Source organism: Halorubrum sp. F4, assembly GCF_027257195.1.
Lineage (GTDB): Archaea > Halobacteriota > Halobacteria > Halobacteriales > Haloferacaceae > Halorubrum.
The window spans coordinates 402,701-513,770 of record NZ_JAPDFS010000002.1 but is presented as its reverse complement, the minus strand read 5'-3'; the positions used below and the strand labels follow the sequence as shown (position 1 = coordinate 513,770).

Here is a 111,070-nt window from a genome sequence, read left to right as displayed (position 1 = left end):
GCTTCGGGCGCGATATCGGACGGTTCGGGCCCGATCCGCCACACCGGAAGGAGGCGACTCCGACGGAGCGGAATAGCAAGTCAGTTAACTCCCGATCCAGTAGATTCCGTGAGACGGAGCCTCACGCATGTCCGACCACACAGATCTCATCGTTATCGGCGGGGGGATAAGCGGGGCATCGCTGCTGTACACGGTCTCGAAGTTCACCGACGTCGACGACGTCACGTTGATCGAGAAGGAACCCGAGATCGCGGCGGTGAACTCCCACCACACGAACAACTCCCAGACGCTCCACTTCGGCGACATCGAGACGAACTACACGCTCGAGAAGGCCGAGGAGGTCAAGGAGGGAGCGGAGCTGCTCGCGGGGTACCTCGAGAACGTCGACCCCGACCGCGAGATGCACAGCAAGCGCAGCAAGATGGTGCTCGCGGTCGGCGAGGAGGAGGTCGCGGAGCTCGAAGCCCGCTACCACGACGAGGGGTTCGGCGAGCTCTTCCCCAAACTCGAACCGATCGGGCGCGAGGAGATCGCGGAGATCGAGCCGAAGGTCGTCGAGGGACGCGACCCCGACACGGAGCTGCTCGCGCTCCAGACCCCCGACGGCTACGTCCTCGATTACGGCATGATCGCGGAGTCGTTCGTCGAGGCGGCCCGCATCGAGGACGGCGTCTCGGTCCACCTCGGCACGACGGTGACGAACGTCGACGAGGGCGATGAGGGGTTCACCGTCGAGACCGACGACGGCGACTTCGCGGCCGACGCGGTCGCCGTCGCCGCCGGCTCACACAGCCTCCAGTTCGCCCAGGAGATGGGCTACGGCGAGGACATGTCGCTTCTGCCCGTCGCGGGGAGCTTCTTCCTCGCCGACGACCTGTTGAACGGGAAGGTGTACACGCTCCAGATGAAGAAGCTGCCCTTCGCCGCGGTCCACGGCGACGCCGACGTCCACGACGCGAGCGTCACTCGGTTCGGCCCGACCGCGAAGCTCGTTCCCGCGCTCGAGCGCGGCGAGCTCTCGACGGTCGGCGACTTCGCGGACGTGTTCGGCTTCACCCCGTCGTCGTTCCTGAGCTACACGAACATCCTCGCCGACAGGATCCTGTTCCCGTACGTGGTCCGGAACCTGGTGTACGACCTGCCGGTCGTCGGGAAGCGCACCTTCCTTCCGCACGTCCAGAAGGTCGTCCCGAGCGTCGACGTCGGGGACATCGACCGCGCGAAGGGGTACGGCGGGGTCCGCCCGCAGATCGTCGACACCGAGTCGAAGGACCTCGACATGGGCGAAGCGAAGATCCACGGCGACGGGATCTTATTCAACATCACGCCGTCGCCCGGCGCGTCGACCGCGCTGAAGAACGCCATGGTCGACACCCGGACCGTTCTCGAGTTCCTCGATGCGGAGTACTCCTTCGACGAGGAGGCGTTCCGCGCGGCGACGATCGACAACTTCCCCCGCCTTGAGCTCGACGAGAGCAGCGAGGACGGCGAGAGCGGTGGAGACGAGAGCAGCGAGCTCGACGAGAGCGCCGACGGAGACGAGACGACCGCCTCCGAGAACGCCTCGACCGCCATCGAGGCGAGCGACTGATCGATCCGACCGGCCGAACGATCCCGAACCGGTTTCCGGCGATCCCCCCGTCGAGCGACACTCGTAAGACGCCGACGTGCGGATCCGCTTCCGTATGACCGACGAGAACGGTGACGGCTCGGGGGGCGTCGAGGGCACGCGTCTCGCCCGCCGTTGGCAGGCTCTCGACCGCGGCTGGCAGGCACTCCTCTTGGGCCTCGCGGTCGTCGCGGTCCACCTCGTGATCCAGCCCTTCTGATGACGGTTCTCGACGACCTCGGCCCGTACGTTCCGGGGATGTTGTTGCTCGGCGGCGGCGCGCTGCTCGCGACGCTGCTCGGTGCGATGGTCCCGGGCCTCCAGCCGCTCGTCGTCGCGGTCGCCCTGGGCGTCGCCGTGGCGAACACCGCTGGAACGCCCGCGGTCGCCGAGCCGGGAGTGTCCCTTCACAAGCTCGCGTTGGAGACCGGGATCGTCCTCCTCGGCGCCGCGATCGCGATCGAGGAGCTGGTGGCGGCCGGTCCGACGGTCATCGGCCTGGTGGTCGTCGTCGTCGCCGGCGGTCTCCTGCTCTCGGAGGCGATCGCTCGCGGCGTCTTCCGGATCGAGGGAACGACGCCGTCCCTTCTGGCGGCGGGCGCGAGCGTCTGCGGCGTCTCCGCCGTCGTGGCCGTCGGCCGGGTGCTGGAGGCGCGCGGCGCTGCGCTCACGTACGCGGCCGCGACGGTCCTGCTCTTCGACGCGGTCACGCTCGTGGCGTTCCCGCTGGCGGGCGAGTGGCTCGGGCTCACCGGTCGACAGTTCGGCGTGTGGGCGGGCTTGAGCATGTTCTCGACCGGACCGGTCGCGGCCGCGGGGTTCGCCCACTCGGTCGAGGCGGGCCAGTGGGCGACGGTGACGAAGCTCGCGCGAAACTCGCTTCTGGGCGGCGTCGCCATCGCCTACTCGGTCGCGTACGCGGCGCGTTCCGCGACGGACCCGGAGGCCCGCGAGCTGTGGGCGGAGTTCCCGAAGTTCCTGCTCGGCTTCCTGCTCGTCGCCGCGATCGCCAACGGCGGATTCCTCTCGCCCGCCGCGATCGAATCCATCACCGCGACCTCCGACGGGCTCTTCCTCGTCGCGTTCGTGGGGCTCGGGCTCTCGATCCGGGTTCGCGAGCTTCGGGCGGTCGGCCTCGCGCCGGTCGGTGCCGTGTTCGTCCACCTGCTCGTCGTGAGCGGGCTGACGCTGGCGGCGGTTCGAACGCTGCTTTGAGCGGCCTTAGTCGTCGATCGCGTGAACCCGCGTGGCCCGCACGGCCGATCCGCTTCAGGTCCTATAAGTAGCGAGCGGGCGGATCCCCAATATGAGCACCATCGGCTTCATCGGCGGCAGCGGGATCTACGAGGCGCTTCCACTGAACGACGTGCGCGAGGTCGAGTACGACACACCCTACGGCGAGCCGAGCGACGCGGTCACGATCGGCGAATTCGCCGACACGGGCCGCGAGGTCGCGTTCCTCCCCAGACACGGCTCGAACCACGGCGCGTCCCCCACCGACCTCCCGTACCGCGCGAACATGTACGCCTTGAAGCGGGCGGGCGTGACCCACGTCTTCGCGTCGAACGCCGTCGGGAGCCTGAAGGAGGAACTGGAGCCGGGCACGCTCGTCGTCCCCGACCAGATCTACGACCGGACGAAACACCGCGAGCTCTCGTTTTACGGCGACGGCGTCGTGGTTCACCAGCCGTTCGCGGACCCGTACAGCCCCGAACTCGTCGATCACTTGGCCGGAGCCGCCGAGAGGGCGGTCGGTGTCGAGGGTGGCGAGAGCGACGACGCCACGCCCGTGGTAAAGGGCGGCACGTACGTCTGTATCGAGGGTCCGCAGTACTCCACGCGCGCGGAGTCGGAGTTCTACAGGTCCCAGGGATGGGACCTCGTCGGCATGACGGCGATCCCGGAGGCGAAACTCGCGCGCGAGGCGGAGATCGCGTACGCGACGATCGCCGGCGTCACCGACTACGACGTCTGGAAGGCGGACAGCGAGGTGACCCTCGAGGAGGTCCTCGAGAACGCCGAGCGGAACCAGAAAGCGATCAAGGCCGCCGTCGAGGAGGCGGTTCGTACGCTCCCAGACGACCACACCTGCGAAGCGCACACCGCGCTCGAAGGTACCGTCAACACGCCCACCGAGGCGATCCCCGAGACGACCCGCGAGCGCATCGAGCCGCTGCTCGGCGAGTATCTGTAACCGTGTCGGGAAAGCGACCCGTTCGTCAGTCCGCCACCGCCTCCGACTCCCCCATCGCGGCCGCGGGGTCGCGGATCCACAGGTCGCCGAACAGGTCGTCCTGACGGAGCCGCACCGACCCGCGGTGAGCCATGAACAACAGCGCGAGGAACGTCATGAACGGGCGGCCGCCGGACGACTCCACCTCGGCGAAGAGCACCTCCGCACGTCCGTTCTCGAACTGCGGGCGCAACGCGGCCTCGACGTCGGTTATCACCTCCTCGATGTCCTCGTCGTGGGTTCGGTCCGTCGCCTCGCCCGCGGTCGGCTCCCCGTCGCGGCGGAACTCGTCGCCGGCGTGGTAATCCAGGGTCTGCGTCCCGCGGCCGTAGCCGCTCGGCGACTCCGAGGTGTCGTACTCGCGGGAGTCCTTCCACCACGAGTCGCGTTCCGCCTCGCGGAGTTCGCGGACGAGCTCGTCGAGGGTCTCCGGCGAGCCTCGGGTGTTCTTGCGGTCGAGCCGGCGGTCCATCTCCGCCTCCAGCCGATCGATCGGGTCGAACTCCGGGTCCTCGGGATCGTCGGCGCCGCCCTCCATCGCCAGCTCCCACGGCTCCGGTCCCGGCTCGTCGTCCTCGTCGTCGTCCGCCAACATTCCGTCGCTCTTCATCCGGAGGAGGACGCTCGCGTAGAACAGCGCGCGACCCGTCGTCCGGAGGTCGGTCTCGTCGAGCTTCTCGAGGAAGGCGTCGGTCACCTGTACGATGTCGATGTCCCACGGCTCGATCTCGTCCTCCTCCGCGAGCTGGACGAGGAGCTCGACGGGCTCCACCTCCCCGTCGTCGGCTTCGCCGTCGGGGGTATCGACGGCGGGGGTATCGGAGGCGGGATCGCCCGCGTCGGCGGAATCGCTGACGGTGGAGTCGGTCGTGTCGACGTCCCCGCCGAACGCCGGGGTCGCGCCGTCGCGCTCGCTCGTCAGGTCCAGGTCGGGCACGCCGCCGCCTCCTCCCGCGTCCGCGGAGCCGTCGTCAGTCATCCGCGGCCACCTCCGCGTCCTCGTCGCCGTCGTCGCCGCCGAACTGCATCCCGGTCACGGCCGAGAGGTTGTCCCCCTGCATCGTGACGCCGATGGCGCGGTCCGACCGCTCCAACAGCGCCGAGCGGTGGCCGACCACGACGAACTGCGCCTCCGCGGCCAGCTCCTCTATCATCTCGCCGACGCGCTCGGCGTTGACCGCGTCCAGGAAGGCGTCGATCTCGTCGAGCGCGTAGAAGGGTGCGGGGTTGTGCCGCTGGACCGCGAAGATGAACGAGAGGGCGGTCAGCGACTTCTCGCCGCCGCTCATCGCCTCGAGCCGCTGGACCGGCTTGTCCGCCGGCTGGGCCTTCATCGTCAGTCCCTCCTCGAAGGGGTCCTCGGGGTTCTCCAAGAGGAGCTCGCCGCTGCCCGCGGACAGCCGCGAGAAGATGTCCCGGAAGTGGTCGTTTATCGACTCGAACGTCTCCATGAACGTCGCTTTCTTCTCGGCCTCGTACCCCTCGATCCGCTCCGTGATCGCGTCGCGCTCCTCGACGAGCACGTCCCGACGTTCCTCGAGCGTCTCGAGTTCGGCCTCCACCTCCTCGTACTCGTCTATCGCGAGCATGTTCACCGGCTCCAACGCCTCCATCTCGGCTTCGAGCTCCTCGATCCGCGATTCCACCTCGTCGATGTCGGGGACCTCCTCGGGGTCGTACTCGCCGACCTGCGACTCCAGCTCGTCGATCTCCCACTCCAGGCGGTCCCGGCGGTCGGCCAACTCCTCGAGTTCGGACTCCGCGTCGGCGACGAGCGACCGCTGTTCGTCGCGTTTCCGGGTCGCCTCCCGGATCTCCTCGCGGAGCGCCTCGCGGTCCTCCTTCAGGTCCGCGATCTCCGCTTCGAGCTCCGCGATCGACTCGCGTTTCTCCTCGAGCGTCTCCTCCTTCTCCGCGATCGTTTCCTCGTGGTCGTCGATCGCCGACTCGGCCTCGCTCTTCCTGTTCTGTGCCTCCTCGACGGTGTCGTGGAGGTCGTCGACGGCGTCCTCGGCGTACCCCTTCTCGAGTTCCAGTTCGTTCTGCCGGGCGTCGAGGTCGTCCATGCGGTCCTCCAACTCGTCGATCTCGGAACGGATCTCGTCCGCTTGCTCCGAGAGTTCCGGGATCTTCGAGTCCGCGAGCTCGGTCTCGATCTCGTCGACGTCGGCCTCCAGCCGCCCGACGTCCGAATCGAGCGCCTCGAGCGTCTCGTCGATCCCGCTCATCTCCTCGTCGACCGACTCCCGTTCCGCACGCAGCTCCTCGAGTTCCTCCTCCAGGTTCTCTATCCGAGCCTCGGTCTCCGATAGCTCCGCTTCGGCGCGATCGATGTCGCCCTCCAGCGACCGGACGCGGTCGGCGGCGTCCGCCTTCCGCTCGCGGGCGTCCTCGATGTCCGCGTCCAACCCGTCGATCTCCGATTCGAGCTCCCGCCGTTCGTCCTCCAGACCGCTGATCTCCGTGGCGAGCCGTTCGAGCTTGCCGCCGCCAGATTTCGTGAACGCGTACCGAGAGCCGCCGCCGGAGCCGCCGGTCATCGCGCCCGACTTCTCGACGAGGTCGCCCTCCAGGGTGACCATCCGGTAGTCGCCCATCAGCTCGCGGGCGGTCGCCATGTCCTCGACGACGAGCGTCGACCCGAGTACGTACGAGAAGACCGGCTCGTAGCGCGAGTCGTACTCGACGAGGTTACGCGCGAAGTCGACGACGCCCGGCATGGAGGGCTTCCGCGGGAGCCCGCGGTCGTCCATCTTCGTGATCGGGAGGAACGTCGCGCGGCCGGCGTTCCGTCGCTTCAGGTAGTCGATACACGTCGATCCGACGCCGTCGTCGTCGACGACGACGTTCGCCAGCCGGCCGCCGGCGGCCGTCTCACACGCCTCGGCGTACTCCGCCTCGACGGAGCCGAGCTCGCCGACCGCGCCGTGGACCCCGTCGATGCCGCCGTTCTTCACCTCGGTTACCGCCCGGGGCCAGGAGGTGTCGCCGCGCTCGCTCGCGGCCGCCTCCAGCTTCGCGTACTCGTTCTGTTTCTCGCGGAGGTCGTCCTCGATCGCCTCCAATGCCTCCTTCCGTTCCGCCTTCTCGGCGAACAGGTCGGCGACGACGTCCTCGATCTTCGACTCGTTCCGCTCGGCCTTGTCGAGCTCGCCGTGGAGCTCGGAGATCCGCGCCTTCAGCTCGGGGACCTCCTCGCGAGCGTCCTCGAGGTCCGCACGGGCCTCCTCGACCGCGTTCGAGCGTCGGCGGGCCTCGTCGAGCAGCCGGTCCTTCTCGCGCTGGTGGCGGTGTTTCTCCTCGCGGAGGGACTCGAGCCGTTCCTTCCGCTCCGCGAGTTCCGTCTTCAGCTCGTCGAACTCGGTGTCCGCGCCCTCGATCTCGGCTTCCACGTCCGCCAGCTCGGAGCGCTTCGTCGCGACCTCCGACTTGAGGGACGCCTTCTGGACCTTCGTTTCGCGGATCTCCGACTCGAGGTCGTCTATCGTCTCCTGTTTGCGATCGATCTGGACGAACGCGTTCCGGCGTTCGGTCTCGGCGTCCTCGGCGCGCTCCTCCGCGGCCTCGATCTTCCCCTCCAGCCGGGAGATCTCGCCTTTGATCTCCTCGATCTCGGAGCGGATCGCGATCTGCTCGTCCTCGCCTTTGGTCTCGATCTCGTGGTTGAGGTCGGCGAGGTCCTCCTCGAGACGGGTGAGCGTCCCCTGTCTGGTGTCGAGTTCGACGCGGAGTTCCTCGAGTTCCGTCTCGGCGTCCGCGATCTCGTCTTCGACCTCGGCGAACGAGTCGCGTTTGTCCTCCAGCTCCGAGGCCTTCCGGTAGCCGCGGTACTGCTCGACCTCCTCGCGGAGGGACCGGTACTCGAGGGCGGTCTCGCGCTCGTCGGAGAGCCGATCGAGCCGCTCGCGTTTCTCCTCGATCCGGAGGTCAGCCTCGCCGATCCGGTCCTTCACCGTGTCGAGCTCCTCGAAGGCGGCCTCCTTCTTCTCGTCGAACTCCGCGACGCCCGCGATCTCGTCGACGATCCCCCGACGCTGGTAGGGGGTCATGTTGATGATCTCGGTCACGTCGCCCTGCATGACGACGTTGTAGCCCTCGGGCGTGACGCCCGCGGCCGCGAGCAGGTCACGGACGTCGGACAGGTTCACGGAGCGGCCGTTGAGGTAGTAGTACGAGTAGTAGTTGTCCTCGGTCTCCTTCACTCGCCGCTTGATAGTGATCTCGGAGACGTCGCCGACGTTCTCGGAGCCGGCCGCCGAGACGACCTGCGAGCGGTCGAGCGTCCCGTCCTCGTTGGACAACACGACGGTGACGGACGCCTCCTTCGGGCCGCCGGACGCCTCCCCGTCGTCGTGGCCGGGGTTGTAGATGAGGTCCGTGAGCTTCTTGGCTCTGATCCCGCGAGTTCGGGCGAGTCCGAGCGCGAACAGAACCCCGTCGATGATGTTCGACTTTCCGGAGCCGTTCGGCCCGGTGACGACCGTGAAGTCCTCGTAGAAGGGGATCCTCGTCGTCCGTCCGAAGCTCTTGAATCCGTCCAGGACTACTTCAGTGATGTGCATGCGGGGTGGTGCGGGGGCCGATTACGCGACGATGATGTCGCTGTCGTCGGACTCTTCGCTCTCGGCCTCGCTTCCGTCCGCGTCGGCGGCGGCGGCCTCCGCGTCGGACGCCGTCGTCTCGGGATCGACGTCCCCGTCGGTCACGGCGGGCGAGTCGGCCGTCGCACTCTCGGTCCCGTCGCCCTCCGGACCCTCCGCGTTCGACGGTCCGCCGGTTCGCTCGACGACCTCGACGTGGTCGTCGGAGTGCGTCCGTCGTTCGCCCTCGGTCGTGTCGGACGCGTCGGACGACGGCTCCTCGGGAACGGGGGCGTCCGCGGCGGCCTCCGCCTCGGCGTCGATCGGCACCTCCTGGGCGTCCTCGACCTGTCGGACGCGCTCTTTCATCTCGACGAGCTCCTCGGTGAGCCCGTTGACCGCCGCCTGTAGCTCCGCGACCTGCCGTTCGAGGTCCTCGACGCGGTTGCTCATGTACACACGTATGCCCGCGCGAGGCGTATAAACCTGTGTCAGACACACGTGTGACCACATCTCATGGGCCTCGGAACGGCGGACGTTTCGAGGAAACGAAACCATCGAAGACCGCTGGAAGACGCGTGTCCGTCGCTCGTCGGACGCGGAGGAAGATACTTGTACCCGCCATGGTTATCGGTAGCCGATGAGCAAGATCACCTTCCGAGCCGACGACGACCTCGTCGAGCGGCTGGAAGCGTGTGAAGCCTCCAAAAGCGAGGTGATGCGCGAGGCGCTCCGCGCACACCTCGACGGTACGGCTGGCGGATCGGAGACCGACGGATCCGAGGGCGGCGTGGACGCCGCCCTCTCGGACCGGATCGACGAGCTGATCGCCGATCGGCTCGACGCCGCGTTGGACGATCGGCTCGGGACTGCGGGGCGTCGCCCGGAAGACGCGTATACGCCGTCTACGGCGGGCGAGATCAACGTAAACGTCACGCTCGACGCTCCTGGGGCCGACGACGGCGACGCGCGTGTGACACGGGAGACGGAACCCGAGATCGAGCCCGATACGCGTAAGACACGCGCCGATCCCGGGATGCAAACGGGCGAAAACGCCTGTGGCGGATGTGGAGAAAACGTGCCGGAAGACCACGTATACTGTCCGAACTGTGGTGAGAAACAGTCACACCGTGCCTTCTGTGAGTGCGGCGACGAGGTCCGAACCGACTGGGCGTTCTGTCCCGGCTGTGGGCGACGAACCCCCGCTGCGGACGTGCTCAAGGACAGATAACTGCCGAAAACGTTGGTTTCAGGCGAGTATACACGAGTTCTCGATAACGTCTTACGCTCGCCGTTAGTTTTATAAGGGTAGCCTCGGTGACTACAACCGCGTAAGACGACCGTCTTACAGACGGCGTCCGACGAGGGGATGTCCCCACAGTCGGGCGGTTTCGGCCTGTAAGACGCACGGCGTGTGTCGTGGACGTCGTCTTACCGGGGGAATACAACAAATGGAGCGTGTGACACTACGGATCCCGAAACAGCAGATAGACGAGGTCGAACAGATGGTCGAGACGGGTGAGTTCCCGAACCGGAGCGAGGCGATCCGGTCGGCCGTCCGCGACATGTTGAGCGAACAGGACGGCGAGCGCGAGGAGCGCGGCCGCAACCGCAGCTGGGCCAAGGTGTAGATCGATGCAGGATCTCGTTCAGGACGCCCTCGACAACGCGGAAGCGGAGAAGCGCGAGATGGACGCCAGCATGGACGACGACGAGTTCGGGGACCCCCGTATCGTCATCGTCGGTGCCGGCGGTGCCGGCAACAACACCGTCAACCGTCTGTACAACATCGGCGTCGACGGCGCCGACACCGTCGCGATCAACACGGACAAACAGCACCTCAAGATGATCGAGGCCGACACCAAGATCCTCGTGGGCAAGTCGCTCACGCAGGGGCTCGGTGCCGGCGGCGACCCCAAGATGGGCGAACGTGCGACCGAGATGGCCCAGGGAACGATCAAGGAGGTGCTCGGAGACGCCGACCTCGTCTTCGTCACCGCCGGCATGGGCGGCGGCACGGGCACCGGCGCCGCGCCGGTCGTCTCGAAGATCGCCAAGGACCAGGGGGCGATCGTCGTCGGGATGGTCTCGACCCCGTTCAACGTCGAGCGCGCCCGCACGGTGAAAGCCGAGGAGGGGCTGGAGTCGCTCCGTAACGAGGCCGACTCGATCATCGTCCTCGACAACAACCGGCTGCTCGACTACGTCCCGAACCTGCCGATCGGCAAGGCGTTCTCCGTGATGGACCAGATCATCGCGGAGACGGTCAAGGGGATCTCCGAGACGATCACCCAGCCGAGCCTGATCAACCTGGACTACGCCGACATGTCCACCATCATGAACCAGGGCGGCGTCGCGGTGATGCTCGTCGGCGAGACCCAGGACAAGAACAAGACCCAGGAGGTGGTCAACGACGCGATGAACCATCCCCTCCTCGACGTCGACTACCGCGGTGCCTCCGGCGGGCTCGTCCACATCACGGGCGGCCCGGACCTCACGCTGAAGGAGGCCGAGGGGATCGCGAACAACATCACCGAGCGACTGGAGGCGAGCGCCAACGTGATCTGGGGCGCACGAATCCAGGACGAGTACAAGGGGAAGGTCCGCGTCATGGCGATCATGACGGGCGTCCAGAGCGCGCAGGTGCTCGGCCCGTCGACCCAGAAGCAGGCGGACAAGTCCCGCGCCGCGGTCGACGCCGACGACCTCGGCGACTCCCGCTCGCGGGCGACCGAAGCGAGCAACGCGGTCCAGGGATCCGGCGGCTCCGAACGCGCCGCCTGGGAGTCGGACGGCGGCACCGAGCCCGTCGAGAAGAACAACGGGCTCGACGTCATCCGCTGAGGCGGTACGCCTCGGAACCGTTCGCTACACGCCGCGTTTTTCGCGTCGGGTCGATCCCGGAGTCACGACGCCGCCTCGATCGCATCGAGCAGTCGGCACTTCCGGCAGACCTCGCGGCTGGTCTTCGACCCGCAGCGCGTGCACTCGCGAAGCGATCGGGAGCCGTCGTCGCGGCTGCCGTCGCCGCCACCGTCGTCGTCCCGGTCGCCGTCGGATTCGCCCCGATCGTCACCGTCCCCACCCTCCCGATACCGCTCCGCGGTGAGCGCCGACAGCTCCTCGTAGCCGGCCATGATCGAGTGGCGCGTGCCGGGGTGGTTCTCCTCGAGGTCGTGGATGAGCGACTGGATCTCGCCGCGGTACGCCTCGGCGGCGTGGGGACACTCGGCCATGTGAACCGGGAGCTCGCGGACGTGACAGTAGAGGGCGATCTCCTTCTCGGGCACGTCGCGAAGCGGCTTGGCGCGTGGAACGAACTCGTCCGTCTCGCCGCGCTCGTCGAAGGGTCCGAGCGAGGCGTCGAAGTGTTTCGCGACCTGCCGGACGTCGCCCTCGAGGATGTTCATCAGGGCGGTCTGGGCCTCGTCGTCGAGGTTGTGACCGGTGAGCAGCTTGTCCGCGTCGAACTCCCCCGCATACCGCTCGAGGACGTCCCGGCGGAACACCCCGCAGTACGCACACGGGGCCATGTCCTCCGGGTCCGTCTCCACCACGTCGTCCATGCGGACGCCGAACTCGTCGTCGTAGGAGACGACCTCGTGGCGGATCGAACGGTCCGCGGTGAGCTCGAGGCAGGCGTCGAGACTCTCGTCGCGGTATCCCTCGATCCCCTCGTGGATCGTGAGCGCGAGCATCTCGACGCGCGGGTCGCGTCCGAACACGTCGTCGAGGACGTGGGTGAGGACCACGCTGTCCTTCCCGCCCGAGAGCCCGATCACCCAGCGGTCGGGGTCGTCGGGGGTCGCCTCCGAATCGAGCAGCCCGTCCTCCCGAACGCGGCGTTTCACGCGCTTCTCGACCGAGCGACAGAGGTGCTCGCCACAGAGGTGGGCCCCCGAGTAGGCGGCGTGGTGGATCGCGTCGGCCCCGCACTTGTCACACTCCATCGGTGTCCGGTTGCGGACGAGCGGGGATACGGGTTTCGGGGCGCGGCGATGCGAGTTTCGGGGCGCGGAGATACGGAACGTCGCGATCCGTCCCGTCGCGGCCCTCCCGGCGAGACGGACCCGTTCGGCAACGCGACGCGCGTTGTCTCGCGTTTCGGTACCGGTTTGCCCCCGCGGACGACTGGAGTGGACGTGACGGACTCCCCGACCGGGATCGACCGCGACCCGGACTCGAACCCGATCGACCCGGACCCGCCGGCGGAGAGCCTCCGGACGCGGCTGTGGCGACACGCGTTCAACCTGCTTCCCGCCTATCGCGGGACCGGGGGGCGGATCGACCGCATCGGCGCGGAGTGGCGATACGTCCGCGTTCGGGTTCCGTTCAACTGGCGAACGAGAAACGGCCTCGGCGTGACCTTCGGCGGGAGCCTCTACGGCGCGCTCGACCCGGTGTACATGACCATGCTCCGACGGGTCCTCGGCGACGGATTCACCGTCTGGGACAAGTCGGCCGCGATCGAGTTCATCGAACCCGGTCGCGGGACGCTGTACGCGGAGTTCGAGATCGACGCCGCGGAGACCGCGACGATCCGCGAGGAGCTCGCGCCCGGCGAGTCGACCGACCGCGAGTACGACGTCTCGCTCGTCGACGGGTCCGGCACCGTCCACGCGACCTGTCGGAAGACGCTCTACGTGCGGCGCGACGGGTGAGCCCGGACGGCGAGCGGTTCGGACTCGGACCGGCGTCGACGGGGCGGGAACGAGGGACGGATCCGAACCCCGGACCCGTTCAGGCCGTCGCGCCCGCGACGAGGCTCTCGCGGACGGTCTCGAGGAACCGGTTCGGGTGTTCGGCGTGCGGAAGCAGCGCGGCCCGATCGAAGACGACCAGCCGCGCCCCCGACGCGTCCGCGAGCTCCCGGCCGTCCGAGAGCGGGCTCACGTCCGCCTCGCGTCCCCACACGATGGTCGGCGGCACCTCGAGGTCGGCGAGCGTGGCCGCCAGGTCGAGGTCGCTGTTGAGGTACCCCGAGACGAACGACGCCGGCGCGAAGCGCGCGTTCTCGACGTGGCTGGTCCGCCACTCGTAGTCGACCCACTCCTCCGTGGGGTTTTCGGGGTCGTAGTAGCCGTGGTCGGCGTTGAAGTACCGGATCGAGGGTTTCGAGGCGATCAGGTTGAACAGCGCCGAGCCGACGAGCGGCGACCGAAGCAGTTCCCGGAGCCAGGGCTTCGGCGGGCTCGGCCCGGCGACGGTCGTGGGGCAGACCGCGACGAAGCCGCTTATCTCGACGTCGTCGCCGGCGGCTCCGTCGCCGGCGACCGCCCCGGCGGCGTACGCCGCCGACAGCGACGAGGCGACCACCGCGGGCTCGTCGAACTCGGCGAGGAAGTCGTGAACGAAGTCCCCGTACAGCGCGGCGGAGTACCGCAGCGGCGGGCGATCGGAGCGGCCGTACCCCGGGAGGTCGGGGGCGATGACGTGGTAGTCGGCGGTGAGGTCGCCGAAGACCTCGCGCCACTCGCCGGCGGAGCCCGCGGCGTTGATCCCGTGGAGGAGCACGAGGTCGCGGTCCGCCGGATCGCCGCCCTCGGTGTACGCCACGTCCATCCCGCGCCAGCGGAAGGTCCCGTCGTCGCCGACGAGCGGCGACTCGAGATCTCCCTCGTAGCGAAGCCCGGCGTTCGTCGCCGCGATCGTGCCGATCCCGAGGAGGGCCGTTCCGGCGAGGTTCCTGAGTTTCATGCTATCCCGTTGGTTCGCTGGCGACTTATATTACGTGACCCTCGCCGTCCCGGTTCACGAACCTCCCGTCTCCGTTCATGCGCTTCCGCCGCCGTCTACCGCTCCTACTGCTCGTCAGGTTCGTTCGGCTCGTCCGACTCTCCCGACTCTCCCGGCTCGTCGCAGTCCTCGACGCACGCCGCGATCGGGTCGACGATCTCGGCCGCGAGGCCGTACGGGTCCGCCTCCTTGTGCTCGACCCGAGCCGCGAGCGCCTCGATCCCGCCGTGACGCTCGATCGCCTGGCTCGCGATCGCGCCGACGTCCGCCCGCACCAGCGTCCGGATCTCCTCGGCGTATCGACGCCGCCGCGTCTCGCTCAGTTCGCCGGACTCGCGGAGGAACTCCCCGTGCGCGTCGAACGCCCCGATCAGCTCGTCGATACCGTCGCCCGCCTCGGCGACGGTCGCCAGCACTGCCGGGGTCCACGCGTCGACGGCGTCATCGACGGACGCGTCCCTCTCGTCGTCCGCCTCGCCCTCGCTTCCGTCGTCGTTCGGGTGGTTCGGCACCCCGACTCCGTGGTGGCCCGCGTCGAGCCCGGCGGTCGGGCCCTCGCGGCGATGGACCATCTCCTCCAACTCGGCGAGGGTCCGTTCGGCCCCGTCCATGTCGGCTTTGTTGACCACGAACACGTCGCCGATCTCGAGGATGCCCGCCTTCAGCGTCTGGACGTCGTCGCCGGACTCGGGCTGGACGAGGACCGCGACCGTGTCGGCGGTGCGGACGACATCGACCTCGCTCTGGCCGGCACCGACGGTCTCGATCATCACTACGTCCTTCCCGAACGCGTCGAGCGCGGTCACCGCGTCCGCGGTCGCCGTCGAGAGTCCGCCGAGCTGCCCGCGCGCGCTCATCGATCGGAAGAACACGTCCATGTCGCCGACGTTCGAGGCCATCCGGATCCGGTCGCCGAGCACCGCGCCGCCGGTGTACGGCGAGGAGGGATCGACGGCGACGACGCCGACCGTGTCGCCGCGCTCTCGGTAGGCCGCCGCCAGTTTGTCGACGAGCGTTGACTTTCCGGCGCCGGGCGCGCCCGTCACGCCGATCACGGCCGCGTCGCCGGCGTGGTCGTACAGCGTCGAGACGATCCCGCGGTACCCCGGCGTGCGCTCCTCTATCTTGGTGATGACCCGCGCGAGCGCACGGTGGTTCCCCGCGAGCAACTCCTCGAGGAGTTCGGCGTCGCGGTCGCGGAGTTCGACCGCTCGATCGTGGGAAGCGGCCCGCTCCCGAGTCGAGTTCGCCCCCCAGTTCGTGTCCCGCCCGTTCATTTACTCGCGCTCCGGGACGTTGTTCCGGACGAACTCGATCGTCTCCTTCATCGGCGTTCCCGGGCCGAACACCTCCGCGACGCCAAGCTCCTTCAGCTCCTTCACGTCGTCGTCGGGAACGATCCCGCCGACGAGGATCAGGGTGTCCTCGAACGCGCCGTACTCCTCCAGACCCTCGATCACCTTCGGGACGAGGGTGTTGTGCGCCCCCGAGAGGATCGAGATGCCGAGGACGTCGACGTCCTCCTGGACCGCCGCCTGAACGATGTCCTCCGGCGCGCGGTGGAGGCCGGAGTAGACCACCTCGAAACCGGCGTCGCGGAACGCCCGCGCGATCACGTGTGCGCCCCGGTCGTGGCCGTCGAGCCCGACTTTCGCGACCAGACACCGAATGGTCCGTTCTGCCCCTTCGACGCTCATACCCGGACCTGGCACGCGTGACCGTTTGACTCTAACGGCGGTGCCGGAGCGACCGCGTTCCGACCGGTCCGGCTCGACAGTCCGGCCGAATCGTCAAATCATTTCCCCGGGAGCGTGTAGTGCGGCCATGGGACACGAGTGTGACGACTGCGGCGAGACGTTCGAGACGCTCTCACGCCTCCGTCTCCACGACTGTGGCAACGACCACTCCGACGGGTCTCTCGACGCGTCCGAAGTGTCCGGCGTCTCCGACACGGCCGGCGTGAATGACTCGACGTCCCCGTCTTCCGGCGGCGGCTCCGGCCGATCCGTCGCCGAACTCGACGACCCGCTCGACCGGGTCGCCGACGGCGACGTCGACGCGATCCATCACGCGATCGCAGCCTTCGAGTCGACGCTCTCGGCCGCGCTCGACGAGGGCGGGAGCGGAGACACGTATCGCGAGGTGTTCTGGTCGTACTACGAGCCCGTCGCCGACGCGCTCGACGCGGCGACACGGTCGGAGGGACGGGACGTCCTCGACGACGTGATGGACGCGTACGACCCGGCCGCGGACGACGAGCTCCCGCTCGTGACTCCCGCGCTCGCCAACGTGGTCGGCCGGTACGTGATCCGCACGCGACTGGCCGACGGCGTCGAGGCCGTACCGATCACGTCGCTCGAGTATCTCGATGCCGTCGCGGTCGACGCCGCGGACGGCGACGACATCGCGCTCGAGGAGGCCCACGCGTACGGGTGGGGGATCGGGCATCCGGACCACTCGATCGTCGACCGTCTCCGCGCCCGGGCGAAGTCGGGCGATCTCTCGGTCAATCCGACGCTCGAACACGCCTTCTACGCCGACCAGTACGCCGCGGTCGACGCCCTCGAACGGCTGGTGGGAGACGAGTCGATCGACGGAACGTTCCCCCGAGTCAATCGCGACGATATGCCGTATCGACGGTACCTGCTCGACTGCGTGTACGATCTGAAAACCGACGACTCACGACCGCGGACGCCACGCTATTACGACTGGGCCGGGGAGTTCGACTACGCGTTCGAACTGGACGAGGCGGTCGAACGGCGCGTTCGCGACCTCGTCGAGGGGACGGGGTTCGACGCGGAACTCCCGGACGACTGGACGCTCCGTGACCTCGGGATCTAGGGATCCGACGCGACGACCTCCGGCCGGTCCCACATCCGACGTGCCTTTCCGGTTCGACCGCGTCACGTCCGGTATGACCACGATCTCGCCGTCGACCCGCGATCGGAACCCCTCGAACTCGGTGAGTCGCCCATGAGCGGGAAGGACGACTACTACAACCGCTCGAAACAGCAGGGGTACCGGAGCCGCGCCTCCTACAAGCTGAAACAGCTCGACGAGGACGCGGACCTCCTCGCACCCGGCGACACCGTCGTCGACCTCGGGGCCGCGCCGGGCGGCTGGCTCCAGGTGGCCGCCGAGGAGGCGGGCGAATCGGGGACCGTGATCGGCGTCGACCTCCAGCGCATCGACGACCTCGACGAGCACGGCGTCGAGACGATCCGCGGCGACATGACCGAGGAGCGCACCCGCCACTACCTGCGGGAGGCGGTCGGCGAGGGCGGCGCGGACGTCGTCGTGAGCGACATGGCCCCCAACATGACCGGCGAGTACTCGCTGGACCACGCGCGGTCGGTCCACCTCGCCCGGCAGGCGTTCGACGTCGCGAAGGAGCTGCTCGCGCCCGGCGGCGACTTCGTCGTGAAGGTGTTCCAGGGCGAGGACCTCGACGGGTTCCGCGACGAGGTCGCCGACGCGTTCGAGTACGTGAAGACGACGTCGCCGCCGGCCTCGCGGGACGCCTCCTCGGAGGTGTACCTCGTCGGCAAGGGTCGGATGACCGCCACCGTCGCGGTCGGCGACCGACTCGAGGTCACTATCGAGGAGCGCGGCGACGAGGGCGACGGCATCGCGTACGTCGACGGCTACACGCTCTTCGTCCCCGACGGGGATCCCGGTGAAACGGTCGCGATCGAGGTCAGGGACGTCAAACCGCGGTTCGGGTTCGCGGAGCGGATCGAAGGGTAACGCGATTCACTCTCCCGCCGACCGCCGCCGCCACTCCCGGAGGGTGAACCGTTCGTGATCGGTCTCCTCGATCACCTCCCACTCCGTCTCGTCCCACGCCGGGTACCGCGTGTCGCCCTCGTAGACGCCGTCGACGTGGCTGAGCGCCATCTCGTCGACGTGCGGCTGGAACAGCTCGTAGATCGCCCCGCCGCCGAGGACGTAGACAGTCTCGACGCCGTCCTCCGTCGCCGCCTCGCGCGCCCGATCGAGGGCCGCCTCGACGTCGCCGGCGACGACCGCGGTCGGCACGTCGACGGCGTCCACGCTCCGGCTCACGACGATCTGTCGGCTCCCCGGGAGGTCATCGCGCATCGAGTCGAAGGTACGCCGGCCGAGGATCACCGGCGAGCCCGCGACGCGCTCGCGGTACTGCCGCACGTCCGCCTCGATGTGTGGCCAGGGAACTTCCCCGTCGTTGCCGATCACGCCGTTCTCCGCGAGCGCCGCGACGCTGACGAGTCGCATACCGATCGCTCGGGCTTGGCGATATAAAGTGACGCGACCGAACCTACTCCGCGAGGCCGAGCAGGTCGAACGGGTAGCCGTTGTCGTTGTCGTCGGCCTCCTCGTAGACGACGCGGGCGGCCGCGACGTCCTGGATCGCGAGGCCGGTCGAGTCGAAGACGGTGACGCCGGACACGCCCTCCTCGCCCGTGTCCTTGGCTCCCGCACGCCCGGCGCGGTTCCCGACGACGATCTCGCCGATCTCGCCGTAGACGTCGTCGTCGCCGAGGACGCCGGCGGCGTACGGGACGTTGATCTCGCCGGAGTGGGTACACTGCGCGTGGTCGTCGATGACGATCGTCGCGTCGAGCAGGAGGTCGTCGGCCAGCTCGTGTTTGCCCTCGGCGTCGGCGCCCATCGCGTTGACGTGGGTGTGTTCGCCCACGTCGTCGGGGCCGACGATCGGGTCCTCGACGGGCGTCACCGTCGAGAGCACGTCGCAGTGGCCGGCCTCCGAGATCGAGCCCGCGCGCACGTCGAAGCGGTCCTCGAAGGCGTCGATGAAGTCCGCCACGCGCTCCTCGTCGAGGTCGCTCACGACGACCTCCTCGATGTCGCGCACCGCGGCGATCGCCTCGAGCTGGGTGTACGCCTGGACGCCCGCGCCGACGATCCCCATCGAGGTCGCGTCCGGGACCGCGAGGTGGTCGGTGGCGACCGCGGCGGCCGCGCCGGTCCGCTTCATCGTGAGCTCGGTCCCGTCCATGATCGCGAGCGGGAAGGCGGTCTCGGGGTCCGAGTAGATCATCGTTCCCATCACGGTCGGGAGGTCGTGGTCTGCGGGGTTGTCCGTGTGGACGTTCACCCACTTGATCCCGGCGGCGTCCCAGTCGCCGGCGTCCATGTACGCGGGCATCGACCGGAAGTCGCCGTTGTACTCGGGGAGGTCGATGTACGACTTCGGCGGCATCTGGGCGTCGCCGCGCTCGTAGGCGGCGAACGCGCCCTCGACCGCTTCGATGACGCGGTCCATTCGTGCGTTCTCGTCGACGTCCTCGCCGTTGAGGAGCAGCGTCTGCATACCGCAACTCTTGCCGGAGGGGTACTTATCCCTGCTGAAGCGTTCCGGTTTCGGCGGCACGATCCGACCCGACTACGCCTCGATGCCGACCGGGTCGAGCCCGACGCCGGTGACCTCGAAGCGTGCGCCGCCGTCGGATCCCTCCGTCACGTCTATCTCCCACCCGTGGGCGGCGACGATCTGCGAGACGATCGCGAGCCCGAAGCCGCTCCCGTGGTCGGACGTGGTGTGTCCCCGCTCGAAGACCGCCTCGCGGTCCGCCGGCGGGATCCCCGGTCCGTCGTCCTCGACGTAGAACCCGCTCTCGTCCTCCAATACGCCCGCGGTAATGGCCACGGACTCGCCGGCGTGGTCGACGGCGTTCCGCAACAGGTTCTCCAGCGCCTCGACCGTCCGTCCGGGGTCACACCGGACCGTCGTCGAGTCGTCGACCTCGAGGGTGGCATCCGACAACAGGAGGTTCTCGCTGCTCGATCGGACCAGCGATTCAAACTCGACCGACGTGCGGTCGTCGATCGTCGAGCCCCGCTTCGCGAGCGTGAGCAGCTCGTCGATGAGGTCGTCCATTCTGGCGAGCGCAGACGCGCTCGTTTCGAGATACGGACTGTCGTGATCCTCCCTCGCGAGGTCGAGGTTCCCGTCGGCGACGTTCAACGGGTTTCGGAGGTCGTGTGCGACGGTCGACGCGAACCGTTCCAGCCGTTCGTTCTTCTCGACCAGACTCTTCTCGTAGTACTTCCGGTCGGTGATGTCCCGACTGAAACCGCTGATGAAATCGACCTCTCCCCGGTCGTCGGTGACCGGGATACACCGCGATTCGATCCACGCTTCGAACTCCTCGGACCTGTTCACGCGGTACTCGATCCGGACGGTCTCCCCGTCTGAGATCCGCTCCATCGCGTCCCTGACACGGTCGACGTCGTCGCGATGTATCCGGTCGAGGAACGACTGTGGGTCCGATCGGAGTTCCTCGATCGGTCGGCCGAAGACGGTCTCGTACGCGGAGTTGGTGAAGTGGAGCTCCTGCCAGTCCGCCGAGAATATCCACAGCACGTCGTCGGTCGCCGAGGCGAGCGACCGGAGCTTCCGGTCCGTCCGCTCCATCCGTCGTTGGGCGCGTTCGTGTTCGACGGCCGAGAGGACCTTCCGGGCCAGAAGCGGGGAGGGGTCGCCGATGGCCCGGTGGATGACGTAGTCGGTGACGCCGGCGCTGATGCTCTCGCTCGCGACCTCCTCGTCGCCCGTCTCGGTAAAGAGGATGAACGGGACGTCGTCGCCGTCCTCGCGGATCGAACGGAGGTAGTCGAGTCCCGTCCGCCCCGGCATGTGGTGGTCGCTCAGAACGCAATCGACCCGGTGATCGGTTCGGACCGCTTCGGCTTCGTCCACCGATTCGGCGGTTCGAACGCCGATCCGGTCGTCCTCGCGCTCGAGGCGCCGAGCGACCAACTCGAGGAGTTCGGCGTCGTCGTTGACGTAGAGAACAGACACGTCCGTCGCTCCAGCCATTACGGGAAAGTGACAGCACCGGAATAAATACGCTTCGCATCTAGTTATCAACCGCGATAATCAACGGTCGCGAGCGTCGTCCCAAAGTCCTCGACCGGACACGAACGGCTCACTGTTCGCATCGCTCGCCTAGAAAACCGGAGAACGGGTGGATCCGATCGGTCGATCGGCCGACTGATCGATCAGCCGACCGGTCGATCGGTGATCGTCGACGTCGCGAACGGAGTGGCGGCTGTGTGGGCGATTACTCGCCTGACTTCACATCGCGCCGCCCATGCCGCCCATGCCGCCCATGCCGCCCATGCCTCCCATGCCGCCGGCGCCGCCCTCGTCGCCGTCGCCGGAGGTGGAGAGGTCGCCGGCCGCGATGATGTCGTCGATCTTTAACACGAGGTTCGCGGCCTCGGCGGCGGACGCGACCGCCTGCTCCTTGGCGTGGGCAGTCTCGACGACTCCCGCCTCGAAGGTGTCCTCGACCTCGCCGGTGAAGACGTTGAGCCCGGCGTGTTCGTCGCCCGACTCGTGGGCCGCACGGAGGTCGACCAGCAGGTCGATGGAGTCGAGTCCGGCGTTCTCGGCGAGGACGCGGGGGATCAGCTCGAGCGAGTCGGCGAACGCCTCGACGGCGAGCTGCTCACGCCCGGAGACGGAGTCGGCGTAGTCGCGGAGCCGACTCGCGAGCTCGACCTCGATCGCGCCGCCGCCGGGCAGCGTCCGCCCGTCCGAGACGGTGGTCGCGACCACGTCGATCGCGTCGTTGATCCCGCGCTCGAGCTCGTCGACGACGTGCTCGGTCGAGCCGTAAAGCAGCAGCGTCGCGCCGTGGGGGTTCTCCCCCTCGACGTAGAACAGCTCCTCCTCGGCGTCACGGGTGACCGAGCCGACCGCGACGTCGTCGGCCGACAGCGAGTCGATGTCGGTGACGATCGTCGTGTCGAGGACGTTCTTGAGGAACTTCATGTCGGACTTCTTGGTCCGACGGATCGCGAGAATACCCTCCTTCGCGAGGTAGTGCTGGGCGAGGTCGTCGATCCCCTTCTGACAGAAGACGACGTCCGCGCCGCTCTCGACGATCGCGTCGACCTTCTCGCGGAGCTGCTTCTCCTCCTGGTCGAGGAACTTCTGGAGCTGGTCGGGCGAGTCGACGTTGACCGAGGTGTCGACGTCGGCCTCCTCGACCTCGATGGCCTCGTTGAGCAGGAGGACGTTCGCCTCCTCGAAGTCGGTGGGCATGTCGTCGTGGACCGGGTCCTTGTCGACGACCGCGCCGGAGAGCAGCCGGGACTCGCCGGCCGAGCGACCGGTCCGCGTCTCGATGTTCAGGTTCTGGAGGTCGACGACGTGCGAGCCGTCCTCGGCCTCGACGGTGACGTCCTGGATCGCGCGGACGACGAGGTCCGCGAGGACGTCCTTCTCGAGCTCCGCGCCCTTGCCCGTCATCGACGTCTCGGCGACGTTCTTCAGCGTCTCCGTGTCGTCGGGGTCGACGGCCGTGGCGATGTCGTCGACCTGCTCGCGGGCGTACTCGCTCGCGAGGTTGAATCCCTTGATCACCGCGGTGGGGTGGATGTCCTGCTCGAGGAGCTCCTCGGCGTTCTTCAGGAGCTCGCCCGCGATGGCGACCGCGCTCGTCGTGCCGTCGCCGGCCTCGTCCTCCTGGGTCTCGGCGACCTCGACGATCATCTCGGCGGTCGGGTTGTCGATGTCCATCGTCTGCAGGATGGTGACGCCGTCGTTCGTGATGGTGACGTCGCCCATCGAGTCGACGAGCATCTTGTCCATCCCCTTCGGCCCGAGCGTCGAGCGTACCGCCTCCGCGACGCCGCGCGCCGCGGAGATGTTGTACTCCTGTGCGTCCTTGTCCTTGACGCGTTGGGCGTCGTCGCCCATGATGATCATCGGCTGACCCTGCTGCATTCGCTGGCTCATACAACGCTTGATTGATTGTGATTCTATATAAACGTATCGCAAGCGCGTCCCTCGGACGAACCGTTCGAGACGGGACGCCGATCGACAAAACTCCCGGACTGGGGAGCCACGGATCGAGAATAATGTTGACCATTCTCATGGATTTTGACGTGTGAGATCGATGATGAGGGCGGCCTTTATATTTGAGTATCATCCGTGAGATCGATGCCCATCCGTTATTAGGGGGGACCGAAAACGTCGGCGTATGGATGGGTTCGAGGGTCCGGTGGAGGGCTCACACGGAACGTGGTCGGTCGGCGACCGTGTCGGGAGGACGCCCCGGTGGACGACGTATCGCGGAACCGACGAGGAGGGCGATCCCATCGCGATCAGGACGCCGACGGGAACCGTCCCCGAGGACCGGCACGACCGGTTCGACGCGCTCGCCCGCCAGTGGGGAACCGTCGACGAGCGGCGGACCGTCCGGGGACTGCTCGACTGGGGAACGGATCCGGAACCGTGGGTCGCGGTCGAGTACGTCCCCGACGAGCTCGAGGCCTGGGCGACCGGTGCCACGCTCGAGGCCGCGCGGGCGTGTGACCCGCGGACTCGGGCGGAGCTGCTCTTCGACGTGTGTGAGGTCCTCCGAACCTACTCGCGGTACGGCTCCACGCCGTGTCACCTCGCGCTCCACCCCGACTGTCTCTCCTTCCGCGTCGACGACGAGGGACCGGTCGCGGTCGTCGACGACTGGGGGCTGAGCCGGCTCGTCGAGGACCCGCCGCCGACGCCGTACACCGCGCCCGAACAGCTCGAGGACGACCACGCGTCGAAGCGGACCGACGTCTACCGGATCGGCGCGCTCGCCGCCGCGGTTCTCGGGAACGGATCGCCGTTTCCCGACGTCGACGCCGACGATCCGGGGGCGCTGGCCGCCGCGATCCGCGAGGGGATCGACGTCGACGCCCTCGCCGACGACCTTCCGGAGGGGGCGATACGGCCGACGCGCCGTGCGACCGCGACGGACCCGGCGGATCGGTACGCGACGACGTATCCGCTGGGCCGTGACCTCCTCGACGCCGTTCCGCCCGTCGACACGGCGGACCGCCGGGCGGACACGCTCGCCGCGACCGTCGTACCGACGCCCGAGGCGTCGGATGCGGAGTCCGGATCGGCCGATTCGGAGACTGAAGCCACTGGATCGGAGAGCCGATCCGCCGAAACCGGATCGGCGACGAAGGGCGAGGAGGACGCGAGTACCGCGGACGCGAGTACCGCGGCCGCCGCCACGACCGACGCGAGCGATCCGGGCAGCGAGCCGACCGACGGGGACGCCGACGGCTCCGACGAGGGCGGCTCCAGACGATCGTTCCTCAAGTACGGGGTCGGCGCGTTCACGCTCGCCGGCGTCGGGCTCGGCGGCCTCGTCGCGATGGATCGGAACGATCCCACGGCGGAGCCCCTGCAGGGCGGGACGACCTCGACCGACGGCTCCGGCGACGGAACGGGGACCGAGACCCAGTCCGAGGGCGGGGAAACGGAGTCGGAGGAGGACGCCGCCACCGAGATCACGGGCGGGACCGTCACCGTGGACGTCGGCTACTACCAGTGGGGCGAAGAGCTTCCGGCGGCGTTCGCCGACTCGGACGTCCCCGACGTGATCGACTTGGAGCTCCGTTCGGGATCCGGCGGGGAGGAGCGACTCCGGGAATTCATCGCTCGTGTCGAGGGAGGCGAACCGGTGCCGGACGTGCTGCTCGTCGGCGGTCAGGAACTCGGCCCTCTCTTCTCCGCGGACGCGACCGAGCCGCTCTCGACGCACGCGAGCGACCACCGGATCGGGGAGGTGTTGGACCGGACGTTTCCCGCGCTCGACATCCCGGCACGCCACCCCGGAGACGGGGAGGTTCACGCGCTGCCGTACTCGTTCATGCCACAGGGGACCGTTTACCGGAGAGCACCGTTCGAGGAGGCCGGGTTCGGCGACGCCGAGGCGTGGATGACCGACCCGCCGAACTGGTCCGAGTGGTCGCAGATGGTGGCCGATATCCGGCGAGAGGCGGGGTTCGTTTGGAACGGCCGCGGATCGATGCTCCCCCCGACGTTCACCGGCGTGTTGGGCGGGTTCGGCGGGTCGTACTACGAGGCGAGGGAGACGGCACCGTCGAACGACACGACGGTGACGATCGCGGACACACCTGGTTTCCGGGCGGCGGACGTCCTCCACGACCTCGCGCTCGGCGGCAACCGGGCGAGGCTGTCGATCGAACGGGCATCCGCCGAGGAGGTACTCGATTACGGGTACTCAGAGACGATGAACACGTACTTCGATGGGGCCGCGGTCGCCGCCTTGCTCCCCCTCTCTCTAGCGATCGACGGTCCGGATCCGGTCGATCCGCAGACGCACGGCGTGATGCCGATGCCCGCGGGGTTGGAGGGGTCCCGGACGACCGTGTACGGCCAGTACGTCGTCGTCAACCCCAACACGGAACTCCTCGGCGAGGCGCTCGCGGTCGCGAGGGGATTCCGTTCGTCGAGCGTCGCGTCGCTCATCGTCGACCAGGGACAGATCCCCACGATGAACGGGGACCCCTTCTCGGTGGACGCTCTCGAGTCGTCACCGTACGAACCGTACGCACCGGCGATCCGGTTCATGGCCGAGAACGCGGTCGTCGAGCCGCCGACGGCGACGTGGTACCGCGAGCGGGCGGCGATCGCGAATAGTCTCTTTCGGGCCATCGTGGACGATCCGGAGGAAATTCGAGGCGTTGCGGCACGACTCCGTGAGGAGTGAAAAACGAGGACCGTCCGATCGGATCGGCGGGGCGGCTACTCGGCCGTCTATTCGTCCAGATCGACGAGGTACTCCGTGTCCGTCACGTCCGACGTCGGCTCCGGCGGTTCGTCGTCGGCCTCGAGCTCCCGTCGGGCGAGGTGGTCCTCGAGCTGCTGACGCTTTCCTCTCCCCTTCCGTTCGCGACCCGATTTCGTGTCTGGCATCGTCACCCGTGACAATACTTCCCACACACATTAAGGTTATGTCGGGGTTTCGAAACGCCACGCGCGTCGCTCGGCGTTCGAGACGTCCAGAAACGCCAGGAGAGGGGTTTGAACCGGAACCGGACGTGCTCGCTCACTGCTCTCGGCTTCGCCGCTCGCTTGCCGAGGCGCTCGCTGTGCGCGACCGGTAGGGTTCAAATCCTCCGGCGCTTTGCTGTCGCAGAACTCACTCGTCGCTTCGCTCCTCGTTCGTTGTTTCGACGGCGAAAGACGCCAGGAGAGGGATTTGAACCCCCGATCCCGGAAGGGAACACGCTTTCCAGGCGTGCGCCTTACCACTCGGCCATCCTGGCTCGTTCGAGACTAAATCGGTGGGACTGTTAAGTCCTTCTTTTCGCCCCCCGTCGAGCGATCCGGTGTTCCGTGAGGTACGCCAGCGTGCCGGCGGCGGCGACGACGACCGCGGCCAGTCCGAACAGCCACGCGTACCCGAAGGGGAACGACCCGCCGGTGAGGAGGTATCCCTGCGCGGCGACGAGGAACGCGAACCCGCCGATCGCCCCCCACAACCCCGCGGAGCGCAGCCGGTTCCGCCGCGTGGCGGGGACGCCGGTGGCGGCCGTCTCGGAAGCGGCGGAGTCGGTCCCGGAAGCGGGAACCGCGTCGCCCTCGCGGTCCTCGTCGCCCTCCCTCATCTCACTCCACGCTCGCGACCGCCTCTATCTCCACGCCGATGCCCTTCGGGAGCGCGCCGGCCTGCACCGCCGACCGCGCCGGAGGTGACTCCTCGAAGTAGCCGGCGTACACCTCGTTCATCTCCTCGAAGTCGTCGATGTCGGCGAGGAAGACGGTCGTCTTGAGCACGTCCTCCGGTTCCGCGCCGGCCTCCGCGAGGACCGCGAGCAGGTTGTCGAGCGCCCGTTCCGTCTGCTCCGCGATCGGGGCGTCGTCGAGGAGTTCCCCCTCCGGTGTCAACGGGATCTGGCCGGCGGTGAACACGAGGTCGCCGTTCGTCGTCGCCTGGCTGTACGCGCCGACCGCCTCCGGGGCCGCGTTCGTGTGGACGATGTCCGTCATGCGTCGGCCCCTTCTATGCGGACCACTAAGTGTGTCGGGGACGCGGCCGATCCGACCGGGGTCCGACTCCTTCGACCGAGGACCGACCACCCGACCGTCGGACATAATAGCGTCGAGTGCTAACGTTACACATATGTCGGTGGCACTGCTCGCCGCGCTGCTGGCGGGGATGCTCCTGATCAACCTGGCGGTCGCGTGGGGGCTCGCCCGTCGGAACCGCGGTCCCGGTGACGCGACCGGCTCGGCGAGGACGTCGGCGGACGGGGATCACACCGGATTCGACGCGTTACTCGCCAAGCGGCAGGGCCCGGACGCGTCGACCGACGCCGACGCCCCGCGGGACGGGAACGCCCGGACCGACGACCCGCCGCCGCTCGAAGGCGACGGAGAGACGGTCGTCTGCGGGCACTGCGGCGCACGAAACCGGTCGGGATACCGCTACTGCCGCTGGTGCGTGCGGTCCGCTCTCGTCGAGGACGGCCGTCGTCGCGGTGACGCCGCCGGAGCCGCGCGTCGGCCGCTTTGAGGCGGTCGACGGATCGTCACCGAGGTGGCGAGGTGATCGTCACCGGTCCCGCTTCGCCTCGCGCCCGAGGTGCTCCTCGACCGCTTCGACCTTCCGATCGGCCGTGGTCTCGACGGTCCGTTTGTCGTCGATCTTCAGGAACGTGGAGACCCGGTCGCCGTCGACCGCACGGTGGGCGGCCCCGACCGCCTCGAGCAGCGTGTCGACGTCGTCGGCCTCGATCACGGTCCCCATCGGGTTCGTCTCGTAGCTCACGTCGAAGTCGTCGAGGGCGGCCACCGCCTCCGCGACCTCCTCGGCCATGCTTCCCTCGATCACCGGTGCAACGCTCAACAGGGCGACGACGGTCATGTTCGGGGATACGCGAGTCTACGGCATAAATGCCGTACCCGGCCGGCGCTGCGGTCGGGAGCCCATCGGATCCGTCCCGGTGCGGCGGCCGACGCCTCCGCCCGTTCGTCTTCACCCGTTCGTCCCCGCTACCCGTCGAACGCGTCCCGCAGGAACGAGAGCTGGTGGCCGACGGCCGGCTCGAAGTCCGCCCCGAACGGGGAGAAGTGGTCGGCGGGCATGGAGACGACGGTCCCGCGTCGAAGGTCCGCGGCCGCGTCGACGACCGCCTCGGCCGAAACGATCGGATCGTCGGTGCCGGCCAGAAGCAGGGTCGGTGCGCGGATCTCCGCGAGCCGCTCGCCCGGTCGGTAGTTGACGAGCCGCAGGAGCGACCGAGCGGGCGTCTCGTTCCGCCAGGACGACTCCCGGTCGACGAGGTCCAGATAGCCCCGCTTCGTTCCCGGCTCGGTGATCGCGGCGAGCTCCGCTTTCTCGCCGACGATCGGGACCGTTCGGCCGCGACCGAACCGGTGGCCGAGCAGGTCGCGGACGCCCGCGAGGCCCGCACGGGCGACGTACCGACCGCCGCGATCGGTGACGATCGCCCGCGCGTCGAGGACGGGCGTCACCGCGACGACGGCGTCGACGTCCCGGCGGTCGGCGGCCAGCGTCAGGACGTGTCCCGCCGACAGCGACGCGCCCCAGAGAATCCGGTCGCGGCCGACCGCGTTCACGCGGGAGAGACGGTCGATCGCGCCCGCGTAGTCGTCGCGCTGGCGACCGGGATGGACCAGCCGGGAGTCGCCGTCGGAGTCGCCGAACCCGCGATAATCGAAACAGAACGCGGCGTAGCCGGCGTCGGCGAACCGCTCGGCGATCGCCGGATACCCGAACCCGCGTTCGGCTCCGAGGCCGGGAGCCATGACGACGACCGGCGGATCGCCGTCGTCACCGGCCGGAAGGTAGAGCGTCCCCCGACAGGTCTCCCCGTCGACGTCGAACGCGAGGTCACGAGTCGAGAATCGCTCGCGCGGCGGCCGGGCGAGCAGCCGCTGGGCGCGGTTCACCGGATTGCGTCGAGTCACGGCGTCGGATCCTCCGACGTCCTTTCGTCCTCGTCGCCGTCGGACTCGTCGGATTCGGCGTCGCCGTCGGACCCGTCGCCCTCGACGTGCGTGAGCGTCCCCAGAACGCGCGTCGAGAACTCGGTCTCGGTCAGTTCGTCCGCGAGGAGCCCCTCGAACCACGCCGGCTCGGCCGCCCACGTCCCGAGCGGGTCGCCCGGCGCTCGTATCACGGTCGCCTCGACGCGCACCGGCTCCCACGCGTCCGCTTCCGCGCGGTCGATGAGGGCGTTGAGCGCCCGTCCGATCTCGCGGCGATGGACCTCGCGGCCGGGAAACGCAGTCATGTACGTCACCTCGAGCGGGTCGCCGGCGTCGATCGACTCGACGCTTACGCCGTAGCTCCGGAGCGTCGGTTCGACCCCGCTCGTCGGTTCGTCGTCGCTCATACCGGACGGTCGGCGGGGTGGGATAAATCGGTACCGGCGCGTCGCTTCGGGATCGATGTCCCGGGAGTCCGAGCGGAAAGCCGCTGACGGGGGCCGTCGAGTCCGACGGCCGACATCGAGTCTGTCAGAGGCACACGATTGTCCCGCGCGGCCAGGAATTGGTACTCCATCCCGAGTCATAAACGCTCGGTGAACGATCTTTCAGTTATCTGGCTTACAGACTCCGATCCCCTCTTCGGGATACCCGACGACCGTCCCGTCGTCCCGGAGTGAGTTAGCTTCCCCCGCCAGAATTTATACGCGTTCCCACGGAGCATGTGATATGCTCCGGGCCGCGCTGGCGACGCCGCTTCGCTCCGAGGACGCGGCCGGGACGCTGATCATCGGGACGGTCCTGACGCTCCTCTCGTGGATCGTTACGCCGCTCTGGCTGTTCGGAACGCTCACCGTGCCCCTGCTCGTCGTGACCGCGCCGCTCGCGTTCGCGCCGGCGCTCGTCGCCCGCGGCTACCTTCTGCGGGTGATCGCCGTCGGGATCGAGACGGGCGACGGCTCCGCGTACGTGACGGACGCCTCCCCGGAAGCGCCGCCCTTCGTTCGCTGGGGACGGCTCTACCGCGACGGCCTCGCGTCCGCGCTGCTCACTGCGGCGTACCTCCTCCCGCTCGTCGTCGGACTGGCCGCGATCGCGGTCGCCGGCGCGTTCATCGAGCTCGGGAGGGTGGATCCGACACCGCTCGCGGAATCGGTCGCGGGGACCGATCCGGAGGGCCTCCCGGGCGTCGACGCGGCCGTGCCGCCCGCCACGCCCGCCTACGGGATCGTCGGCGCGTTCCTCGTCGTCGTCTCGCTCGCGTACCTCGTCGCGTTCGCGTACGTCAGGCCGGCGGCGCTCGCCGCCCTCGCCGCGGGAGGCCGGCTCCGCGACGGGCTCCGTCCAGCAACGGTCGGCCGCATCGCGCTCTCGGGCGAGTACGCGGTCGCGTGGTCGCTGGCCATGATCGCGTTGCTCACGGGATACGTCCTCGCGGGGCCGTTCGTCCCGCTCCTCGTCGGAGTCGCCGGCGTCTTCGTGGTCCGCGTCGTCGTTCACACGCTGTACGGCCTCGGGGCGAGCCACGCGGTCGAGCACGCCGGATCGGTCGCCTCCGTCGCTGACGAGCACGTCGCCGACGCCGAGTCGGGGACTTCACACGGATCGAGTGTCTCCGCCGTCGAATCGTCTCCGGGACCGGGTCCCGTCGATTCGGAGATCGATCCGGCGGTCCAGACCGGGCGATCCGTGCCCGGCGGAACCGTGGATCCGGTTCCGGAGGAAGTCGGGACCGTCGATCTCGACTCCCTCGTCGAGGGGGCCGGCGGGGATTCCGACGACGGCGGCGATCGCGCCGCCGACCACGTCGACGACCGCGCCGCCGACCGCGACGAACTCGATGACGACGGCGATGACGATCGTCCGGATGCGGGCACGGCCGACGAGTTCGACTGGGGGCCGTGAGCGGCCGGCGTCGTGGAGCCGTGGCCGGCGATTCGTCGTCGCTCTCGCCCGCGACCGTCGAGGACGGAAGCCAAGAGTTGATACCGTCCCGATCGAACGCCCGATATGCGCATCTCCGAGCGGGGCTACGGCGAGGAGGGCCGGGAGCGGCTCACGCTCGTCCCCGAGAACGTCGACGACCTCTGGCATCTGGCACACGTCCTCGAACCCGGCGACCGCGTCGAGGGCGACACCACCCGCCGGATCCAGCGGAACGACGACCAGATGCGGGACACGGGCGGACAGCGCGAGCACGTCTGGGTGACCCTGGAGGTCGAGGACGTCGAGTTCGCGCGCTTCGCCAATCGGCTCCGCGTCTCGGGCGTCATCGTCGCGTGCTCCCGGGAGGACCAGCTCAACGCTCACCACACGATCAACGTCGAGGAGCACGACGAGATCACGGTCGAGAAGCACTTCAAGCCCGACCAGACCGAGCGGTTGGAGGAGGCGACGGAGGCCGCGGAGAACCCCGACGTCGCCATCGCGACCGTCGAGGAAGGGGCGGCGTACGTCCACACGGTCCAGCAGTACGGCACCGAGGAGTACGCCTCCTTCACCAAGCCGACAGGGAAGGGAGAGTACTCCCGGCCGAGAGCGGAGCTGTTCGCCGAGCTCGGCGACGCGCTCTCCCACCTGGACGCCGACGCGGTGATCCTCGCGGGGCCGGGATTCACCAAACGGGACGCCCGGGACCACATCGCCGAGGAGTACCGCGACCTCGACGACCGGATCACCACGGTCGACACCTCCGCCGCGGGGGACCGCGGCGTCCACGAGGTGCTCAAACGCGGCGCGGTCGACGAGGTGCAGAAGGAGACGCGCATCGCGAAAGAGGCGAGCCTCATCGACGAGCTCACCGAGAACATCGCGCAGGGCGCGAAGGCGACGTACGGGCCCGAGGACGTCGCCGAGGCGGCCGAGTTCGGCGCGATCGAGACGCTGCTCGTCGTCGACGAGCGCCTCCGCACGGAGCGACAGGGCGACGGCGACTGGGAGATCGACGTCAACGAGACCATCGAGTCGGTCGAGCGGCAGGGCGGGGACGTGGTCGTCTTCTCGGCCGACTTCGCCCCCGGCGAACAGCTCTCGAACCTCGGCGGGATCGCCGCGATCCTCCGCTACCGACTCCAGTGACCGACCGACGATGACCGACGACTGACGACGATGACCGACGAACCACGCGGATACGACGAGAAGCACTACTCACGGACGAAGGAGGGCGCGAGCTACTGGGTCGAGCGGTTCTTCTTCGCGGGGATCGAGCTGGCGGTCCTCGCGTCACCCGCGCTGGTCCTCTCGCTCGTCCTCCAGGCCGTCTTCCCCGACGCGGTTCCGCTGGCCGGCATCGCCGCCCTCGTCGGCGGATCGGTCGCCTTGACGCTGTTTCGCACCCGCGCGGTCGACGCCGGCGAGTGGCCGCGGCTCGGGGAGGTCAAGAGCGCCCCGCTCTGGATCGCGTACGTCTCGGCGACGTACCTGGTCGCCACCGTCGGCGTCGCCGCCGCCGTGACGGCGCTTTCGGGACCGCTCCCGCTCGCGTTCGTCGGCGGCGGGGTCGTCCAGACGCTCGGGCTCGCCGCGTTCCCGACCGTCTACCGCGCCGTCCACGGCGAGCCCGTGAGGCGGCGGAGCCGGCGGACGTAAGCCACCCAGACCGTCCTCACTTCCGCTACTTTCCGGTGAGCGCCTCGCTCGCGGGCGCGAAGTCGATCGTCTCGCCGATCCCGGCCTCGCGGGCGCGCTCGTAGAGCATGTGGGCGGCCGCGACCGTCTCGATCCCCGTGCCCCCGGAGTCGAAGACGGTCACCTCGTCGTCGCTCGTGCGGCCCGGGTGACTCCCGGCGACGACCTCGCCGAGGTCGGCGGCGATCCCGGTTTCCGCGTCGACGAGGTTCGCCTCGACCGCCGCGAGGAACGAACCGGCGTCCCGCGTCGCTCGGTCCCGGAGGTCGGGAACGTACGTCGCGCGCGCGACCAGCTCGGGCGGGAGCTCGTTCTTTCCCGGGGCGTACTGGCCCATCGCCGTGACGTGCGCGCCCGGTTCCACGTCGGCGTCGTCGATCACGGGGTCGCTCGACGTCGTCGCCGTGATGACGACGTCCGCGCCGGCGAGCGCCTCGCTCGCGCTCTCGACCGCGCGGACGTCGGCGTCGAGTCGGTCGTCGAACTCCGCCGCGAACGACTTCCGGTTCTCGGCGGTCGGCGAGAAGACGCGAACCGTCTCGAAGTCCCGGACCGTCGCGGTCGCCCGGAGCTGGCCGCGCGCCTGCGACCCGCTGCCGATCACCGCGATCTCGGTCGCGTCCTCGCGGGCGAGCGCGTCGACGGCGACCGCGCCCGCCGCGCCCGTCTTGAACGGGTTCATCGACGCGCCGTCGATCACCGCAAGCGGCTCGCCGGACTCCGCGTCGAAGAGCGGCGTCATGAACCACGCGTCCCGCTCGCCGAAGCCGGACGAGTAGGTGTATCCGCCCATCGCGCCGGTCTCCGGGAGCAGCGCGACGTAGGTCGTGAGCATGCCCGGCGGGTCGTCGCGGCCGAGTTTCGTCCGCGGCTCCGCGGGCGCGCCCTCGCCGATCTCTCGGTATCCCTCGCGGACGGCCGCGACGTAGTCGGCCGGCTCGGCGAGGTCGTCGACGTCGGCGCTCGTGAGAAACAACGTGTCGGTCATACGTCTCCCATCGGGACGGGGTGACTAAACGGTACAGGCCGCGGCGATTCAGTCCGAGCCCGAGCCGGCGAAGGGTCCGCCACCGGGCGGTGAACCGGTCGAGGGACCGGCACCCGACGGCGGGGCGGCATCGGGGGTGGAGCCGGCCGCGGTCCGATCCGCGTCGTCCAGGGGTGCCCGCACGAACATCGCGTGGCCCATGAGCGCCAACGCGACGCCCGCGCCCACGGGAACGGCCGCCGTCAACGACAGCCCGACCAGGTTCAGGAAGGCAGTCACGCCGATCAGGGCGGCCGGAATGAGTCCGAGGACGTAGTCGTAATACCTACTCATAATTCATGCGATCGTATACCACCCACCCACATAATATTTTCGTGTACCTCCGTAGTCATGGCTGCCGTGAACATGCATAATTTATTCATAACTTATGATACGTGCGTGGACGTCTCGAGCCGAAACGAACGGACGATATATTCAGTCAGAGACGGGCGAAAACACGGAGTGGTTCCGGTGGAGGGTGTCGCCGGAAGCGCGGGACGAAGCGAGAACTGAACGAGAAACCGAGGCTATCGTACTCGATGCGTCTACAGAAGAACAAGGCGAGTGCCTCGGGGCTTGACCCCGAGGCGGTTCACCGTACTCGGAAGTAGACCGCTCGCCACCCGCCGAGCGCGACCGCGCCGGTGACGAGGATGACCGCGACGAAGACGGGAGCGACGCCACCGCGGAACACGAACGCGCGCAGGGCGAACCCGACGGCGGCCGCGGGGATCCACGAGCGCACGACGAGCGGCACCGACGACTTCGCGGTCTCGACCGCGCCCGCGGAGTACGCGCCGACCAGCGGCGCGAGGAGGGCCCATCCGATCAGGAAGGGAGCCCACACGCCGAGCATGTAGGTCGGCTCGTTCGCGAGGAACTCGGCCGGTCTGTGGCTGAGCGTCCCGACGGTCAAAAGCGCCATCAACACGAGGACGTCGCCGATCGCGAGCGGCACGGCCGCGCGATCGAGACGCCGGGCCAGAAACGACTGGTCGTCCATACGCCCCCGTCGGAACCGCCCCTACTTTGTACGTACGGATCCGCCTCGGTGGGGTCGGCAGCGTCGGCAGCGTCGCCGTCGACCGGTCATCCGTCGTTCACTCGTACAGTGGATATTCCCGGCAGAGTTCGACGACGCGCTCGCCGACCTCGTAGATCACGTCCTCGCTTTCGGCGTCGTCGATCACGCGGTGGATGAGGTCGCCGACCTCCCGCATCGCCTCGGCGTCGAAGCCGCGGGTCGTGAGGCCGGCCGTCCCGGCGCGGATCCCGGACGGGTCGAACGGCGACCGGGTCTCGTCGGGCACCGTGTTCCCGTTGAGAACGACGTTCGCGGCCGCGAGCGCGTCCTCGGCGTCGCCGCCCGAGAGGTCGGGATGCGACTCGCGGAGGTCGACCAACACGAGGTGGTTGTCGGTGCCGCCGGAGACGAGCGAGAGCCCGTGCCCCTGGAGCGTCTCCGCGAGGGTCTCGGCGTTGTCGACGACGGTCTGCGCGTACTCCTCGAACTCGGGTTCGAGCGCCTCCTTGAACCCGACGGCCTTCCCGGCGACGTTGTGCATCAACGGACCGCCCTGCCCGCCGGGGAACACCGACTTGTCGACGTCGTCGGCGAACTCCTCGTCGCACATCACGATCCCGCCGCGGCCGGCGCGGATCGTCTTGTGGGTGGAGCCGGTGACGAAATCCGCGACGCCGACCGGCGAGGGGTGGACGCCGGCGGCGACGAGCCCGGTGATGTGCGCGATGTCCGCGAGGTGGTACGCGTCGACGGCGTCGGCGGCCGCCTGGATCGCCTCCCAGTCGACCGTCCGCGGATACGCGGAGTAGCCGGAGACGATTATGTCGGGATCGAACGACTCCGCGGTCTCGCGGAGCCCCTCGTAGTCGATGTAGCCGGTCTCGGGGTCGACCTCGTACTGCTCGACGTCGTATATCTGTCCGGTGAAGTTGGCCGGGTGGCCGTGCGAGAGGTGCCCGCCGTGGTTCAGGTCCAGAGAGAGGATCCTGTCTCCCGGCTCGAGCACCGAGTAGTAGACCGCCTGGTTCGCCTGCGTCCCGGAGTGGGGCTGGACGTTGACGTGCTCCGCGCCCCACAGCTCCTTCGCGCGATCGATCGCGAGCTCCTCGACCTCGTCGGCGTACTCACAGCCGGCGTAGTAGCGCGCGCCGGGGTAGCCCTCGGCGTACTTGTTCGTCAGGACGCTCCCCTGTGCCTCCAGGACGGCCTCGCTGACGTGGTTCTCGCTCGCGATCATCGCGAGCGTCTCCTCCTGTCTCGTCCGCTCGCCGGCCAGCGCGTCCGCCACCGCCGGATCGACCGCCCGGAGGTTCTCTTGGTCCATACGCATCGTCGCGTTCGAGGGCACATTAAGCCTGTCCGTCCGCACACGGGACGGGTACGTACCGCTCATCGAACCGGCCATCCGACCATTCATCGAGCCGGTCATCGGACCGATCATCGAATCGGCCGATTTCATCCGGTAGACGCCCCCAAACGACGTTGTTCGCTCTCCGCGTCCCGTTAATATTAAATAGATATCGGGATTGTATACGAGGAGATAGATGGTGTCGAATTTATTGGAATCGGACGTGAAAGACGTCCTCGAGGTGGCGTTCGCCGGGTCCGACGAGGAGTTGTTCGTCGTCGATCCGCCGGCGTCGACGATCGTTTCGCTCGTTGACGCCGCCGTCGCTCGCGACGACCTCCCGACGATGTCGATGCTCGCGGACGAGCGCGTGCTGAAGGACGTCATGGACGACTTCCTCGTCGCCTCGAAGGCCGCGGACCTCCTCGAGTCCGGGACGTTGACGCTTCGAGTCCTCCCCGAGGACGTCGACAACGCGCTCTTCGTCTCCGAGTCGAAGGTCGTCGCGCTCGTGAGCGCGGGGGACCGCGTCGCCGCCCTCTCGACGACGGACGAGGCGTTCGTCTCCGAGGTCTTCGAGACGCACCGCGACGCGTTCGAGGACGCCGAGGAGTACGCGCTCCGCACCCCGTCGATCAGTCGCGTTCGCGAGACGATGGCGGCCGACATCGGCGAGGACGTTCGCGACGACTTCGACGCGGTGCTCGCGTCCCTGGAGAGCGCGGGCGGGGACGACGGCGGGCTCGACGAGGTGACCGTCTCGCTCCTCGTCGCCGCGCGAAACGACGTCCTGTTGTACGACATCTCGAAGTGGGGCGAGGACGTGGGGATCGCCTCGAAGGCGACGTTCTCCCGGACGAAGACCCGGCTCGAGGACGTCGGCGTCATCGACACGGAGAAGGTCCCGATCGACGTGGGTCGCCCGCGGCTCCGGCTCAAACTCGGCGACGACCGACTGGTCGGCGTCGACACCGAGGAGTTCGCCGCCGCGGCCGCCGAGCTGCTCGCGTAGCGGTTCCCGTTCTCGTTCCCGTCTTCGCGGGCTTCCCTTCCCGTCCCCACGGACCTACCTCCCCGCCTTCGCGGGATCGTGGCCGTCCCCGCGGGCTTTTTTTGCCTCCTCCCCGTCGACCGTCCCATGGACATCGGACTGGTCGGCGACGGCCCCGCGGTCGAGGCCGTCTCGGCCGCGCTCGGCGACGTCGACGTGAACGTGATGCCGGTCGAGCCGTCGCTGCTCGACGGGTTCGACCTCGCCGTCGTCGTCGACACGACCGGATCGGCCGCGTTCGACGTCGCGAACGACTCCCTCGACCGCTGGATCGCCGTCGAGGTCGGCGGGCTCGGCGGCGTCCCCCTCGCGGACGTCGACGCCGCGGTGACGGTCCTCGACGACGCCTGCTACGACTGTCTCCGGACCCGCGTCGCCGCTCGCGACGCGGAGGCCGCTGACGCGCCGAAGGGGAGGCGCTCGGCGGTGCGGTACGCGGGCGCGGTCGCCGGGCGGTCGACGATCCGACTGCTCGCGGGCGAACCCGTCGCCGATACGATCCGTGAAGTCCCCGGATCGACTCGATCGTTGCTTCCGGTTCCCGGCTGCGGCTGCGGTCCCGAACCCGGCGCGGCCCTCCCGATCGAGGGCGAGACGCGGTCGGTCTCCGCGGCGATAGAGCGCGCGGAGCGGGGCGTCGATCCCCGAGTCGGACCGATCGGTGAGGTGGGCGAACGCGAGTCGTTCCCGGTGCCGTACTACGTCTCGCACGTCGCGGACACGACCCGGTTCTCCGACGCTCGAGCCGCGGAGTTCGCCGCGGGAGCCGCGGACGACTGGGACGCCGCGTTCATGAAGGCGCTCGGCGAGGGGTTCGAGCGGTACGCCGCGGGCGTCTACCGGGAGTCGTCGTTCACGACCGCGACCGCCGACGACGTGGCGAACCCGGTCACGCCCGACGCGTTCGTCCGGCCCGACGACGCCGAGGCGTACTCGCCGGAGGACCGCCTCGCGTGGACGGCCGGCGAGCGGCTGGGACCCGCCGAGGGCTCGGACGCCGGCGAGGTCGTTCACCTCCCGGCCGAGTTCGTCCACTTCCCGCCGCCTGAGCGCCGGTACCGCCCCCCGATCACGACCGGGCTCGGTCTCGGCAACACCGGGGCGGAGGCGGCGCTGTCCGGCCTGTACGAGACGATCGAGCGGGACGCCACGATGACGACGTGGTACTCGACGACGGAGCCGCTCGGGCTCGAGCTCGACGACCCGGTCGTCGACCGGCTCACGAAGCGCGCCCGCGCGGAGTCGCTGTCGGTCTCGACGCTGCTCGTGACGACCGACGTCGACGTTCCGGTCGTCGCCGCCGGCGTCCATCGGGACGGCGAGTGGCCCCGGTTCGCCGCCGGGTCCGGCGCGGACCTCGACCCGGTCGCCGCGGCCCGGGACGCGATCGCGGAGGCGCTCCAGAACTGGACGGAACTGCGGTCGATGGGGCGGGAGACCGCCGACGAGCAGGGTGCCGCGATCGGCCACCACGCCGACTTCCCGGACGCGACCCGGGAGTTCTTCGCTCCCGACGCGACGGTGCCGGCGGCGGGGCTCGGGGAGCCCGACGTCGCCGGAGACCACGGCGGGACCGCCGAACTCGACGCGGTCGTCGACCGGGTCCGGTCGGTCGGGCTTGACCCGGTCGTCGCGCGCACGACGACCCGCGACGTGGCCGCGCTCGGCTTCGAGGCGGTCCGCGTCCTCGTCCCCGGCGCACAGCCGCTGTTCACCGGGGATCCGTTCTTCGGCGAGCGGGCCCGCGAGGTCCCCCGGTCGATGGGGTTCGAGCCGACGCTCGACCGGGAGTACCACCCGTTCCCGTGATCGAGCGCTCCCCTCCGCGAACCGTTCTCCGTCCCGTCCGCGAACCGCTCCCCGTCCCGCGTGTTTAAGTGACGGCGCGCCGCGGTGGGTCGTATGGACATCGTAGCCGACGACGAGGTCGAGTCGACCGAGGCGGTCCCGGGCGCCCACCTCACGCAGGGGGCGGCCGGCGAGGAGGCGAGCATCCAGCGCTTCTACATCGAGCCAGGCGCGGAGGTGCCGGAACACGACCATCCCCACGAGCAGGTCGGGACGGTCACGGCCGGCGCGCTCACCTTCATTGTCGACGGCGAGGAACGGACGGTCCACGCGGGCGACACGTTCGCGATCCCCGGGGGGGAGCCGCACGCGGCGGTCAACGAGGGAGACGTGCCGGTCGAGGGGTTCGACGTGTTCGCGCCGCCGCGGCCGAACCCCGACTGGGAGACGTGATCACTCGGCTCGTGGCCCGTGTGGCCCATGATCACGGTCGTTGACCGGGACGAAACACAAAGCCCTTTTCGATCGCACCCGGCATCGTAGGTGAATGAGCGACTTTCCCGAGGAGATCGACGTCGACTACGCGGACGGCGAGGGCGAGGACCCCGGCGACTACCCGTCGCTCCAGCACAAACTCGAGAAGGCCATCGAGGTCACTCGGCGCGGCCTCGAGCAGTACGACAACCCGGCGGTGATGTGGACCGGCGGGAAGGACTCGACGCTCACGCTGTACTTCATCAACGAGGTCGCGGAGCAGTTCGGCTACGAGAAGCCCACCGCGGTGTTCATCGACCACTACCAGCACTTCGACGAGATCACGGACTTCGTCGAGCACTGGGCCGACGAGTGGGACATCGACCTCGTGTACGCCCGAAACGAGGACGTCGGCGCGTACGTCGACGAGCACGGGCTCGAACCCGGTGACGACGTCCCGGTGGCCGAGCTCTCCGAGCACAACCAGCATCACGTACGGGAGATCCTCGAGTACGAGGAGGAGACGTTCCCGTTCCTCCTCGACACCTACGTGGGCAACCACCTGCTGAAGACGGTCGCGCTCAACGACGCTCTCGAGGAATACGGCATCGACGGCGTCATTTCGGGCGTGCGCTGGGACGAACAGGAGGCGCGCGCGGACGAGACGTTCTTCTCGCCGCGACACGACCCCGACCTCTTCCCGCCGCACGACCGGATCCAGCCCATCCTGCAGTTCGACGAGCGCGACGTGTGGGACGCGTTCTGGCAGGTCGTCGTCCCCGAGACGGTCGAGGGCTTCCCCGAGGAGGGGTACGTCCCGGAGTCCGCCGACGACCTCCCCGAGGGCGTCTCCCAGGAGGACGTGCCGATCTCGCCGAAGTACTTCGCCGGGTTCCGCTCGCTCGGCAGCGAAGTGAGCACGGAGAAGACCACCGGCGAGCCGGCCTGGCTCCAGGACCTCGAGAACACCACCGAGCGCGCGGGCCGCGCCCAGGACAAGGAGGACCTCATGGAGCGCCTGCGCGACCTCGGCTACATGTAGGACCGGAGGGCCGAGGAAGCCTTCCGACTTCTCACCGCTCGTCACAGATCGCCGCCGACCGTGCCGTCTCCGACGTGTTTTTCCACCGCCGGGTCGACCCTCCGGTAACATGGGCCTGTTCGACCGACTCCGCGGCGACGACGATCCCCACGTCGTCTTCCTCGGTATCGACGGCGTACCGTACGATCTCGTCGAGGACCATCCGGACGTCTTCGAGAACCTCCACCGCATCGCCGACGCGGGAACCGGCGGCCGGATATCGAGCATCGTCCCGCCCGAATCGAGCGCCTGCTGGCCCAGCCTCACGACCGGCTACAACCCCGGAAAGACCGGCGTGTACGGCTTCCAGGACCGCGAGATCGGCTCGGACGAGACGTACGTCCCGATGGGCAAACACGTCCGGGCGACCCGCGTGTGGGACCGCGTGACCGCGGACGGCGGCGACGCGACCGTGCTCAACGTCCCCGTGACGTTCCCGCCCCAGGGCGACGTCCAGCGGATGGTCTCCGGGTTCCTCTCGCCCTCCCTCGAGGCCGCCTCGAGCGACTCGTCGGTCCAGTCGGTCCTCGAGGAGCACGACTACCAGATCGACGTGGACGCCAAGCTCGGACACGACGAGGACAAGTCGGCGTTCCTGGAGAACGCCCACGACACCCTCGACGCCCGCTACGAGGTCTTCGACCACTACCTCTCCGCGGACGACTGGGACCTCTTCTTCGGCGTGTTCATGACGACCGACCGGGTCAACCACTTCCTCTACGGCGACTACGCGAACGACACCGACGACGCCGACGCGCTCCTCGAGTTCTATCGCGCGCTCGACGACTACATCGGCCGGATCTACGACGACCTCCCCGAGGACGTCTCGCTCGTGATCGCCTCCGACCACGGGTTCACGGAGCTGGTCCACGAGGTGAACTGTAACGAGTGGCTCGCCCGGAACGGCTACCTGGATTACGACACGGACGAGCCCGACGAACTCGCCGACGTCGGTGCCGACGCCGAGGTCTTCTCCTTCATTCCCGGCCGGTTCTTCGTCAACCTCGAGGGCCGGGAGCCGGACGGCGCGGTGCCCGAATCCGAGTACGAGGCGGTCCGCGACCGCCTGATCGAGGACCTGGAATCGATGACCGGACCGGACGGCTCGCCCGTCTGTGGGCAGATCCACAGAGGCGAGGAGGTCTTCGACGGCCCGGCCGCCGACATCGCGCCCGACGTGGTCGTCGTTCCCGAGGACGGCTTCGACCTGAAGTCCGGGTTCGGCCGAAAGGACGCGGTGTTCGCGGAAGGCCCCAGAAACGGGATGCACAAGTTCTCGAACGCGTGTCTGTTCACCGACGACGACCGGGTCGCGATCGACGACGTCGACCTCTTCGACCTGACGCCGACGCTCCTCGAGATGCTCGAGGTCGACGCCGACGACGCGGCGTTCGACGGCCGGAGCCTGGTGCGGTCGTAGTCCGTCCGAGCGGAGTCCGACCACGGTGGGAGGTCGACTGTAGAGTTTTGTACCTCGCGCGCGTCACGGGATCCATGAGCGAAGACTCACCGGAATCCGACACGAACGACTCGCTCTCGCGGCTCGGGCGGATCGCGCTCGGACTCGGACTCGCATTTCAGGCCTCCGAGGACTTCCGCGACATGGACGACACGATCGAGTACGCCGAGTCGGCCGGGGTTCCACTGCCCGAGATCGCGGCCCCGCTCGCCTCGGGGACGATGGTCGTTGCCGGACTCGGCATCGCGCTCTGGCGGCTCCCGCGGGTCGCGACCGGCGCGGCCGCCACCTTCCTCGCGGTCGTCACGGCCACGATGCACGACTTCTGGAACGCCGACGAGGACGACCGGAGCGGCGAGCGGCTGGCCTTCTTCGGGAACCTGGCGATGCTCGGCGGCGTGTTGGTCTTCCTCCGGCGGGCGTATCGCTCCGAGTGACTCGGGTCCCGGCGCGATCGTCCGCGACGAGCGCCCGCGTGAGCCGCGTTCGTCTCCCTCCACCAGTCATCGACCGTCGCCGCCTGCCGTCTGCCGCCCGCCGCCCGCCATCACCCGCCTGGCATCGCCCGCCGCCGCCCGTCGCGACCGTAGTTTTATTTCTACCCGGTGTGTGAAAACGAATACACACGGCATCGACCATGGATCACGACATCAGCGCCACGGAGCCGTCGTCGCTCGTATTCTCACACCAACGCCGCGTCGTCGCGGGGCTCGCCGACGACGCCGTCGAGACGGTGTCCGACCTCCGGCCACGCGGCCGCGCCGAGGAGATCGAGGCCGCGCTCCGTGAGACGCACCTCCCCGCCCTCGAGGAGGCGGGATACATCGAGTGGGACCGCGAGACCGGCGAGATCATGCCCGGCCCGAACTTCTCGGAGGCGGCCGACCACGTCTCGGATCTCCCGAGTCCGGTCCCCGAATCGGAAACCGAGGCGTCCGACGACTGACGGCTACGGATCGGGTACGGCCCCTCAGTCGACGAACCGATCGCGTTCCGCCAGCGCGAGGTCGGTCCCGTACCGTTCGACGAGCGGCTCGACGGCCGCACCCAGCGCGCGCATACACGACGCCGTCGAGACGTATCCCAGCTCCTCGGCGACCGCCTCCCACGGCCGTCCCTGTAACACCTTCCGGACGAGGAGCCGCTCCTCGCGGTCGTCGAGCCCGCCGTCCTCGCCGTCGCCCTCGGCGCCCTCTCCAACGAGTGCCGCGATCGCGAGGTCCCGGAACGCGCCGGGGGCGACGTCGTACATCCCCGGGCCGAACGACGCGGCGACGACGGCTCGCCACTCGTGGTAGGTGAGATCGACCGCCGTCGACGCCGGACAGGCCGCGAGAACGCCGCGAACCACGTCGGCGTCGACGTCGCGGTGGGCGTCCGAGAGCGCGTCGCGCTCGCGGCCCCGAAGGGCGACCGCGTGCCGGTCGAGCAGCGTCCTCCCGGCCTCGCCGTCGGGCCGGAGCATCACCGCGGAGTGCTCGCCGGAGGCGTCGTTGCGGGTCGTCGAGAGGTGGACGCTCCGGTAGCCCGCCCGTCGCCAGAACCGGAGGAGCCGCGGGGTCGCGCCGAACCCGACCGAGAAGTAGTCGACCTCCTCGGCGAACTCGTCGTGGACCCGCTCGAGCAGACGGGAGCCGAGTCCGCGGCCGCGGACGGCGTGGTGGACCGCGATCCGGACGGTCCGGAGCCCGCGGGGTTCGGCGGCGGACTCGTCGCGGAGCTGGCTCGTGAGCACGTCCGGCACCATGTTCCCGCGGACGCGCTCGCCCTCGTACATCCGTGCGCGCGTCCCCGGATCGAGCCCGCCCTCCCGAGCGCACAGCGCGACGGCGACGACGCGGTCGCCGGCGACGAGCGCGCGGGCGAGGAGGTTGGGCGCGTCGAGCAGCCGCGCGAGGTCGTTCGGTTCCGTCCGGTAGTGGGCGGCGACGAGCAGTCCGAACGCCTCGCCCAGCAGCGTCTCGTTCGCGAGCAGCTCGTCGGGGCTGAGAGCCCGATAGTCGACGTCGCCGACGGTCGTCCCCGCGACCGCCTCCGGTACCGCCGGGCGGGCGTCGAGCAGCAGCGCGCGGGCGACCCAGGACTCCACCGGGTCGTCGCGGGCGTACCGGATCGGCTCGTCGAGCCGAACGTCCCGGACGGCGAAGTCGCTCGCCGCGAGCCGGTCGCGGAAGCGAACCGAGAAGCCGCGGCCGGCTCCCTCGTAGCCGTGGACCGTCGTACAGAACGCGGCGGCCGGCGCGTCGAGGAACCCCTCCAGTAAGCGGACCGGGAGCGCCGCCGCCTCGTCGACGATGGCACAATCCGGCTCGTCGGGGAGTTCGGCCGCGACCGCGGGCGGCGCGAACCGGACGCGACCGCCGCCCGATGTCTCGATCGTCCGGTCGCCGTCCGGATCGGTGGCGACCCCGTCGACCACCTCCCGGGCGCGGGCGAACACCTCCGCCGCGTTGCGGAAGGCGGGGGCGGTGACCAACACGTCGTGCCCGGCGAGCGCGAGCGCGCCGGCGGCGAGCCCGGCGGCGCTCGACTTTCCGCGCCCGCGATCGGATTCGACCACCACGGCCGACCCCGACGTCGAAAGCGACTCCAGGACGCGGACCGCACGCGACTGGTCCGCGGTGAGACACGACCCGTACACCGTCTCGGGGAACGTCGCAGTCGCGGGGCGGCCCGGCGGCGAGCGCGAACTCGACGGCGGCGAACCGGTGAGCCCGTCGCGCTCGATCGCGATCCCCGTCCCGGTGGCTCCGGGTCCAGTCGCGTCCAGATCGACGACTGCGACGCCGGGGTGCGTCCGGATCGTCCCGACGAGTCGCCCACGGAACCGACCCGTCACGTCCGCGAGCGCGAACGGCGGAACCGCGAGCGACTCGTCGAAGCCGTCGCGCCGATCCGGCCACTCGTCGAGCGGAGGGGTCGAAAGGACCAACAGCCCGCCGCCGTCGACCGCGCCGGCGACCCGGCCCAGCGCGTTCGGGACGAACCGGTCATGACAGTCGAGGACGACGACCTCGCGCGTGCGGCCGAGGAGTTCGTCCGCGTCCCGCGGCGCGAGCCGCTCGAACCGAAACCCCTCGCGGGTGGAGACGATCGAGACCGTCTCCTCGTCGACGTCGAGCGCCTCGATGGCGTCGTAGGCGGCGTCGATTCCGCGGTCGCGGTCGCCGGCGAGCACGAGGAGCCGCCGCTGGTTCGCCCGTTCCGCCTCGCGTTTCAGGTCCCTCGCCAGCTCCGCGATCATTCGGTGGGCCTTCTCGGGCGGAGGGGATGTGTGTTGTCTTCGGCGGTCGCCGGAGCGGGACGCGGACCGACGTGACCTCACGGAGCAGACGCGGACCGGCCCGGTTTCCACGAGGCGGGACGCTTACGACGCCGGGGGACCTCCGTCCGGGTATGACCACGGTCACGCTCATCGGCTCGCGGCTCGCGGACACGGGCCGCGAGTTCGTCTACGAGGGGGAGTCGCCCGACTGTGCGGGGTGTCCCTACCGGAGCCAGTGTCTCAACCTCTCGGTCGGGACGCGGTATCGGGTCACGGACGTCCGGGAGAACGCCCAGACGCTCGACTGCGCGGTCCACGACGCCGGGGTCCGCGCGGTCGAGGTCGAGCCCGCGCCCGTCCCCGCGAACGTGCCGTCGAAGGGGGCGTACGCCGGCAGCCGGGCGTCGCTTGCGGGGCCGTGTCCCCACACCGAGTGTCCGAGCCACGAGTACTGCGTCCCCGACGGGGCGGACTTCGACGAGGAGCGACGCATCGATCGGGTGCTCGGCGACCCGCCGCACGACTACTGCGCGCTCGACCGGGAGCTGACGCTCGTGGAGTTCAAAGCCGAAGAGGAATGAGGCCGACGCCCGCGACGGCCCGATCCCCGCGACGGCCCGATCCCTGCCACCGCTCGATCCTCCCTACAGCCCGACGACGGCATCGAGCGTGATCCGGATCGCGCGCTCGACGTTGTCCTTCGCCTTCTCGGGGAGCTCGTCGTCGGAGTCCGCGCCCTTCTGGGTGCCCGCGACGAGGTTGCCGTCGACCGTACAGATCGCGCCCGCGGAGAGCCCCTTCCGCCGGGCGAGCGAGAAGACGGTCGCGGCCTCCATCTCGATCGCGAGCAGGTTCGCCGCCTCCCAGTCGTCGACGAAGTCGTCGCTCTCGTTGTAGAAGGCGTCGTCGGAGACGATGGGGCCGACGTGGACCTCCTCGTCGTTCGCCTCCGCACCGTCGACGAGCGCGGAGAGGACCTCGTAGTCGGGAACCGCCGGATATTCCTCCGACTCGTAGCGCTTGCTCGTCCCCTCCTCCTTGGCCGCGCCGGTCGCCACGACCATGTCGCCGACCTCCATGTCGGCCTGGAGTGCCCCGCAGGTGCCACAGCGGACGAACGTCTCGACGCCGACCCGCGAGAGCTCCTCGACGGCGATGGCCGCGGAGGGACAGCCGATCCCGGTCGAACAGATCGTGAGGTCGGTCCCCTCGTAGCTCGCGTTGACGACCTTGTACTCGCGGTTCTCGGCGACGAGTTCGCCGTCGTCACAGAGATCCGCGATCCGGTCGACTCGGCCGGGGTCGCCGGGGATGATCGCGGTCTCGTGGACGTCGCCCTCCTCCACCAGCAGATGCGGCTGTTTCGACATACGAGCGTCTCCATCGGCCGCGCGCAAAAACGACCCGGTACTCGGCGGCGGTTCGACCGGGGCGCCGGGGCGGCCGGTGACCTCCCGACCCCCGACCCCGCGGCGTCTCAGAACTCCCCGTTGACGACGTCCGCGACACGCTGGCGATCGAACAGCTGGTCGTCGCCGGTAACGGGGCCGAACTCGTCCGGGTACAGCTGCTTCGCGGCCCGTTCGGTCAGGAAGAGGTTCTGGATCGGGCCCTGATAGAGGAAACCGCCGCGGTACACGCGACCGTTCCGAACGGCAGTGAGTTCACCTCCCACGGGGTGGTCCTCCATGTACGCGAGGACGGTGTCCCGGAACTCCGTCGGCGACTTGCGCTCGTGTCCGCGGACGAGGATCACGTCGGGATCCACCTCGAGGAGGTTCTCGTAGTCGAGTTCCCCGCGGTTCGTGGTGCTGAGGTTCTCCACGTCCGTCCCCGCGAGCGCGTCCGAGACGCCCAGGTCCAGCCACTGCTTCTTGCTCGTTCCCTTATCGAGCAGGCGGTACGGCGAGAACGTCTCCGGCTCGTCGGTTCCCTCGAAGGTCAGGAACACGTCGGGCCGCTCCTCCGTCGGCGGGAGCCGTGCTTGTACGTCGGCGATGAACGTCTCGTGGAGTTCGGCGAACGCCTCGAACCGCTCCCGTTCCCGGAACGCGTCGGCGACCCGTTCGAACGCCTCGTACAGCGTGTAGTACCGGTAGTCGTGCCACCCGTCCGACCGTCGGAAGATCAGGTTCCCGAAGAACGGGGCGACGTTGTCGCGGATCTCCGAGACGTCGTCCTCTCTCCAGTCGAACCAGTTGACGAGCATTTGAGGGTCGTACAGGTGGAGATCGGCGTCGATCTCGTAGAACTCCTCTTTGGTCCTGACTTCGGGATGTGCCTCGACCGGGCTTCGGTCGACGTCGACCCCGGGAAGCTCGTCGTAGACGTAGGTGTAGTACCGGCCGGCGTGGCCGATCCCGGCCAGTCCGTCGCCCTTTCCGAGCGCGACGGCCATGTCCGCGAAGTCGCCGGTGTACGCGATCCACCGCTCCGGGACCGCCTCGAAGCTCACCTCGCCGACGGGTTCGATGGAGGCGGTGTACGGGAACTCGTCGGATGCCTCATCGTCGGCTGACTCCTCAGGGGCATCCGGGTCGGCCGATCCGACTTCCGCGTTACCGTCGCCGACGTCATCGTCCCCGAGACAGCCGGCGAGCAGTCCGCCGCCCACGACCGCCCCGCCGTATCTCACGTACTCCCGTCGCGTTCGTTCGCTTCGCTCGCTCCCCCGGCGACCTCCCGCTCGCTGGCGTTCGCGGGAGTTCCGTCGCGTCGGTGCCTGCGTTTCGTCGATGTCGTCTCTCGACATGTGTTTTAGGCCAGCCTAACAATATAAGTCAGTTCCGGACTTTAGGTTGACCTAAATATTTGTGATGCGTCATGACGTGGACGGGGAGTCCGGGGGGTCGGCTACGGACCGTCGCGCGATCGGATCGTGATTTGCTATACCGACATGTCGTGTATAGCCGCGAAGATCGAGGATCGATGAAGTACAAGAAAGTGTGAGATAACGGTTATCGCGCGTGAGACGCGGCAGCGGGAATTTATATGCGTTCGCGACCCAACACAGGCAATGAGTTTCAGTCACGACCGTCGGGGCCAGTCGGTCGTGGTGGGGACGGTGATCCTCTTCGGCTTCCTGATCCTCGCGATGGCGACGTATCAGGTCCAGTTCGTCCCCATGGAGAACGAGGAGATCGAGTTCGAACACAGCCAGCAGGTCGAGGGGGAGTTCCTCGACCTGCGGAACGCGATACTTCAGGCCGGGTCGACCGGGTCCGCACAGTCGAAACGAATACAGCTCGGAACGCGCTATCCACAGCGGACGTTCTTCCTGAATCCGCCGCCGGCGTCGGGAACGCTCGAAACGACGGAGGCGAGGGAGATCCGGTTCGAGAACGTGAGCGTTGAGGGCGGAGAGAACGTGGAGGCGTATTGGGGCAACAACGACCTCACGTTCAACACGAGTTCGATACAGTATCGACCCGACTATAACGAGTACCGCGGTGCTCCGAGGTTAACGTACGAACACTCCGCGATCGCCGGGGAGTTCGATAACGAGGCCGTCCTGCTACGGTCGAGTCAGACGGTCGTCCGGGGTGACGATCCGGGTAATCGGAGCCTTTCGTTGACGATGCTCTCCGGCGACGTCTCCGAGAACGGTGTCGAACCCGCAAGTATCGACTTTCAGACGGTCTCACAGGGAAGCCGAACGGTCACGGTTTCGGGCGGCTCGGACGGGTGGCTCGTGTTACCCACGGCGGTTGAGAACGAGACCAAACTCGCCGAGAGATGGGACCAACGGACACCCGTCACTGTGGAACCCGTCCCTGCTGAAAATGCGATCAGGATCGAACTTGACGGGACGTATCCGCTTCGACTCTCCGCGGTCTCGATGGACGGGAGTGAACAGACGGGACCGGCCTACATCGTGCGGACTACCGGACGGAACACGACCGTCGATGAAAGTGTTGGAGTGGAAGTACGCGATAGGTACAACAACCCCGTTTCAGGGGTGACAGTCGCCTCCGATGGCCCCGAACGCGTGACTAACGAGGATGGTCAGGCATTCTTCGAACCAGATGCCTCGGGCATGTTCGAGGCGTCGATCAACGGTGGTGGCGAATCATACGAGGTCGTCGACTTCGACGTGACCGAGACGGGCGGAGGTGGAGACGCAAACCGCACGTTCAGCACACGATGGGACTCGGCATCAACCACCGTCGTGGAGAATCGAAGCCGCTCGCTAAACGTGACGGTCTCGGATCGGGAAAGCGGGAACCCGATCACGAACGCGACGATCGACTACTCGATCTCACCGGACTCCCCGAACGGTTCTCTCTCGAAACTGACCGAATCAGTCCACAGTGGGACTGATTCGGTCACGTTTGAGGCAGGAAGTGCTCATGAGGGTGAATCACTCGGCGTGTACGCGTCCGCCGGAGACGACGTTGGCCGCACCGAGCTTACGGTCATCGGTGGAACCGTCGATCTTCAAGACGAGATCTTCGAGAACGATAGCAATTTCACCGTCGATCACGAGCTCACGAACCTCGATTCGGGATATCTCGTCGTCGAGAATGAGGACACTGGCGGTACGTACGAGGACACCATCGGTGACGGAAGCACGACCGTCGATGCTGCCGATGTCGGCGGCATCAACGATGGTGACACGATCAATTCGACGCTATACGACAACGAAGATGATCTCCGTTTTCTAGATGGAAATGACGTTACCGTTCGTTCAGAAGGAACTGGAGGCCTCCCAGCCAATTCAGTTGCGTATGCTGACGCTAATAATAACGGACAATATGACTCTGGAGAAACAGAATATACAGCCTCTGAACTACAAAACTTCGACGAGCCTGTCGATCTTGTGGTGGCACGAGACGTGACAACAAATGAGTACGACGTTAGTGCGAACTCGATCACGATTCAGGATGGGGTTCTACTGAACACCGACGGTGGGGGTAACGAAGCGATATCGCTCACGGCTACGCAGGGACTTGTGCGGATCGCTGGGCAGATTGGCCGTAACTCGTACAGTGCAGTAACAATTGAAGGCCCGAGCATAGACTTGTCGGGAGGCGAAATCAGATCCGGTGGTGGTATCCAGATAACCACGAACGGAGGCCAGTTGATCCTTGAAGATTCGGTAGTGGATGCGACGAGCGGACAGGGTCAACAGATCACGCTGGAATCAGCAGGTGCGCTCATGGGAACTAACGCAAACATTGTCGCATCTGGCTCGGTCACCGTTTCATCTGGCAACGCCGAGGACATAACATTCGACGGAGCGACTATCGACACCACTTCGGGTAGTAATCCTAGCGTCTCCATAACGTCGGCAGGGGCGTTTTCAGGCATCGGCGTAGATGTGATCACCGATGGTGGTAGCGTAACGATCGAATCTGAAGACGGCAACGTCGATCTTAACGATGGGGTGATCGATGTGAGCGCAGGAGGTGTTAACGCGGATGTCACGTTGACAACCTCAAATGAGCTGTATCTCGAACGCTCGCAGATCGTCGGGGACCGGTTCAGCGATTTCATCGGAAACAGGGAGAACAATGGTCAAAATGTGTACGTCCAGGATGCGATCTTCGAACGGGCGAACGGCGATCCGAAGGACTTTGATGTCGATCCGGGCAGTCGAAACGGTCCGAATCCACCAACTAATGTGAACGGAACGCCGCAAAAGGGGACAGTCATCTAAACACGACAATCGACGTAATTAGCATCGACACACACATATGGCCACTCTCTGAACGTCCATCCATGACCGCAGTGGGGATCGACGCCATCGAGATCCGATCCGGCAAGCTCAAACTCGACCTACCGAACACCTTCGCCCCGCAGAAGGGCGACGACCCGGAGAAGTACACGAAGGGGCTCGGGCTCACGAACTCCTCGTTCCCGGACGTCTACGAGGACATCGTCACCATGGGCGCGAACGCGGCCAAGCGCCTGATGGACCGCAAGGGCCTCGAACCCGACGACATCGGGCGGATAGACGTCGCCACGGAGTCGGCGTTCGACCACTCGAAGCCCGTCTCGACGTACATCGCGGGCTGTCTGGAGAAGGTGTACGACGGGGACTTCGTCCACGCCAACAAGGGCGAGCGCAAGTTCGCCTGCGTCGCCGGCACGCAGGCCGTCGACGACGCCTACAACTGGATCCGCGCGGGGCGGAACCGCGGTCGGGCGGCGATCGTGGTCGCGACCGACACCGCGCTGTACGCCCGCGGCGACCCCGGCGAGGCGACCCAGGGCGCGGGCGCGGTCGCGATGCTCATCGACGAGGAGCCGAGCCTCGTCGAACTCTCGAACGATCAGGGGTACGGATCGAAAGACGAGACGGACTTCCTGAAGCCGAACCAGCAGTTCCCGAGCGTCGACGGCAAGCGCTCGATGCAGGTGTACCTCTCGCGGATGCGCGAGGCGCTCGAGGACTACGAGTCGGTCGCGGGGGACATCGAGCTCGACGACTTCGCGTACGCGCCGTTCCACACGCCGTTCCCGGGGATGGTCCGGAAGGCGGCCCTGCTCGCGTACCGCCACGTGATCCGCGACACGGAGTACGAGGACGACCTCGCGGGCGAGATCGGCCGTCAGCCGCGTGAGCACGAGTACGACGACCGCGAGGCCTACGAGGCGGCGATCCGGGAATACATGGACGAGCTGAAGACGACGGAGCAGTACCGGACGTGGTACGACGACGCCGTCGAACCGACCCTCGGGCTCTCCCGCGAGGTCGGCAACTGGTACACCTCCTCGGTCCACGTCGCCCGCGTGAGCGCCCTCCGGGACGCGCTCGAACGCGACCGGGACTTCGTCGGGGAGACGCTGCTCGTCGCCTCCTACGGCTCCGGCGCGCAGGCGGAGATCCACGCCGAGACGGTCCGTGCGGGATGGCGCTCGGAGATCGACGCGCTCGACATCGACGACCAGCTCGAGAGCCGGTACGATCTCACGTGGGAGGAGTACGAGGACGTCCACGACATCCACGAGTACGACAAGGACCTCGACCGCGAGATCGAGGAGTTCACCGCTCCCGAAGGCGAGTTCGTCTTCACCGGCTGGGGCCGGATGAACGAGCGGAAATACGAGTACGTCGAGTAGCGTCCCGGCGAGCCGTCGATCCCGTCGTTCTCCGTGAAAACGGCTCACACGACGGCTCTCGAATACGATGGGTTTAAACGACCTCCGGCTGAATTCTCCCCTAATGGTAACCATCTACGACGTGCCGGCGGACGCCCTCATCGAGGCCGTCGCGGCACGACTCGAGGACCGGATCGACGAGCCCGACTGGGTGGAGTTCACGAAGACCGGCGCGGGCAGGGAGCTTCCGCCCGAACAGGACGACTTCTGGTACGTCCGCTCGGCGAGTCTCCTCCGCAAGGTCGCACAGAACGAGCCGATCGGCATCGAGCGGCTCGCCACCGAGTACGGCTCGAAGAAGCGCGGTTCGAACCGCTACGTCGTCCGTCCCGGCGAGCACGAGGGCGGCTCCCGCAAGCTCATTCGCGCGTCGCTCCAGGCGCTCGAGGAGGAGGGGCTCGTCACCACCGCCGCCGGCGAGGGCCGTCGGCTCTCCGACGAGGGCGAGGCGTTCCTCTCGGAGGTCGCGAGCGAGGTCTTCGAGGACCTCGACCGGCCGGAGCTCGAACGCTACGCCTGAACCCGGTTCTTCTCTCCGTTCCCGTTTCGTCTCGCCGTGAGCCTCCGGCTCGTCGACGATAGCAGCGCTCCTCCGCGGAGCGATGCTGGTGTCTCGATCAACGCCTCGATCCTGCTGTATATTTCATCCCGCTATATCAAAATCGTGTGCCACGTCGATCAGTCTCGTTCCGACTTCCCGGTGGACCCGGATAGAGCGGTTCGCAGGGCAGTTCGTTTCTGGATTATCGAGGATGAATCGGCTGCTCGGTGAGGGTGCTTATAGAACGGATCGTGTGATGGAGAGTGTGTGGTTGCTGGCGCGGTGAACATGGCTGCGGCGAACACGTCCTCGCGGCTGCCCCTTTGAGTCCCACCCCGCACCGCAACCGCACCTCATGCCTCCCCAGCCTCGCGGCTCCCTTCGGTCGCCGCGTCCCTCGCGGGCTGCTCGTGCCCTCTCGGGCACTCGCAGGCGCGCCACCGCACCGCGATCGCTTGTTCTTTGATCTGTACTGAGCTCGGAGGGAGGAAAGAATCGACGTGTGGACCGTCGTATGACGCTCTGATGGACCTCCTCGCGAGAGCTGGGTGATCAGGTACGTTCGACCCGAGCGGATCCTACCCGGTGTTTTTCATCCCGGCGGCGATCCCGTTGACGGTGAGCCGGAGCGTTCGTTCCTCCTCCTCGGTTCGCTGGTTTCGCCCGAGCAGGTCGGCCTGGAGCAGGTTGAGCGGATCGACGTAGGGGTTCCGCCGCTCGAGGCTCTCGGCGAGCCAGTCGCGCCGGATGAGGTCGTCGCGACCGCTGACCGCGAGGACGAGCTCGCGTCCGCGTTCGTACTCCTCGATCAGTTGAGGGAAGAACCGCTCGCGGAGGTCGTCGTCGGCCAGGTCGGCGTACTCGGCGGCGATCTCCGGCTCCGTCCGCGCGAGCGCGAGCGCCGCGTTGTCGAACGTCGTCCGGAAGAACGGCCACTCCTCGTACATCTCCCGGAGCGTCGCGAGGCCCTCCTCCTCGCCGACCGACTCGAGGTACGCGTCGAGCCCCGACCCCAGCGCGTACCAGCCGGGAAGGATGAGGCGGGTCTGCGTCCACGAGAACACCCACGGGATCGCCCGGAGGTCCTCGACGGTGCGCTCCCCGCTGCGGGAGGCCGGTCGGGAGCCGAGGTTGAGGTCCTCGACGACGGAGATGGGCGTCGCCTGTCCGAAGTACGAGACGAACCCGTCGGCGTCCAACAGGTCGCGGTAGGTCCTTCGGGCCGCCGGCACCATCGTCTCCATCGCGTCGACCCACTCGTCGGGAACGTCCTCGGTCGGCTCCGCGTTGGCCTCGTGGCGGGCGCGGATCTGCGCGTCGAGCATCTGTTCGAGTTCGCGCTCGGCGATCCGGTGGTTGGCGTACTTCTCGGCTATCGCCTCGCCCTGCTCGGTGAACTTCACCTGGCCGGTGACCGTCTCGTTCGGGAGCGCGAGAAGCGCCTCGTTCATCGGTCCCCCGCCGCGGGAGATGGAGCCTCCCCGACCGTGGAACAGTCGGAGGGTGACGTCCTCCTCGCGGCAGAAGCTCGCGAGCCGACGCTGGTTCTTGTAGAGGTCCCAGTTGGCCGCGAGGAAGCCGTTCTCCTTGTTGGAGTCGGAGTAGCCGAGCATTACCTCCTGGACCTCGCCGCGGGTCTCGAGGGCGGTTCCGTACGCCTCGTTCTCGAAGAGCGTCCCGAGGATACGTTCGGCCCCGTTGAGCGCGGACTCGGTCTCCAAGAGCGGGACGACGTCGAGCCCGCAGTGGTCCGGGAGGGAAACGACCCCGACCTGGTCGGCCAGGAAGAGCACCTCGAGGACGTGGCTCGGCTCCTCGGTCATCGAGATGCAGTAGGTGTCTATCGCCTGCGTGCCGTACTCCGCCTGCCAGTCGGCGAGCTCGCGGAAGCGACGGAACACCCGGTCGGTCGTCTCGGAGACGTCGCCGAGGGCGTCGGCGTCGACGACCGGTTCGTCCTGGAGGATCGCCTCGGTGAGAAACTCCGCGCGCGCCGCCTCGTCCATCCCGTCGTAGTCCACGCCCTCCGTCGCGACCGCCTCGGCGACCGCCTCGGTGTGGTTCTCGCGGTGGTCCCGGAGGTCGAGCGACGCGAGGACGAACCCGAACGTGTCGACCTGGCGGCGAAGCGGGTCGATGAAGGACGTCCGGACCACGTCGTTGCGGTCGACCGACAGCGACTCGGCGACCACGTCGAGGTCGTCGAGGAAGGCCTCGCCGTCCGGGTAGCCGCCGGGACGGACGTCGTCGACGCGGTCGAGTCGCTCGCGCATCAGCTTCAGTTTCTGGCGGTACGGCTCGTCGGGGTACCGTTCGCGGGCCTCCTCGACCACGGTCGGGAAGCGCTCGGCGTCCGCCGCCAGCGACTCGCGGAGGGGTCCCTCGATCGCGTACCGCTCGCCGTCCTGGCTCAACACGGCGGAGAGCCGCTTACACTGGTCGCGGTACTTCTCGATGGCGACCTCCCGCTGTCGTTCGAGGGTCTCCGCCGTCACCTCCGGCGTGACGAACGGGTTGCCGTCGCGGTCGGAGCCGGCCCACGAGCGGAACTCGAAGAGTTTGGGGCAGTCGACGCCCTCGTACTCGCTCGAGATGATCTCCTCGAACTCTTCGTAGGCGTCGCCGACGACGTCGAAGAGCGTGTTCTCGAGGTACCACTGGACGTTTCGGGCCTCGTCCTCCGGCTCCGGGCGACGCTGGCGCACCTGTCTCGTCCCCCAGAGACTCGTCACCTCGGCGGTGACGTCGCGCCAGACGGCGTCGCGCTCGCGGTCGGTCATGTCGCGTTCGTCCAGCTCCTCGAGGTGGGTCGCGATCGACCGGAGCTTCGCCTTGACGGTCGCCCGTCGCGCCTCGGTCGGATGGGCGGTGAACGTCGGCTCGATGAGCACGTCCGAGAGCAGTTCCTCGAGTTCGTCCTTCCCGACGCCGGCCGCGGAGAGTTCCGAGACGGTCGCCTCGAGGGAGTCGTGTAGCGACCCGTCGGCGTCCGCGTTCCTGACGGCGCGGACGCGCTCGCGTTCCTCGGCGAGATTGATCAGCTCGAAGTACGTCGTGAACGCCCGCGCGACGACGTCCTCGCGGGTCCCCGAGAGCCCGTCGATCGTCTCCTCGAGCGCGTCGCGACTCGACGCATCGCCCCGGCGGTACTCTATCGCGGCGGTCCGGAGGTCCTCGACCGTCTCGTAGGCCTCCGTGGAGGTCTGTGCGGCCATGACGTCGCCGAGCAGCGCGCCGAGCTCGCGGACGTCCGTCCGCACGCTCCGATTGTGCAACTCCATACCACCCACGCTTCGGCGGGTTCCGGTTAAAACCGCCGTATCGACGAATGTTTGCCTCGGGTGCGAGTGAATGTTCGTGGGAGTTCGGCCGCGGCGGATCGAGACGACGCCGACCGTCCGTGAGGCCGACCGTCCGTCATCGATCCGGACCGACCGGCGGGTTCGTCACCCTTTTTACCGGTCCATCCCGAACCGATCGGTATGAGCATGTCCGACAAGTACCCGGCCGAGTCCGGGCGGCGGCGCTTCGTCAAGGGCGTCGTCGGGGGCGCGGCCCTCGCGGGGGTCGGCGCCGCGGGGTCGGTGACGGTGAACACCCTGACGACGGCCGGCGGCGTCGGCGGCGGACAGACCACCGCGATGACGATCGCGAAGGTGACCGGACCGGCTCCGCGGGGCCTCCCACAGATCCCGGTCCGCGTCACCGACGACGGCTACATCGAGGGCGTCTGGCCCGAGGTCCAGACCGTCGAGCAGAACGGGGTGGAAGTCGAGGTCGCCCAGGAGCAACTCGGCGGGCGCACCTACTCCGGCGCGTGGTTCCAGTACTGCGGCGTCGAGTCACAGGAGAACGTCGCGCCGAACTTCGAGTCGGACAACCTCTTCCGGGCGGAGACCGGCCAGTACGACTGGCAGGACGACACCTACGACTCGGGCGACCGGATCCACGTCGACGACTTCGGCGACTACGACTCCTGGGGCAACGGCGTCGGTGCGGACGGCGTCGGGAAGCCCGCGGCCGTCACGTGGCGCTCCGAGGACGCCGAATCGACGCTGAACGCGACCGTCATCCGCTCGACGCGGATCGAGGAGGCCGCCCAGGAGGACGAATGGGTCGAGGCGTCGACCGACCAGGGGTTCATGGCGTACCTCAACGTCTGTACGCACTTCTGTTGTATCCCCGGCTACAAGCAGCTCGAGGAGTCCTCCCGGTACGGCGTCGGCGACGGAACCTACTGCGTCTGTCACCAGTCCGGGTACGACCCGTTCACGCTCGAACAGGCGCTGTTCGTCGCCCGCCCGCGGCCGGAGTAGCGGTCCCGTAGCGGCCCTGGTCCACCTCCTCCCGTTCTCCTCTCCGCGTACGTTCCGGAGCGCGGCGCTTTTCCCTCGTTCGCCCGAACCGAACCCATGAGCGACGACCAGCGATCGGCGGACGGCGACGGCGAGGAGGACGAGGACGAGCTCGCGGCCGAGCTCGAGCACGCCCGCGACCTGCTCGACGACGACGGGATCGAGGCGGTCCACGTCGGCGTCGTTCGCGACGGCGAGGTGGACACCACGTTCGCGCAGCGGGCCGCGGACGATCCCGAATCCGAGGGCTTGCGCGCGCTCGCGTTGCTCGCGGCACACGTCCAACTCGTCGCCGACGAGGCCGGCGTCGACGCGTCGACCGTCGCCGCCGACGCCGCGACGCTCGCGGGCCAGGTCGAACGGATCCCCGCCAGCACCGAGGATCTCCCCGAGGAGTAGCTCCCTCGCTAGCGGTCCTCGGACGTCCGCGACTCCTCCGCTCGGGACGGCTCGGGGCCTCCTTCCCGAGGCGACTCGAGGTCTCCTTCCCGGGGCGGCTCGGAGTCCTCCCGCGGTTCGACCCGTTCCCCGTCGCCGACGCGGATCCGGTAGAGCTGGTGGGCCACGCCGGCGAGCGCGACGAACAGCACCGCGAGGTTGAACGCCGCGAGCGCGATCGGCTGGTAGGCGGGATCAAGCCACGTCCGGATCGCCCGCCCGGTCTGGCTGTAGAAGCTCCAGCCCGCGATCAGCGCGAGCAACACCAACGCGGCGAGCCCGATCCGGTCGAGCAGTCCGCGGAGGTCGTCCGAGGAGAGCCGGGAGAACCGCGATCCGCCCTCCTCGGACGTCTCCGGATCGTCTCCTCGAGTACGACCGTCCTCCGGGGTTCCCCCGTCCGTCACGGGCGTGGGGTCGGTCCGTGAAGCGGTCGTCGGGGCGGTCGTCGTCGAGGTGATGGGCAGGGCGGTCGTCGTCGGGGCGGTCGCGGTCTGGTCGGAGGTGTCGGTCATGGCGTCGGTGTTGAGTGGGTCGGTCGTTCGGTCGCGATCCGTCTCGGCGTCCGCCGGCCGCTCGGAGGGATCGTCGCTCATGACGCCCTCCGTGCGAGAAGCGCCGCGGCGAGGAGCCCGACGAGCGCGACGAGGGGCCCGAACCCGGGCGTCGAATCGTCGGTCCCGCGGTTCCGGTCGGACGCGCCGTCCCCGCGTTCGTCCTCGAGCGCGTCGTCGCCGCCGTCCCGGTTGAAGTCCTCGATCTCGAAGGAGACGTCCCGAACCGTCTCGTTCGCGGTGATCCGCTCCTGCGGATCGAGGTTGGCCACGCCCTGGGTCTCGTCGATCAGCACGTCGTCGTCGAAGAGCGCGGCGTCGACGTAGTAGTTGTACCCGTCCGGGGCCTCGAGCGTCGTCGTCACGGTGTCGGTTCGGCCCGGACGCACCGAGTCGACCGTCTCGGTCGCCTCGTCGGCGATCACGTTGGAGTCGGCCTGCCGGAGCAGCAGCCGGAGGTCGATCTCCTCGGAGGCGTCGTCGCCGCGGTTCGTGACCGACACGGAGACCGACAGCGTCGCCGTCTCCTCGGTCGTTTCGGCCACGCTCACGGCGACGGTCGGCCAGACGTTCCCGTCGGCGAACCCGACCGCGGAGTCCGCGTACGACGGAGTGAGCGCCGAGACGCCGGCGATCCGCGTGGTGCGTTCGCTACGCCGCTCTCCGTCCGCGTAGACGACGGTCTCGAGGCGATAGCCGCCCTCGCGTTCCACGTCGAGGCTGCCGTTCACGGTCGTCTCTCCCTCGCGGTCGACGTCGCCGACGTCGACGACCGTCTCGTCGACGAGCAGTCCCGAGTCCGAGTCGATCGCACGGTGGCGAACCGTGACGTTCTCGACGGTCGACCCGCGGTGTCGGAGGTCCACGATCAGGTCGAGCGTCGCCGTCTCCCCGCGGATCTCGCCGGGCGCGACGACGACGTCCGCGAGGTCGATCTGTCCGGGCCGGTCCGTCTCCGCTCGCGGGTCGTCGACGGCGTCGGGAACGGCGACGATCCCCACCGCGCCCGCGAGCACGACCGCGGCGGCGATCGCCAGGAGGGTAGTTCTGGTGTCCATACGCCGCGATCCGGGCCCGGGACTAAGTGCTTTGTCCGACCGAAACGGCTCCCCGATGTCCGCGAACGGGTTCCGAGCCCGTGGTCCGTTCCGAGTTCACAACGTTCGGTATCGGCCGCGGGACTCCGACACCTCCCCGCGGCGGGTCAGCTTCTCCAGGAGGTCGCGTGCCGCATCGGCGGGGACGCCGTGGTCGATCGCGTACGCGACGATGTGCTCCTCGGTCGGTTCCGTCGCCTCGCTTACCGCGTCCCGGACGACCTCCTCCCGCGAGCGCGTCGAGCCGGCGTTTCCCCCGGCTCGCTCGCCGGCGTCGAACACCGCGTCGGCGTCGAGACCCGACGCCTCGAGGTACTCCCGGTCGCCCACGCCCGCGTCCTCGACGGCGCGTTCGAGCTCCGCGACGTGGTCGACGTCCGCGAAGGCGGCGCTTTCGTCCCGCTTCTTCGCGAGCAGGGCCGCGCGCGCCTCGCGGGCCGCCTCGCGGTCCTCGGACTCGAAGAGCCGTTTGAGCTTCGCGGTTCGGTGGGTCGTTTCACATCGCGAACAGCGGGCCGTCTCGCTCGCTCGCGGGTCGCGAACGAGCCAGAGGTTCCCGCACCGGTTACAGCCGACGACCGCGTACATGTCCGCGCGTTCGCCGTCCCTCCGTTTGAACCCTCGGCTCTTCGCGCTCGAAACGCCCCGCGTCGGGTCGGGTCAGTTTCCGCCGCCGTCGCCGTCTCCGCCGTCGCCGTCCTCACCCGAGGAGCGATCCGTCCCGTCCGAGTCGGGCTCCTCGTCGTCGGGCAGCGAGATCAGGTTCTCCCGGCCGAGCCGGAGCTTCTCGATCCGGCTCTCGTCGGACATCGCCGAGAGCAGCTGGGACACCTTCGCGTCCGACCAGCCGGTCTCGGCGACGATGTCCGCCTGGCGCATCCGTCCGCCGTTCCGGTCGAGCAGCCGCTCGACGCGCTCCTCGTCGGAGAGCAGCGAGAGGTCCTCCTCGGGTTCCTCGTCCGCCCCGTCGAGGGCCGAATCGTCGTCGCGTTCGTCTCCGGCGCCCCCGGACGCGCCGACCGCGGCGGCCCCGGCCTCCGTTCCGGGTCCGTCCGACCCGTCGGTCTCCGTCGCTTCGCCGTCGGAGCCGTATCGCCGGTACCCGACGAGTCCCCCGGCGATGACGACGGCGGCGAGCACGATCGCGCCGGCCAACAGCGTCCACGGTGGCGCCTGATCGGTCGGCTGGGGCGTCGACGTCGGCGAATACACGACCGCCACGCGGTCGTCCTCGCCGAACACCCTCGGTCCCTCGATGACCACGGCGTTGTCCCGGAGCGTCACGCTCGCGCCCGGCGTTCCCGAGACGGAGTAGCCGTCCGGCGTGGTCACCTCGATCGTCTGATCGGACTCCAGCGACCGGAGCCAGGTCTCGTTGTTCGTGGTCGTCAGCGCGTCTCCCAACACCAGGTCCTCGCCGTCCTCCGCGAGGAAGTCGGTCCAGACGAAGGTCAATCGAAGCTCTCCGGCCGCGGCGACGTCTCCGGATTCGACGCTCGTGTTCGCTCCGTCGTCGACGCCGTCCGCCGTCCCGTTCTCCGCGTCGGGATCGTCGATGACGACGAACTCCCGTTCGACGTTCTCCACCGACATCTCGCGTCCGGTGCTTCGACTCGCCTCGTCGGCGAACCGCTCGAACAGCTCCGGTGACGGTCCCACCTCCCCGGCGACGAACCGCTCCCCGACCGTCTCGAACGAGTCGGTCCGGTTCGAGTCGGTGAACTCGTATCGCACGACGACCTCCCACCGTGCGTCGCGGTTCGACCGTAAGTCGACCCGTATTCGCGTCTCTCCCGTCGGCGCGGCCGCCCCGTCGACCTGGGGGGGCGCGCCTGCTCCTATCGAACCCGAGCGTATCGAGTCCGGCGATGACGGATGGGTGGAGGGAGCGGCCTCCCCGACGGCGAGCCCCGTTCCGGCCACGAGGGCAGCGGCGAGGAACGCGACGAGGAGAACGCGGATCGCGGGGTTCCGCATGTATTTCTGTGGCACTCGGGCCCCGGGCAAAACGCTTTCTATACTCCAGTTCTCCGACCGTGAAACCCCGGATCGCGGCGACCTCCGCGTCTGCGGCGGGAGATGCCGCATCAACGCTGACGACGGATCCGTCTCGACGGCGACGAAGGACCCGCATCGACGCCGGTGATCGACCCGTCTCGACGACGGCGATCCTCGCCGCCGAGTTGAGGTGGGTTTTTGACCCTTGCCGGAGAAGCGAGCGACGATGAGAGCCCTCTCGGTCTTCGTCGCCGTCCTCCTCCTCGTCTCGTCGGTCGCCGCGGGGATGGGCCCCGTGGGTGCGACGGCCGACGTCCGGTCCCCCTCGCCGTCGACCGTCTCCGAGCCTGCACCCACCACGGAACCACTCGCGGGATCGATCGATCCGGGAACTGAACCGGCCTCCACACACGGCGAGAACCTCACGTTCCGCGTGTTGTCGACGCCGCCAGGCGTCGAGCCGCGACTCGGGAGCCACCGCCGGGGGGTCAACCTCGGTACCTCCCTCGGACTCGCGGTCGGCGACTCGGACGCCACCCTCCGGACGGAAACCGCTGTACAGCGCGTCGAAGCCGCCGAAACCAACGCCGAACGACAACGGCGGATCCTCGCCGCCATAAACGAGGTGGAACAGGACGAGGTGAGCCTCGACAGCCGACAGACGGCCGCGATGAACGCACACGCCTCGGGGGAGCTGACCGACCGCGAACTCCTCGACGAGCTGGTCCGGATCGCGGCGCTCGCGCGCGAGTACGACCAGCGGCTCGACGCGCTCTCCGAACTCGCCGAGGAGACGGACGGGTTCAGCACGCCCGACCGCGTCAGTACGCTCCAGATCCAACTCCAGGTGTACGAAGGCCCCGTCCGACGGATCGCACTCGAGACGGTCCGCGGCGACCGGACGGGAACGGAGATCCACGTCCAATCGAGTCGGGACGCCCTGGTCCTCGCGACGATCGTCGACGGTCAGTACGTCCGGGAGTCGTTCCGACGCGACCGATGGGATCGCGGCGGGGACGATATCGAGAGCGAGACCGCGATAAACGCGACGATCGCGAGCTATCCGGAGACGACCGACCTTCGCGAGCCGAACGCGCTCGGTGCGGGGGCGATCCAGCGGATCACCGTCGATCACGACTTCGGAACCCTTCGGACGTTCGTCAGCGGCGGGACCGAGCGGGTGTTCCTCGAACATCAGCGGATGGCGCTCTCGACGTTCCCCGACGCGGAATCCGTCTCGACGGCGGAGGACGGGTTCAACGTCACCGTTAACCGAACGTATCCCGGCGGACCGGTCACCGTCACCGTTCTCGATGCGGCCACCGGCGACCCGCTCGAGGGGATCACGGTGACGAAGAGCGCCGGCGGCACTCCGAGTGAGACCATCGGAAGCACCGACGAGGACGGCGTGGTTCGAACGCTATCACCGGCCGAGCCGTATCGGATCACCGTCGTTGACGAGCCGCGGGTCGCCGTCATCGACGACATCGCTCCCCTCGGGACGCCCCGGGTGACGGACGACGTCGCGGACGAGAACGAGACCGACGAGGGCGGCTGAAAGCGGCGAACGCGTCCGGTACAGGCTCTATCGTAACCAGGACGTCCGCTCGTCCCGCCCCACGATCCCTTTTATTCGATGACGACCCAGACGACCCGTGCCGTCCCGAACTCCGTCACACGCCTCGAACACGCCGGACACGACGAACGCACCGCATTCGGAACGCGCGATCGCCCCGCTCGCCGGGCTGCTACTCGTCGCGATGACGGTGGTTCTCGCGGTCGGCGTCACGGCCGCGACGACGCTCGATTCTCCCGCCGAACCGGCCCCGACCGTCGTGATGTCGATGGAGGTCGAGGGGGATCGGATCACGCTCGATCACGACGGCGGCGATCCGATCGCTGTCGACGAGCTATCGGTCCGGGTCAGCGTGAACGGCGAGCCGCTGGCGCGTCAGCCGCCGGTCCCGTTCTTCTCGGCGTCCGGGTTCAGGCCCGGTCCGACCGGCGCGTTCAACGCCGCGAGCGACGACGAGTGGGTCGTCGGCGGGTCCGCGTCGTTCCGGATCGCCGGAACGAACGATCCGTCCGTGGAGCCCGGCGATAGAGTTACGCTCCGGCTCCTCGTCCGCGAGCAACCGATCGCGACGCTCGAGGCGACGGCACGTTCGGGATGAACGGCGGCGGTCGAGACGCGCGAGACCTCGTTCACTCCTCGGGGACGCGTGCGACGGTCGTGATCGCCCGCGGGCTCCGCGGCGTGGCGCGCTGGATGTGGTGTTCGAACTCCTCGTAGCCCGCGGCCTCGAACATCCGGTCGGCCTCGTCGGCGTCGTAGAACAGCATGATCGCGTCGGCGACCCGCTGGAGGACGCGGTTGTGTGGGTAGTCGGGACCGACGACCAGCACCTGTCCGCCCGGCCTCGCGACGCGTCGGAGCTCCCTGAGCCCCTCGACGGGGTTCGGCCAGTACTCGATCGAGCCGGAGGACCAGACCACGTCGAAGACGTCGTCGCGGAAGGGGAGCCGCTCGGCGTCGCCGCGGTAGAAGCTCACGCGGTCGTGTCTTCCGAACTTCTCGAAGGCCTTCTCCATCTGGTGGACGCTCTGATCGAGCCCGTGGACGTCCGACGCGTGTTCCAGGAGTCCCTCCGTCCCGAACCCCGTCCCGCAACCCACGTCGAGCACGCGGTCGTCCTCGCCGAACTCCAGCCACGAGAGCGCCTCCGACCGCATCTCGTCGTTCCAGTTGAATCGGTTGACCCGGTCGTACACCTTCGAGAGGTACTTGTAGAACAGCCGGGCGTTCGACTTGTCCTCGAGGATCCCCATTACCCGCTGATTGGGTAGCCGAACCCATAACGACACGGATCCGACCCGGGCCGTCGCGAGACCGATCCGGATCGAGCCGTAGCGACGCGGGTCCGACCCGCCGTCGACTTCCGCTCGCCGCCGGTTCCGATTCCGACCGCCTTATCCGGCGACGGCCCGTTCGCCCGGCATGAACCCGACGACGACCGGTCGGTTCCGGATCCACGACCGCCGTCCGCGACCCGTTGACGGCGGCGATGGACCCGCCGAGTTCGTCCTCGTCGAACTGCCGGAGGAACCGGTCGACCCGACCGATCCGAACGCGGCGGAGGCGTACGATCCGCTGTACGCGACCGCCACCGGCTACGAGGGGGCACTCGCCGATCGGGTCGACGCGCTGGATCCGGGCAACGTCGTCGATGCGACGCTCGCGTGGAGCGACGGTACCGCCCGGATCACCGAGGTGACGACCGTCCGGGAGAGTCGCTTCCGGTTCGCCGACGGGGTCGAGGGGATGTTCGAGGCGGCGGTCGACGCGTGGCGGGAGATCCGCTCCGCGGGGGAGGCGGTGGGCTCGGTCACGACACGATCGACCGACGGCGAGCCGAACGGCGCGCTCTACCTGTTCGCCGACGGTCCCGGAACCGACACGTTCGAGGAGCTTCGAGCGGCCCGGGTCCCGGTGGAGCCGCTCGTGGATCGGGTCGATGACGCTCGCGGTGACGACGAGCCACGCGAGGTGTTCGTGCTCCGTCCCGCCGCCCACGACTTCGTCGCCGTCTACGTCGTCTTCGAGCGCGACGGAGTGCTCGCACGGACGGTTCGGGACACCTACGGGCTCGGCGACGGACTGGCCGCGGGACTGGAGTCGGCCGGCGTCGACAGGATCGAGACGGCGGGTGGACGAGAAGAACCGGACGAGGGCGACACGCCGAACGAGCGCGACGGGGACCGAGATGGAGACGGAGATGGCGACGCAGGCGACGGCGGGGAATCTTCGGAATTCGACCTCACCGACCGGTTGTGAGTGCTCGATCTCATGGCGGTTCCCGCGACGCTCACAGCCAGTCCGCCTCCGGATCGACGAGGCCGTCGGGGACATCACCGTTGAAGACGGCGGCGAGGTCGGCGGCGGCGGTCCGGTTCAGATCCTGGCGAGCGTCCTCGCTGTACCAGGCGGCGTGCGGCGTGACGACCGTGTCTTCGCGGCCGACGAGCGGATCGTCGTTGGGCGGCTCTTCGGCCAGCACGTCGAGGCCCGCGGCCTTGATCGCTCCCGATTCCAACGCCTCCACCAGCGCGTCGGCGTCGATCACGGGACCGCGCCCGACGTTGACCACGACCGAGTGAGACGACAGCCGAGAGAGCGCGTCGGCGTCGACCATCCCCCGAGTCGACTCGGTCAGCGGGGCATACACCGCGACGTGGTCGCTTCGATCGAACAGTGCTTCGAACGCGACCTTCTCGACGCCGTGTTCGTCCATCCGGTCGCCGTCGACGAACGGGTCGTACGCGAGAAGTTCCGGGCCGAATCCCGAGAGCTGCTCCGCGGCCCGTTCCGCGATGGGGCCGAACGAGAGCAGGCCGATCGTGGACTCGCTCACCCGGCGGATCGGCCGACCTTCCTCCCAGCTCCAGCGGTCGTCGGCGACCGCCTCGTCGTACGTCGTCACGGATCGGAGACAGGCAAACAACAGCGAAAGGGAGTGCGTGGCTACCTCGTCGGTACAGTACTCCGGTACTCGCGTCACCCCCACTCCGGCGTCGGCAGCGGCGGCGACGTCGACGTCGTCGACGCCGACCGCGGCACGGACGATCACTTCCAAGTCATCGCCGAGCGCGTCGATCGCCTCGGCGGTCACGGGCGTGCCGACGTCGACGACGACGGCGTCGAACCCCGTCCCGGCCTCGATCAGCCGCTCCGTCGATCCGAGCTGTGTGACCTCGAGCTCGACTGGTTCGTCGACGGCGTCCCGGAGGAACTCTCGGTACGTCTTCGGATCGATCATCGAAAACGCCGAGAGAAGCACGCGTTTCATGCGTCTCGATCGAATCGAGACCGCCTTAGTCCCGTTGGCTACGGGGTCGACCGGAGGAACACGACGTGATCGATCGTGGCATCTCTCGATCCGACTCCGACGCGTCCGGAGGGCGGTCCGTCGACCGGGACTCGAACGGCGGGTCCCGTTCCGACGCCTCTTTGCGAGTGTAGCCGGTACGAGGACGCGTGAGCGACGATACCGCGGACAAACCTCCGATGCTCGTCCTCCTCGAGTCGCTGGCGTTCTACCGGAACGTCCGCGTCGGACTCGTGGTCGGAGTGTCGTTGGCGTTCCTGTTATACCTCACGCGCACGCTGGAACTCCTCGGTCCGCTCGTGGAGGTTCGTGAGTACCCGGTGGTCGGTCCCGACGTCTGGTTCGCGCTCCTGGCGTTCGTGTTCGCGGCCACGTCGGCGCTTCTGGTCGCGATAGCGCTCACCGCGTTCGAGGCGATTCGCGGGGCCCGATCGGTCGGGCGCGAGGGGCGGGATTAATCGGCCGTACAGGAGGCATCCCGCTCCTCGCTCGTGAACTCCTGGGCGGGCTCGGTGAGTTTATAGAGGTTCTGTCGGGCGTCCGCGAAGTAGACGTCCTCGTCGACGACGTCGATCCCTTCGAGCCGCTCGAGGGCGTAGCGGACGGTCCGAGCCGACAGCATCGATTCCTGAACGATCCCTTTCTGTGTCAGCGGTCCGTTGTATTCGAGTACCTTGAAGACGAGTTTGGCGCTCGGCGGGAGGTCGTCGAGACCCTCCGTTTGGGTTCCAGCCATCGCTACGAATCGAAACCGCACACGGGCATAAATGTTGATGCCCAACACCCGGTCTCGTCCGGTTTAACGGAGTATGTTACCGGTTTATTGGGCGGATACCGGAAAGATATGCCCGAAAACCGCCGGTGGACTGACCAGTCAGTCAGCGTTCGGACCTCGCGCGCACCCACCGCACGACCGGATCGATGGGGGTGGGTCGAACCGTTCGGATCGGCTCGGTCGGACGTGCCGATCAAACAATTTGAAATATGATACTTTTTGTGATAGTGATCGGGGACGGACCAACCACGCCCGGACGGAGCTGGACGCGAGCGGAACGACGCGGAATGCGAGCGGAACGAACGGTTTTTCACGGGCGATCGCGGATCCGTACGTATGAGCGACGAATCGGGGGTTTCCGGGCACGCTCGGAGCGTGGTCGTCACCACGATCTGCTGTCTCGCGGGGATAGCCGCGGGCGTGGTGTCGGCCGCCTACGTCGGGACCGATCCTGCCGCCGCCGCCGACACGATGGCGCTGGTCGTGTTGGGCGCGTTCGTGTTCCTCCAGTATCCGGTGTACAGCGTCTTCGGCGTCGATATCGCCGACTTCGGCGTCAAGGACAACTTCTACGTGGCGTTCATGACGTTCACGCTGTGGTTCATCAGCTACACGATACTTCTCACCTCGGCGGTGACCTTCTGAGATGGCCGACGACAGCATCGCGGTCGTGGACCTGGACCGGTGCCAGCCCGACCGCTGTAACTACGAGTGCGCGAACTACTGTCCGCCGAACCGGACGGGCAAGGAGTGTATCACCGAGCGCGGCGAGGACGCCGACGAGGGCGACCCCGACCAGATCCGGATCTCGGAGGAGATCTGCCTCGGCGAGACCTGCGGGATCTGCGTCGAGAAGTGCCCGTTCGACGCGATCGAGATCATCAATCTCCCGTCGGAGCTGTCCGAGGACCCGGTCCACCGGTACGGCGAGAACGCGTTCGCGCTGTACGGGCTCCCGACCCCCGAGCCCGGAAACGTCACCGGCATTCTGGGTCCCAACGGGATCGGGAAGTCGACGGCGGTCCACGCGCTCGCGGGCGAGCGAATTCCGAACCTCGGCGACCACGAGACGGACCCGGAGTGGGAGCGGGTCCTCGACCGGTTCCGCGGCACTGGTCTCCAGAACTACCTCGCCGCGCTCGAAGCCGGCGACGTCACCGTGGCCCGGAAGCCCCAGTACGTCGACCAGATTCCCAAGCAGTTCGACGGCAACACCCGCGACCTTCTCGAGCGAACCGACGAACGCGGCGCGCTCGACGACCTGGTCGACCGGCTCAACATCCGGCCGGTGATGGACCAGGACATCGATTCCATTTCCGGCGGCGAGCTCCAGCGCGTCGCGATCGCGGCGTGTCTGGCGCGTGACGCCGACTTCTACTTCCTCGACGAGATCACCCCGTACCTCGACATCGGCCAGCGGATGGTGGCGGCGCGACTCATCCAGGAGCTGGCGAACGACGACGCCGAGCGCTCGATGCTCGTGGTCGAACACGACCTCGCGATCCTCGATCTGTTGGCCGACACCCTCCACGTCGCGTACGGGGAGCCGGGCGCGTACGGGGTCATCACGGATCCCAAGTCGGTTCGAAACGGGATCAACGAGTACCTCAAGGGATACCTCGACAACGAGAACATGCGGATCCGCCCCTCCGCGATCACCTTCGAGGAACACGCCCCGCGAGCGACCTCGAAGGGGACCCCGCTCGTGGAGTACCCGGACCTCACGAAGTCCTACGGCGAGGGCGAGTTCGAACTCCACGTCGAGGGCGGGACGATCCGCGAGGGCGAGGTGCTCGGGATCGTCGGGCCCAACGGGATCGGGAAGTCCACGCTCGCGAAGTTGTTCGCGGGCTCGTTGGAACCCGACACCACCGATCTCGACTTCGAACTCGACATCGCGTACAAGCCGCAGTACATCGACATCGACCAGCCGATGCGGGTCGACGCCTTCCTCTCCTCGATCACCGACGAGTTCGGCAGCTCCTACTGGAACACGGAGGTCGCCCAACCCCTCCAGCTCGACCGGATCATGGAACAGGACCTGGTCGACCTCTCGGGCGGCGAGCGCCAGCGCGTCGCCATCGCGGCGTGTCTCTCGGAGGACGCGGACCTCTACTTGCTCGACGAACCCTCGGCACACCTCGACGTCGAACAGCGGGTGCGCGCGACGAGTGCGATCCGCCGATACGCGGAGAACCACGACGCGACCGTGATGGTGGTCGACCACGACATCTACGTGATCGATCTCCTCGCCGACCGCCTGATGGTGTTCGACGGCGAGCCGGCCGAGCGCGGACACGCCTCGCCCCCACAGGAGATGCGCGAGGGGATGAACGACTTCCTCGCCGATCTCGACGTCACGTTCCGACGCGACGAGCGAACCGGTCGTCCGCGGATCAACAAGCCGGACTCACAGAAGGACCGCCAGCAGAAGCGCGACGGCGAGTACTACTACGCGCCGTAACGCACGCTCTCCTTGGGTAGTATTCGGGCCGTTCAAGAGATGACACGCGAGAAACGAGGAGTCTCCGAGTTCGTTCCCGTTTCTCCCGGGCGCACTCGATACGCTACTTCCCCCGGAAGACGTTACTTGCCCCAAAAGGGATCCCGCTTCCGCCGGGTGTCGAGGTAGCCGGAGAGCGCCTCCCGCTCGTCGGCGGTGATCTCCTCTTTCAGCTCCTGTTCTAAGATCTTCGCGTGTTTCTCTGGTAGCTCCGTCCAGAGCGTGTCGCCCTCCTCGATGTCGCGGCCCACGGTGGGGCCGTCGATCGCGATGCTGACCCGCTCGCCGGCGCGGGCCTCGTCGACGTCGTCGCCCTGTTTCTGGATCCCCGAGAGCCCGCCGACCCGTTCGAACTCGTTGCCCTCGAAGTAGCCGACGTTGCGGTTGTTCTGGAGCGTCCCGGAGATGACCTCGACGCCGACGACCGCGGGGTCGTTCTGTCTGAAGGTGTGATCCGGAAGGAGCCGGAACCTGGCGGGCCGGACCACCTTGTCGAGCACCGTCTCCTGTTGGGCGCGCTGGCGCTCCTCGACGTACGTCTCGTAGTCCTCGATGAGCTGATAGATCACGTCGTTCGTGAACAGCTTGACGTCGGCGCTCTCGAGCTCCCGCTCGGCGTTCGTGAGGAGGTCGACGTTGAATCCCAGGATCGCCTTGTGTTCGTCCTGGTTGGCGGTCTCGGCCACCGCGATGTCGCGCGGCGCGATGTCGCCGACCTCCGCGCGCAGGATCGGAACCTCCGCCTCCCGGAGCGCGTTCGCCATCGCCTCCAGCGAGCCGAGGGTGTCGGCCTTGATCACGACGCCGTCCTCGGCGGTGTCGACCTCGATCTCAGCGAGCTCGGCTTTCACCTCCTCGATCACGTCCTCGAGCGGGCGGTCGCGGACGACCCGGACCGGCGCGCCCGCCATCGCGTCGTCGAGGTCGGGGGCCGCGATCTTCACCCCGGCCGCCGCGCCGACCTCCGCGACCTTCTCGAACTTCTTCTCGGTGCGGATCTCCTCGAGCGGCCGCGGCTGGAGGAGCGCCCGAACCTCGGTGACGATGGGCTGGTTCTGCCCGCCGACGACGATCGTGTCGCCGTTCTTCACCACGCCGTCGTACACCACGGTGTCGATCGTGGCGCCGAAGCCTCGCTCGTCTTTCACCTCGAGGACGGTCCCTTCGCCGGGACCGAAGACGTCGATCGCCATCTCCTCCTTCATGAACCGCTGGGAGAGCCCCATGAGCACCGCGAGCAGGTCCGGGATCCCCTCGGCGGTGAGCGCGGAGACCGGGACGACGCCGATGTTCTTCTGGAAGTCCTGGACCCGCCAGTAGAGGTCGGCGGAGAAGCCGGCGTCGGAGAGCTGGCCGATGATCTCGTAGAGGTTCTCGTTGAGCATCGACTCCGCGCGCTCCGACTGCGCCTCGAGGCTCTTCTGGATCGGCTCACCTTCTTGGGGGTTCCATCCGGGCGTCGTGTCCACCTTGTTGGCGGCGACGACGAAGGGGGTTCCCGTGCGCCGGAGGATGTCTATCGCCTCCTCGGTCTGCGGCTGGAACCCGTCGTTGACGTCGACGACGAGCACCGCGATGTCGGCGAGCGCGCCCCCGCGAGCGCGCAGCGTCGAGAAGGAGTGGTGTCCCGGCGTGTCGATGAAGAGCAGTCCGGGCAGATCGAAGTCGTCAGGATTCACGAGCTCGCCCGCCATCGTCGAGATCGTCGAGAGCGGGATGTCGGTCGCGCCGATGTGCTGGGTGATCGCGCCGGCCTCCCCCTCGCTCACCGCGGAGCCGCGGATCTTATCGAGGAGGCTCGTCTTCCCGTGGTCGACGTGGCCGAGCACGGCGACGATCGGCGTCCGAAGGGTGTCCGTGTGTGTGTCGTCAGTCATGAGAATCGCCCCGAGAAGGTCGTTGTGTTCCGTTCGGCTCGGCCGTCAGTTAAGTGTTTCAGGACGCGCCCGCGACCCGTGGCGTGTCGGCGTCGGCCGACGCCCGCGCTCGGCGTCCGTCAGCCGTCCGACGGCCCGTGGCGTTTAATACCGTCGACCGGAAGTGTGCGCACATGGCGAACATCCTGGCGGAGAACCTCTCGGGGAAGGCGGTAATGGGGTCGGACGGGACCGAACTCGGCGACCTGTACAACATCACGATGGACCTGAAATCGGGACAGCTCCACCACCTGCTCGTGAGTCCGCACGAACAGCTCAATCCCGAGCGCGTCACCTTCGACGTCGACGAGGCGGGACGGCTCCGGGTGCCGGTCTCGAACGTCCAGGCGGTGAAAGACTACATCGTCGTCGGCCGCTGATGAGAGTCCTCGATACGTCCGCGTTCATCCACGAGTACACCACCGACGACCCCGTGGTCTCCGTGCCGGAGGTCCACGACGAGCTACAGGGCGAGACCGCGCTCCGGTTCGACGCGATGGAGGGCTCGGGGATGACGATCCACGTGCCGGCCCCGGAGGCGGTGACGAACGTCCAGCGCGCGGCCCGCGGCTCGGGGGACGCCGCGGAGCTGTCCGAGACGGACGTTCGGCTGATCGCGACCGCCCTCGAGCTCGACGCCACCCTCGTCACCGACGACTACGCGATGCAGAACGTCGCCGAACGGCTCGATCTGGGGGTCGAGCCGATCGCCCGCGACGGGATCTCGGAGGAGCGCGAGTGGCGGTTCCAATGTGTCGGCTGTAGCCGGACCTTCGAGGAGAACCGCGAACGCTGTCCGATCTGCGGCAGCGATCTCACGCGAAAGAACCCGGCTTAGCCGGCCGGTTCCGACTCGGCGTCAGCGTCGACGCCGGCGTTCGTGGCCGACTGGATGGCCTCGGATTCGGTGACGGCCGTTCGGTCCGGGAGTTCCTCGGCGACGGCGTCGAGGTCGCTCCGCGGCAGCCGCCCGCGGAGCCGCCGCGCGACCCGTCCGGCCTCCGCCAGTTCGACCTCGGCGACCGCCCGGACCAGCGCCGCGGCGCGCTCGGCGCGAGCCCGCCGCCAGGACGCCTCCCGGGCCTGATACGTCCGGATCGCGCGCATGAAGTCCACCTCGGAGAACTCCGGCCAGTAGGGCGTACAGAAGTAGACGGCGGCCTCGTTGCCGTTGGCGTGCCACGGCAGGAAGTTCGAGGTGCGCTCGTCGCCGCCGGTCCGGACGATGAGGTCCACGTCGCGGATCGGGCGGTCGTAGAGCCGGCGCTCGACGGTCTCGACGTCCACCGCTTCGGGATCGAGATCGCCGCGTTCGACCTCGCGAGCGACGCCGCGGGCCGCGTCGAGCAGCTCCGTCCGCCCGCCGTACGCGAGCGCGACGTTGAGCGTGAACCGGTCGTTGTCGGCGGTTCGGCGCTCCGCGTAGTCGACCGCGTCGCGGACCCGCGGCGGAAGCCGGTCGACGTCGCCGATGGCCCGGACCTGGACGCCCTGGTCGTGGACGCGGTCGGCGTCGGCGAACTCCAGGAGTTTGCCCTCGAGGAGGTCGAAGAGCGGTTCGAGCTCGTCGTCCGGTCGCTCGAAGTTCTCCGTCGAGAACGCGTACAGCGTCAGTTCGGAGACGCCGAGGTCCGCACACCAGTCGAGGACGCGCTCGGTCGTGTTCGCGCCCGCACGGTGGCCGTCGGGCGCGTCGCCGCCGCGCTCGCGGGCGTACCGGCGGTTCCCGTCCTGGATGACGGCGACGTGGGTCGGCACCGTCTCGACCCGCCGATGGAGGTACCGCAGGTACGCGCGTTCGACGGCCGAGCGGAGCCGGTCCAGCATGGGTGAAGGGACGCCGCGCGGTCGTATGTAGCTTGTCGTTCGTCCTCGTTGACAGGGATCGGCCGCGTCCGACCTCGACGCCCTTCGATCCCACGCCCGTCGAAACCGTTATCGGGTGATCGGTAGACGAGACGGGCGTGAACGCCGCCTACGTCTTTCGAGTCACCTTCCGGATCGACCCCGACGGAGCGAGTGCCGACCCGGACCGCTTCGAGACGACGGTGGAGATCCCCGCGGTCGAGCCGGACGAGGAAGGCTGGATGCTCTTCCGCGACCGTCTCTGGCGCGGGGAGGTCGGCGACGAGCCGTCGGCGCGCGCGTTCGTCGGCGAGCGGCTGGGGGTGGACGGCATCGACGTGGAGCGCGTCGCGTTCCGCGAACTCCGGACTGACCGGGCGTACCTCGACGCGCTCGAGGACGCGATCGCCGCGCAACTCCCTCGGTTCAACGCGGACGACGTCGACGAGGCCCTCCACAAGTACCTCGGCTCGTCGATCCACGTGCGGGAGTGAGGTCCCTCCGAGCCGGAATTCCTCCGTACCGGAACCCGCGCCGGAGCGCCACCCACAACGTACTTATCGACTCGATGCCTACGAACGCCTCCATGGTCCTCGCCGAGTACGACTTCCACCTGTTCGACCTCGACGGGACGCTCGTCGACGCCGAGTGGGCGTACACCCGCGGGGTGTTCGACCGCGTCGGCGACCGCCTCAGTCGGCGCTTCTCGGACCGTGAGGCGTACGTCCTCTGGCACGGGCTCGGCGGCTCGCGCGCCGGGACCCTCCGCGGGATGGGCGTCGACCCCGACCGCTTCTGGCCGGCGTTTCACGACGTGGAGGACCCGATCGCCCGCGCGGAGGCGACGTACCTCCACGACGACGCCGCCCGGTTGCTCGACCGGCTCGACGCCGCGGACCGGCCGGTCGGGCTCGTCACCCACTGCCAGCAGTTCCTCGCCGACCCCGTCCTCGACCGGCTCGACCTCGACTCCCGGTTCGACGCGGTCGTCTGCTGTACCGACGAGACCGGCTGGAAGCCCGACCCGGGCCCCTTGGAGGTCGCGATGGAGGCGATGGGCGTTGATCCTCGCGACCGGGGATACTACGCCGGCGACGGCGAGAGCGACGTGGGTGCGGCCTGGAACGCGGGGCTCGACGCGGTCCACGTCGAGCGCGTCGGCCACGCGGATCGGGGGCGGTGCGTCCTCGGTGACCGCCGCGTCGAGGGGTTCGACGAGCTGCTCGAGGCGACGTAACCGACGTGTACGAGGCGAGACGACGCCAAGCACGTACTGGACACGGTGTGACGAGCCGCGTGACGATGCCACGGCAGAATTTTATATCCGAAGCGGACGTACGTGAGACCGCGTACTTCTCCTGTACTCCTACGGGAGAGGTGAACGAGATGATTCACGAAATCCAAACAATTCGACGGCGCTCCGTGCTGAAAACCATTTGCGGAACGGCAGTCGCGAGCGGTGCGTTCGTAGGAAGCTCGGCAGCGCAGGACGCGGTCGTTTCACCGGGAGAGAGTATTCAAGACGCCATCGACGGCGCGTCGCCAGACGACACGATCGTCGTGGAGAGCGGCACCTACAAGGAGGACGTGACCATCGACGTCGAGGGGGTGACTCTCGAAGGCCCGAACGCGGGCGTCGCCGGCGATGAAGGCTCCCGTGACGACGAGGCAACTATCGACGGACAGGTCGTTTTGAGCGAGGACGGGACCGCGCTCGACGGTTTCGAAGTCTCGCCACCGTCGGCTGAATCGACTCAGGGATCGGAAGCGATCAGGATCGGCAACACGCCGGCCGACGTTATCGTCGAGAACAACGTCGTCCGGGACTTCGAGCGTGACGATCCTAACGGCGAGTTCTACGGCGTCGACGGGATCAACGTTTTCGGTGGCGTGGCGGATGACCCGATCGAGGACGCAACGGTCCGACGGAACGAGGTACGGAACCTCCGGAACGAAGACCAGGCTGGTGCTGCCGGGATCAGTATACAGGGCAACGTCGAAGGTGCGACCGTTGAGGACAACGTCGTGACGGAAGTCGGCGAGGAGGTCACGGCATACGGTTTCGGAGTCGTGATCCGTGGTACCGGCAATCACGATGAAGTGCCGGAGGACGTCGAAGTCGTCGGGAACGATCTCACGGACGTGCTCTCCGATCCCGACTCGGAATTCGATGGGGTCGGTTTCGAAGTGGAAGCCGACGGCGAAGGGTATACCGTGACTGAAAACCGGATCGAAGGTAACAACCTCGGGGTCGAGATCAAGGTGGCCGCCGCCGAGACGGAGATCGATTTCAACGACATCGAGGACAACACACGTCGGGGGATCTTCAACGACGACGACGCGACCCTCGATGCCACCGACAACTGGTGGGGCCACGCCAGTGGTCCGGGTGGACCTGACGGCCGTCGGAACCCTGCGGGCAAGGAAGTGGGGAAGGGCGATGAGATCGAGGGTAGCGTCGAGTTCGATCCGTGGCTCAGACGGTCCATCGACAGCCCGTCTCGTTGATATCCGTCACGCCACGCGGTTCATTCCTGGGACGGGCTTAACGATGAGCGATCGAAGCTCTCGTCGTCGACCGAAACCGTCGTCAGGCCACGGCCGAAACGCGGCGTATGACGAAGTGGTTCCACAGCGGGCGGCGACGCGACTGCTGTGTGCTCGTGTACGCCGCCGGCGAGCTGCGGGCACAGTCGCTCAAGAGCCGGCTCGAGACCCACTACGACGAGCGGATCGATCCCCAGAGCTTCTATGCGACCCTCACCGCGCTGGTCGAGTCCGGCTACCTCACCCGTCGACCCGAGAGACTCGCCGACGTGTACGCGCTCACCGACGCCGGCGAGGCCGCCCTCCTCGACCACTACGAGTGGATCGCCGACCACGTCGACGGGGGGAGAGCACGGACGGACGACCGCGAGATCGCTGATGACGCCCCGCGAGACGACGCAGGTAAAACTCCCGATGACGCCGGCAGCGACGAGGTCGACCTAAAGGATTAACAACATCGAGGGAGTAAATTATTATATGACCGTCGTCAGCGTGTCGATGCCCGAGGAGTTGCTCGACCGACTCGACGAGTTCGCGGACGAACACGGCTACACCGGACGCAGCGAGGTGGTCCGGGAGGCCTCACGGAACCTCCTCGGCGAGTTCGAGGACGCTCGCTTGGAGGACCGCCGGCTGATGGCGGTGGTCACGGTGCTCTTCGACTACGAGACCACGAGCGTCGAGGAGCGGATGATGCGGCTGCGACACGAACACGAGGGGCTCGTCGCCTCCAACTTCCACAACCACGTCGGCTCCCGATACTGTATGGAGCTCTTCGTCCTCGAGGGGAGTCTCGCCGACATCTCCACGTTCGTCGGGAAGGTCCGCGCCACGAAGGACACCCTCACCGTCGACTACAGCGTGACTCCCGTCGACGAGTTCGGCGCGGGCGAGTTGGAGGCCGTGGAGGCCGCGACCGAGGGCGGCCACGGCCACGGCCATGCCCACGGGCATGGCCATGGTGACGGCGACGGCAACGAGTAACGCCGCGGCTACAACTGGGAGGCCGCCACGCTCGCGATCGCGGCCTCGAAGTCCTCCCCCGTGATCCCGACCTCGTCGGCGTGGTCGTTCGCCGCCTCGCCGTGCTCGTCCGCGACCCGCTCGATCGCGGTCATCGCCGCCTCGCGGCAGACCGCCGCGATCTCCGCGCCGGAGTAGCCGTCGGTCTCCTCGGCGAGCCGGTCCAAGTCCACGTCGTCCTCGACCGGCTTCTCGCGGGTGTGGACCGCGAACACCGCCCGCCTGGCGTCGCGGTCGGGGTCGGGAACCTCGACGTGGGTCTCGAGTCGACCGGGACGCAACAGCGCCGGATCGATCGCCGACCGGCGGTTCGTCGCGGCGAGCACCACCAGGTTCGGGTTGTCGCTCGCGCGGTCCAGCTCCGTGAGCAGCTGTGAGACCACGCGCTCGCCGACGCCGGAGTCACCCGCGCCCGCCCCGTCGCGGTCGGTCGCGATCGCGTCGATCTCGTCGAAGAAGACGATCACCGGGGCGGCCTGTCTGGCGCGGTCGAAGAGGTCGCGCACCGCCTTCTCGGACTCGCCGACGTACCGGTCGAGCAGCTCCGGGCCGGCGACTTCGATGAAATTGACGCCGCTCTCGCCGGCGATCGCCCGCGCGAGCAGCGTCTTCCCGGTTCCGGGCGGTCCGTGAAGGAGGACCCCCGTGGGCGGATCCGCGTTCGCCGCGTCGAAGAGCGGGCCGTACGTGAGCGGCCAGCTCACCGCGCGGTCGAGTTTCTCCTTCGCCTCCTCCAGTCCCCCCACGTCGTCGAAGTCCGTGGTGGGTTGTTCGGCGACGTACTCGCGCATCGCGCTCGGTTCGACGGCGGCGTGGGCCGCCTCGAAGTCAGCCTTCGTGACGGTCACCTCCGCGAGCGCCCGGGCGTCGTCCGCGCGAGCACGCCGGAGCGCGGTCATCGCCGCCTCCTGGGTGAGCCCCTCGACGTCCGCGCCGACGAAGCCGTGGGTCCGGCTCGCGATCCGGTCGAGGTCCACGTCGTCGGCGAGCGGCATCCGCCGCGTGTGGACGTCGAGGATCTGCCGGCGGCCCGCCTCGCCGGGGACGCCGATCTCGATCTCGCGGTCGAACCGGCCGCCCCGACGCAGGGCGGGGTCGAGCGAGTCCACCCGGTTCGTCGCGCCGATGACGATCACGTCGCCGCGGGCGTCGAGCCCGTCCATGAGCGAGAGCAGCTGGCCGACGACGCGGTTCTCCACGTCGCCGCCGTCGTCGCGCTTGCCCGCGATCGAGTCGATCTCGTCGAAGAAGACGATCGCGGGGGCCTGCTCGCCCGCCCGATCGAACACCTCGCGGAGCCGCTCCTCGCTCTCGCCTTTGTATTTCGACATGATCTCCGGGCCGTCGACCGTGATGAACGTCGCGTCCACCTCGTTGGCGACGGCGCGGGCGATGAGCGTCTTCCCGGTGCCCGGCGGACCGTACAGGAGGACGCCCTTCGGCGGGTCGATCCCGAGCCGGGTGAACACCTCTGGCTCGGAGAGCGGCAGTTCGATGGTCTCACGCACCAGCTCCAGCTCCTCGTCGAGCCCGCCGATGTCCTCGTACGTCGCCCCGGCGGTGTGCTCCTCGGGGGGACCGGCGTCGCCGCCGCGGGACCTCCCGCCGGCGCGGGACCCCTCGCCCGCGGGACGACCGTCGGTTCCGGGCGGGGCCGTGTGGCCGCCTCCGTCCGACCCCGGGTCGGTCCTCCCGCCACCGGTCTCGACGGTTCGATCGTCGACCCGAGCCCCTCGATCCTCGTCCTCGTACTCGACTGCCACGTCGGTCCCGGCGGTGACCCTGACGGTCCCGTCGGGCGTCGTCCCGGCGACGACGAACCGGAGGCCGCCGAGCCGTTCGACGTGGACGGCCTCGCCGCGGGAGATCGGTCGGTCCCGGAGGTCGCGGGCGAGCGCGCGTTCGACGACCTCCCGGCTCACGTCGACGTCGGCGAGGCGGGCGGGCGCGCCGAAGACGACCCGATCGGCGTCGACCACGTCGACGGGGCGGACGGTGACGCTGTCGCCGACCTTCACGCCGGCGTTGGCGCGGGTGTCGGCGTCGATGAGGACGGACCCCTCCTGCGCGTCGGGGGCGCCGGGCCACACCTTCGCGACGGCCGAACGCTCGCCGTCTATCCGGACCGTGTCGCCGCTGAGGAGGCCGAGTCGCTTGCGTGCGGGTTCGGGGAGCCTGGCGATGCCGCGGCCCGCGTCGCGCTTCTCGGCGGCGCGAACCGTGAGCCTGACGCCGGCGGTCTCGTTCATGCGTCGTCTTCCGTCCGCCGGCTCTTTACGCTTGTCCGACCGCACCCCCTCCCGACCGCATCCCTCCCGACCGCAACCCCCTTACCCCGGCCGGTCGCGAGTGCGACCATGCAACCGACAGGCGACCTCCGCGGCGATACCGTCCACGTCGGCGGGGACGCCAGACAGCGCTTTTACGACTCGCGCGGCTACGGGCGTCCGCTCGGCGGGAACGACATCGCGCTCTCCCGGATCGAGGCGGCTCATCTGCTGTTTCGCGGCGATCTCGCGGGAGTGACTCTCGACGGGGACGATGACGGCGCGGCCACCGACCCGGTCGGCTTCGAGCGGTTCTTCGTCGACAGCGCCGCTGCGGTCGACCGGTTCGCGGTGCGGTACCTCGTCTACGCCGACCTCCGCGACCGCGGGTTCTACCTCTCGCCCGCCCGCGATCCGTGGCCCGGGGGCCGGGTCGACGTGGCCGACGCGGTCGACGTCGTGGCCTACGAGCGGGGGTCGACGCCGGACACCGGGAACGTCCGCCATCCGGTGCGCGTCGTTGGCGAGCGCGAGTCGATCCCTGCCGGCGACGTGGCCGGCCAGACCCTCGCCGTCGTCGACGAGGAGAGCGACATCACCTACTTCGAGGCCGAATCGGCGAACGTCGAGGGATCCACCGACTACGAGCCGCCCGCGGACCTGGCGGGCGTCCTGCTCGCCGACCGCGTCGTGGTCTGGGACGCGCCGTCGGACCTCTACGAGCACGGATTCTATGGCCAGCCGCTCACGGGGCGGGCCGCCGCGGTCGAGGGAGCTCTCCAGCTCTCTCTCGTCGAGGCCACGTCGCTGGCGGCGGACGGCTCGCTCCGGCTCACGGAAGTCGTGGACGACGGCGGGGGCGAGAACGGATCCGAGACCCTCGATACGGGGGACGATCCCGCGAGCGCCGCGGCCGCGATCGTCGCCCGCGGCCGCGCCGTCGAGGGCGACCGGTTCGACCGCCGGCTGGCGACCTATCGCGACCTCCGTGACCGTCGGACCGTCCCCAAGACGGGGTTCAAGTTCGGCGCGGACTTCCGGACGTACCTCGACGTCGAGACGGTCGAGGACCTCCCGCACTCCGAGCACCTCGTGCGGGTGGTCGAGCCCGGCCACGCGTTCGCGCCGCGGGAGCTCTCGCTCGACGTGCGGCTCGCCGGCGGCGTCCGCAAGGAGCTGCTGTTCGCGCTGGTCGACGGAAGCGACCGGGTCGACGACGGCGCGACGGCCGGGATCGAGTGGCTCTCGATCGGGAGGCTGACGCCGTGAGGGCGAGACCGGATCGGTCGAGGGGATCCCCGTGACCCTCGCGGTCTCGTTCTGGGCGCTCGTCGTCTTCGCGACGGTCTCGTGTCTGTTCATGGCGTGGTCGCTCGGGGCCAACAGCAACTCGCCGCCGTTCGCGCCGGCGATCGGTGCCAACGCGGTGTCGACGATGCGTGCGGCGTTCCTGATCGGTATCCTCGCTGCCGCGGGCGCGCTGACGCAGGGCGGGGCGATCTCGGAGACGGTGGGCGCGGACCTGATCGACGGGGTCGCGTTCACGCCGCTGGGGGCGACGACCGGCCTGCTCGTGGCCGCGTCGTTCATGGCGTTCGGCGTCTACAGCGGCTACCCGGTCCCGGCGGCGTTCGCGACGACGGGTGCGATGGTCGGCGTCGGGCTCTCGATCGGCGGCGACCCCGCGTTCGAGACGTATCGGCGGATCGGGACGTTCTGGCTGCTCGTTCCGCCGGTTTCCGGCGGGCTCGCGTACCTCACGGCGACGCTACTGCGGCGAGACGACGTGCCGGACACCGTCGGCGTCCCGCTTCTGGCCGGCGTCGTCGCCGGGATCCTCGCGAACGTCCGGCTCGGCGTGATCCCGCATCCCCAGCGGGCGCAGGGGTCCGTCGCCGAGGCGGTCGCGGCGGCGGTGGCCGGTCGCGTCGCCCTCCCGACCGCGCTCGGCGTCGACCCCGTCGTCCTCCTCGTGACGCTCGCGTTCGCGGTCGTCGGGTTCCGGTTCATCCGCCGCCGGACGCAGGCCTCCGTCGAGAAGGGGATCCGGACGTTCCTGCTCCTCCTCGGCAGCGTCGTCGCCTTCTCGAGCGGCGGCAGCCAGGTGGGGCTCGCGACCGGGCCGCTGGAGAACCTCTACGGGACGGAGCTCGGGCTGCCCACGATCGCGCTCCTCGGCGTCGGCGCGACCGGCATCCTCGCGGGCGCGTGGATGGGCGCGCCGCGGCTCCTCCAGGCGACCTCGCGGGAGTACGCCCAGCTCGGCCTCCGGCGCTCGATCGCGGCGCTCGTGCCGGGCTTCGTCATCGCGCAGGCAGCGATCACGCTGGGGATCCCCATCTCGTTCAACAACATCATCATCTCGGGCGTCATCGGCGGCGGGTTCGCCGCGGGCGCGGCGGGGGTCTCCCGCCGGAAGATCGGCGTCACCGTCGGCTTCTGGGTCATCACGCTCGTCACGTCCGTCGCGATCGGGTTCGGCCTCTACCGCCTCCTCTCGACGGTGCTCGGGATCGCGTGAGGTCCGGGCGGTCCCCGTGTATCCTCGGATCACCGGACGACGGTGACCGTGACGGGTGCCTCTCCGACGACCGTGGTCGCGACGGTTCCCAGGAGTCGCCGGGCGATCGATCCCCGCTCGCCGCCGTGGCCGCCCATCACGACGTGGTCGACGTCGTGGGTCTCGACGTACGCGAGGATCGTCTCCGCCGGGTCGCCGGTCTCGACCGTCGTCTCGACGGTTCGATCCTCGGTGGCAGTTCGCTCTTGGGCGTCCTCGACCAGCCGCTGCGCGCGCTCTCTCGCCTCCCGCTCCCGTTTCTCGTCCGGCTCCAGCACTCCGCTCTCGGCCATGTCGGCGTCCAACGGGGTAATGACGTTCAGCACCGTCACCGGGCAGTCGAACGTCGCGAGTGCGTGTGCCAGCGCCTCCTCGGCCAGCGGCGAGCCGTCCAGAGGGACGAGCACGTGATCGGGAGCCATGTCGGACGGTCGGCCGGCGGAGGGATAAAGCCCGCAAGCCGTCGGACGTTCACGGACGCCGGACGCGTGCGAGCCGCTCCCGCGTACAAGCGAACGGTTTTTGCGTCGACCGACGGGAGAAACGGTATGGACGAGGACACCCCCCGCACGGACGGCGGGACCGAGCGCGTCGACGGCGAGCCGAGCGAGGACGTCGCGCTCGACCCGTGGGGGTCGGCGTCGGTCGGCGACTACGCCGACCTGTTCGCCGAGTTCGGTATCGAGGCGTTCGACGACGTCGCCGACGACGTCGCCGACCCGCACTACCTGATGCGCCGCGGCGTCATCTTCGGGCACCGCGAGTACGACGCGGTCGCCGAGGCGATGGCGAACGACGAGCCGTTCGCCGCGCTCTCGGGGTTCATGCCCACCGGCGACCCGCACATCGGCCACAAGCTCGTGTTCGACGAGCTGATCTGGCACCAGGAACAGGGCGGCGACGTCTTCGGGCTGATCGCCGACCTCGAGGCCCACTCGGCTCGCGGAATGTCGTGGGACGAGATCGACGAGCACGCCCGGAGCTACCTCCTGAGCCTCCTGGCGCTCGGGTTCGATCCCGAGGAGGGGGAGCTCTACCGGCAGTCGGACAACCGCGCGGTCCAGGACCTCGGGTTCGAACTCGGCTCGAAGGCCAACTTCTCGGAGTTCGAGGCGATCTACGGCTTCGACGGCGAGACGAACGTCTCGCACATGCAGAGCGTCGTCACTCAGACCGCGGACATCCTCTACCCGCAGCTCGTCGACGAGCCGAAGCCGACGGTGATCCCGGTCGGCCCCGACCAGGACCCGCACGTCCGACTGACTCGGGACCTCGCGACCCGCGTGCGCTACTTCAAGGTGACCGAGGCGTTCGCGAGCTTCGAGCTCGACGACGACGAGCGGACGCTGGTGCGTGCGGCCTACGACGCGCTCGCGTGCGACGGAGGCGACGCCGGCCGTGGATCCGACGACCGCGACGACGCCGAGACCGACGTGCGATGCGAGGCCGCCGCCGAGTGGCTCGAGGACTACGAGCCGCCGGCGGTCGACGCCGAGGAGGTCGACCTCGTCGATGCCAAGGCGACCGCCCTCGAGAAGCTGCGGGCCGGCGGCAAGGAGCCGCTCCGCCCGCGCGTCCGCTTCTTCGACCGCAACGCCACCGACGAGGCGTTCGAGGCGCTGATCGCGGCGGTCGACGGCGAGAAGCGCGTCTTCGAGGGCCACGTCGACGCGTTCGAGCTGACGCGGGAGGAGGCCGAGTCGCTGGCGCGGTCGGTCGAGATCGACCACGACGGATTCGGATTCCGGCAGCCCTCCTCGATCTACCACCGGTTCATGACCGGGCTCACGGGCGGGAAGATGTCCTCGTCCATCCCGGCGAGTCACATCTCGCTTCTGGACGACCCGGAGGACGGCTACGACAAGGTGCGCTCGGCGACGACGGGCGGGCGCGACACGGCGGAAGAACAGCGCGAGTTGGGCGGCGAGGCCGACGAGTGCCCCGTCTACGAGCTGTACGCGTACCTGCTCGCGGGCGACGACGACGGGCTCGCAACGGAGGTGTACTCCGAGTGCGTGAACGGCGAGCGGCTCTGTGGCGGCTGTAAGGAGCAGGCTGCCGAGCTCATGCGTGAGTTCCTCGAGGACCACCAGGAGAAGCGTGAGGAGGTCGAGGAGCTCCTCGAGGAGGTCGACATCGACCTCGACTCCGACCGGCGGGGCACGGGCGGCGAGCACTGATCGCGGTCGCTACGTGACTGACGATCCGGTATGAATGGTGGACGACCGGGGTGGCCCGGCGTTCCGGCACGGGGTATCCCGGTTGCCTCCTCCACCCCGCGACCCGACGAGCGACGGGCGTCCGGCGGTGGGCTGCTCGCTTCCGCGCCTGACCCGTTGTCGCCGACGAACCGCGACGGACCGCTCCTGCGAGCGGGCGTCGCGGACCGCTGTCCCCGGCGGACGAGGCTTCCACGTTGGCTCTCGGGGCCCGCGCCGGTCTATCCGGACGCGCCCGGTGTTCGGTCCCCGCTGAAGACTACCTCACGGGTGACGAGCGGGGCCTAACCGCCCGACCTAGTCCGGTTTCCACTACATCGGTGCCCCATAAGGGCCTTTCGTTCGCGGGATCCGAGCCGTTCGGATCCCTCCACGACCCCGCGTTTCAGCCCAACAGTTCGCGCGCGTACACGCCGGCACAGAGCGGTATCGGCAGCGAGACGACCGTCACGGCGGTCGCGTGGTGCTCCAGCCAGCGGTACTCGCCGAACATCGTCGTCGGCTCGATCGAGAGCCACCAGACCGCCGCGGTGAGCGTCGTCGCGGCACCGAGGACGACGAGCGCGCCGGCGAGCGTCCCCGGGTCGACGTTCCCCCGCTCGACGGAGGCGAACACGACCGCGCTCAACAGCGCGAACAGCGCGACCCCGCCGGCCCCTATCGGGCCGGCCGTGTAGTACCCGGCGAGTTGGGCGTCGAAGCCGGTCACGAGCGCGTACGGCGCGGCGAGCAGGAGGGCGCTGGCGAGCGCGGCGGCGATCCCGACCCGGCGGGAGCGGTCGCGGACGTTCATGTCCCGAGATACTCGGTCGGCGCGGTAAAAGGACCGGATCGCGATCGCTTCCCTCTCCGATCCCGTCGCCGTCGAGCCCGCACCGTTTTGGCTCCCCGGCGCGCACGGAGGGACATGTCGCTCGACATCGAGACGCCGGACCCGCCGGAGCTGTCCGCCGTCGACCCGAACGAGTACGAGGACGCCGACGTTGCCGGCGGCGAGTACCGCCGCGACGACCTCGAGGCGTTCCTGCGCGAGGGTGCCTGGGAGGAGGCGTTCTCGGAGTGGGCCGCCGACAGCGACCTCGACGAGTCCGACTGGCGGATAGTCGAGGACCTCGATCTCGTCTCCCGGTTCGACTTCTTCTGGGACTCCTTTGCCGACCGCGTGGGATATCACGCGCCGGGCATCCCCGAGGACTGGAAGGAGCGGGAGTACCACGCCGACCTCGACTCGTGGGGATCCGTCTCCGCGATCAACGCCGGACTCACCGAGCTCGGACAGGTCGTCTGTGACGTGCTCAAAGACGAGTACATCGACTGGGAATCGGAGTACGAGGCGCCCGACGACCTCCCGGACTTCGACGCGTGACCGTGTCCGATCCCGACTTTCCCTCGTCGGTCGACGGCTCCCCGTTGCCCGACTTCTCGCCGCCGTCGATCCCGGCGTTCGACGACGACGCGGCCGACGCCGCCCGCGAACGACAGGCCGAGCTGACGAAGCCGCCCGGAAGCCTCGGCCGGCTGGAGGACCTCGCGGTCGCCATCGCGGGGCTCACGGGCGATCCACGGCCGACGCTCGCGGACCCGACCGTCGTCGTCGCCGCCGCGGACCACGGCGTGGTCGACCGGGGCGTCTCGGCGTACCCGCAGGCCGTGACCCGAGCCATGGTTCGCAACTTCGCCGCCGGCGGGGCGGCGGTCTCCGCGATCGGCGAGGTCGTCGGCGCGGACACGCTCGTCGTCGACGCCGGCGTCGACGGGCCGCCGGTCGAGGTCGACGAGTGCGACGGAGACGACACGATCCCCGTCGTCGACGAGCGGATCGGCTCCGGCACCGACGACGTCTCGAAGGGCCCGGCGATGTCCCGGGACGACGCGATCGCGAGCCTGGAGGCCGGCGTGCGGACCGCCCGGACGCGACTTTCCGACGCCGGGATCGTCGCGCTCGGCGAGATGGGGATCGGCAACACCACGGTCGCCGCCGCGCTCACGGCGGCGCTGGCCGGCGCGGATCCCGACCGGGTCACGGGTCGGGGAACCGGCGTCGACGAGGAGACGCGAGCGCACAAGGTCGCAGTCGTGGAGCGAGCGCTCTCGCGAAACGGGCTCGACGGCGGCAACGGCGGTGATGGCGTGGGTGCCGGCGGCGACGGAGCTGACGTCGGTGGACCCACCGACGCCGTCGAGGTCCTCCGCCGCGTCGGCGGCTACGAGATCGGCGTTCTCGCCGGGATCGCGCTCGGCTGTGCGGCCGACCGGACGCCGGTCGTCGTCGACGGCGTGGTCTCGGGCGCGTCCGTCCTCGTCGCCGACGCGGTCGCGGGCGACGTCCGGCCGTACCTCCTCCCCTCGCACGTCGGCAGCGAGCCGGGCCACGCGGTCCAGTTGGCCGCGCTCGATCTGGACCCGCTCTTCGATCACGACCTCCGGCTCGGTGAGGGGTCCGGCGCGGCGCTGGCGCTCGCGACCTACCGCGCCGCCTGCCGAACCCACGACCGGATGGCGACGTTCGCGGAGGCGGGGATCGAGCGGTGAGCGGGGTCGGAGGCGACGACGGCTGAACGCGGAGTTCGCCGTATTCAAATACGCGGGAGCGGACACACTCGTATGGAGCAGATCGACGACCAGTACACGCCCGCCGACGTCGAGTCGGCGGTCGAGGAGTACTGGGACGACGCGGACGCCTACGAGGCGGCGAAAGAGGCGCACGCCGACGACCCGCCCTTCTTCTTCGTCGACGGCCCGCCGTACACCTCCGGGCAGATGCACCTCGGCACCGCCTGGAACAAGACGCTGAAGGACGCCGTCATCCGGCACAAGCGGATGACCGGCCACCGGGTCACGGACCGGCCGGGCTACGACATGCACGGCCTCCCGATCGAGGTGAAAGTCGAGGAGGAGCTGGGCTTCGAGAACAAACGCGACATCGAGGAGTACGGGATGGAGGCGTTCATCGAGCGGTGCAAGGAGTTCGCCCTCGAGAACCGGGCGGCGATGGACGAGGACTTCCAGTCGATCGGCGCGTGGATGGACTGGGAGGACCCCTACGAGACGATCTCCCCGGAGTACATGGAGGCCGCGTGGTGGGCGTTCTCCAACGTCGCCGACAACGGCCTCGTCGAACAGGGCAAACGCTCGATCTCGCAGTGCCCGCGGTGTGAGACCGGGATCGCGAACAACGAGGTCGAGTACGAGGACGTCGAGGACCCCTCGATCTATGTGAAGTTCCCGCTCGCCGACCGCGAGGGGAGCCTCGTGATCTGGACGACGACCCCGTGGACGATCCCCGCGAACACCTTCGTCGCCGTCGACGAGGAGCTCACCTACAACGCCGTCCGCGCCGAGCGGGACGGCGAGGAGGAGCTGCTCTACGTCGCCGCGGAGTGCGTCGAGGACGTGCTCTCGGAGGGGCGATACGAGGAGTACGAGATCGAAGCGGAGCTCTCGGGTGCGGACATGCTCGGATGGGCGTACGACCACCCGCTCGCGGACCGCCTCGCCGAGTATCCGGACTTCGAGGGCGCGGGGCAGGTGTACGCCGCCGACTACGTGGAGGCCGACCGCACCGGACTCGTCCACTCCGCGCCCGGGCACGGTGAGGAGGACTTCCACCGCGGCAGCGAGCTGGGGCTCGAGATCTTCTGTCCGGTCGAGCCGAACGGGGAGTTCACGAAGCAGGCGGGCGAGTACGCCGGGCAGTTCGTCCGCGACGCCAACGAGGAGATCATCGCGGACCTCGTCGACGACGGCCACATGCTCGCACACGGCACGGTCGACCACAGCTACGGCCACTGCTGGCGGTGTGACACGGGGATCATCCAGCTCGTCACCGACCAGTGGTTCATCTCGATCACGGACGTGAAGGAGGACCTCCTCGCGAACATGGAGGAGTCGGAGTGGCACCCGGGATGGGCCCGGGACAACCGCTTCCGCGACTTCATCGAGGACGCGCCCGACTGGAACGTCTCCCGGCAGCGCTACTGGGGGATCCCGATCCCGATCTGGGTGCCCGAGGACGCCGAGGCGGGGAACCTCGACGAGGACATGATCGTGATCGGCACCCGCGAGGAGCTCGCGGAACGCGTCGAGGAGGACGTCGACCCCGACTCGATCGACCTCCACCGTCCCTCGGTCGACGACCTGACGATCGTCGAGGACGGGACGACCTACCGGCGCGTCGAGGACGTCTTCGACGTCTGGCTCGACTCGTCGGTCGCCACGTGGGGGACCCTCGGATACCCGACGAACGAGGCGGCCTTCGAGGAGCTGTGGCCCGCCGACCTGATCATCGAGGCGCACGACCAGACGCGCGGCTGGTTCTGGTCCCAGCTCGGGATGGGGACCGCCGCGGTCGGTCAGGTCCCCTACGAGGAGGTGATCATGCACGGGTTCGCCAACGACGAGGACGGCCGCAAGATGTCCAAGTCCGTCGGCAACATCGTCACGCCCGAGGAGGCGATAGACCGGGCCGGCCGCGACCCCCTCCGAACGTATCTCCTCTCGCACGACCAGCAGGGCGTCGACCTCGCGTTCGAGTGGGACGGCCTCGGGGAGATCCAGGGCAAGCTCAACATCCTCTGGAACGTCTTCCGCTTCCCGCTCGAGTACATGGAGCTCGACGGTTACGACCCGGCCGAGGCGGACTTGGACGACGCCGAGCTCGAACTCGTCGACGAGTGGGTGCTCTCGCGGCTCCAGTCCGTCGAGACGGAGGTGACCGAGGCGTGGGACGACTACCGCGTCAGCGACGCGGTCAACGCGACCATCGAGTTCGTCACCCAGGACGTCTCCCGCTTCTACGTCAAGGCCGTCCGCGACCGCATGTGGGAGGAGGCCGACTCCGCCTCGAAGCGCGGGGCGTACGCGACGCTCTCGACGGTCCTCGACGAGACCATCCGGCTGCTCGCGCCGATCGCGCCGTACCTGACCGAGCGGATGTACCGGACGCTCGACGGCGAGGCGACCACGGTCCACGCCCTGTCGTATCCCGAACCCGACGACGACCTGCGCGATACCGGGCTCGAACGCGACGTGGCCGTCCTCCGCGACGTGGAGGAAGCCGCCGCGAACGCGCGCCAGCAGGCCGGTCGGAAGCTCCGCTGGCCCGTCCCGCGCGTCGTCGTCGAGACCGACGACGACGCGGTCGCGGGCGCGGTCGACCGCCTCGCGGACCTCATCGCGGATCGCGTCAACGCCCGCGACGTTCGCGTCACCGACGCGTTCGACGAGCTCGTCGAGAGCGCGGAGCCGCGGATGTCGGAGATCGGCCCCGTCTTCGGCGGCGACGCCCAGCGAGTGATGGAGGCCGTCCAGGGCGCGACCCGCGAGGCGGTCGAGGCCGGCGAGCTCACGCTCGACGGAGAGCCGCTCGACCTCGACGACTCGATGGTCGAGTACGTCGCCGAACCGCCCGAGAACGTCACCGGGGCGGACTTCGACGGCGGGACGGTGTACGTCGACACCTCCCTGACGCCCGAGATCGAGTCCGAGGGGTACGCCCGGGACGTGATACGCCGGATACAGGAGATGCGCAAGGAGCTCGACCTCGACGTCGAGGCCCGGATCCGGCTGGGGGTCGCCGTCGACGACGACCGCGTGGCCGGCTTCGTCGACGAGCACGCCGACCTGATCGCGGACGAGGTCCGCGCCGACGCGTGGCTCGAGGGACCGACCGACGCCGCGAGCGACCCCGACGGACTCACGGAGGAGTGGGACGTCGAGGACGTCACGGTGACTATCGGGATCGCCCCGGTCGCCTGAGCCGCCCCCGAAACGTATACCTAGTCCCCTCTCCACGGTTCGTGTATGCGTGTTCGACCGGCGCGTCCCGGCGACGCCGAGACGCTTCGGACGACGGTTTCACGGGCCCGCGAGGCGACGGTGTTCGACGACATCGGCGCGCCGCTCCTCGACGTCTCGGCCGCGGGCGTCAGGGAGGCGGCCGTGGGCGCGGAGTGCTGCTTTCTAATGGAAGACGGCGACGGCCCGATCGGCGTGGCGATCGCCCATCCCGACGAGACGGGACCCGAGGCCGAACTCCTCGCGCTCTGGGTCCACCCGGAGCACGTCGGTGAAGGGGTCACCGAGGACTTGCTCTCGCGCACCGCCGAGGAGCTCGCCGACCACGGCGTCGACACGCTCCGTGCGAGCGTCCCCGACGACCGTCCGAGCGCCCGGGAGTTCTACCGCGCTCACGGGTTCTCCCGACGTGCGGTGCGTCGCGGTCCCGCCGGCGACGAGGCGGTCGTGGCGGTCGACATCGACGCCATCCGGTGACGGGGAGAAGCGCTCACTTCAGTCGTTCCTGGAGGAACGACGGGTGTGCGGCGGTGACGCCGTCGACGGCGAGCAGCTCGTCGTTGATGACGTCGCCGAGCTCGTCGCCGTCGGCCGCGCGAACCTCGGCCATCAGCATGTGGTCGCCGGAGGAGGTGTACAGTGACTCCACCTCCTCGAGGGCCTTCAGATCGCGGGTCGCGGAGACGTACTCGCCCGAGTCCACGTCCATACCGACGATCGCGATCGACTGCGTCGAGAGCTTCTTCGGGTCGACGTCGGCCGAATAGCCGACGATGACGCCCTCCCGTTCGAGCTTATCGATGTACTTTCGCACCGTTGGCTTCGAGACGTCCGCCCGCTCGGCGATCTCCCCACAGGAGGCCTGCGCGTCCTCCTCCAACACCGAGAGGATACGCTCTTCCGTCGATACGGTACTCATGTGAACTCCTTTGTCACCACGGAAAAAATACCTTCCGAACCCGAAAAACCGGAGTCGGCGTCACGAACCGGGCCGATCAGTTCACTCGTGTTTGTCGACGAACCGGTCGTACGAGCGCTCCCACTCGTAGTCGTCGTCCCAGTAGCGCTCGGCCAGCGGCTCCTCGGGCATCTCACCGATCTGACGCTTCTCCTGGCCGTAGGAGGGTCGGTCCTCGTCGACGTAGAACCGACCGGTGAGGACCTCGCCGTCGTATAGCGCCTCCTCGGTCGTCCGCATCATCGCGGCGGCCTCGACGCGGTCGGTCTTGTCGAACTCGTAGTCGTCGGACTCGTTGACGTCGATGTACGGGACGTACTGGCGGGCGTCCTTGTTCCAGGTCGGACACTGCGTCAGGAAGTCGACGTGGGCGAACCCGTCGTGTTCGATCGCCTCGATCAGGATCTCCTTGGCCTGGTTCGGGTTGACCGCGGCCGTCCGGGCGACGTAGGAGGCCCCGGCGTTGAGCGAAAGCGAGAGCGGCTTGAGCGGCTCCTTGGCGCTGCCGTGTGGTTGGGTCTTCGACTTGTGACCCTTCGGGCTGGTCGGGGAGGTCTGTCCCTTCGTGAGCCCGAAGATCTCGTTGTTGAACACGATGTAGGTCATGTCGTGGTTCTCCCGGGCCGTGTGGATGAAGTGGTTCCCGCCGATCCCGTAGCCGTCGCCGTCGCCGCCGGCGGCGATGACCTCGAGATCGGGATTCGCGAGCTTCGCGGCGCGGGCCACGGGCAGCGAGCGCCCGTGGATCGTGTGGAATCCGTAGGTGTCGAGGTAGCTGTTCAGCTTCCCCGAACAGCCGATCCCCGTACAGAGCAGGGTCTCCTCGGGCGTGCGACCGACCTCCGGGAGCGCCTGTTTCAGCGCCTTCAGGACGCTGAAGTCGCCACAGCCGGGACACCAGGTCGGCTGGGGCTCGACGGTCGGGGTGTACTCGTCGCGGTCGATCTCTCGCTCCTCTCCGATGGCTGAAAACGTGCTCATTGGTTAATCACCTGCTGCTGGGACGAAGGTGGTCTGATGGCCGGACGCGTCGCCGTCGCCCTCGATGATCGCGGCCTCGAAGCCGTCGACGATCTCGGCCGGCTCGAACGGGTTCCCGTTGTACTTCAGGAGGCTCGACAGCTTCTCCCCGTACTGGCCGAGGTTCTTCTGGACGAGCCCGCGGAACTGTCCGGAGGCGGTCATCTCGACGACGAGCACCTCCTCGACGCTCTCGATGAACGTCCGGACCTCCTCGGTCGGGAACGGGAGCATGTCGGAGACGCCGAGCGACTTCACCGAGACGCCGGCGTCGTTGAGGCGGCCGACGGCCTCCTCGACGGTTCCCTGCTGGCTCCCGAACGTGAGGACGCCGTACTCGGCGTCGTCGGGGCCGGCGTACGAGCTCGTGTCCTCGGTGTCGAGGTCGGCGCGGATCGCCTCGAGCTTCTGGGTCCGCCGGTCGATCTGTGCGACCCGGTTGTCGGGCGACTCGCTGATGTGGCCCGTGGGGTCGTGCTCGTTGCCGGTCGCGAGGTAGCGACCGCCCTTCTGGCCGGGGATCGACCGCGGGGTGACGCCGTCCTCGACGTCGTGCTGGAAGCGGTGGAACTTGCCGTCCGCCGAGTGGGGCTGTTCGGCGAGCTCCTCCTCGGAGAGCGTCTTCCCGAGCGTCGGGTTCGGCTCGCGGTCGAAGTGGCTCTTGGGGACGTTGACGAGCTCCCCGCCGAGCTTCTGGTCGTACAACAGGATCGTCGGGATCTGGTACTCGTAGGCGAGCCGGAAGGCGAGCCGCGACTGCTCGTACGCCTCCGCGACCGTGCCGGGCGCGAGCACGACCCGTTGGGAGTCGCCCTGGGAGGTGTACAGCACGTGTTCGAGGTCGGACTGCTCAGGCTTCGTCGGCATTCCGGTCGAGGGACCGGCGCGCATCGCCTCCACCAGTACGAGCGGCGTCTCCGTCATCTCCGCGAGCCCGAGCGGCTCGGACATCAGCGCGAAGCCGCCGCCGGAGGAGCCGGACATCGCCTTGACGCCGGCGTGGGAGGCTCCCACGGCCAGCGCCGCCGCCGCGATCTCGTCTTCGACCTGTTCGGAGATCCCGCCCAGTTCGGGCAGGTTCTGGGTCATGATCGTGAACACTTCGGTCCACGGCGTCATGGGGTAGCCCGCGATGAACCGACAGCCCTCGTCGATCGCGCCGTACGAGATGGCGTCCGAGCCGGACATGAGCAGCTGCGTCTCCTCGTGCTCGCCGGTCGGAACCGAGACCTCGACGGCGTCGACGTCGTACTCCTCGCGGACCATGTCGTAGGCGGTCTCGAGGATCTCGAGGTTGGGGTCGAGGATCTTCTCGGGCATCGCGTCCCGCATCAGGTCCTCGACGTGTTCGAGGTCCATGCCGATCAGCGCGCAGGTCGCGCCGACGCCGGCGGTGTTGCGCATCACCTCACGACCCATATCGCGGGCGAGCCCGCGGAGGTCGAGCGGGAAGACGTGCCAGCCGTTCTCCTCGACGCGCTCCTCGAAGTTCGGGATCTCCGAGGGGTCGAGGAGTCCCTCGTCGTAGACGATGACGCCGCCCTCGCGGAGCTCGTCGAGGTTCTCCGAGAGCGGCTTGATCTCCTCGTTCCCGTAGACGGCACCCTCCTGCGGGTTGCGGGCGAACGAGTCGCCGAGCGCCAGGAGGAAGTTGTAGCCGTCACCGCGGGACTCGACCGGGTCCGCGGCCGCGCGGATCTCCGTGTACGTGTGGCCCCCACGGATCCGGGACGGATAGTGCCGGTGTGTGAACACGTTCAGCCCCGATCGCATCAGGGCCTTCGCGAAGTTCTGGCTGGTGGAAGCGATCCCGTCGCCGGATCCTCCCGATATCCGCCAGATGAGTTCTTCGTCAGTCATATTGTGGATCTTGGCCCGGTAAGGCCCAGTGGCCGGACATTGTGTCGGTCTCCTCTTAGGGCTTGCTATGGATTCACATGAAACGATCATGAACGACCATCGGAGCGAGCGCACCTCGTCGGTGCGTACGGGGGTCTCCGGGGTCGTCGACGGTCCGCGTCCTTTTAGACGGTCCTCCCCGGAACGGCGGTATGCTCACGTTCATCGGGCTCGGCCTCTACGACGAGCGCTCGATCACCGTCGAGGGGCGCGAGGCGTTGCGGTCGGCCGACCGCGTCTTCGCGGAGTTCTACACCAGCCGGCTCGTCGGCGCGGACGTCGCGGACCTCGAGGGCGCTCACGGCGTCGATATCGAGGTGCGCGACCGCGAGGGCGTCGAGCGCGACCCCGAACCGATCCTGGCGGCCGCCGAGGCCGGCGACGCCGCCTTTCTGACCGCCGGCGACACCATGATATCCACGACGCACGCCGACCTCCGCCTGCGGGCCGAGTCGCGCGGGATCGATACCCGGGTGATCCACGGCGTCACCGCCCAGTCGGCCGCCTCGAGTCTCACCGGCCTCCAGAACTACCGGTTCGGGAAGGCCGTGACGCTCCCGTTCCCGTACGCACACGGCGGCGACGACGTGCCGGGAAGCGTGATCGAGACGATCGAGGCCAACCGCGAGCGCGGGCTCCACACCGTCGTCTACCTCGACATCAAGGTGGGAACCGGCCCGTCGGGCCCCGACCCCGACCACGAGGAGTACATGACCGCCGACCACGCGGCGGGCCTCCTCGCGGACGGCTGGCGGGACGAGCTGGCGATCGTCGTCGCCCGTGCCGGCTCGCCGGACGCGGTCGTCGCCGCGGGTCGGCTCTCCGTGCTCGCCGAGCGCGAGTTCGGCGACCCCCTCCACCTGCTCGTGATCCCGGGCGACCTCCACCACGTCGAGGCGGAGGCGCTCGTCGGACTGGCGGGCGCGCCGGAGTCGATCCTCGAGGAATGATCGGGATCCCGCTCGAGGAGTGACCGAGACCCTCACGATTAATTACCGTGGCCATCGTCGGCGTGGCACATGAACGACGTACCCGTCGGTCGGCTCATGTCGACGGAGCTGGTGACGGTCGGCCCCGAGACCACCGCGGCGGCGGCGGCCGAACGGATGTTGGAGACGGGCGTGAACTCGATCCTCGTCGTCGACGACGCCGGGAGGCTGGAGGGGATCCTCACGGGGTGGGACTTCGTGCGGCTCGTCCGCGAGAACGACCCCCACGACCGGACGCTCGTCGGCGAGTGTATGACGACCGAGGTCGTCACCGCCTCGCGGAACGACTCCGTCGAGGCGCTCTCCGACCTCGCCGACGGCGAGTACGGCCACCTTCCCGTGACCGACGACGACGGCGTCGTGGTCGGGATGTTGTCGACGACGGACCTCACCGAACACCTCGCTCGACGGTAGCTCGGCGTCGGGGAAGCGGTGCCGCGCGACGATCGTAATGGTCACGCCATTCGGAAGAACCAACACCCTCGGCGATCGACGTGTGGTATGGACTTACACGATCGCACCCGCGTCAGCGAGGTCATGTCGACGCCGCTCGAGACGATCGCCGGCGACGAATCGATCCGCGAGGCGGCCCGTCGCATGCACGAGAAGGACATCAGCGCGCTCGTGGTCACCGCCGGGAGCGGCTGTATCGTCACCCAGAGCGACATCGTCGGGGCCGTCGCCGACGGATCGGACACGGAGGAGACGCTCGTGCGGGACGTGATGACCGAGGACGTGGAGACCGTCACGCCGGACCTGCTGATGGAGGAGGTCGCGGCGATGATGACGATGTACGGCGTGAAACACCTCCCGGTCGTCGACGACGACTACGTCGGCATGATCTCCTCGACGGACGTGGCCGCACACCTGTCGTAGTCGGCGCTTCGGCGGTCGAGGAGGTCGCCGGCAGGAGGTCGGATCCGGATTCAAAACAGGAGCAGCGGCGCGCCCACGACCAGCCCGACGGCGATGAGCACGAGGTTCCAGACCAACACCGGCCGGACGAGCTCGCGACCGATGCTCGCGGCGAAGGCCGTCTTCACGAGGATGCTGGAGGCGGTCCCGGCGACGATCCCCGCGACCGCGGCGTCGACCGTGACCTGTCCGGTGGCCAGAAGCGAGACGGCGGTCGTGGTCGCCGTTCCAGAGGAGACGAGCCCCGCGAGGAACGCGGTCGCGACGAAGCCGGTCGCGCCGAAGGTCCGCTCCGCGCCGGCGGAGACGAGGAGCACGAGGAGGAACAGCCCGCCGAAGGTGAGCGCGTTCCGGAGGCTGAAGGGCGAGGTGAGCTCCGCCTCCAGGTCAGTCCGCCACTCGCTTCGCCGGAGCGCGATCCCGACGCCCGCGACCGTGATCGCGCCGAGCGGCGCGCCGACGGCGAGCGCCGCCTCGGGAACGAAGACGACGACGAGCGCCGCGTTCCGCAGGGCCATCGCCGCGTTCGCGAGGAGGATCGACCCGACGGCGACCCCGACGAGGTCCTCACGACCCCTCGCGCGTTTGGCCATCTCGGCGACGACCGCGGTGGAGTTCACGAGCCCGCCGAAGAAGCCGGTGACGGCGTACCCGCGGCCTTGGTACTTCCGGACCAGCACGTAGTTGACGAACCCGATCGCGCTTATGGCGACGACGAGCGACCAGACCAGCCGAGGCTGGACCGCTCCCCACGGGTCGACCGTCTCGGCGGGCAGGATCGGGAAGACGACGAACGCGAGGATCGTGAACTCCACGGCGCTTCGCACCTCCTCGCGGGAGAGCCCCCACGCGAACTGGTGGAGCTCGCGTTTCAACACGAGCAGGAACGACGAGAGCACGGCCACGGTGACCGCCTCCAGAAAGAGGCTCGCCGCGACGAGGGTGCCCACCCCGTAGGCGACGAGCATCGAGACGGACGTGGTCAGAGAGAGCCCCTCGACGTCCGGCTCGACGAAGCTCCGGACGGCCAGAAGCACCGCGCTGGCGACGATCAGAACGCCGCCGACGACGAGCAGCCCCGGCTCGTCCGCCACGGAGAACACCGCGGCGGCGAGACTGACGAGCGCGAACGTCCGGATCCCCGCCGACTTCTGTGACCACTCGCGTTCGAGCCCCAGGAACATCCCCAGGAGCGTCGCCAACACCAGCTTGGCGACGTTCGTCTCCAGGTAGAGCAGGGGGTCGATGCCGCTCAACACGACGGGTCACGCCTCCGTTCGTCGCGTCGGATAGGTTCCACGAGTCACCCCTCCGTCACCGATTGGTCGGCTCTCGCGGGAGGTCGAGCGCCTCCGTGAGGTCGTGTTCCTCGCCGGTGAGCACGTAGAGGACGTCCTCGAGGATGACGACGAGTTCGGGGAGCTGTCTGGCGACGAGGTAGGTGATCCCGATCAGCGCGACGACCGCGAGCAGCTGGCTGATGATCCGGTCGGAGACGAGAAACGAGACGCGATAGGGGTCGGTCGCGCCGAACATCGCCAACACCAGCTCCGGCTGCCACTGCATGTACTGGTTGCCGGCGACGACCGTGATGAACGTGGTCCGGAGGATGTTGAGCACGTAGATGAGCGGGATGGAGACGGCGAGCGCCCGGAGCTTCCGGTCGAGCGGCCCGTCGACCGCGGCGACGAGCCCGCCGAAGATCGCCATGCTTCCGAGCCCCGTGCACGCCAACACGACGTTGATCCGCATCCGATGGCCGTCCTCCAGCGTCCACGCGAAGGCGGCGTCGTATCCCTCGTAGTTCGCCACCCGTTCGGGCGCGTATCCGAGCAGATCGATGAGGAACCCGGTCTGGTCGGCGACGATCTCGATGAGGACGCGTCGGGGTTCCGGCACCGCCACGCCGGCCAGTGTAAACGCGGGAATCGTCTCGAACGGGAGGTAGACGAAGAGCATGATCGACACCGCCCGCGTGAGCGTGAAGAGCGATGCCCGCCCGTCGTACAGCAGGTATCCGACGTAGATACAGGCGGGGACGCCCACGAGCGCGAGGATCGACTCGACGTAGCTCTGGTGTTCGAACGCGAAGTACGGGACGGTGGTCAGCCAGAACAGCCCGAACAGCCCCCAGGTACTCGCCGCGAGCGTGCGCCCCGCCGCGTACCCGCGGGCGTCGAGCAGCCAGGCGGCCGCGAAGAGGACCGCGACGATCCACGCGAACGTGAACGTGTCGGGGACGACGCTCAGTATCGCGGGGACGCCGGGACCGAACATGTCGAGAGAGTCGGAGGTCGTCGAATAAAGCCCTTGTCGTTGCCGGAGATCCGGGAGGAAACTCGACTTCGAGGAGCTACCGTTCCTCGCCGTCGACCACGGCGCGTCGCGTCGTTCGTCCTCCGAGGACCTACCGTTCCTCGCTGTCGAGCACGCGGATCTGATCGCCGCGAACGGTGACCGGGATCGGGACGGTCGCCTCGTACAGCTCGACGGTCACCTGGTCTTTGCCCTCGTCGATGCGCTGGACGCGGGCCTTCTCGCCCTTGAACGGGCCGGCGATCAGCTCGACGATGTCGCCCTCGGCGATCCCCTCGACGTCGGGCGTCGGCGAGAGGAAGTGTTCGACCTCCGAGAAGGGGCTCTCGGCGGGGCCGTCCGCCCCCTGGATGACGCCGCGGGCGTGAGGGATCTCGTCGAGGATCCGGGCGAAGACGCTGCCGTCCGACGCCTCGACCATCACGTAGCTCGTGAGCTGGTCGGGGGCGATGACCGCCTGGATCTCCGGCATCTCCTTTTCGGCGAGCATGTCCGCGACGGTCCGCTCCTGGCGGGCGGTCGTCTTGACCGAGAAGATCGGCATTACGCGCCGACCCCCGGCAGGAGGCTCATGATCGCGAACATCAGGAAGCCGAGGAACCCGATCAGCAGGATCCCGGCGCCGGCGATCTTCGACACCTGGAGGAACTCGTCGGTGCTCGGCGTGCTCGCCAGCTTCAACACGCGGATATAGCTGTTGAGGTCGTACGGGACGTCCATGTTACGAACGAGTTCGTGACGGGACGGTTTTTACCTTTTGATGCGGGTTCGGTATCGATACGGTCGCCTTGGGAGGGTCTCGGTCGAGGTGGGAGGGCATCGATCCAGGCGGAACGACCCTATTCGACGTAGTCGATGTCCTCCATCTCGGCCGCCGTCGCCTCCGCGTCGTCGTTCTGGCCGTAGATCTGTGGCGACTCGACGCCCGTGACGACGATCATCGTCCGCATCTCGCCCTCGAGGTCCTCGTCGACGGAGGTCCCCCAGATGATCCGGGCGTCGGGGTCGATCCGGTCGTAGATCTCCTCGACGACCCCCTCGGCCTCCTCGATGGACATGTCCTGTCCGCCGGTGACGTTGACGAGCGCGGAGTTCGCCCCGGAGATGTCGACGTCGAGGAGCGGCGAGCGCAGCGCCGATTTCACCGAGTCCTGCGCCTTCGACTCGGAGTCGGACTCTCCGAGCCCGATCATCGCGACGCCCCCCTTCTCCATCACGGTGCGGACGTCGGCGAAGTCGAGGTTGACGAGGCCGGGTTTGGTGATCAGCTCCGTGATCCCCTTCACCGAGCGCATCAGCACCTCGTCGGACACCTTGAACGCCTGGCGGACGGGGAGCTTCCCGACCGCGTCGAGCAGGCGGTCGTTGGGGACGACGATCACGGTGTCGCTCACGTCGCGGAGGCGCTCGAGCCCGGCCTCGGCGTTCGTCCGGCGGACCTCACCCTCAGCGGTGAACGGGGTCGTGACGATGGCGATGGTGAGCGCGCCCGAGTCGCGGGCGGCCTTCGCGACGACCGGCGCGGAGCCGGTCCCCGTCCCGCCGCCGAGCCCGGCGGTGACGAACACCATGTCGGAGCCGTCGATGGCGTCGGAGATCTCCTCTTGGGACTCGATGGCGGCCTCCTCGCCCACCTGCGGGAGCGAGCCCGCGCCGCGGCCCTGGGTCTTCTGTTGGCCCATCAGGATCTTGGTGTCGGCCTCGATGTTGACGAGGTGTTGCACGTCGGTGTTGGCCGCGACGAGCTTCGCGCCGTGGATCCCCTCCTCGGTCATCCGGTTGACCGTGTTGCCGCCGGCGCCGCCGCAGCCGACGACGGTGATGTTGGTCTGGAGGTCCTGGAGGACGTCCTCCAGCTCGTCGTCGGTCATCGTGCCGGTCTGTGGCGCCGCGCCGGCGTGGCCGTCCTCCGCGGGGTCGCCGGGACCCCCGGAGCCGTCCGCCGGGGATTCCTCGGCTTCGTCGATGGCGTCCTCAACGATGGAGTCCATTATGTGGTGTCGTTGCGACCCCGACGTATTTATTCTTGCCCGATCGTCCGACCCGCGTCAGACGCCGAAACGGCCTCAGCCGGAGCGGTGGCCCCCGATCGGTCGGCAGTCTCCAGGCCGGGTCGGCGATCGGACTCACTCGACCGGAAATCGCTCCTCGCGTCGCGTCGAGACCGCCGCCGGATCGATCGTCTCGCCCTCCACCTCCACCGACTCGCCGGACGCGAGCCGGCCGAACGCCGGCCCCTCCGGGACTCCCCGGTCGACCGCAAGCGCCGGGTCGAACGCGGTCTCGCGGGCGACCACGGCGTCGTCGTCGACGACGACCTCGTCGTAGCCGGCCTCCAGGACGGCCGCGAGATCGGCGACGAGGTCCGCGTATCCCGGTGCCGCGTCGTCGGCCGCGAACGCGACGCTTCCGGCCGCACGCGTCCCGGCCTGCTCCGTGCCGAACGCGACCGCGTTCGACTCGACGGCCGCGCGCGCGGCCTCGGCGTCGATCCCCTGTGCCCGCGCGAGCAACCCGTCCGGGAGGTCGCGGACGATCACGGCGTCGGTGGGGTCGGTGGGGTCGGTGGGGTCGTCGGCGTCGACCGCGTCGGTCGCGTTGCGCCCGCCCGCTTCCGCGATCGTCGCGTCCACCGACCCGAACCGGAGCCCCTCGTCGACGGACTCGATCGCCGCCTCCAGGTGTTCGACCAGCGCGAGCGGACGGTCGTCGACCGCCCGGACCCACGTCTCGCTCACGACCCGGTGCCCGAGGTCCCGGATCGTTTCGACGAGGTCGGATCGATCCCCCTCTATCACGGCGCGGTCGGCGCGGCTCCGTTCGAACGCCCGCTCGATCACGTCGCGGTTGGCGTCCGGCGAGCCCATCTCGGCGAGCGCCCAGTCGGCCCCGACGTGGCCGACGGTCCACTCGGTCTCGCGGACGATCCGGGTGAATCGAGGCGCGTAGTGGCCGCCGCCGAAGCCGACGACGTGGCGGTTCCGTCCGTCGTCCCCTCGGAGGTCGGGTCCGGTCCCGCGGAGCGCGAGGACTGCCCTCGCGACCGCACGGGCTCCCTCGGGATCGCTCCACTGCGGCTCGTCGGAACCGAGCTCGGCGAACAGCGAAGGAACGGCCGTGTCCGTCGGGCCGTGGTGGGTGCACTCGATCCCCGCGTCGTACCCGTCCGGCGCGTGGGTCGCCATCGCGTCGACGACGCGGCTCACCGCTCCCGGCGCGGCCCGCGCGAGGGTTCGCGGCTCCCCGCCGTACTCCGCGGGCCCGAAGTTGCCGGTGACGTGGGCGGTCAACAACGGACCGGTGTTCCCGGAGTGCCGCGAGACGAAGACGAGGAGGGCGGGGTCGTCCGCGGCGTCCCGCTCGTCCCCGTCCCTACTCCCTCCTCCGCCGAAGGCGGCCGCCGGGTTCGACAGGTCGATGTGGAGCTCATCGAACTCGCGGAGCTCGAACCCCTCGGTCCGGTAGTAGGTCCCGCCGCCCGCGGCGTCGGGGCGGGTTTCGTCCTCGTGGCTCGTCCAGTCGCCGATCTCGAGGAGTCGCTCGCCGATGTGCTCGGAGGCGCTGTCGGCCCGACTGACGACGATCGCTATCACGCGTTCGGCTGGGTTGTGGTCGGTCGAATAGCCATCGATTCGGCATCACCGTTCCGACTCGTGTCTCCCTCGATCGGGCTCGATCCGTGACCGGTCGTCCGACGTCTCGCCGGTTCGTTCGGCTCGCCCGGGAGACCCGTGTTCGCCCTCGAGATCGGCCTCGCCCTCGAGATCGCCCTTGAGAACCCGGTCGAGCTCGTCCTCGAGTTCTGATTCCGTCAGCTCTCCGGCCGCGTATCGCTCCTGGACCTCCCCGACCGGATCCCTCCCGCGTGCCCCACCACGTTCGGCGTCGCTGACCGACGCCGACCGCCGATCGGCGGCCATCGCCGACCCGAGCACCCCGCCGAGCGCTCCGAACCCGACCAGAAGCGTCGTGGCGAACAGCGCGGCCCCGAGGAAGACCAGCGTGACCCCGAGGTCGAACCCCGAGAGGAGAACGCCGAGGAACACGACGGTCGCGACCGCCACCGACGCGATCGCACCCGCCGCTCCGCCGAGTCTCCCGCCGTGCGTGGCGTCCGTTCCGCCGAGCCATCCGGCCATCGCTCCGCCGACGAGCGGCGCGAACATCGCACCGAACGGTACGAGTCCCATGACGAGCATCGTCGCGGCACCGATCCCGGCGTGTTTCAGAAACGAGCTACGCATCGCGGTTCCGGCCGGATGGGCCCGGCGGTCGACGCGCCGTTCGTGGAGGGCGATCCATGCCGGCCGGTTACGCCCGATCGAAGATAAACGCCGGGGACGATCGCGACGCCGCGGATGACCGTGCCGCCGGTGGACCACGGCAACAGCAGGTAGACGAAGGGAGTCACGGCAACAACAGGTAGACGAAGCTCACGTACGCGGCCACGAGTATCGCTCCGTCGACCCGCGTGAGCCGGTCGCCGCGGTACATGAGCCCGACGACGAGCAGGGTGAACGCGAGGAGCGCCGGGAACTCGAACGCCCGGACCCCGGGGCTCACGTCGATCGGGGAGACGAACGCGAGCAGCCCGATGACGGCGAGGATGTTGTAGATGTTCGACCCGACGACGTTGCCGACGCTGAAGCTCGCCTCGCCGCGGACGGCGGCGACGACGCTCGCGGCGAGTTCCGGCAACGAGGTGCCGACCGCGAGCACGGTGAGCCCGATGAACAGGTCGGAGAAGCCGGCCGCGGCGAGCAGGTCCCGTCCCCCGTCGATCAGCCAGCGGGAGCCGACGACGAGCGCGGCGATCCCGCCGATCACGGCGGCGACGTCCCTCGCCTCGGCGTCCGGCATGCCGTCGCGTTCCGCGGCGGAGATGCCCGCCTGCGTCCGCTGGACTCCGCGCAACACGACGGCGGTGAACGCGACGAGCGCCGCGAGGAGGACGCCGCCCTCGAGGGGGCCGATCCGCCCGTTCCAGCCGAGTCCGACGAGCAGCAGCGCCGCGAGGATCATGAACGGCACGTCCCTGCGGAACACCGTCCCGGAGACCTCGAGGGGACGGATCAGCGCGGCGATCCCGAGCACGAGCCCGACGTTGGCGACGTTCGAGCCGACGATCGCGCCCAAACCGATGTCGGTCGAGACGGTGAGCGCGCCGAGGATCGCCACGAACAGCTCCGGCGCGGTCGTCGCGAACGCGACGACGGTGACGCCGACCGTCGAGGCCTTCAGCCCGACCGCGAGCGCGAGGTCGCGGGCGCCCGCGACCAGTAGCTCCGCGCCGGCGTACAACAGCCCGACGCCGGCGAGGAGGAGGCCGAGTTCGGTCACCGGCGATCCGAGCACCATGCCCGCGGTTCACGCCGTTCTTTCAAAAACGACGCGATACGGGACGGGGACGCGGCGGTATCGCCGTCCTACGTCCGCGTCGCGCGGAACTCGCCGTGTTTCATGCCGACGACGAAGACGATAGCCCCGAAGACGACCATCGAGGGGAGGACCATCATCAGCGTCGTCGAGAGCGGCATCATGCCGCCGCCGACGAGCCCGGCGGTTCCGACGGCGATGAGAAGCGCCACGATACCGGCCGCACGGGGGAGGTCGAACTCCATGCGATCGGTACGGGTCTCGCGGAGGTAAGCGTTCGGTCGATCCCCCCGTGCCGGTGACGATCGATGAGCTCGTCACGCCTCGATGATACCGTCGCCGTCCTCCTCCTCGGGGAGGCGGATCTCGCCGTCGAGCGAGACGACCGCGTCGCCGCCGACCGTCACGGTCACCTCGCCGTCTTCCCCGTTTCCGCCGATCGCGTCCTCGCCTTCTCCGTCCCCGCCGCCCTCCTCGACTCGGACCCTCACGTACCCGGGTCGGTCGAGGAAGTGTCCCTGCTCGCACCGGATCTCCTCGGGGAAGTCGCCGTCGAACGCCTCGACCGCCCGGAGGTATCCGCCGACTGCACCGCTCGCGGTGCCCGTCACCGGGTCCTCTGGGACGCCGACGGCGGGCGCGAACGCTCGGCCGTGGAGCGTCGAGTCGGCCTCGAGCGCGTCGAAGGTGAAGGCGTACACGCCCGCGACGTCGAACTCGGCGGACAGCTCCTCGACCGCGCGCATGTCCGGGTCGGCCTCGCCGAGCCGCTCGAGGAAGTTTACGGGGACGACGAGGAACGGGAGGCCGGTCGAGGCGACCGCGACGGGGAGGTCCGCGCCCACGTCGCGCAGCGCGGCCGGATCGATCCCCAGCGCGGAACCGAGCCGGTCCGCGTCGACCTCGACCGTCTCGACCGTCGGCGATTCCTGTCGCATCCACACCCGGCCCGACCCGGTCACCGTGACCGTCAGGTCGCCGACGTTCGTGCGGAGGACGTGCTCGCCGGCGTCGATCGCGCCGTCCGCGAACAGCGCGGCGTACGAGGCGATCGTGGCGTGCCCGCAGAGGTCGACCTCGTCGGTCGGCGTGAAGTACCGGATCCGGCGGTCGGCGCCGCCGTCAGCGGGCGTGAGGAACGCGGTTTCGGACGCACCGAGCTCCGCCGCGATCCGTCCCATCCGGTCGTGGCTCAATCCCGCGGCGTCGAGCACCACGCCGGCGACGTTGCCGGCGAGGGGGTCGTCGGTGAAGGCGTCGACGAGCAGCGTGCGTCGCGTTTCCATGCCACCTCCTCGTCGTCCCCACGAAAAAGCTCCCGGGGTCGGCGGTCGAAACGTCGATCCTGCTCCCCTCGGGACCGTCGCTCAGTCGGGTTCGTCGTCCACTCGCGTCATCCACTCGCGTCGTCACTCACTCGAATCGTCGCTCACTCGGGCGTGTCGGCCGGATCTGCCGGCGTGATGCCGCGGAGTTCGATCCGCGCGCCCCCGCCTTCCGCCTCGGTCGTGGCCGCGGTCCAGCCGTGAGCGGTCGCGATCTCCGAGACGATCCCCAGCCCGAATCCCGTGCCGTCCGGGTTGGTGGAGAACCCGATCTCGAAGACCGTCTCACGATCCGCCTCGGGGATCCCGGGTCCGTCGTCTTCGACGAACAGGGTCGTTCCCTCGCGGCCCACCGTGACGGTCACGCCCTCGCCGCCGTGCTCGACGGCATTTCGAAACAGGTTCTCGAACAGGGTCCTGAGCCGCGAGGCGTCGCCGTCGATCGTTCCGGACGCTTCGATCCGCAGGGTCGCGTCCGCGGTCTCGACGGTCCCCCAGGCTCGCTCGGCGACGGCCGCGACGTCCACCCGCTCGACGTCGACGACGTGCTCGCCCATTCGGGCGAACGAGAGGGCGTCCTCGATGAGCTCCGTCATTCGGTCGAGCGCCCGCGCGGCGGTGTCGAGCCGCTCCGCGTCGCCGGTCTCGCGAGCCAGATCGAGGTTGCCGATCGCGACCGAAAGCGGGTTCCGGAGGTCGTGTGAGACGACGCTCGCGAATCGGTCGAGACGATCGCGCTCGCGGGCGACCTCGGTTTGTGCCTCCCGGCGCTCCAGCTCGTAGCTCACCCACCGACCCATCAGGTCGACGAGCGTCACCTCCCACGTCGAGAACGGCTCCGACCGCGCCCCGCGGTCGTAAAAACAGAACGTGCCGTACACCTCGCCGTCGACGACGACCGGCGCGCCGACGTAACAGCTGAGATCGAGCGCGACGACCCCGTCACGCTCGGCGAGTTCGGGGTCGTCCGACGCCGACTCGACCTGGAGGGACCGCTCCGTCGAGACGACCCGCTCGCAGACCGTCGACGACAGGGGGACGACGTCTCCCTCGGCGAACTCGCCGGTGGCGTCGTCGACGACCACCGCCCGATAGCGGTCGCCCTGGACTCGCGAGAGCAGTCCCGACTCGACGCCGAGTACCTCCCTGCCGAGCGCGAGCAGTGAGGCGACCTTCCCCTCGAAGCTCGCGTCCTTCTCGGAGATGGCCTCGTGGAGCCGGCGCATGACCGACTCGCGGCGTTCGATCTCGCGGCGCTCACGTATCGCCTCCGTGACGTCCCGGGAGTAGACCGAGACGCCCGAGTCGGATGGGTAGACCCGCGTCTCGAAGAACCGGTCGGCCGGATCGTAACGGATCGTCGCGGTCGTCGATTCGCCGGTCTCGCGGGCGCGCTCGAGGGCCGTCCGGAACTCCGTGTCGATCACGCCGGGGAACACGTCCCAGACGCGCTCGCCGACGAGGTCGTCACGGGCGCGGTCGTCGCCCGCAAGTCCCGCCGCCCGGGCGTTGAGGTAGGTGACCCGGTCGTCGTCGTCGAGCGCGACGAACGCGTCGGTCATCCGGTCGAGCAGTTCGGCGCGCTCCTCCGCGAACGCCACCTCCGCGGTGATGTCGGTCGCGATCCCGTAGACCGCGTACGGCTCGCCCGTCTCGTCGAAGAGCGGGACGCGAACCGTGACGAACCGACGCTCGCCGTTCGGGCCGGGATAGCGCTCGTCAAATCGTTGCGGCTCGCCGGCCGCGATGGCCGCCTCGTCGTTGGCGCGGAAACGACCGGCGAACTCCCCGCCGTGGACCTCGGCGGTCGTCGCCCCGATGATCTCCTCGCGCGGAACCCCGACCAGCGACGCGAACGCGTCGTTGACGAGGAGGTAGCGGTCGTCCGTGTCCTTCATGAACACCAGGTTCGTCGTGTGCTCGAGGATGGTGTCCAGGCGCTCGGCGGACGTCCGGAGCCGTTCGATCGTCGCGGCACGGTCGACGTCGCCGCCTCCCGCACGAACGGTGCGCGCCCGTCGTATCCGGTCGCGGAGGTCCGCGAGCGCGTCGGGGGCGGTCTTCCGCACGTAGCCGGTCGCGCCCGCGTCCACCGCGGACGCCGCGAACGCCTCGTCGCCGTCGGCGGTGACGACGAACACGGGAACTACCGGATCGATCCGGCGGACGGCCGCGAGAAGGTCGAGTCCGGTCCCCGAGCCGAGGTCGCGCTCGACGAGCACGCAGTCGTGCCGGGCCGGATCGAACGCGTCGCGGGCGGTTCGGAGGTCCCGGACGTGTCGGAGTTCGAACTCGCCCGTCGCGTCGGCCAGCGTCGTCTCGAGCGCCGCGGCGAACTCGTCGTGGGGGTCCGCGAGCAGCACGGATACCGGGCGCTCCGTCACGGCCCTCCGTTCTCGTCGGTACCACTTGTGTGTGGCGGGGATCGGACCCGGCCGTCTCGGTCGACGAACGCCCGCCCGTCGGTCCGATCGATATCAACCCTTTTGCTCCTCTCCGTTGATGGGGAGGTATGGGCCTCTTCGACCGGTTGCGCGGGAACGACACCCCGCGCGTGGCGTTCGTCGGGATCGACGGTCTCCCGTACGACCTCGTGGCGAACGACTCCGAGACGTTCCCGACGCTCTCGGCGATCGCCGAGGCGGGCGACGGCGGGGCGATAGACAGCATCGTCCCGGCGGAGTCGAGCGCCTGCTGGCCCGTCCTCACGACCGGCGTGAATCCGGGCGAGACCGGCGTGTACGGCTTCCAGGACCGCGAGGTCGGCTCCTACGACACCTACGTTCCGATGGGCCGGGACGTCCAGGCGACGCGGGTGTGGGACCGGGCCACCGCGGCGGGTCTCGACGCGACCGTGCTCAACGTTCCCGTCACGTTTCCGCCCCAGCGGAACCTCCAACGGATGCTCTCCGGCTACCTCTCGCCCGACGTCGACAAGGCCGCACATCCCGAGGAGCTTCGGGCGTATCTCGCGGAGTCGGACTACACCCTGTCGGTCAACGCAAAGCTCGGCCACAAGGCGGACAAGACCGAGTTCGTCGAACACGCCCGCGACACCCTCGAGAAGCGGGCGGCGCTGTTCGAGCGCTACGTCGAGCGTGACGACTGGGACCTGTTCGTCGGCGCGTTCACCTCGCCCGACCGGATCAACCACTTCCTGTGGGGCGACCACCTCGACGCGGGACCACACCGCGAGGACTTCCTCGACTTTTACGCCGCGCTCGACTCGCACATCGGGTCGATCCGGGCGGCGCTCCCCGACGACGTGACGCTCGTCGTCGGCTCGACGCACGGGTTCACGCGGCTCGACCACGACGTGTACTGCAACGAGTGGCTCGATCGCGAGGGATGGCTCGAGTACGACGACGAGGACCACGACTCGCTCGCGGACGTCGGCGGCGACGCCCGGGCGTACTCGCTCGTCCCCGGCCGCTTCTACCTCAACCTCGAGGGGCGCGAGCCGGAGGGCGTCGTTCCCGAGGCCGACTACGACGACGTGCGGGCCGAGCTGGTCGCGGACCTGGAGGCGTGGGAGGGCCCGAACGGGAATCCCGTCGTCGACCGCGTCATCGAGCGCGAGACCGCCTTCCGGGGCGACCACGACGCGATCGCGCCCGACCTCGTGGCGATCCCCAACCCCGGATTCGACCTGAAGGCGGGGTTCCGGCCGCGCGACCGCGTCTTCGACCCCGACGGACCGCGAACGGGGATGCACACCTTCGAGAACGCCGCGCTCTTCGTCGACCATCCGGCCGCGACCGTCGGGGACGCCGACCTCCTCGACGTCGCACCGACGCTCCTCAAGTTGCTCGACGTGGAGTACGCGCGGACCGACTGCGACGGCGCGAGCCTGGTGTAGCCCATGAGAGTCGACCGAGCGACGAGGTGGTCTACCCGATGATCGAAGTCGTCTTCCGAGCGTACGGTCCGGTCCGGGACGCTCTCGGCGCGAAGACCGTCGAGTGTGAACTCCCCGCAGGAGCGACCGTCGGGGACCTCCTCGCGAAACTGACCGACGAGCATCCCGAACTGGATCGCCGGCTGTACGGCGGCGGCCTCGGCGACGATGACCCCGGCGACGGGGGCCTCAGCGATGCCGTCAGCCTCACGGTGAACGGGACCAACGTCTCCCGGCGCGAGGGGTTGGAGACGGAGCTGTCCGCGGGCGACGAGGTCAGAGTGGCCCCGCCGATCCACGGCGGATAGGGTACGGGTGGAGCCGTCGGTTCACGGGGATCCGTTCGATCGTTCGACGACCCGATTCAATCGTCGCCGGCGATCCCTCCGGCCGCGGTCTCGGCGGGGACGGTTCCGTCGAGGTTCCAGCCGCGGAGCTGGTAGTACTCGTCGAGCGCCGCCTCGAATCCCGGCAGGTCGTAGGGGAGCCGGTCGTCCTCGCGGTCGAATCCACGGCGGTTGTTGAAGTGCCGCTCGAGTTCGATCACGCGGTCGCCCATCGCGAGGAGGTCCGCGAAGTCGGCATCGAGGAGTTCCGCCCTCGCCTCGTCGTCGACGTAGCCGCTCGCGAACGCACAGAAGATCCCCGAGTCGCGGACGACCTGCCGGTTCTCCCGTTCGATCAGCAGCTCGGGTTTCCCCTCCAGTCCCTTCGGATCGACCTCGCCGTCGTACTCCAAGCTGAGGAACGACGAGTACATGTGGTCGGCTCCACGGTTCGCCACCGCGTACGAGAGCCCCTGCCCGTGGATCGCCCGGCCGTCGTGGGCGGCGAACTCGAGCCCCTTCACCGACCAGTTCTCGACGCCGAGCTCGTCGTGACAGCGTGCGACCCCCTCGGCGAGCGTGTCGCCGATCCCCTCGCGGAGAGCGACCTTCTCGAGCGTCTCGTGAACCAGTTCGGCGTTCCCGAACTCGTCCTCGCTCGCGAGGTACGCGGCGACCGTGTCGCCGGCGGAGATGGTGTCCATCCCGAGGTCGTCACAGCGGTCGTTCGAGATCATCACGTCGACGACGTCGTCGACGCCGGCGTTGCTGCCGAACGCCATCACGGTCTCGAACTCCGGACCCTCCGTCTCGACGCCGCGTTCCTCGTCGCGAGTGGGGAGCTTGCACGCGAACGCGCACATCGAACACGCCGCCTTCTTGTACTTCTTCTCCTCGACGGCATCGCCCCCGATCCCCTCGACGCCCTCGAAGCTCATCTCCGAGAAGTACCGGGTCGGCAGCCCGAACTCGTCGTTGATGAACTCGGTCCCGTTGGTGGTGCCCTGCCGTTTCATGACGTCATCCGCCGTCGCTGCCTCGCCGTGGATCTCCGACTGGATCTCCTCGGGGAGGTCGACGCGGGCGGGCGAGTCGCCCTCGAAGGTGAGACACTTCACGTTCTTCGCGCCGAGGACGGCCCCCAGTCCGCCGCGGCCGAACGCCCGGCTGTTCGAGGTCATCACGCAGGCGAACCGCACGCGGTTCTCCCCCGCCGGACCCACGGTCGCGAGGTGCTCGCTCTCGAGCCCGTGTCGCTCGCGCATCGCCTCGGTCACCTCCGGCACCTCCGCGCCGGCGAGTTCGGGAACCTCCTCGAACTCGACGCCGTCGTCACGGACGTGGACCGCGAGGAGCTCGTCGCTCGCGCCCGTGACCTCGACGACGCCGTGTCCGGTGTCCACGAAGTTCCGCGAGAGGTAGCCGCCGGCGTTCGTCGAGCACAGCCCGTCCGTGAGCGGCGAGAGTCCGGTCATGTTCATCCGCCCCGTGAAACTCATCCGCGAGTGCTGGAGCGGGCCCGACGAGAGGTAGACGCGGTTCTCGGGGCCGAACGGGTCCGCGTCGAACGGGATCCGGTCGTGTGCGAGCTTCGTCGCCGCCCCGCGGCCGCCGACGAACGCGGCCAGCACCTCGTCTATCTCAGTCGTCTCCGCCTCGCGGGCGCCGACGTCGACGGTCAGGAGGTCGCCCTTCGCGTGATTCATGCGGACACGTACCACGCGACGGGTTAGGGAGTCTCGGGAACCGTACAGCTTTTCCGGTACTCGCCGTCGGCGCGTCGGACCTCGGAGATCGGTCCGCTCCCTCGTCGGCTTGAAGTGCTCCCGGACGGATCCACGGACATGGAACGGACGCCGGACGGATCTCCCGTCGGCGTCGACGACCCGTACGCGGCCGCGGGCGTGTGTGACCACCTCACCGACGACGGGCGGTGTCGGTTCGCGTTGACGCGAGCCGGCGACGACCCCGAGTTCGCCGCGAGCGCCGCGCCGACGGGTACGCCTGTCACGTCGGTCCCGACGGCGAGTGGTGGGCGTGCCCGCACTACCGATCGACGACCGACGGCCGCGAGTGTGCGCGCTGCGGGCTCGAGGAAGTCCGAGTTGCCCATGAGGACGCCCGGCCGCTCGTGGAGGAGCACCACCTCTCGTACGCGGGACGGGGGAACGGGACGGGCGACGGGCGAGTCTCGGAGACCGACGACCGCCCCGACGCCGGCCCACACGAGATCACGGTGGCGCTGTGTCACTGGTGTCACGCGAAGGTCCACGGCTCCATCGCGCGGATCGACGACGACGCGAGCCCGGATCCCGAGGCGATCGCCGAGCGGGAGGGTCGGCGGACGAGAGAGCGCGCGGAGTCGGCATTCGAGACGGCACGGGAGCGATACGATACTGAAAAGTGAGAAGTGATGGCGTGCGGATCGATGGCTAACGAGGAGGACGTGGTTCCAGTGAGGTCCGATCTCTGTGTGTGATACGGCACGAAACAACCGATCACTGAAGAGTGCATATCCACCTTTTTCTCGTCGGATTCCCTTCGGGAAT

The 111,070-nt window shown here is 68.7% G+C and carries 105 protein-coding genes, 1 tRNA gene, 1 other RNA gene and 2 pseudogenes (1 of these 109 only partly in view); 55 read left to right on the top strand and 54 right to left on the bottom strand.

The window, feature by feature from the left end:
• The 5 genes from OKW78_RS07325 to mtnP form a co-directional block, all read left to right on the top strand.
• Positions 1–76, top strand: partial view of an HD family hydrolase gene (locus tag OKW78_RS07325; protein ID WP_281194530.1) — the end only. 662 nt of this gene lie to the left of the window's left edge; only the last 76 of its 738 coding nucleotides appear in the window; its start codon lies beyond the left edge, outside the window; it ends in the stop codon at positions 74–76.
• Between the two features lie 51 nt (positions 77–127).
• Positions 128–1,591: an FAD-dependent oxidoreductase gene (locus OKW78_RS07320; protein ID WP_281194529.1), complete on the top strand. Its 1,464-nt coding sequence runs from the start codon at positions 128–130 to the stop codon at positions 1,589–1,591.
• A 94-nt stretch (positions 1,592–1,685) separates the two neighbouring features.
• Positions 1,686–1,829 (top strand): hypothetical protein, encoded by a 144-nt coding sequence (locus OKW78_RS07315; RefSeq protein ID WP_203227802.1) that lies wholly within the window; start codon positions 1,686–1,688, stop codon positions 1,827–1,829.
• Positions 1,829–2,824, top strand: a complete 996-nt coding sequence (locus tag OKW78_RS07310; RefSeq protein WP_281194528.1) for a YeiH family protein — start codon at positions 1,829–1,831, stop codon at positions 2,822–2,824. The genes OKW78_RS07315 and OKW78_RS07310 overlap by 1 nt, the downstream gene beginning before the upstream one ends.
• Before the next feature lie 91 nt (positions 2,825–2,915).
• Positions 2,916–3,803, top strand: a complete 888-nt coding sequence (gene mtnP, locus OKW78_RS07305) for an S-methyl-5'-thioadenosine phosphorylase (RefSeq protein WP_281194527.1) — start codon at positions 2,916–2,918, stop codon at positions 3,801–3,803.
• Between the two features lie 25 nt (positions 3,804–3,828).
• Here mtnP and OKW78_RS07300 read toward each other — a convergent pair whose 3' ends face one another.
• The 3 genes from OKW78_RS07300 to OKW78_RS07290 are packed head-to-tail and all read right to left on the bottom strand — an operon-like array spanning position 3,829 to position 8,875.
• The gene (locus OKW78_RS07300; RefSeq protein ID WP_281194526.1) at positions 3,829–4,821 is read right to left on the bottom strand and encodes a ScpA family protein; all 993 of its coding nucleotides are present in this window, start codon (positions 4,819–4,821) and stop codon (positions 3,829–3,831) included.
• Positions 4,814–8,404, bottom strand: coding sequence for a chromosome segregation protein SMC (smc, locus tag OKW78_RS07295; protein WP_281194525.1), 3,591 nt, complete (start codon positions 8,402–8,404; stop codon positions 4,814–4,816). Before smc ends, OKW78_RS07300 begins: the two co-directional genes overlap by 8 nt.
• Before the next feature lie 21 nt (positions 8,405–8,425).
• A complete protein-coding gene (locus tag OKW78_RS07290) occupies positions 8,426–8,875 on the bottom strand; it encodes a bZIP transcription factor (RefSeq protein ID WP_281194524.1) in 450 nt (149 codons plus the stop codon).
• A 187-nt stretch (positions 8,876–9,062) separates the two neighbouring features.
• On the opposite strand from OKW78_RS07290, the gene OKW78_RS07285 reads away from it, so the two are divergent.
• The 3 genes from OKW78_RS07285 (at position 9,063) to ftsZ (OKW78_RS07275) (ending at position 11,266) form a co-directional block, all read left to right on the top strand.
• A complete protein-coding gene (locus OKW78_RS07285) occupies positions 9,063–9,653 on the top strand; it encodes a zinc ribbon domain-containing protein (RefSeq protein ID WP_281194523.1) in 591 nt (196 codons plus the stop codon).
• A 220-nt stretch (positions 9,654–9,873) separates the two neighbouring features.
• Positions 9,874–10,053, top strand: coding sequence for a ribbon-helix-helix domain-containing protein (locus tag OKW78_RS07280; protein ID WP_066411425.1), 180 nt, complete (start codon positions 9,874–9,876; stop codon positions 10,051–10,053).
• Between the two features lie 4 nt (positions 10,054–10,057).
• Positions 10,058–11,266: a cell division protein FtsZ gene (gene ftsZ, locus OKW78_RS07275; RefSeq protein WP_281194521.1), complete on the top strand. Its 1,209-nt coding sequence runs from the start codon at positions 10,058–10,060 to the stop codon at positions 11,264–11,266.
• Positions 11,267–11,328: 62 nt separating this feature from the next.
• Here the strand turns inward: ftsZ (OKW78_RS07275) and OKW78_RS07270 are convergent, their stop codons facing one another.
• Entirely contained in the window at positions 11,329–12,372 is a 1,044-nt protein-coding gene (locus OKW78_RS07270; protein ID WP_281194520.1) for a TIGR00269 family protein, read from the bottom strand.
• Positions 12,373–12,564: 192 nt separating this feature from the next.
• Here OKW78_RS07270 and OKW78_RS07265 point away from each other — a divergent pair, with 192 nt between their 5' ends.
• On the top strand, positions 12,565–13,083 hold the full coding sequence (locus OKW78_RS07265; RefSeq protein ID WP_281194519.1) for a DUF4442 domain-containing protein: 519 nt from the start codon (positions 12,565–12,567) through the stop codon (positions 13,081–13,083).
• Between the two features lie 79 nt (positions 13,084–13,162).
• Here the strand turns inward: OKW78_RS07265 and OKW78_RS07260 are convergent, their stop codons facing one another.
• The 3 genes from OKW78_RS07260 to OKW78_RS07250 form a co-directional block, all read right to left on the bottom strand.
• A complete protein-coding gene (locus tag OKW78_RS07260; RefSeq protein WP_281194518.1) occupies positions 13,163–14,119 on the bottom strand; it encodes an alpha/beta fold hydrolase in 957 nt (318 codons plus the stop codon).
• Between the two features lie 104 nt (positions 14,120–14,223).
• Positions 14,224–15,435 (bottom strand): methylmalonyl Co-A mutase-associated GTPase MeaB, encoded by a 1,212-nt coding sequence (gene meaB, locus OKW78_RS07255; protein WP_281194517.1) that lies wholly within the window; start codon positions 15,433–15,435, stop codon positions 14,224–14,226.
• Positions 15,436–15,855 (bottom strand): cobalamin B12-binding domain-containing protein, encoded by a 420-nt coding sequence (locus tag OKW78_RS07250; RefSeq protein WP_281194516.1) that lies wholly within the window; start codon positions 15,853–15,855, stop codon positions 15,436–15,438.
• A gap of 127 nt (positions 15,856–15,982) precedes the next feature.
• Here OKW78_RS07250 and OKW78_RS07245 point away from each other — a divergent pair, with 127 nt between their 5' ends.
• Together OKW78_RS07245 and OKW78_RS07240 are read left to right on the top strand one after the other, a co-directional pair.
• Positions 15,983–16,999, top strand: a complete 1,017-nt coding sequence (locus tag OKW78_RS07245) for a hypothetical protein (RefSeq protein ID WP_281194515.1) — start codon at positions 15,983–15,985, stop codon at positions 16,997–16,999.
• 132 nt (positions 17,000–17,131) lie between these two features.
• Positions 17,132–17,905, top strand: a complete 774-nt coding sequence (locus OKW78_RS07240) for an RlmE family RNA methyltransferase (RefSeq protein WP_281194514.1) — start codon at positions 17,132–17,134, stop codon at positions 17,903–17,905.
• Positions 17,906–17,911: 6 nt separating this feature from the next.
• Here the strand turns inward: OKW78_RS07240 and OKW78_RS07235 are convergent, their stop codons facing one another.
• The 4 genes from OKW78_RS07235 to thsB form a co-directional block, all read right to left on the bottom strand.
• Positions 17,912–18,412, bottom strand: coding sequence for a dihydrofolate reductase (locus OKW78_RS07235; RefSeq protein ID WP_281194513.1), 501 nt, complete (start codon positions 18,410–18,412; stop codon positions 17,912–17,914).
• Positions 18,413–18,455: 43 nt separating this feature from the next.
• Positions 18,456–19,472, bottom strand: a complete 1,017-nt coding sequence (locus OKW78_RS07230; RefSeq protein WP_281194512.1) for an ornithine cyclodeaminase family protein — start codon at positions 19,470–19,472, stop codon at positions 18,456–18,458.
• A gap of 72 nt (positions 19,473–19,544) precedes the next feature.
• A complete protein-coding gene (locus OKW78_RS07225) occupies positions 19,545–20,981 on the bottom strand; it encodes a hybrid sensor histidine kinase/response regulator (RefSeq protein ID WP_281194511.1) in 1,437 nt (478 codons plus the stop codon).
• 258 nt (positions 20,982–21,239) lie between these two features.
• Entirely contained in the window at positions 21,240–22,898 is a 1,659-nt protein-coding gene (gene thsB / locus OKW78_RS07220) for a thermosome subunit beta (protein ID WP_281194737.1), read from the bottom strand.
• A 256-nt stretch (positions 22,899–23,154) separates the two neighbouring features.
• Between thsB and OKW78_RS07215 the strand changes: the two genes are divergently transcribed.
• A complete protein-coding gene (locus OKW78_RS07215) occupies positions 23,155–25,683 on the top strand; it encodes an extracellular solute-binding protein (protein ID WP_281194510.1) in 2,529 nt (842 codons plus the stop codon).
• A gap of 47 nt (positions 25,684–25,730) precedes the next feature.
• Here the strand turns inward: OKW78_RS07215 and OKW78_RS07210 are convergent, their stop codons facing one another.
• The 4 genes from OKW78_RS07210 to OKW78_RS07195 all read right to left on the bottom strand — a co-directional run bounded on the left by OKW78_RS07210 (position 25,731) and on the right by OKW78_RS07195 (position 26,966).
• A complete protein-coding gene (locus tag OKW78_RS07210) occupies positions 25,731–25,889 on the bottom strand; it encodes a hypothetical protein (RefSeq protein ID WP_203227803.1) in 159 nt (52 codons plus the stop codon).
• A gap of 271 nt (positions 25,890–26,160) precedes the next feature.
• Positions 26,161–26,242: transfer RNA gene (locus tag OKW78_RS07205), tRNA-Ser, on the bottom strand.
• Positions 26,243–26,269: 27 nt separating this feature from the next.
• Complete coding sequence (locus tag OKW78_RS07200; protein ID WP_281194509.1) at positions 26,270–26,584, bottom strand: hypothetical protein; 315 nt, start codon at positions 26,582–26,584, stop codon at positions 26,270–26,272.
• 1 nt (position 26,585) lies between these two features.
• Positions 26,586–26,966 (bottom strand): Rid family detoxifying hydrolase, encoded by a 381-nt coding sequence (locus OKW78_RS07195; RefSeq protein WP_281194508.1) that lies wholly within the window; start codon positions 26,964–26,966, stop codon positions 26,586–26,588.
• A gap of 133 nt (positions 26,967–27,099) precedes the next feature.
• On the opposite strand from OKW78_RS07195, the gene OKW78_RS07190 reads away from it, so the two are divergent.
• Positions 27,100–27,492, top strand: a complete 393-nt coding sequence (locus OKW78_RS07190; RefSeq protein ID WP_281194507.1) for a zinc ribbon domain-containing protein — start codon at positions 27,100–27,102, stop codon at positions 27,490–27,492.
• Positions 27,493–27,531: 39 nt separating this feature from the next.
• On the opposite strand, the gene OKW78_RS07185 is transcribed toward OKW78_RS07190, so the two are convergent.
• From OKW78_RS07185 to OKW78_RS07175, 3 genes are all read right to left on the bottom strand, one after another.
• On the bottom strand, positions 27,532–27,843 hold the full coding sequence (locus OKW78_RS07185; protein WP_281194506.1) for an MTH1187 family thiamine-binding protein: 312 nt from the start codon (positions 27,841–27,843) through the stop codon (positions 27,532–27,534).
• 128 nt (positions 27,844–27,971) lie between these two features.
• Complete coding sequence (locus OKW78_RS07180; RefSeq protein WP_281194505.1) at positions 27,972–28,910, bottom strand: alpha/beta fold hydrolase; 939 nt, start codon at positions 28,908–28,910, stop codon at positions 27,972–27,974.
• Positions 28,907–29,338 carry a hypothetical protein gene (locus OKW78_RS07175; RefSeq protein ID WP_281194504.1) on the bottom strand — a complete coding sequence of 144 codons (432 nt, stop codon included), beginning with the start codon at positions 29,336–29,338 and terminating at the stop codon, positions 28,907–28,909. Before OKW78_RS07175 ends, OKW78_RS07180 begins: the two co-directional genes overlap by 4 nt.
• A gap of 322 nt (positions 29,339–29,660) precedes the next feature.
• Here OKW78_RS07175 and OKW78_RS07170 point away from each other — a divergent pair, with 322 nt between their 5' ends.
• The 3 genes from OKW78_RS07170 (at position 29,661) to OKW78_RS07160 (ending at position 32,519) form a co-directional block, all read left to right on the top strand.
• Complete coding sequence (locus tag OKW78_RS07170; protein ID WP_281194503.1) at positions 29,661–30,836, top strand: DUF4013 domain-containing protein; 1,176 nt, start codon at positions 29,661–29,663, stop codon at positions 30,834–30,836.
• A gap of 105 nt (positions 30,837–30,941) precedes the next feature.
• Positions 30,942–32,009: an mRNA surveillance protein pelota gene (locus OKW78_RS07165; protein ID WP_281194502.1), complete on the top strand. Its 1,068-nt coding sequence runs from the start codon at positions 30,942–30,944 to the stop codon at positions 32,007–32,009.
• 30 nt (positions 32,010–32,039) lie between these two features.
• On the top strand, positions 32,040–32,519 hold the full coding sequence (locus tag OKW78_RS07160; protein WP_281194501.1) for a hypothetical protein: 480 nt from the start codon (positions 32,040–32,042) through the stop codon (positions 32,517–32,519).
• Positions 32,520–32,544: 25 nt separating this feature from the next.
• On the opposite strand, the gene OKW78_RS07155 is transcribed toward OKW78_RS07160, so the two are convergent.
• From OKW78_RS07155 to glyA, 4 genes are all read right to left on the bottom strand, one after another.
• Positions 32,545–33,546: an ornithine cyclodeaminase family protein gene (locus OKW78_RS07155; protein ID WP_281194500.1), complete on the bottom strand. Its 1,002-nt coding sequence runs from the start codon at positions 33,544–33,546 to the stop codon at positions 32,545–32,547.
• A 48-nt stretch (positions 33,547–33,594) separates the two neighbouring features.
• A complete protein-coding gene (locus tag OKW78_RS07150) occupies positions 33,595–33,879 on the bottom strand; it encodes a hypothetical protein (RefSeq protein WP_281194499.1) in 285 nt (94 codons plus the stop codon).
• Positions 33,880–34,177: 298 nt separating this feature from the next.
• Positions 34,178–34,588, bottom strand: a complete 411-nt coding sequence (locus OKW78_RS07145; protein WP_281194498.1) for a DUF3054 domain-containing protein — start codon at positions 34,586–34,588, stop codon at positions 34,178–34,180.
• A 97-nt stretch (positions 34,589–34,685) separates the two neighbouring features.
• Entirely contained in the window at positions 34,686–35,933 is a 1,248-nt protein-coding gene (gene glyA, locus OKW78_RS07140) for a serine hydroxymethyltransferase (protein WP_281194497.1), read from the bottom strand.
• Positions 35,934–36,153: 220 nt separating this feature from the next.
• Here glyA and OKW78_RS07135 point away from each other — a divergent pair, with 220 nt between their 5' ends.
• From OKW78_RS07135 to OKW78_RS07105, 7 genes are all read left to right on the top strand, one after another.
• Complete coding sequence (locus OKW78_RS07135; RefSeq protein ID WP_281194496.1) at positions 36,154–36,969, top strand: transcriptional regulator TbsP; 816 nt, start codon at positions 36,154–36,156, stop codon at positions 36,967–36,969.
• 126 nt (positions 36,970–37,095) lie between these two features.
• Entirely contained in the window at positions 37,096–38,817 is a 1,722-nt protein-coding gene (locus OKW78_RS07130) for a YcaO-like family protein (protein WP_281194495.1), read from the top strand.
• Between the two features lie 93 nt (positions 38,818–38,910).
• Entirely contained in the window at positions 38,911–39,249 is a 339-nt protein-coding gene (locus OKW78_RS07125; RefSeq protein WP_281194494.1) for a cupin domain-containing protein, read from the top strand.
• Positions 39,250–39,343: 94 nt separating this feature from the next.
• Complete coding sequence (locus OKW78_RS07120) at positions 39,344–40,312, top strand: phosphoadenosine phosphosulfate reductase family protein (protein WP_281194493.1); 969 nt, start codon at positions 39,344–39,346, stop codon at positions 40,310–40,312.
• A gap of 109 nt (positions 40,313–40,421) precedes the next feature.
• Positions 40,422–41,771, top strand: a complete 1,350-nt coding sequence (locus OKW78_RS07115; RefSeq protein WP_281194492.1) for an alkaline phosphatase family protein — start codon at positions 40,422–40,424, stop codon at positions 41,769–41,771.
• Positions 41,772–41,845: 74 nt separating this feature from the next.
• Positions 41,846–42,247 (top strand): DoxX family protein, encoded by a 402-nt coding sequence (locus OKW78_RS07110; protein WP_281194491.1) that lies wholly within the window; start codon positions 41,846–41,848, stop codon positions 42,245–42,247.
• 200 nt (positions 42,248–42,447) lie between these two features.
• On the top strand, positions 42,448–42,756 hold the full coding sequence (locus tag OKW78_RS07105; protein ID WP_281194490.1) for a hypothetical protein: 309 nt from the start codon (positions 42,448–42,450) through the stop codon (positions 42,754–42,756).
• A gap of 24 nt (positions 42,757–42,780) precedes the next feature.
• On the opposite strand, the gene tmcA is transcribed toward OKW78_RS07105, so the two are convergent.
• Positions 42,781–45,054 carry a tRNA(Met) cytidine acetyltransferase TmcA gene (gene tmcA / locus OKW78_RS07100; RefSeq protein ID WP_281194489.1) on the bottom strand — a complete coding sequence of 758 codons (2,274 nt, stop codon included), beginning with the start codon at positions 45,052–45,054 and terminating at the stop codon, positions 42,781–42,783.
• A 152-nt stretch (positions 45,055–45,206) separates the two neighbouring features.
• Here tmcA and OKW78_RS07095 point away from each other — a divergent pair, with 152 nt between their 5' ends.
• Positions 45,207–45,656 carry a UPF0179 family protein gene (locus OKW78_RS07095; RefSeq protein ID WP_281194488.1) on the top strand — a complete coding sequence of 150 codons (450 nt, stop codon included), beginning with the start codon at positions 45,207–45,209 and terminating at the stop codon, positions 45,654–45,656.
• Between the two features lie 63 nt (positions 45,657–45,719).
• On the opposite strand, the gene OKW78_RS07090 is transcribed toward OKW78_RS07095, so the two are convergent.
• Positions 45,720–46,445: a nucleoside phosphorylase gene (locus tag OKW78_RS07090; protein WP_281194487.1), complete on the bottom strand. Its 726-nt coding sequence runs from the start codon at positions 46,443–46,445 to the stop codon at positions 45,720–45,722.
• A gap of 107 nt (positions 46,446–46,552) precedes the next feature.
• Entirely contained in the window at positions 46,553–47,827 is a 1,275-nt protein-coding gene (locus tag OKW78_RS07085) for an ABC transporter substrate-binding protein (RefSeq protein ID WP_281194486.1), read from the bottom strand.
• A gap of 264 nt (positions 47,828–48,091) precedes the next feature.
• Between OKW78_RS07085 and OKW78_RS07080 the strand changes: the two genes are divergently transcribed.
• The 3 genes from OKW78_RS07080 to OKW78_RS07070 all read left to right on the top strand — a co-directional run bounded on the left by OKW78_RS07080 (position 48,092) and on the right by OKW78_RS07070 (position 52,699).
• Complete coding sequence (locus OKW78_RS07080) at positions 48,092–50,734, top strand: hypothetical protein (protein ID WP_281194485.1); 2,643 nt, start codon at positions 48,092–48,094, stop codon at positions 50,732–50,734.
• A 62-nt stretch (positions 50,735–50,796) separates the two neighbouring features.
• On the top strand, positions 50,797–52,140 hold the full coding sequence (hmgB, locus tag OKW78_RS07075; protein ID WP_281194484.1) for a hydroxymethylglutaryl-CoA synthase: 1,344 nt from the start codon (positions 50,797–50,799) through the stop codon (positions 52,138–52,140).
• 103 nt (positions 52,141–52,243) lie between these two features.
• Entirely contained in the window at positions 52,244–52,699 is a 456-nt protein-coding gene (locus OKW78_RS07070) for a 30S ribosomal protein S19e (RefSeq protein WP_281194483.1), read from the top strand.
• Between the two features lie 599 nt (positions 52,700–53,298).
• Here the strand turns inward: OKW78_RS07070 and ppc are convergent.
• A complete protein-coding gene (gene ppc / locus OKW78_RS07065; protein ID WP_281194482.1) occupies positions 53,299–56,001 on the bottom strand; it encodes a phosphoenolpyruvate carboxylase in 2,703 nt (900 codons plus the stop codon).
• A 201-nt stretch (positions 56,002–56,202) separates the two neighbouring features.
• Here ppc and OKW78_RS07060 point away from each other — a divergent pair, with 201 nt between their 5' ends.
• Both OKW78_RS07060 and OKW78_RS07055 read left to right on the top strand, forming a co-directional pair.
• Positions 56,203–57,036: a ubiquinol-cytochrome c reductase iron-sulfur subunit gene (locus OKW78_RS07060; protein ID WP_281194481.1), complete on the top strand. Its 834-nt coding sequence runs from the start codon at positions 56,203–56,205 to the stop codon at positions 57,034–57,036.
• Between the two features lie 96 nt (positions 57,037–57,132).
• On the top strand, positions 57,133–57,474 hold the full coding sequence (locus tag OKW78_RS07055; RefSeq protein WP_281194480.1) for a hypothetical protein: 342 nt from the start codon (positions 57,133–57,135) through the stop codon (positions 57,472–57,474).
• Positions 57,475–57,614: 140 nt separating this feature from the next.
• Here the strand turns inward: OKW78_RS07055 and OKW78_RS07050 are convergent.
• The 4 genes and pseudogenes from OKW78_RS07050 to OKW78_RS07035 form a co-directional block, all read right to left on the bottom strand.
• Positions 57,615–58,109: pseudogene (locus OKW78_RS07050) on the bottom strand (hypothetical protein); the annotation flags it as partial.
• Positions 58,106–59,125 carry a PGF-CTERM sorting domain-containing protein gene (locus tag OKW78_RS07045; protein ID WP_281194479.1) on the bottom strand — a complete coding sequence of 340 codons (1,020 nt, stop codon included), beginning with the start codon at positions 59,123–59,125 and terminating at the stop codon, positions 58,106–58,108. The pseudogene OKW78_RS07050 and the gene OKW78_RS07045, both read right to left, overlap by 4 nt.
• Before the next feature lie 96 nt (positions 59,126–59,221).
• Entirely contained in the window at positions 59,222–59,752 is a 531-nt protein-coding gene (locus tag OKW78_RS07040; protein ID WP_281194478.1) for a DUF5817 domain-containing protein, read from the bottom strand.
• A gap of 72 nt (positions 59,753–59,824) precedes the next feature.
• A complete protein-coding gene (locus tag OKW78_RS07035) occupies positions 59,825–61,141 on the bottom strand; it encodes a hypothetical protein (protein ID WP_281194477.1) in 1,317 nt (438 codons plus the stop codon).
• A gap of 247 nt (positions 61,142–61,388) precedes the next feature.
• On the opposite strand from OKW78_RS07035, the gene OKW78_RS07030 reads away from it, so the two are divergent.
• Positions 61,389–62,720, top strand: a complete 1,332-nt coding sequence (locus OKW78_RS07030) for a hypothetical protein (protein WP_281194476.1) — start codon at positions 61,389–61,391, stop codon at positions 62,718–62,720.
• A gap of 97 nt (positions 62,721–62,817) precedes the next feature.
• Positions 62,818–63,336: a type IV pilin N-terminal domain-containing protein gene (locus OKW78_RS07025; RefSeq protein ID WP_281194475.1), complete on the top strand. Its 519-nt coding sequence runs from the start codon at positions 62,818–62,820 to the stop codon at positions 63,334–63,336.
• Positions 63,337–63,367: 31 nt separating this feature from the next.
• Here the strand turns inward: OKW78_RS07025 and OKW78_RS07020 are convergent, their stop codons facing one another.
• Positions 63,368–63,991 (bottom strand): methyltransferase domain-containing protein, encoded by a 624-nt coding sequence (locus OKW78_RS07020; RefSeq protein WP_281194474.1) that lies wholly within the window; start codon positions 63,989–63,991, stop codon positions 63,368–63,370.
• Positions 63,992–64,160: 169 nt separating this feature from the next.
• Between OKW78_RS07020 and OKW78_RS07015 the strand changes: the two genes are divergently transcribed.
• The gene (locus tag OKW78_RS07015; RefSeq protein WP_281194473.1) at positions 64,161–64,997 is read left to right on the top strand and encodes a DUF6663 family protein; all 837 of its coding nucleotides are present in this window, start codon (positions 64,161–64,163) and stop codon (positions 64,995–64,997) included.
• Between the two features lie 31 nt (positions 64,998–65,028).
• On the opposite strand, the gene OKW78_RS07010 is transcribed toward OKW78_RS07015, so the two are convergent.
• The gene (locus OKW78_RS07010; RefSeq protein WP_281194472.1) at positions 65,029–66,009 is read right to left on the bottom strand and encodes a C-terminal binding protein; all 981 of its coding nucleotides are present in this window, start codon (positions 66,007–66,009) and stop codon (positions 65,029–65,031) included.
• Positions 66,010–66,227: 218 nt separating this feature from the next.
• Between OKW78_RS07010 and OKW78_RS07005 the strand changes: the two genes are divergently transcribed.
• Entirely contained in the window at positions 66,228–66,506 is a 279-nt protein-coding gene (locus OKW78_RS07005) for a hypothetical protein (protein WP_281194736.1), read from the top strand.
• Here the strand turns inward: OKW78_RS07005 and OKW78_RS07000 are convergent.
• On the bottom strand, positions 66,503–66,784 hold the full coding sequence (locus OKW78_RS07000; protein WP_066418190.1) for a helix-turn-helix domain-containing protein: 282 nt from the start codon (positions 66,782–66,784) through the stop codon (positions 66,503–66,505). The two genes, OKW78_RS07005 and OKW78_RS07000, sit on opposite strands and share 4 nt — an antisense overlap.
• A gap of 375 nt (positions 66,785–67,159) precedes the next feature.
• On the opposite strand from OKW78_RS07000, the gene OKW78_RS06995 reads away from it, so the two are divergent.
• Positions 67,160–67,468 (top strand): hypothetical protein, encoded by a 309-nt coding sequence (locus tag OKW78_RS06995; protein WP_281194471.1) that lies wholly within the window; start codon positions 67,160–67,162, stop codon positions 67,466–67,468.
• A 1-nt stretch (position 67,469) separates the two neighbouring features.
• Positions 67,470–69,287: a ribosome biogenesis/translation initiation ATPase RLI gene (locus OKW78_RS06990; RefSeq protein WP_122106502.1), complete on the top strand. Its 1,818-nt coding sequence runs from the start codon at positions 67,470–67,472 to the stop codon at positions 69,285–69,287.
• 122 nt (positions 69,288–69,409) lie between these two features.
• Here OKW78_RS06990 and infB read toward each other — a convergent pair whose 3' ends face one another.
• On the bottom strand, positions 69,410–71,203 hold the full coding sequence (infB, locus tag OKW78_RS06985; RefSeq protein ID WP_281194470.1) for a translation initiation factor IF-2: 1,794 nt from the start codon (positions 71,201–71,203) through the stop codon (positions 69,410–69,412).
• 173 nt (positions 71,204–71,376) lie between these two features.
• On the opposite strand from infB, the gene OKW78_RS06980 reads away from it, so the two are divergent.
• Both OKW78_RS06980 and OKW78_RS06975 read left to right on the top strand, forming a co-directional pair.
• Positions 71,377–71,622, top strand: coding sequence for a PRC-barrel domain-containing protein (locus OKW78_RS06980; RefSeq protein ID WP_281194469.1), 246 nt, complete (start codon positions 71,377–71,379; stop codon positions 71,620–71,622).
• On the top strand, positions 71,622–72,080 hold the full coding sequence (locus OKW78_RS06975) for an NOB1 family endonuclease (protein WP_122106499.1): 459 nt from the start codon (positions 71,622–71,624) through the stop codon (positions 72,078–72,080). The genes OKW78_RS06980 and OKW78_RS06975 overlap by 1 nt, the downstream gene beginning before the upstream one ends.
• On the opposite strand, the gene uppS is transcribed toward OKW78_RS06975, so the two are convergent.
• A complete protein-coding gene (gene uppS / locus OKW78_RS06970; RefSeq protein WP_281194468.1) occupies positions 72,077–73,069 on the bottom strand; it encodes a polyprenyl diphosphate synthase in 993 nt (330 codons plus the stop codon). The two genes, OKW78_RS06975 and uppS, sit on opposite strands and share 4 nt — an antisense overlap.
• A 137-nt stretch (positions 73,070–73,206) precedes the next feature.
• On the opposite strand from uppS, the gene lwrS reads away from it, so the two are divergent.
• The 5 genes from lwrS (at position 73,207) to OKW78_RS06945 (ending at position 76,618) form a co-directional block, all read left to right on the top strand.
• Positions 73,207–73,581: an LWR-salt protein gene (gene lwrS, locus OKW78_RS06965; protein ID WP_281194467.1), complete on the top strand. Its 375-nt coding sequence runs from the start codon at positions 73,207–73,209 to the stop codon at positions 73,579–73,581.
• A 92-nt stretch (positions 73,582–73,673) separates the two neighbouring features.
• Complete coding sequence (locus OKW78_RS06960) at positions 73,674–74,324, top strand: HAD family hydrolase (protein WP_281194466.1); 651 nt, start codon at positions 73,674–73,676, stop codon at positions 74,322–74,324.
• A gap of 185 nt (positions 74,325–74,509) precedes the next feature.
• Positions 74,510–75,595 (top strand): right-handed parallel beta-helix repeat-containing protein, encoded by a 1,086-nt coding sequence (locus OKW78_RS06955; RefSeq protein ID WP_281194465.1) that lies wholly within the window; start codon positions 74,510–74,512, stop codon positions 75,593–75,595.
• Positions 75,596–75,702: 107 nt separating this feature from the next.
• A complete protein-coding gene (locus OKW78_RS06950; RefSeq protein WP_281194464.1) occupies positions 75,703–76,086 on the top strand; it encodes a PadR family transcriptional regulator in 384 nt (127 codons plus the stop codon).
• A gap of 25 nt (positions 76,087–76,111) precedes the next feature.
• On the top strand, positions 76,112–76,618 hold the full coding sequence (locus OKW78_RS06945; RefSeq protein ID WP_281194463.1) for a CopG family ribbon-helix-helix protein: 507 nt from the start codon (positions 76,112–76,114) through the stop codon (positions 76,616–76,618).
• Between the two features lie 8 nt (positions 76,619–76,626).
• Here OKW78_RS06945 and OKW78_RS06940 read toward each other — a convergent pair whose 3' ends face one another.
• Positions 76,627–78,906 carry an AAA family ATPase gene (locus OKW78_RS06940; protein ID WP_281194462.1) on the bottom strand — a complete coding sequence of 760 codons (2,280 nt, stop codon included), beginning with the start codon at positions 78,904–78,906 and terminating at the stop codon, positions 76,627–76,629.
• 108 nt (positions 78,907–79,014) lie between these two features.
• Between OKW78_RS06940 and endA the strand changes: the two genes are divergently transcribed.
• Positions 79,015–80,193, top strand: coding sequence for a tRNA-intron lyase (gene endA, locus OKW78_RS06935; protein ID WP_281194461.1), 1,179 nt, complete (start codon positions 79,015–79,017; stop codon positions 80,191–80,193).
• 91 nt (positions 80,194–80,284) lie between these two features.
• On the top strand, positions 80,285–81,445 hold the full coding sequence (locus tag OKW78_RS06930; protein ID WP_281194735.1) for an inorganic phosphate transporter: 1,161 nt from the start codon (positions 80,285–80,287) through the stop codon (positions 81,443–81,445).
• A gap of 29 nt (positions 81,446–81,474) precedes the next feature.
• On the opposite strand, the gene OKW78_RS06925 is transcribed toward OKW78_RS06930, so the two are convergent.
• Positions 81,475–81,906 carry a universal stress protein gene (locus OKW78_RS06925; RefSeq protein ID WP_281194460.1) on the bottom strand — a complete coding sequence of 144 codons (432 nt, stop codon included), beginning with the start codon at positions 81,904–81,906 and terminating at the stop codon, positions 81,475–81,477.
• A gap of 126 nt (positions 81,907–82,032) precedes the next feature.
• On the opposite strand from OKW78_RS06925, the gene OKW78_RS06920 reads away from it, so the two are divergent.
• Positions 82,033–83,664 carry a tryptophan--tRNA ligase gene (locus tag OKW78_RS06920; protein WP_281194459.1) on the top strand — a complete coding sequence of 544 codons (1,632 nt, stop codon included), beginning with the start codon at positions 82,033–82,035 and terminating at the stop codon, positions 83,662–83,664.
• 35 nt (positions 83,665–83,699) lie between these two features.
• On the opposite strand, the gene ffs is transcribed toward OKW78_RS06920, so the two are convergent.
• Together ffs and OKW78_RS06910 are read right to left on the bottom strand one after the other, a co-directional pair.
• An RNA gene (ffs, locus tag OKW78_RS06915) (signal recognition particle sRNA) lies at positions 83,700–84,011 on the bottom strand.
• 77 nt (positions 84,012–84,088) lie between these two features.
• On the bottom strand, positions 84,089–84,496 hold the full coding sequence (locus OKW78_RS06910; RefSeq protein ID WP_281194458.1) for a hypothetical protein: 408 nt from the start codon (positions 84,494–84,496) through the stop codon (positions 84,089–84,091).
• A gap of 114 nt (positions 84,497–84,610) precedes the next feature.
• On the opposite strand from OKW78_RS06910, the gene OKW78_RS06905 reads away from it, so the two are divergent.
• The 4 genes from OKW78_RS06905 to OKW78_RS06890 all read left to right on the top strand — a co-directional run bounded on the left by OKW78_RS06905 (position 84,611) and on the right by OKW78_RS06890 (position 89,976).
• Positions 84,611–85,069 carry a hypothetical protein gene (locus tag OKW78_RS06905; protein WP_122106487.1) on the top strand — a complete coding sequence of 153 codons (459 nt, stop codon included), beginning with the start codon at positions 84,611–84,613 and terminating at the stop codon, positions 85,067–85,069.
• Positions 85,066–86,235, top strand: coding sequence for a nicotinate-nucleotide--dimethylbenzimidazole phosphoribosyltransferase (locus tag OKW78_RS06900; RefSeq protein ID WP_281194456.1), 1,170 nt, complete (start codon positions 85,066–85,068; stop codon positions 86,233–86,235). The genes OKW78_RS06905 and OKW78_RS06900 overlap by 4 nt, the downstream gene beginning before the upstream one ends.
• A gap of 72 nt (positions 86,236–86,307) precedes the next feature.
• Positions 86,308–89,460, top strand: a complete 3,153-nt coding sequence (gene ileS / locus OKW78_RS06895; protein WP_281194455.1) for an isoleucine--tRNA ligase — start codon at positions 86,308–86,310, stop codon at positions 89,458–89,460.
• A 45-nt stretch (positions 89,461–89,505) separates the two neighbouring features.
• Entirely contained in the window at positions 89,506–89,976 is a 471-nt protein-coding gene (locus OKW78_RS06890; protein ID WP_281194454.1) for an N-acetyltransferase, read from the top strand.
• Between the two features lie 13 nt (positions 89,977–89,989).
• On the opposite strand, the gene lrpA1 is transcribed toward OKW78_RS06890, so the two are convergent.
• The 3 genes from lrpA1 to OKW78_RS06875 all read right to left on the bottom strand — a co-directional run bounded on the left by lrpA1 (position 89,990) and on the right by OKW78_RS06875 (position 93,337).
• Entirely contained in the window at positions 89,990–90,418 is a 429-nt protein-coding gene (gene lrpA1, locus OKW78_RS06885; protein ID WP_281194453.1) for an HTH-type transcriptional regulator LrpA1, read from the bottom strand.
• An 81-nt stretch (positions 90,419–90,499) separates the two neighbouring features.
• Positions 90,500–91,438, bottom strand: a complete 939-nt coding sequence (locus OKW78_RS06880) for a thiamine pyrophosphate-dependent enzyme (RefSeq protein WP_281194452.1) — start codon at positions 91,436–91,438, stop codon at positions 90,500–90,502.
• A 3-nt stretch (positions 91,439–91,441) separates the two neighbouring features.
• Positions 91,442–93,337, bottom strand: coding sequence for a 2-oxoacid:acceptor oxidoreductase subunit alpha (locus OKW78_RS06875; RefSeq protein WP_281194451.1), 1,896 nt, complete (start codon positions 93,335–93,337; stop codon positions 91,442–91,444).
• Between the two features lie 191 nt (positions 93,338–93,528).
• On the opposite strand from OKW78_RS06875, the gene dph5 reads away from it, so the two are divergent.
• The 3 genes from dph5 (at position 93,529) to OKW78_RS06860 (ending at position 95,241) form a co-directional block, all read left to right on the top strand.
• A complete protein-coding gene (gene dph5, locus OKW78_RS06870) occupies positions 93,529–94,326 on the top strand; it encodes a diphthine synthase (protein ID WP_281194449.1) in 798 nt (265 codons plus the stop codon).
• A 69-nt stretch (positions 94,327–94,395) separates the two neighbouring features.
• Complete coding sequence (locus OKW78_RS06865) at positions 94,396–94,779, top strand: cyclic nucleotide-binding/CBS domain-containing protein (protein WP_281194448.1); 384 nt, start codon at positions 94,396–94,398, stop codon at positions 94,777–94,779.
• Positions 94,780–94,866: 87 nt separating this feature from the next.
• Positions 94,867–95,241 (top strand): cyclic nucleotide-binding/CBS domain-containing protein, encoded by a 375-nt coding sequence (locus OKW78_RS06860; RefSeq protein WP_281194447.1) that lies wholly within the window; start codon positions 94,867–94,869, stop codon positions 95,239–95,241.
• Between the two features lie 50 nt (positions 95,242–95,291).
• Here the strand turns inward: OKW78_RS06860 and OKW78_RS06855 are convergent, their stop codons facing one another.
• The 11 genes from OKW78_RS06855 to OKW78_RS06805 form a co-directional block, all read right to left on the bottom strand.
• Positions 95,292–96,539, bottom strand: a complete 1,248-nt coding sequence (locus OKW78_RS06855; protein WP_281194446.1) for an MgtC/SapB family protein — start codon at positions 96,537–96,539, stop codon at positions 95,292–95,294.
• 55 nt (positions 96,540–96,594) lie between these two features.
• Positions 96,595–97,557: an archaeosortase A gene (artA, locus tag OKW78_RS06850; protein WP_281194445.1), complete on the bottom strand. Its 963-nt coding sequence runs from the start codon at positions 97,555–97,557 to the stop codon at positions 96,595–96,597.
• Positions 97,558–97,687: 130 nt separating this feature from the next.
• Positions 97,688–98,140, bottom strand: coding sequence for a transcription elongation factor Spt5 (locus tag OKW78_RS06845; RefSeq protein WP_112077898.1), 453 nt, complete (start codon positions 98,138–98,140; stop codon positions 97,688–97,690).
• Positions 98,140–98,316, bottom strand: coding sequence for a protein translocase SEC61 complex subunit gamma (locus OKW78_RS06840; RefSeq protein ID WP_066414288.1), 177 nt, complete (start codon positions 98,314–98,316; stop codon positions 98,140–98,142). The genes OKW78_RS06845 and OKW78_RS06840 overlap by 1 nt, the downstream gene beginning before the upstream one ends.
• A 119-nt stretch (positions 98,317–98,435) precedes the next feature.
• Positions 98,436–99,587: a cell division protein FtsZ gene (gene ftsZ, locus OKW78_RS06835; RefSeq protein WP_281194444.1), complete on the bottom strand. Its 1,152-nt coding sequence runs from the start codon at positions 99,585–99,587 to the stop codon at positions 98,436–98,438.
• A gap of 135 nt (positions 99,588–99,722) precedes the next feature.
• Positions 99,723–101,189: a D-aminoacyl-tRNA deacylase gene (locus tag OKW78_RS06830; RefSeq protein WP_281194443.1), complete on the bottom strand. Its 1,467-nt coding sequence runs from the start codon at positions 101,187–101,189 to the stop codon at positions 99,723–99,725.
• 45 nt (positions 101,190–101,234) lie between these two features.
• Complete coding sequence (locus tag OKW78_RS06825; protein WP_281194442.1) at positions 101,235–101,840, bottom strand: DUF5518 domain-containing protein; 606 nt, start codon at positions 101,838–101,840, stop codon at positions 101,235–101,237.
• Between the two features lie 163 nt (positions 101,841–102,003).
• Positions 102,004–102,954, bottom strand: coding sequence for a calcium/sodium antiporter (locus tag OKW78_RS06820; protein WP_281194441.1), 951 nt, complete (start codon positions 102,952–102,954; stop codon positions 102,004–102,006).
• 68 nt (positions 102,955–103,022) lie between these two features.
• A complete protein-coding gene (locus tag OKW78_RS06815) occupies positions 103,023–103,217 on the bottom strand; it encodes a hypothetical protein (RefSeq protein WP_281194440.1) in 195 nt (64 codons plus the stop codon).
• A 72-nt stretch (positions 103,218–103,289) separates the two neighbouring features.
• Positions 103,290–104,258 carry a PhzF family phenazine biosynthesis protein gene (locus tag OKW78_RS06810; protein WP_281194439.1) on the bottom strand — a complete coding sequence of 323 codons (969 nt, stop codon included), beginning with the start codon at positions 104,256–104,258 and terminating at the stop codon, positions 103,290–103,292.
• 143 nt (positions 104,259–104,401) lie between these two features.
• A complete protein-coding gene (locus OKW78_RS06805) occupies positions 104,402–106,681 on the bottom strand; it encodes a PAS domain-containing protein (RefSeq protein WP_281194438.1) in 2,280 nt (759 codons plus the stop codon).
• 128 nt (positions 106,682–106,809) lie between these two features.
• Between OKW78_RS06805 and OKW78_RS06800 the strand changes: the two genes are divergently transcribed.
• Positions 106,810–108,156, top strand: a complete 1,347-nt coding sequence (locus tag OKW78_RS06800; RefSeq protein ID WP_281194437.1) for an alkaline phosphatase family protein — start codon at positions 106,810–106,812, stop codon at positions 108,154–108,156.
• Positions 108,157–108,194: 38 nt separating this feature from the next.
• Positions 108,195–108,503: a ubiquitin-like small modifier protein 1 gene (locus tag OKW78_RS06795; protein ID WP_281194436.1), complete on the top strand. Its 309-nt coding sequence runs from the start codon at positions 108,195–108,197 to the stop codon at positions 108,501–108,503.
• Positions 108,504–108,559: 56 nt separating this feature from the next.
• On the opposite strand, the gene OKW78_RS06790 is transcribed toward OKW78_RS06795, so the two are convergent.
• Complete coding sequence (locus tag OKW78_RS06790; protein ID WP_281194435.1) at positions 108,560–110,227, bottom strand: aldehyde ferredoxin oxidoreductase family protein; 1,668 nt, start codon at positions 110,225–110,227, stop codon at positions 108,560–108,562.
• Between the two features lie 138 nt (positions 110,228–110,365).
• Between OKW78_RS06790 and OKW78_RS06785 the strand changes: the two are divergent.
• Positions 110,366–110,928: pseudogene (locus tag OKW78_RS06785) on the top strand (hypothetical protein).
• The last annotated feature ends 142 nt before the right edge of the window (positions 110,929–111,070 follow it).

Excerpts from the sequence above, each read along its gene's own strand:
- OKW78_RS07000 (WP_066418190.1), bottom strand. The coding sequence starts at position 66,784 with ATGGCTGGAACCCAAACGGAGGGTCTCGACGACCTCCCGCCGAGCGCC.
- OKW78_RS07245 (WP_281194515.1), top strand. The coding sequence starts at position 15,983 with ATGGGACACGAGTGTGACGACTGCGGCGAGACGTTCGAGACGCTCTCA.
- OKW78_RS07130 (WP_281194495.1), top strand. The coding sequence starts at position 37,096 with ATGGACATCGGACTGGTCGGCGACGGCCCCGCGGTCGAGGCCGTCTCG.
- ftsZ (WP_281194444.1), bottom strand. The coding sequence starts at position 99,587 with ATGGACTCCATCGTTGAGGACGCCATCGACGAAGCCGAGGAATCCCCG.
- OKW78_RS07310 (WP_281194528.1), top strand. The coding sequence starts at position 1,829 with ATGACGGTTCTCGACGACCTCGGCCCGTACGTTCCGGGGATGTTGTTG.
- meaB (WP_281194517.1), bottom strand. The coding sequence starts at position 15,435 with ATGAACGGGCGGGACACGAACTGGGGGGCGAACTCGACTCGGGAGCGG.
- OKW78_RS06795 (WP_281194436.1), top strand. The coding sequence starts at position 108,195 with ATGATCGAAGTCGTCTTCCGAGCGTACGGTCCGGTCCGGGACGCTCTC.
- OKW78_RS07070 (WP_281194483.1), top strand. The coding sequence starts at position 52,244 with ATGGTAACCATCTACGACGTGCCGGCGGACGCCCTCATCGAGGCCGTC.
- OKW78_RS06875 (WP_281194451.1), bottom strand. The coding sequence starts at position 93,337 with ATGACTGACGAAGAACTCATCTGGCGGATATCGGGAGGATCCGGCGAC.
- OKW78_RS07040 (WP_281194478.1), bottom strand. The coding sequence starts at position 59,752 with ATGTACGCGGTCGTCGGCTGTAACCGGTGCGGGAACCTCTGGCTCGTT.
- tmcA (WP_281194489.1), bottom strand. The coding sequence starts at position 45,054 with ATGATCGCGGAGCTGGCGAGGGACCTGAAACGCGAGGCGGAACGGGCG.
- OKW78_RS06820 (WP_281194441.1), bottom strand. The coding sequence starts at position 102,954 with ATGGTGCTCGGATCGCCGGTGACCGAACTCGGCCTCCTCCTCGCCGGC.
- OKW78_RS06920 (WP_281194459.1), top strand. The coding sequence starts at position 82,033 with ATGGACGAGGACACCCCCCGCACGGACGGCGGGACCGAGCGCGTCGAC.
- OKW78_RS07190 (WP_281194507.1), top strand. The coding sequence starts at position 27,100 with ATGTCGGTGGCACTGCTCGCCGCGCTGCTGGCGGGGATGCTCCTGATC.
- OKW78_RS07315 (WP_203227802.1), top strand. The coding sequence starts at position 1,686 with ATGACCGACGAGAACGGTGACGGCTCGGGGGGCGTCGAGGGCACGCGT.
- OKW78_RS07155 (WP_281194500.1), bottom strand. The coding sequence starts at position 33,546 with ATGACCGACACGTTGTTTCTCACGAGCGCCGACGTCGACGACCTCGCC.
- OKW78_RS07320 (WP_281194529.1), top strand. The coding sequence starts at position 128 with ATGTCCGACCACACAGATCTCATCGTTATCGGCGGGGGGATAAGCGGG.
- OKW78_RS07080 (WP_281194485.1), top strand. The coding sequence starts at position 48,092 with ATGAGTTTCAGTCACGACCGTCGGGGCCAGTCGGTCGTGGTGGGGACG.
- OKW78_RS07120 (WP_281194493.1), top strand. The coding sequence starts at position 39,344 with ATGAGCGACTTTCCCGAGGAGATCGACGTCGACTACGCGGACGGCGAG.
- OKW78_RS07185 (WP_281194506.1), bottom strand. The coding sequence starts at position 27,843 with ATGACCGTCGTCGCCCTGTTGAGCGTTGCACCGGTGATCGAGGGAAGC.
- OKW78_RS07005 (WP_281194736.1), top strand. The coding sequence starts at position 66,228 with ATGCTCGTCCTCCTCGAGTCGCTGGCGTTCTACCGGAACGTCCGCGTC.
- OKW78_RS06925 (WP_281194460.1), bottom strand. The coding sequence starts at position 81,906 with ATGGCTCCCGATCACGTGCTCGTCCCTCTGGACGGCTCGCCGCTGGCC.
- OKW78_RS06845 (WP_112077898.1), bottom strand. The coding sequence starts at position 98,140 with ATGCCGATCTTCTCGGTCAAGACGACCGCCCGCCAGGAGCGGACCGTC.
- OKW78_RS06815 (WP_281194440.1), bottom strand. The coding sequence starts at position 103,217 with ATGGAGTTCGACCTCCCCCGTGCGGCCGGTATCGTGGCGCTTCTCATC.
- OKW78_RS06930 (WP_281194735.1), top strand. The coding sequence starts at position 80,285 with ATGGCGTGGTCGCTCGGGGCCAACAGCAACTCGCCGCCGTTCGCGCCG.
- smc (WP_281194525.1), bottom strand. The coding sequence starts at position 8,404 with ATGCACATCACTGAAGTAGTCCTGGACGGATTCAAGAGCTTCGGACGG.
- OKW78_RS06840 (WP_066414288.1), bottom strand. The coding sequence starts at position 98,316 with ATGGACGTCCCGTACGACCTCAACAGCTATATCCGCGTGTTGAAGCTG.
- OKW78_RS07095 (WP_281194488.1), top strand. The coding sequence starts at position 45,207 with ATGACCACGGTCACGCTCATCGGCTCGCGGCTCGCGGACACGGGCCGC.
- OKW78_RS07030 (WP_281194476.1), top strand. The coding sequence starts at position 61,389 with ATGAGAGCCCTCTCGGTCTTCGTCGCCGTCCTCCTCCTCGTCTCGTCG.
- OKW78_RS06990 (WP_122106502.1), top strand. The coding sequence starts at position 67,470 with ATGGCCGACGACAGCATCGCGGTCGTGGACCTGGACCGGTGCCAGCCC.
- OKW78_RS07090 (WP_281194487.1), bottom strand. The coding sequence starts at position 46,445 with ATGTCGAAACAGCCGCATCTGCTGGTGGAGGAGGGCGACGTCCACGAG.
- OKW78_RS07085 (WP_281194486.1), bottom strand. The coding sequence starts at position 47,827 with ATGTCGAGAGACGACATCGACGAAACGCAGGCACCGACGCGACGGAAC.
- OKW78_RS07115 (WP_281194492.1), top strand. The coding sequence starts at position 40,422 with ATGGGCCTGTTCGACCGACTCCGCGGCGACGACGATCCCCACGTCGTC.
- infB (WP_281194470.1), bottom strand. The coding sequence starts at position 71,203 with ATGACTGACGACACACACACGGACACCCTTCGGACGCCGATCGTCGCC.
- OKW78_RS06980 (WP_281194469.1), top strand. The coding sequence starts at position 71,377 with ATGGCGAACATCCTGGCGGAGAACCTCTCGGGGAAGGCGGTAATGGGG.
- artA (WP_281194445.1), bottom strand. The coding sequence starts at position 97,557 with ATGTTCGGTCCCGGCGTCCCCGCGATACTGAGCGTCGTCCCCGACACG.
- OKW78_RS06860 (WP_281194447.1), top strand. The coding sequence starts at position 94,867 with ATGGACTTACACGATCGCACCCGCGTCAGCGAGGTCATGTCGACGCCG.
- OKW78_RS07145 (WP_281194498.1), bottom strand. The coding sequence starts at position 34,588 with ATGGACGACCAGTCGTTTCTGGCCCGGCGTCTCGATCGCGCGGCCGTG.
- OKW78_RS07135 (WP_281194496.1), top strand. The coding sequence starts at position 36,154 with ATGGTGTCGAATTTATTGGAATCGGACGTGAAAGACGTCCTCGAGGTG.
- OKW78_RS06865 (WP_281194448.1), top strand. The coding sequence starts at position 94,396 with ATGAACGACGTACCCGTCGGTCGGCTCATGTCGACGGAGCTGGTGACG.
- OKW78_RS06910 (WP_281194458.1), bottom strand. The coding sequence starts at position 84,496 with ATGAACGTCCGCGACCGCTCCCGCCGGGTCGGGATCGCCGCCGCGCTC.
- OKW78_RS07195 (WP_281194508.1), bottom strand. The coding sequence starts at position 26,966 with ATGACGGACATCGTCCACACGAACGCGGCCCCGGAGGCGGTCGGCGCG.
- OKW78_RS07230 (WP_281194512.1), bottom strand. The coding sequence starts at position 19,472 with ATGCAGACGCTGCTCCTCAACGGCGAGGACGTCGACGAGAACGCACGA.
- dph5 (WP_281194449.1), top strand. The coding sequence starts at position 93,529 with ATGCTCACGTTCATCGGGCTCGGCCTCTACGACGAGCGCTCGATCACC.
- OKW78_RS07280 (WP_066411425.1), top strand. The coding sequence starts at position 9,874 with ATGGAGCGTGTGACACTACGGATCCCGAAACAGCAGATAGACGAGGTC.
- OKW78_RS07020 (WP_281194474.1), bottom strand. The coding sequence starts at position 63,991 with ATGGGGATCCTCGAGGACAAGTCGAACGCCCGGCTGTTCTACAAGTAC.
- ppc (WP_281194482.1), bottom strand. The coding sequence starts at position 56,001 with ATGGAGTTGCACAATCGGAGCGTGCGGACGGACGTCCGCGAGCTCGGC.
- OKW78_RS07125 (WP_281194494.1), top strand. The coding sequence starts at position 38,911 with ATGGACATCGTAGCCGACGACGAGGTCGAGTCGACCGAGGCGGTCCCG.
- lrpA1 (WP_281194453.1), bottom strand. The coding sequence starts at position 90,418 with ATGAGTACCGTATCGACGGAAGAGCGTATCCTCTCGGTGTTGGAGGAG.
- OKW78_RS07260 (WP_281194518.1), bottom strand. The coding sequence starts at position 14,119 with ATGAAACTCAGGAACCTCGCCGGAACGGCCCTCCTCGGGATCGGCACG.
- hmgB (WP_281194484.1), top strand. The coding sequence starts at position 50,797 with ATGACCGCAGTGGGGATCGACGCCATCGAGATCCGATCCGGCAAGCTC.
- OKW78_RS06960 (WP_281194466.1), top strand. The coding sequence starts at position 73,674 with ATGGTCCTCGCCGAGTACGACTTCCACCTGTTCGACCTCGACGGGACG.
- OKW78_RS07165 (WP_281194502.1), top strand. The coding sequence starts at position 30,942 with ATGCGCATCTCCGAGCGGGGCTACGGCGAGGAGGGCCGGGAGCGGCTC.
- OKW78_RS07270 (WP_281194520.1), bottom strand. The coding sequence starts at position 12,372 with ATGGAGTGTGACAAGTGCGGGGCCGACGCGATCCACCACGCCGCCTAC.
- OKW78_RS06800 (WP_281194437.1), top strand. The coding sequence starts at position 106,810 with ATGGGCCTCTTCGACCGGTTGCGCGGGAACGACACCCCGCGCGTGGCG.
- OKW78_RS07285 (WP_281194523.1), top strand. The coding sequence starts at position 9,063 with ATGAGCAAGATCACCTTCCGAGCCGACGACGACCTCGTCGAGCGGCTG.
- OKW78_RS06810 (WP_281194439.1), bottom strand. The coding sequence starts at position 104,258 with ATGGAAACGCGACGCACGCTGCTCGTCGACGCCTTCACCGACGACCCC.
- thsB (WP_281194737.1), bottom strand. The coding sequence starts at position 22,898 with ATGCAGCAGGGTCAGCCGATGATCATCATGGGCGACGACGCCCAACGC.
- OKW78_RS07240 (WP_281194514.1), top strand. The coding sequence starts at position 17,132 with ATGAGCGGGAAGGACGACTACTACAACCGCTCGAAACAGCAGGGGTAC.
- ileS (WP_281194455.1), top strand. The coding sequence starts at position 86,308 with ATGGAGCAGATCGACGACCAGTACACGCCCGCCGACGTCGAGTCGGCG.
- endA (WP_281194461.1), top strand. The coding sequence starts at position 79,015 with ATGCAACCGACAGGCGACCTCCGCGGCGATACCGTCCACGTCGGCGGG.
- mtnP (WP_281194527.1), top strand. The coding sequence starts at position 2,916 with ATGAGCACCATCGGCTTCATCGGCGGCAGCGGGATCTACGAGGCGCTT.
- OKW78_RS07010 (WP_281194472.1), bottom strand. The coding sequence starts at position 66,009 with ATGAAACGCGTGCTTCTCTCGGCGTTTTCGATGATCGATCCGAAGACG.
- OKW78_RS06945 (WP_281194463.1), top strand. The coding sequence starts at position 76,112 with ATGACCGTCGTCAGCGTGTCGATGCCCGAGGAGTTGCTCGACCGACTC.
- OKW78_RS07215 (WP_281194510.1), top strand. The coding sequence starts at position 23,155 with ATGGATGGGTTCGAGGGTCCGGTGGAGGGCTCACACGGAACGTGGTCG.
- OKW78_RS07150 (WP_281194499.1), bottom strand. The coding sequence starts at position 33,879 with ATGAGTAGGTATTACGACTACGTCCTCGGACTCATTCCGGCCGCCCTG.
- OKW78_RS07210 (WP_203227803.1), bottom strand. The coding sequence starts at position 25,889 with ATGCCAGACACGAAATCGGGTCGCGAACGGAAGGGGAGAGGAAAGCGT.
- OKW78_RS07170 (WP_281194503.1), top strand. The coding sequence starts at position 29,661 with ATGCTCCGGGCCGCGCTGGCGACGCCGCTTCGCTCCGAGGACGCGGCC.
- OKW78_RS06825 (WP_281194442.1), bottom strand. The coding sequence starts at position 101,840 with ATGCGTAGCTCGTTTCTGAAACACGCCGGGATCGGTGCCGCGACGATG.
- OKW78_RS07035 (WP_281194477.1), bottom strand. The coding sequence starts at position 61,141 with ATGCGGAACCCCGCGATCCGCGTTCTCCTCGTCGCGTTCCTCGCCGCT.
- uppS (WP_281194468.1), bottom strand. The coding sequence starts at position 73,069 with ATGCTGGACCGGCTCCGCTCGGCCGTCGAACGCGCGTACCTGCGGTAC.
- OKW78_RS06790 (WP_281194435.1), bottom strand. The coding sequence starts at position 110,227 with ATGAATCACGCGAAGGGCGACCTCCTGACCGTCGACGTCGGCGCCCGC.
- OKW78_RS07160 (WP_281194501.1), top strand. The coding sequence starts at position 32,040 with ATGACCGACGAACCACGCGGATACGACGAGAAGCACTACTCACGGACG.
- OKW78_RS06975 (WP_122106499.1), top strand. The coding sequence starts at position 71,622 with ATGAGAGTCCTCGATACGTCCGCGTTCATCCACGAGTACACCACCGAC.
- OKW78_RS06905 (WP_122106487.1), top strand. The coding sequence starts at position 84,611 with ATGTCGCTCGACATCGAGACGCCGGACCCGCCGGAGCTGTCCGCCGTC.
- OKW78_RS07200 (WP_281194509.1), bottom strand. The coding sequence starts at position 26,584 with ATGAGGGAGGGCGACGAGGACCGCGAGGGCGACGCGGTTCCCGCTTCC.
- OKW78_RS06950 (WP_281194464.1), top strand. The coding sequence starts at position 75,703 with ATGACGAAGTGGTTCCACAGCGGGCGGCGACGCGACTGCTGTGTGCTC.
- OKW78_RS07235 (WP_281194513.1), bottom strand. The coding sequence starts at position 18,412 with ATGCGACTCGTCAGCGTCGCGGCGCTCGCGGAGAACGGCGTGATCGGC.
- OKW78_RS07250 (WP_281194516.1), bottom strand. The coding sequence starts at position 15,855 with ATGAGCGTCGAAGGGGCAGAACGGACCATTCGGTGTCTGGTCGCGAAA.
- OKW78_RS06890 (WP_281194454.1), top strand. The coding sequence starts at position 89,506 with ATGCGTGTTCGACCGGCGCGTCCCGGCGACGCCGAGACGCTTCGGACG.
- OKW78_RS07055 (WP_281194480.1), top strand. The coding sequence starts at position 57,133 with ATGAGCGACGACCAGCGATCGGCGGACGGCGACGGCGAGGAGGACGAG.
- ftsZ (WP_281194521.1), top strand. The coding sequence starts at position 10,058 with ATGCAGGATCTCGTTCAGGACGCCCTCGACAACGCGGAAGCGGAGAAG.
- glyA (WP_281194497.1), bottom strand. The coding sequence starts at position 35,933 with ATGGACCAAGAGAACCTCCGGGCGGTCGATCCGGCGGTGGCGGACGCG.
- OKW78_RS07300 (WP_281194526.1), bottom strand. The coding sequence starts at position 4,821 with ATGACTGACGACGGCTCCGCGGACGCGGGAGGAGGCGGCGGCGTGCCC.
- OKW78_RS07015 (WP_281194473.1), top strand. The coding sequence starts at position 64,161 with ATGAACCCGACGACGACCGGTCGGTTCCGGATCCACGACCGCCGTCCG.
- OKW78_RS07110 (WP_281194491.1), top strand. The coding sequence starts at position 41,846 with ATGAGCGAAGACTCACCGGAATCCGACACGAACGACTCGCTCTCGCGG.
- OKW78_RS07060 (WP_281194481.1), top strand. The coding sequence starts at position 56,203 with ATGAGCATGTCCGACAAGTACCCGGCCGAGTCCGGGCGGCGGCGCTTC.
- OKW78_RS06940 (WP_281194462.1), bottom strand. The coding sequence starts at position 78,906 with ATGAACGAGACCGCCGGCGTCAGGCTCACGGTTCGCGCCGCCGAGAAG.
- OKW78_RS07225 (WP_281194511.1), bottom strand. The coding sequence starts at position 20,981 with ATGGCTGGAGCGACGGACGTGTCTGTTCTCTACGTCAACGACGACGCC.
- OKW78_RS07175 (WP_281194504.1), bottom strand. The coding sequence starts at position 29,338 with ATGAGCGACGACGAACCGACGAGCGGGGTCGAACCGACGCTCCGGAGC.
- OKW78_RS07105 (WP_281194490.1), top strand. The coding sequence starts at position 42,448 with ATGGATCACGACATCAGCGCCACGGAGCCGTCGTCGCTCGTATTCTCA.
- OKW78_RS06995 (WP_281194471.1), top strand. The coding sequence starts at position 67,160 with ATGAGCGACGAATCGGGGGTTTCCGGGCACGCTCGGAGCGTGGTCGTC.
- OKW78_RS07290 (WP_281194524.1), bottom strand. The coding sequence starts at position 8,875 with ATGAGCAACCGCGTCGAGGACCTCGAACGGCAGGTCGCGGAGCTACAG.
- OKW78_RS06880 (WP_281194452.1), bottom strand. The coding sequence starts at position 91,438 with ATGAGCACGTTTTCAGCCATCGGAGAGGAGCGAGAGATCGACCGCGAC.
- OKW78_RS07045 (WP_281194479.1), bottom strand. The coding sequence starts at position 59,125 with ATGGACACCAGAACTACCCTCCTGGCGATCGCCGCCGCGGTCGTGCTC.